Below are 111,066 nucleotides of genomic sequence, written 5' to 3'. Positions count from 1 at the left end.
GTTGGCCTGTTGCCAGTTCCCGCGGAGCGGCGACGGCGGAGGGTGCGGGGCCGGCGGAGGGTGCGGGGCCCGCGGAGGGTGCGATACCGGCCGAAGGCGCAGCGCCGGCGGACGGAGTGGACGGCGTTTCCGCGGGTCCCTGCGACTGCGAGGCCGGGGCGGGGGCAACCGGAAGATCCTCGATGACTGTTGAGCTGGTGAAGATCCGCCAGGGCTGGAACAGGTAGAGGCCCGCCGCCACCACGATAGCGGCAATGAGAAGCGCAGCTGGAAGGATTCTGCGCTTTCTCATGTAACTTCAACGTCCGGATTCGCGGCGCCGTTCCGGCCTGGAAGGCTGTTCGCCGAGGAGCTGCCCGGTGTGTCCCCGGCGGCCTTCCGATCCGGGGAAGCATCATCAAGCGTGACCGTCCCGGCGTCGCCGTCCACGAGGATCCGCTGGCCGGTGGCCAGCCGCTGCGTGGCCACGCCGGTACCAAGGACGGCGGGAATGCCGTACTCGCGGGCCACGATGGAGCTGTGGCTCAGCGGACCGCCCACATCGGTCACCACGGCGGAAGCCATCGCGAACAGCGACGTCCATGCGGGAGTGGTGATGCGGGCCACCAGGACGTCGCCGGGCTGCATGGTTCCGAAGTCCTGGGGACCTGTCAGGACGCGGGCGGGCGCAGTGACCTTGCCCGCACTTGCTCCCACGCCTTTGATCACGCCGCCGGGCTTTTGCCGGGGGCCGGCCGGCATCATCGATCCGAAGGCCTTGTCCATCCAGCGGCTTTCCGGAAGCATCTGTGGCGCGGCGGCCTTCACCTGGCCCCGCCACAGCATCCTGCGTTCCTCGACGGCGGCGGCGCGGACGGGCCGTTCGGCCCCGGCAATAACGACGGCGGCCCGCGCCCCGGGCTCAGCAAGGCCGAACTCCACCGCGCTCCGCAGCTCCTGGTGCCGGAGCCAGAACACGTCGTCCGGGGCAGCGATGACGCCGGAGCCCACCAGCCGCTGCCCGAGTTCCAGCAGCATTTGCCGCAGAAGCGGCCAGGCCAGGCCGACGTCGGCCAGCGCGTCCTCGCGGATAGGTGCTGTGTCCTGCGCCCACCGGAGCAGACGGAGGAAGGCGGCCCGGCGGCGCGGCCCCAGCCGCGCGGCGATCTGCTCACTGAGCGATTCCCGGCGCTCGGTCAGCAGCCGCTGCCGCTCATGCGGGTCGGTGCCCTGCCCGCCCAGGTAGAACTTCACCGTTTCCAGCAGGGCGGACGGATCGTCGGCAGGGACCGGGCTGGCGAAATCCAGGTTGTAGACGGCATGGCCGTAGAGGGCCAGGTGCTCCCTGAACGCGAAACGCCATTCCTGCCACAGGCCATCGTTCACGCCGGCGGGCGGGGTGCCCGTGCGGTGGGACTCGGCGAGCGCCGCCGTCGGCTCGTCCAGCAGGGCCGAGGTCAGCCCGGGATCGCTGCGGGCCCAGCCGGCAAGGTCGTACAGGGACTTTTCCGCGCCGATGGGTTCGCTGTCGTAGCCCAGGAGGAATGTCTGGGCTGGTGGATCGCCCTCACGCCGGACCAGTTTGTCGTAGAAGGCCTGGAAGGAGATCTCGCTGGTCGCGGCGAGCGGAATGATGGACTGCACGGCCGTGTAGTAGACGGTGCCGGCATCGAGAAGCGCCTGCACTCCCGCCAGCAGTTCCTCGCCGGTGAGCTCCGCCGTCGGCCTGGTGGACCAGTCCTTGATCACGTTTACGTACCGCGGGTGCGAAAAACCCCGCCAGCCGGCCACTCCCATGTGCGCCTTGCCGCGGGCCAGGGCACCAAGTGCCTTTGGCAGCTTGCGCATCATCCGCCACATGCCCGAGTTGCGGTAATAGTAGTAGGCGTAGCCGTTGATGGTGGGCAGCCCGACGTCGCCCTCGCGGATCACGGTCCTGCCCAGGGCTTCGGCCATCAGGGATTTCAGCGACCGCGCCACGGAGCCGTCAATCATATCGGCGAACAGTGGTGAGAGCGGGTCCGGCAGCTGTTCCACAATGCTCGCCCGGAAATAGAGCCCGTTCGGATAGGGCAGGGGCCACGTGTCCGGGGTGTCTGCCGCTGGCTCGGGCAGTGCTGTGATGGGCCGGGATTGCAGAATGTGGAACCGGCCGCCGGCCCGCGCCCACTCGATGTCCTGCGGCGTGCCGAAATGGTCTGTGATCTGCCGGCCGTACCGGGCCAGCTGGGCGGCGGCGTGGTTATCGAGCACTGGCTCACGACGGCGGGCTGCCGCCACCGGCTGCTCCTGCGTTCCGTTCTCCGCGTAGACGGTCATAACGTCCTTGTCCGCTGTCTGCCGCGAGACCACAGCACCGGTCCCGGCGTCGACCACCACGTCATCGGTGGTGACCGTCCCGCTGACCACCGATTCCCCCAGGCCCCACGCGGCACTGATCACCGTCTGGTCCCGCCGACCGTTCGTGGGATTGGCGGTGAACATCACGCCGGAAGCGTCCGCCTCCACCATCATTTGAATGACGACGGCGAGCCTCACCTCATCCGGTGCCACGCCTTTGCGGGCGCGGTACGCCATGGCGCGCGCCGTCCAGAGCGAAGCCCAGCAGTCGATGACGGCACGCGTCAGCGCATCCAGGCCGCGGATGTTCAGGTAGGTGTCCTGCTGCCCGGCGAAACTGGCCGACGCCAGGTCTTCGGCGGTGGCGGATGAGCGCACTGCCACAGCTGCATCGCCGTGCCCGAGGCGCCCGTAGGCTTCGGCCAGTTCGGCTGCGATCCCGGCGGGCATGGTGCCGCCTTGGAACAGTGAGCTGATCCGCTCCGAGGCCTCCTCATAGTCCCGGGGCTGTGCCTGCGGCGGGAGCGTGGCCAAGTCCTGGACCGCCGCCGCGAGGTTGTTGTCGGTGACGAAATCCGCGTAGGCGGCAGTGGTGAGGACGAACCCCGGCGGGACCGGCAGCCCGGCCTGGATGAGGCCGCCGAGGCCCACCGCCTTGCCGCCGGCCGCGGCGACGTCGCCGCGACCCACCTTGGCCAGATCATTGATATAACTCATGAACGCGTCCTTGTTGCCCGGATGGGGCGGCTGGAGTTGAACTGGTTCTCCACATACTGGCACTGCCGCGGGCGGGTGGCCATAACTTCGGGGCTTGACCGGGATCCGCCGGCTCCCACAATGGAGGATCCATGACACGAAGGGATGGCTGTCGCCAGGCCTCGGCTGGACTTAACCGCAGCAGCGCCTGAAGGATGAACACCATGGCTGATGACCTGGCACCTGCCGCCCCCTTCGACCGCTTAGTCCTGATCTTCAATCCAGGCAGGGCCGGAATGGCTGGGCGCATAGAAGTGCTGCAGCGGGATTTGGCCCTCGACCTGCAGGGCCTGCCCGTTGAGCTGCTCCCAACAGGCTTTGCGGGGCATGCCAGGGACCTGGCGAGGTCCGAGGCCGGGCGAGGAGCCCCGCTCATCGTGTCAGTCAGCGGCGATGGCGGATACAACGAGGTGGTCAACGGCGTGATGGACGTTCCTGGCAGCAGGGCGGTGTGCACGGTGCTCCCTGCAGGCAATGCCAATGACCATCACCGGAGCTTGCCCGCAAGACCGCTGACCGACGCCATCCGCGAGCGCCGGGTCCGGCACATCGACCTGTTGCGCATCACATTCCGCCGCGCAGGCGGGGAACAGGTCCAGTACGCCCACTCCTATGTGGGGTTCGGGCTCACGCCGTTGATGGCGATCGGCATCGAGAAGGGCGGAAAAGGAAAGGTCCTGGAACTCATCTCCGTTGCCCGGACCCTCTCCGGCCTGCGGCCGTTCGAGCTTGTGCGGGATGACGGGGCCACGGCGCAGTTCGACAGCCTGATCCTGGCCAACATCTCCCGGATGGCGAAGTACGGAACAGTCAGCGAAGCGCACCACCCGGACGATGGCCGGTTCGAGGTGGTGACGCTGCCCCATGCCGGCCGGTGGAAGATGGCGTTGATGACCCTGCGCGCCGTCACTCTGGGGTTGGGCCATCAACCCGCGGTCACCAGTTATGCCTTCACCACGCGCAATGCGGTTCCCTGCCAGATCGATGGCGAAGTTGTGCATGTCCAGGCGGGAACGCACGTCCTCGTGGAGAGCGCCAAGGGCGCCCTCGCCACCATCTGACGGATCTTCGCCGGGGTGCTGTCCTGGCGCTGCCTAGGGTTGCACAGAGTCGAAGAACGTGTACCCGGAATCTGGCTTCGCGGTCTCGGCTTCGTGCGACTTCATGCGGATGAAATCCACGTCCTCCTGGCAGAGCGTAGTCTCGCCGTGCGGGTCCTCGTTGAGGGGGTGGCCGGTGGCTGCACTGATTTCTGCAGACAAGGTCCGGGGAAGGATCATGCAGCCGGGGTTTTCGATCAACCACTGCGTAACCGCTGAAGGAAGCCGGTGCCACTGGTTTTGGATAAAGGCGTCGGTCATTGCGTGCCAACGATCTTGTGGATCCACTGTCCGTCCGCAGGAAACGTGGAACGGTTGTGGCAGGGGGTCAGCGGCCCGGGTCCGGATCACTGCAGGAGGTGCGACGGTTGATGCCCGTTCCGGCCTGTAGTGCCATCATGGCCGTCCTCGTAATCAGGGAACCGGATGTCCAGTCACGGCCGTCCCGACGTACAGCGAGTCTACGCTCCAATAGCCCCAATTCAGCCGGTGAAGCCAGGGCAATCTACGCCAAGCTACGGGACCGCCGGAGCCAGCGTGAAAGAAGGGGCGGAATCACCGAAGGAAGGACGCCGGCCGGAGCGGTAAGCAGACTCGATGACCGGTTCAAGCTCGTCCAAAACGGTGTGGTTCCCGGGGAGGACCACGTGCGCCAGGAATTCGGATTCCAAGGAGGCAAGGCCTGCCGCCACCGCTGCCAGTTTGGCCTCTATTGACACGGACAGGGCGTGCCAAAACCTGCGGTTGGCGCGTTCAAGCGCTTTTGCCTTCGCTTCGCCGATGGGGCCCTGCGCGGTGTCCCCCGGGATCATCACGCTCCCGTCAGAGTCCGGCAAGGAAACTACTATCCGGAAGTGCCTTCCGTCACCCCTGAAGGCGATAGCGCTCCGGTTTCCGCGCTGACTGAAAAGAACGTCGGTGGCGCCGTATTCCACGAGCGCTAGCCTGATGCGTTCCCGGGAAGCACCGCTGCTCAAGGAGTCGCCGCGGGTGTAAGGACTGGTCATGGTTCAACTATGCGCCCTTTGGCCACTCCTTCCTACGCCGGGCAGCCGCGGGTCTCCCTAGCCGGCGTCGCCAGCAGGAGGCCATAGACTCGGAGCCATGTCAGCTTCTGGGGGAGTGCCGGCACGGCGCGGAGGAATGGATATGGTGTCCGGCGCCTGTGCCGGGACGTACGGGGCCAAGCTGACCATCGTGAAGGGGGACGGCGAACCGGAGGCCTCCAGCTTTGAGTGCGGCTCCACCTTGGACCGTTTTGTCAGGCACGATGGCGGGCCCATCACCCACAGCGCGGTCCCGCCGTCGGGCAAGCCTGCCGCAACAGGGGTCAAAGTCCAGACCAACCCGGACCGCCGGGCTTCCGAGCTGGAGGATCTGTCCGAGTGGTCGGAGGAGCAGCTGCAGCCGCGCTTGCCCGGCGAGCTTCGCGGCACCAGCAGCGGAAACACCACCAGCACGGCGACCTTGATGGCAGCGCCGGGCCAGTATGAGCTGCAGTTCGTCTGTGACTGGCTGCCGGGGGCCCAGCTGTCTGTGTCCACGGCGGCAGGCGTTGAAGTCCTGGCTCCCGTGCAGGTGCCCTGCACGGGGACGATGTTCAAGGCGCCAGTGCTGCTGCCTACCGAGGGAGCGGGCCTCACGATGATCCGGACGGTGGGCTGGAGGGCCGCTTCGCCTACCGGCTTATTCCAAGCAGCCAGCCCTGAGGAGTACTACCTAAGCCTGTTTCGTAGGGGCAGTCCCTGGATCCGGCTGTATCCTTTCCTAAGCATGCTTACCATCGGCATTTCGCGGATGCCGGGCACGGACGGGCATTATTAAGCTCTGCGTTTGCCCTGATGGGTACATTGCCGCATGCACGCAGGACGGACGAACAGGGGCTTGAATTGGCAGGGAATGCAACCTTCCGGCACAGCAACACCGCGCTGCTCTCGGTGAGCAGCGTCGAAGCTCCGAGGATCGTGAGCTCTACGGATTTTGACCGCCGGTTGGCTTCCACCCTGCAGCGGCTGAAGTTCCCGCCCCGGCTGCTGGAACGCGTAGCGGGCGTCACGCACCGGCGCTGGTGGGCGGCCGGAACGTCCTTTGATGATGCTGCCGCCGAAGCGGGCGCGAAGGCCTTGGCGGAGGCCGGCGTTGAAGCGTCCGATGTGGGCCTGCTGATCAATACCTCCGTCACCCGGCGCAACCTGGAGCCGTCCGTTGCGGTGAAGATCCACCACGGACTTGGCCTGCCGTCGTCGGCCATGAACTTCGACCTCGCCAACGCCTGCCTGGGATTCGTCAACGGCCTGACCCTGGCGGCCAACATGATCGATTCCGGCCAGATCAAGTACGCCATGATCGTCAACGGCGAGGACGCCGAGGCAACGCAGGAGGCCACGCTGGCCCGTCTGCAGCGGCCCGAAACCACGCGCGAGGACTTCAACCGGGAGTTCGCCACACTCACCCTGGGCTCCGGCGCTGCCGCCGCCGTCCTGGGCCCCGCGGACCAGCACCCCGGATCGCACCGGGTGGTGGGCGGCGTGATGCGCGCCGGCACCGAACACCATGAACTGTGCGTGGGCGGCATTGACGGCATGGCCACCGACACCAAGGGACTGCTCGACGGCGGCCTGCAGCTCGTCGTCGACGCTTGGCACGAGGCGCGGGCAGAGTGGGACTGGGCCGCCATGGACCGGTACGTCACGCACCAGGTGAGCAACGCCTACACGCAGGCCATCATCGACGCGATCGACCTGGACCCTGCCAGGGTCCCCATCACATTCCCGCACTGGGGCAACGTGGGCCCGGCGTCGCTGCCCATGACCCTCGCGGCCGAGGCACAGTCCCTTGAAACGGGGGACCGGGTGCTTTGTATGGGTGTCGGATCCGGACTGAACACCGCCATGATGGAAATCGTTTGGTAGCCGCCAACTGGCCCGGAGTGGACCCGGAGTGGCCGCGCGAGATCGAGGTAGCTTCCACGTCCGACGCCGATCGGCCTGGCACAGTGCGCCGCTGGCACCTGCTGGACAACGGCCCACAGCTGTCCCGCCGTGGCCTGGTCCCCGCCGGCACCCTGCTGTGCGTGCACGGCAACCCCACCTGGTCCTATCTATGGCGGACGCTGCTCGCTGCCGGAGCCGATCCGGCCCGCCCGTGGCGCGTTGTGGCGGTGGACCAGCTGGACATGGGCTACTCGGAACGCACCGGCACTTTCCGGCGGCTGGCCGACCGGATCAACGACCTCGGCGACCTCACAGACGCCCTGGCCCTGGACGGGCCCGTGGTCACTGTGGGCCACGACTGGGGCGGCGTCATCAGCCTGGGCTGGGCCCTCGCGCACCCGCAACAGCTGGCCGCCGTGGTGCTGACCAACACCGCTGTCCACCAGCCCGCAGGCCAGGCCATCCCGCCGGCCCTGCGGCTTGCCCTGCACCCCGCCGTGCACAAGTGGGGCACCACGACGTCGGACGCTTTCCTGCGGGTGACGCACTCACTGGCCCACCCGCCGCTTCCCGCCGACATCCGCGGCGCCTACATGGCCCCCTACCGCGGAGCCGACCGCAGGGCGGGAGTGGGGAACTTCGTTGCCGACATCCCCGCTGACGACTCCCACCCCAGCTTCGCGGCGCTCACTAGCGTGGCGGAAGGGCTTCGCGGGTTGAAGGTCCCGGCGCTGATGCTCTGGGGTCCGCGGGATCCCATCTTCTCGGACCGGTACCTCAAGGACCTCATCAACAGGCTCCCGCACGCGGAGGTGCACCGTTTCGAAGGCGCCGGCCATCTTGTGGCGGAGGACCGGGACATTGCCACGCCGGTTTTCCAGTGGCTTGCCGGGAACGTCGAGGGTGTCCGGGAGGGTGAGTCCACGACACCTGTAGCCACGCCTGGCGGCGGCCAGGAGCAGGACGCGGCGCAGCCGGTGCCAGCCGAATTCCGGCCCCTCTGGCACCCGCTCCAGCAGCAGGCGACAGGACCGGCGGGAGCGGATACCGCCGTCGTCGAAATGGCCCCGGACGGGACCGCTTCCCGCTCGCTCAGCTGGCGGCAACTGGACCGCCGCATCCTTGACCTCGCCGCTGGGCTGCGGGAAGCCGGCGTGGAAAGCGGCAGCCGGGTCAGCCTGATGGTTTCGCCCGGGGTGGACCTGACCGTGGCCCTCTACGCCTGCCTGCGCCTGGGCGCCGTGGTGGTGGTGGCCGACGCCGGACTGGGAACCAGGGGCCTGAGCCGCGCCGTCAAAGGCGCCACCCCGGATGTCCTCATCGGCATCGACAAGGCCCTCGCGGCCGCTTCACTACTGGGCTGGCCCGGGCGGCGGATCAGTGTGCGGGACCTCCCGGCCACCCGCCGTCGGATCCTGGGCGTGGAGACCTCCCTCGATGAGCTGTCCCATTCCGGGGCCGCTCGCGGTGCGGCGCAATTGCCGGACAGTGCGGACCCGGATGCCCCGGCCGCCGTGCTCTTCACCTCCGGCTCCACCGGCCCAGCCAAGGGTGTGCTTTATACGCACCGGAAGCTGGCGGCGATGCGGGACACGGTGGCCGAAACGTTCGGGATCCGTCCCGGTGCCCGGCTGGTGGCGGGCTTCGCGCCGTTCGCGCTGCTCGGACCGGCGCTCGGTGCGGTGTCGGTGACGCCGGCCATGGACGTCACCGCGCCGCGCACCTTGACGGCCAGCGCGCTCGCCGACGCTGCTGCGGCCATCGAAGCCACGGTGGTCTTCGCCTCGCCGGCGGCTTTGCGCAACGTCCTTGCCACGCAAGACGGCCTTAGCAGCGCAGGGCATAAAGCCCTGGAACGTGTTGAGCTGCTGCTCTCCGCCGGCGCCCCCGTCCCGGAACCGTTGCTGGCCGATGTGCAGCGGCTGTTGCCCCGGGCTTCGCTGCACACCCCCTACGGGATGACCGAGGCGCTGCCGGTCACCGATATCAGCCTCGAGCAGATCCAAACGGCCGACGCCGATGCTGCCGCCGGCACCTCCGCTGGAGCAGGCGCCGTGGCGGGAGCGGGCAATGGCGTGTGCGTGGGAAGGCCCGTGCATGGCGCCCGGGTGGCTGTTGTCCCGCTGGCGGCGGATGGCACCGCCCCCGGAGCCGATCCCGTAACGGAGGCCGGCGTCACCGGCGAGATTCTGGTGTGTGCCCCGCACGTCAAGGAAGCGTACGACAGGCTCTGGCTGGTCCAGCGGGAGAGCGTCAGCCTGCCCGGCTGGCACCGCACCGGTGATGTGGGGCACTTCGACGCCGCCGGCAGGCTTTGGGTGGAAGGACGTCTCGCGCATGTGGTCACGGGACCCGACGGCGTGGTGACCCCCGTGGGTGCCGAACAGGCCATCGAACGGCTGGACGATGTCCGGCTGGCGGCGATCACCGGCGTCGGACCGGCGGGCACCCAGGCCGTGGTGGCCGTCGTCGAAACCTCCGCTCCAGTCCGGAAAGCCGGACCGGCTGAGCCACAGCTGGCTGGGCGGGTCCGGAAGGCCGCACTGGAGGCCGGCGTGAAAGTCTCCGCCGTGCTGGTTGTCCCCGCGCAGCCCACGGACATCCGGCACAACGCCAAGATCGACAGGACCCGCCTGTCCCGCTGGGCTTCGCGGGTGCTGGCCGGCGGCCGTCCGGGCAAGCCATGAGGGTCGTCGTCACGGGCGCCAGCGGGCTGCTCGGGGGAGAGGTGGCCCGGCTGCTGGTGCGCCAGGGCCATGATGTGGTGACGTTCCAGCGCCGTCCGTCGGGGGTCGACGGCGCCACGGACTTCTGCGGGTCTGTCACCGATGATGCGGCGCTCCGGGCAGCAGTTGCAGGTGCCGACGGAATCATCCACATGGCGGCGAAGGTCTCCTTCACCGGACGGGCTGCGGAGTTCAATGAGGTGAACGTTGAAGGGACCCGCCGTCTGCTCAATTGCGCCCGTGCCGCCGGCGTGCGGGACGTCGTGTTTGTGTCCTCCCCATCAGTAGCCAATTCCGGCGCCGCCATCGCCGGGCAGGGCGCGGAGCCGGCGGACCCGGAGCACGCGCACGGCGACTACGCCCGCACCAAGGCCGAGGCGGAACTGCTGGCGCTGGCCGCGGACGCGCCGGACTTCCGGGTGGCAGCGGTTCGTCCCCACGTTGTCTGGGGCCCGGGGGACACCCAGCTGGTGGAACGGGTCCTGGCGCGCGCCGGCCAAGGCCGCCTCCCGCTGCTCGACGCCGGCGCTGCCCTGATCGACACCACGTACGTGGACAATGCCGCGGCAGCAATCGTCGCGGGACTGCACCGGATGGACCATATTCACGGCAGGGCTCTGGTGGTGACCAACGGCGAGCCCCGCCCGGTGGGTGAGCTGCTGGCAGGGATCTGTGCCGCGGGAGGTGTCCGCCCGCCGTCGTGGTCTGTGCCCGGTCCGGTGGCGCGGGCGGCGGGAGCAATGGTGGAGAAGGTCTGGACCTGGGCCGGGCGCCAGGAGGAGCCGCCGATGACCAGGTTCCTCGCCGAGCAACTCTCCACTGCCCACTGGTTCGACCAGCGCGAGACCCGGGAACTCCTCGACTGGACGCCCGCAGTCTCGATTGATGAGGGCTTGGCACGGCTGGCCGGGCACTATGGCCCCGGGCAGCAGGGCGTTCAGTGAGGCCAGATCAGCTGCTGGTCTTGGGTGCGTGGACCACAAGAACCGGGCAATCGGCGTGGGCGACACACGCGGAACTTACCGAACCCAGAAGCAGCCCTCCAAAGCCCCCGTGGCCGCGCCTGCCAACAACCAGCATGGCCGCGTCCTTGCTGGCATCAAGCAGAGTCTGGCGCGGTGCACCATTGACCAGGCGGGTCCGCACGTTGGACGGGCGCTCTGTTCCAAAGGCGTCCTGCACCGCCTGGGCGAGTATTTGTTCCACCTTCTCCTCAAAGCCTTCGATGCCCATCATCGCGTAGCCGTCATACAGCTGCGGCTGCTCCCAGCAGGCGAGGGCATGGACTTCGGCTCCGAGTGCCGCGGCAAGGCGTTGTCCTTGTCTCAGCGCCTCAACTGATGCCGGGGAACCATCGACCCCCACAACGACGTGGGATCCGGGGTTGTCCTGCATGGCATTTCTCCGATCAATTAGTAGTGGTTTCCGTTTGCTGGCCGGGAATCATCTGCAGCACGCGCAGTGCGGCGAGGCTTGACAGTGAAGCTACCGTGACAGCCATCAGCAAGCCCGCCAAGAGGTAGGCGGCGATCAGCGTTGGAAGTGCCGTCGTCTCGTCGATGAACGGCGACGGCGCGAAAGTCCACAGGATGGCCACTGCCCAGATGCCGGCATTAGCGGGTATCCACCAAAGGGAAGGCCGGACAACCCTTCGCAGGACAAGCCACTGTAAGGCTGGAATGGACACCAGCAGCAGCACCGCTCCAACCAGGATCCATGGGATCACCGATGGCGAGCCGGGGTCGAAGCCGGCGATGGTGCTGGGCAGCATGCCGATGGACCAGGCCACAGCGGCGCCTGCTGCTGTGGCCGCCACCCAGGAGGACCGCCGTACCACCGAAGAACCGAAACCGATCGACTGCCCCAGCCCGAGCAGCGCCCCCTCGCACGCTCCGGCAGCGATCATCAAAGGGTAAACAAGGAAACCGGGCGCAGCGGCCACTGCGAGCACTCCACCCACGGCGGCCGGGATCGTAAAGCCGAGTGCCTCGCCAGCCGTGACTGCAACGACCCATTTGCGGAGGAAAGCTTTACGTTGCAGACCAGGGGCGTCGCCGGCATTCTTCATCGGGCTCCGGTAACACCGGAGCCCGGGCCTTCACCCACGCGCCTGCTCCCGCTTCTCACGTCGTCTGGCCGGCGTCCTTGGGCTCGGAAGACGCGGAGTCCAGCGGCGGCCACCAGTTCACTGGCGAGCTGATGAAAAAGCGGCGGCCGCTGATTTCTTTCGGGGTGACCCGGACGAGCGTGTCTTTCGCACCAGGCTGCCAGGGGGACAGGCCTGCCTCTGCAGCCTCCTGGAGTTCCTCGCCGTTCGTTACCACCTCAGCGGAACCCTTGATAACAACACTCCAGGCGATGGTGCCGTAACTGTTTAATCCGTCCGCTTCCAGCACCACGGCAGGTGTTGCCTGCAGGGCGTCCAATTTGGTTCCGGGGCCGGTCCGGAAGATGACGGTCCCGTAGTTGGGCACATAGTTCACGGGGAAGATGTCCATTCCGTCGCTGCCCGTCACGGCCACCCTGCAGACGGAGACTGATCGAAGGTATTTCCAGCAGTCATGAACGCTGAGGTTTTCAGTTGTTTGTCCTGGCTCGACGGTATCCATGGGCCTGAGCCTACACAGGGGGCCAGCCTTACAATAGGGGCGGCCTGGCCACGTTGTACTCGATCGAATCGAGGACAAAGCGCAGGTAGGAGTAGTTCCCTGCCGGTGCGTGCCAGATCCCTTCGCCGGAACCCATGAGCCGGTGCACTCCGAAGCTCCGGTAGGCAGTCAACGGAGTGGACCACCGCATTTTGGTGAATGATCGTCCATCCGACGACGAGGCGCCCCGTCCATCGGCAACGAAGTTGATCAGTTCCCCGAGCTCCTTGAACGAGAGGACGGCGCGGATGGTGCGGCCGGCATTGGTGAAGGACGCTTCCACCGACTTATCGTCGATCTCGCGCCACCGAATGCTGCCGGCGATCAACGCGCCCGGCGCCAGCACGCAAAGATCGTTGAAAAGCGTGACCGTCTCCGCCTCGTCCATCTCCGGGCCAGCCGCGTTCACCAAAGTGACCAGCGAGGCGACTTTGACCCTCATCGTCGCGGACGGGCCGACAAAACGGTGGAAGGCCTGGAAGGGTACTCCGGATTTTGAGGCGTCCATGAGGAACAGGCGTGAGGGACGGTCGTAGGCGTTGTGCTGCCGGCCTGTGAAGGACATCCAGGACGAGTCCGGCCCGCTGCGGATTTGTCCGTGGTAGCGGGCCGAGAAATTTTGGACTTTCGGTAAACCCACAGCGCCGCTGCGGCGGATGTAGCGCTGCACCACGGCGGGGAGGTGCACGAGGTCGGCCTCGGTGAGCAGCATCGTGGGGACGGATCGGGCAAGGTCTTGTGCGACCTCACGGTTGTACTCGGCGTGAAAGCTCCGGGGCCCCGAGGACAGAAAGCCGAGGACCAGTCCGGCAAGCAGGATGATGTTCGGGATGGTCCCGTACCCGGCGTCAGCCCACGAAAAACTAATTGCCAGCTGGGACAGGATGAGCGCGGAAATGCCGAACACCAGCCACAGCCGGGGCAGGACGAACAGGGAGACCGCGGTGGCCAGGATCAGCACCGCTGCGAGAAGCCAAAGAACGCCCTCGGGATGGGTGATTGGCTGGGTCAGCTGGGCAACGTCGGCGAGCCCGAGCCCCTTCGCCGCGCCCAGCAGATGAAGAAGACCATGGAGGCCGAGAAAAAGGGCAAATAGTATTCTCATGTCATCTCGCGTCCTGGGCGGTGGCGGGGTTGGCACCCCTCCTCTTCCCAGTGTGTGCCCCTTCACCGGCGAAAGAGTCCACAAGTCATGCTCATTCTGACCGTGACTGCCGGTCCTCGACTTTAAGTTGCGGCCCGAACCGAATGGTCCCCTTGCGTGGGGCGGGGAGGCCGGACGTACGCTTAGGGCAACTCGTGCAGTCAGCGATGCCGCCGAACGCAGCTCCCAGGCGGGGGCGCCTTGGCCGATCGAAGGAACGACGATGAAGGCACTTGTCTACCACGGTCCTGGCCAGAAGGCATGGGAAGAGGTACCCAATCCCAAGATCCGGAAACCGACCGACGTCATCGTGAAAATCGAAACAACCACCATTTGCGGGACGGACCTGCACATCCTCAAGGGCGACGTGCCGGCAATGGAGCCCGGCCGCATCCTCGGGCACGAGGGCGTGGGCACGGTCACTGAAGTGGGGTCAGCAGTAACCGGCCTCGTGACCGGTGACCGGGTGATCATCTCCTGCATCTCCGCGTGCGGGCATTGCGATTACTGCAAGCAGGGAGTCTTCGCACATTGTCTGGGTGAGGAGGGGGCCTCCGGGATCGGCTGGATCCTTGGGCACCTCATCGATGGGACACAGGCCGAGTTTGTTCGCGTCCCGTACGCAGAGACTTCCGTGTACAAAATGCCCGACGGCGTCACACCCCAGGCGGGCACGATGCTGTCCGACATCCTGCCCACCGGCCATGAGATCGGAGTGCAGTACGGGGCCGTCAAGCCCGGTGATGTCGTCGCCGTGGTGGGTGCAGGTCCCGTTGGACTGGCGGCGATCACCACCGCGGGACTCTACGGTCCATCCCGCATCATCGCGGTGGACGTGGACCGGAACCGGGTGGAGCAGGCCAAACGGTTTGGTGCCACGGACGGCGTGGTGTCCACCGATGCTGGCTGGAAGGATCAGGTGCTCGCCCTCACGGATGGTCTCGGCGTCGACGTAGCCATCGAAGCAGTGGGTATACCGGAGACCTTTGCCATGGTGCTGGACATTGTCAGGCCCGCCGGCCACGTGGCCAATGTGGGCGTACATGGCAAAGGTGTTGACCTGCCGTTGGACAAACTCTGGATCTCGAACATCACCATCACCACGGGGCTGGTGAATACGAACACCACCGGCACGCTACTCAAGCTCGTCGCACAGCAAAAGCTGCAGGTGGACCCGTTCGTCAGTCACGAGTTCGACCTCGACGACATCGAAAAGGCGTACGACACCTTTTCCCGGGCCGCCGAAACCAAGGCACTGAAGGTGATGCTCAATGCGAGCGCAACCACGGAGGCACGGCAGGAAGCAGCCACATGAAGATGGCCCCGCCCCGGACCGTGGCCGGGCGCCCAGGAATGTCACCGCGCTGGATGCGGGAACCGGGATGACCGGGCAAGAGCACGCGGCTGTCCGCATGGCGCACCTGTCGGAAAGGGCAGGACTGTCCACTGACGATGTTGCCGTGCGCATCGAATCCGGGTTGACCAACGTCACGTCAAATGATTCCAGCCGGAGCCTTTGGGACATTTTCCGGGCCAACGTCCTGACTCTCTTCAATGCCATCGTTGCCGGCAGCTTCGTGCTGCTGCTTTTGTTCGGCCAGTGGCGGGACGCGTTGTTCGGATTCGCGGCCGTCAGCAACGCCCTCATCGGTGTCGTCCAGGAATACAGGGCCAAAAAGTCACTGGACCGCCTGGCCGTCCTGAACTCCCCGCGGGCACGGGTGCTCCGGGACGGCGCGGTTCAGGAGATCCATATCGAAGACGTCGTCCGCGACGATGTGCTGGTCCTCCGCGCCGGAGACCAGGTCCCCGCGGATGGGGTGATTCTGGACGCCGACGGCCTGGAGGTCGATGAGTCTTTGCTGACCGGCGAATCGGACGCCGTGCAGAAAGCTGCCGGTGCTGAAGTGCTGTCCGGCTCCAGCATCGTCTCGGGCCAGGGAAGAGCTGTGGTGACCCGCGTGGGCGCGGAGTCTTTCGCGAGCCGCCTGACAGCCGAGGCGAAGCGGTTCTCCCTGGTGCAGTCGGAGATCCGCCGGGGGCTTGACCGGATTCTTCGGTGGATCACCTTGGCGCTGCTGCCCATCATGGCCATCGTCGTCAACGGGCAGATGCAGGGCCAGGGCGGATGGCAGCAGGCCATAGCAACGGGAACCTGGAAGACTGCGTCCGTGGGCGCCGTCGCCAGCGTCATAGCCATGATTCCGCTGGGCCTGGTCCTGATGACGAGCGTCGCCTTTGCTGTGGGCGCCGTCCGGCTGGCACGCCAGAAGGTGCTCATCCAGGAGCTTGCTGCTGTGGAGGGCCTGGCCCGGGTGGACGTGCTGTGCCTGGACAAGACCGGGACCCTCACCGTGGGCAGGATCGTCTTCGACGCCGTCCACGAGTTGGATACAGAAGCACCGGCAGGATGGAAGCAGGCGCTTGGATGGTTTGGCGCCGACCCGAACGCCAACGCCACCGCCCGGTGCCTCACGGAAGCGTTTCCCGCGGATACGCTCCGTCCGCTCGATTCAGTGCCCTTTTCGTCCGGCAGGAAGTGGAGCGCCGTCAGTTTCCCTGCCGGCACCACCATGTCCGGGACATGGCTGCTGGGGGCCCCGGAGATTGTCCTTCTCCCGGGAACGCCCGAGCCTGACAGTACCCTCCGGACGGCCGCCGGACTTGCCTCCACAGGATTACGGACACTAGTGCTCGCACACGCCCCCGGAACAAGCTTCACCCGAAACGACAACGAAGAAGTGCTTCCGGCCCAGGCCGATCCCGCCGTACTTTTGACCTTTCGTGAGCAGGTCCGTCCGGACGCCGCGCAGACGATGTCCTTTTTCCGGGACCAGGGCGTGGAGTTGAAAATTATTTCCGGTGACGATCCCCGGACCGTGACAGCTGTTGCCCGGGAGGTAGGGGTGGAAACCGATGGAGGCTTCGACGCCCGGGAGTTGCCCGAAGATCCCGATGAGTTGGCTGATGTCATGGAGCAGCACACCGTCTTCGGCCGGGTCACTCCTGCACAGAAGAAGGACATGGTCCGGGCGCTGCAACGGCGAGGGCACGTGGTGGCGATGACCGGTGACGGCGTCAACGATGCCCTGGCCTTGAAGGAAGCGGACATCGGCATCGCCATGGACTCCGCCGCCGCCGCGACCAAAGCCGTATCGCGGCTCGTCCTGTTGGACGGCAGATTCGACAGGCTCCCGGGGGTGGTCGCGGAAGGCCGGCAGGTGATCGCGAACATCGAGCGGGTCTCCATGCTGTTCCTGGCCAAAACCGCCTATGCCGTCATCCTCTCGGTCACTTTCGGGGCGCTGCTCTGGGGATTTCCGTTCCTTCCCCGCCAGCTGTCCGCCACGGACGGCATCACCATCGGAATTCCGGCCTTCTTCCTGGCGCTGATGCCGAACACCCGCCGCTACCGGGCCGGATTCCTGAAGCGCTCACTGTCCTTCGCTGTCCCTGCCGGGCTCATCATCGCGCTCGCCGTCCTCAGCATCAACGCCTATGCCTTGTTGGCCGGTCAGGGCACCGGGCCCGCCGTCCGGACTGGTTCCGTTCTTGTCCTGACCCTTATCGCCTTGTGGGTGTTGGTGGTTCTCTCGCGCCCCTTGAACCGCTGGCGGATGTTAATTGTTGGCGTGATGTATGCCGCTCTTGCCATGTTGCTGACAGTGCCGCTGCTCCGCGATTTTTTTGATTTCACCCTGCCCGAACAAGAACACCTGACAGCGACGGCGCTGATCGCCCTCGCCGGCTGCCTCGCCGTCGAACTCCTCCATCGGGCCCACAGACGGTACCTCAGCAGGGACCGCGCCCCCACTGCCTAGGATCGCAAATCCGCGGAACCACCGTGCACCCCGCGGCGTGGACCGGAGGCTTAGTCTGAGTCATGAACCATCAACAGAAGACCTGGCATGACAAACACAAGGCCTCTCTCACCAGGGGGCAACGGGCGGCTGACGTCATGCGCAACGGCATGGGAAGCTGGCCGTTCGTTGGAAGCTTCATCGGGTTCATGTTCATCTGGGCCGCAATCAACACCTGGGCGTTGGCCAGCCAGGCCTGGGACCCATACCCCTACATCCTCCTGAACCTCCTGCTCTCCATGTTGGCAGGACTCCAAGGCGCCATACTGCTCATCGCCGCCAAACGGCAGGACGCCATCGCCGCGGCCATGGCCCAGCACGACTACGACACCAACACCAAGGCCAAGGAAGAGATCGAACTTCTGATAACCATCAACCGTGAGCAGCTCGCAATCCTGCAGGAGCTGAAGAAGGTGGCGGCGTTCGAGGGCCTGCACCTCCATGGCCGCGCAGACACCCAAGAGGCGTAGGCAGGCCTAAGCCGGCTTGATAGCGCGGGGGTTCCGTCCGGATGCGTGCGCGCGCCGGTAGATGAAGTATTCGGCCACAACCAGGCTGAGCACCCAGGAAGCGCCGATCAGCAGCGCCCGAGTCAGCTCGGTCACCGGCCCCACCAACACGATCCAGGGAATGGTCACCACAACGATGGTTCCCTGGGCGATGCCGATGGCGTACGCCCGGGACATCCACTCGCTGTGCCGGACGTAGTTCCTGCGGCGCACCTCAATGAATCCCAGGGCGATAAACGCCACCATCGCGGACCCGAACACCAGCCGAAGGACAAGCAGCAGGGTCCCGTCCAGGGGCGGGAGGTCGTAGAATACCGCCATCCACAAACCGGACAGGGCCGCGAGCAAACCTGTGGGGGCAAGGATGCGGCCGGCGACTTTGTGCCAGCTCGGCCTGCCGCGCTTGCCTCGGCGCAGCGGGGGAACGAACTGGAACGCGCCCAGCACCAGGTACAGGGTGACTGTGGGGATATGGATCAGCACGGGGATGGGCGCATTGAAGAACCGGGCGTTGTCCGGCCTGATGTGGCCGCCGGACAGCTCGGTGAGCCGGACGGTCCCGGCGATGATCGGCACGAGGCTGAGGAGGATCAGGGCGGCGGGCACGAGCCATTTGACCCTGGGGTTGGGGCGGATGCGGGGGATGGTTGCAGTTGCCATGAGCGGCTTCTCTGAAATGACTGGGCGTTGGCGTGGACAGCATTATCCATACAGGCCTGACGAGCTGAGCCAAGCGCTGACAGCCGGAATAACGGTGCCCAGCAGCACCCTGTTTAGACGGCGTACGCCCAACCTACTGCACATGGATCCGGTAAGCGATAGGCCAAAGGTCCCTGCCGGATCCAGTGGCAGCCGCCCTCCCTGCGGGTGGTCCGATTTAGGGGAGGCTGGTCCCAGCAGCCCATTGCACGGGTGCGGGCGCCGGGTCCACTATTAAGGCTCGGGAAGGCTGGGGCCTCATGAGTGCTCACCGCCTGAGGATCAAGGATTCGTTATGGACAATGCTCCCCTTCTCCCGAACCGACGAACGCTGCTGAAATCAGCCGGTGCGGGCGCCGTCGGCTTACCCTTTCTGACCGCTTGCAGCGGGGCATCGGCACAGGCTGTTGCTGCATCGGCGCCCGCATCACTTCTCCCGACCCCGCCGGGACAGGTTCCACCGCTGCTGGACCGGGCGAAAGTGGACCGTGCCCTGGCCAGGCTGGAGGGATTCATCCAGGACGCCATGGCCAGTACCGGCCTGCCGGGGACGGCCGTTGCCGTGGTGTACCGGGACGAGGTGGTGTTTTCCAAGGGTTTTGGGGTCCGGGAAGTCGGAAAGCCCGAAAAGATCACTCCGGACACGGTGTTCCAGGTGGCTTCGGTGTCCAAGCCCCTGGCTTCCACCGTGGTGGCAGTGGTGGTGGGACAAGAAGTCATCAAATGGACCGACCCGGTCATCGAATACAACAGCAACTTCGCGCTCAACGATGAGTACGTCAACCGGAACGCGACCTTCGCTGACCTGTTGTCCCACCGCACCGGGCTTCGAACCGGTTCGGGTGACCTGCTGGAGGACCTCGGCTTCGACCGTGACTACATCCTGTCCCACCTGAACCAGCAACCCCTTGATACATTTCGGGCCAGCTACAACTACAGCAACTTCGGCTTCACCGAGGGCGGGCAGGCAGCAGCGGATGCCATGAACTTGGCCTGGGAGGACCTGGCGGACGCGATCCTGTTCCGCAAGCTGGGCATGTCCGCGTCCAGTTACCGCCTCGCCGACTATGAAAAGGCCGCAGACAAGGCCGTGCTGCATGTGCCGGTGGGGAACAAGGAGTGGGCGGCGAAATACCACCGCGACCCCGACTCCGAAGCCCCGGCGGGTGGAGCCAGTTCGTCGGTCCGGGATCTGGCCCAGTGGCTCCGGCTGCAGCTGGGCAACGGCCAATATGAGGGACAGCCGATCATTGATCCCGCTGCCCTGCAAACAACCCGCGTCCCCCATATCGTTTCCCGGCCAGCGGCAGCCCCCGCAGCCCGGTCAGGTTTTTACGGGCTGGGCTGGAACGTTTCCTACGATGACCAGGGCCGTGTCTCGCTGGGACATTCGGGCGCGTTCAACCTCGGCGCCGCAACTGCCGTTTCCATGCTTCCCGGTGAACAACTGGCCATTGTGACCCTGACCAACGGCCGCCCGCAGGGGATTCCGGAAGCCATCAACGCGGACTTTATGGACACGGCCCAGCACGGCTCACCCACCGTGGACTGGCTGCCTTTCTTCGCCGGACTCTTCAAGCAGCAGGACGAGGCCGACAAACCCGAGGTCGATTACACCAAACTTCCGCCCAAGCCGGCCCCTGCCAAACCGAACAGTGCCTACACGGGCACATATGACAACCCCTACTACGGCCCGCTCGTGGTCTTCGAGCAGGACGGGCGGCTGGCCATGCGGATGGGGCCTGCCGATAAACCCACCACGTTCCCCCTCACCCATTTCGACGGCGATACCTTCAGCTTCGAGTCCATCGGCGAGAACGCCAACGGCCCGGCCGGCGCCATCTTTGCTGCACCAGGCGAGGGCTCCTCGCCGAGCGTCACCCTGGACTTCTACGACAGAACCGGGCTGGGAACCTTCGCCCGGGATTCGTAGCCGTGCGCTCCCGGCTAAGGGACGGGCCGGCAGACGTCCGCCACAGCGCGGGTGGAATGAAAAATAGGAAGGAAAGAGCATGCCGAAGTATCTGTTTGAAGGAACGTACGTGGGCCCGGGCGTCAAGGGGCTGATGCAGGAGGGCGGCACCAAGCGGCGTGACGCGCTGGCGGAGGCCCTCAAGTCTGTAGGCGGAACGCTGGAAAGCTTCTACTACGCCTTTGGTTACTACGACGTCCTGGGCGTTTTTGAGGTCCCGGATGATGCGAGTGCCGCAGCATTGTCGCTGCTGATCAACTCGACGGGAAACGTCAACGTCCGCCTGAAGCCGCTCCTGACCGTGGAAGACCTCGACGAAGCCGCCAAGAAGACCCCGTCCTACCGCGCCCCGGGACAGTAGGGGAGTTAGGCACCTGGCCGGCGGGCCGCCGTCGTGATGTACGACGGCGGTCCGGTCGCCTTGTGCTTCACAGGGGCGGCCAGTTCTCCGCGCCCGGTCCGTCGAACAGCGCGCTGGTGCTGCTCTGGGGCACCACGACGTGGACGGCGTTGCGCTGGATGGTGAAGTCGGTGGGCGTCACGGCCGCAATCTCGCCGTCGAGGTTCACGGGCAGCGGCGGGTCGGTGACCAGCCGGACAGCCCGGCTGGTCAGGTGGTGCACGCGGTCGTGTTTGATGAAGCTTCCGTCCTTGAGCAGCCGGGCGATGCTTACGTGTTCCCGGAGCGGCCCGGCCACGATGGCATAGATGTCCAGGGTGTGGTCGTCGATCCCGGCAGTTGGGGAGACCGTGTTGCCGCCGCCGTAATGCCGGCCGTTGCCCACGGCCACCTGAAGCAGGTCCTCGAGCTCCATCGGCTCATGGTCACCCTCGGGGAATTCAAGGCGGGCTTGGAACGACTTGTGCCGGGCATAAGCCGATAACGTGGCGATGCTGTACGCCAATGGCCCGATGTACCGCTTCAGGCGGGGGCTGAGGGCTTCCGTCACAGCCACCGACAGGCCTACGGAGGCGACGTTGAGGAATGGTTCACCGTTGGCGCGGCCGAGGTCGATGTCCACCACCTTCCCGTCGGCGAGGGCAGCGCAGGCCTGGGAAAGATTGCCCGGTATCTCCAGCGTGCGGGCGAAGTCGTTGGCGGTGCCCAGCGGGAGAACACCCAGCACAGTGTTGGTGCCGGCAACCCGGCCGGCGGCGTAGGACACAGTCCCGTCGCCGCCGCCCACAACCACCAGGTCGTGCCCGTCCGCAAGCACCCGGTCAAGCGTTCCGGCCAGGTCCGCTCCGGAGTGCACAGGATGCACAGCGGAGACCGGCACGCCTGCCTGTCGCATGGTGTCCACGGCAAGTTCGTTTGCCGCTCCCCGGCGTGATCCGGCGTTGATCACCACGGCGGCAGAGCGTGCGTCCCGGGCAGCCTTCATGTTGGCCATGTTAGGCGGTGGACCTGTGAATTCCTCTTGGGTGGGGTCTTATCCCCGATGTTCCAAGGCAAGGCGGTTCTACTAAGGTGACGAGGGAAGATGGGCACTCAGGAAGAACCCTCGATCTCGCGGTCCCCATTCGATGCTTCCCCCAGCCACTTCCACGCGCTCTTTGAGCCCTAGGAGCCCATAGCCTGAAGTACCCTCCAGATGGTTCTCGGGCCTGCCGGCTCCGTCATCGGAGATATTGAGGGTCAGCGTCCGCGGCTCCCATCGAACATCGATGAGCGCAGTCGTTCCTGATCCGGCGTGCTTGGAGATATTCGTCAGCGACTCCTGCACAACACGGTACGCAGCATGGCCCACGCTGGGATCAAGCCTGCCAACTTCCCCGGATGCCCGCACGTCCACCTGCACTCCTCCTGAACGGACAGGCTCGATCAGCGAATGGATATCGCCCAGGGTGGGGAGCGGGGTTTGCTGTTCTTCGTCTGAGTTCTTACCGGGTGGCTTCAGCAGCCTCAGGAGGCGGCCGAGTTCCTGAGTCGCCTCCGTGCCAACGGACTCGATCACCTCCAGGGCCTGGGCGGCCCGTTGAGGATCGGAATCAATAACCCTGCGCCCGCCGGCCGCGTGCAGCATCATCACGGTGACGGCATGGGAGACGATGTCATGCAGCTCCGCGGCGATATGGGCACGCTCCTGCGCTACGGCCAGTTCGGCCTTGCGCTGCTCTTCTTGAAGGGCGCTGATCCGTTGCCGGTTCCGGGCCACAAAGCGGCCAAAACCCCAAGCTCCTCCCATCCACATGACTCCGGTGAAGATGAACCAGGCATCGTCAAAGGGTGTGCCCCGCGACGAAATAAGGACGGGAAGGGCAACCGCGGCCACGAAGGCAGGCACGGAGTACGGCAGCGGCCGGTCCGATGCTACCGCCGCCAACGCAACCAGGACAGCCATGACCGGCATGTAAGGAACGTGGAAGAGGTCTGAGAAATTGAAATAGTTCGGAGTGAAGAACACCACGAAGAGTGATTGATGCAGCAAAAGCACGGCGAACACCATTAAAGGGGCGCGGTGCCTCCAACGGAGCGCGATGAAACCTGATGCTACGTAAACAACAGCTGCCACGGCCATGGCTCCTGACAGCGAGCCAGAAGCGGCCGGAATAAAAGCCGACAGCTCAACGACGAAGGCTACCAGCACCACGGCAAGATCAGACCTGGTAAAGCCGAGTGCGCCCGTGAACCGCGCGGGGCTATGGTTGGCCGCCTTGATCGGCAGAAGTTCTCGGATCATTACCCACCTCACAACCGGGGGCCGTGGGACAACGGCCTTGTCCCCGTCCCTAGTCTGCGCCCGCTCGTACCGGACGTCATCCATCCCCGGTATGGCAGTGACGTACACCTGCGGGTTCAGCGGACGTTCCGCAGCCTCTCCCAGGCCGAGTGCCTAAGCAGTACCGTCCGGCTTGACCAGGCCCGACCGGTACGCCGCTGCCACAGCCTGCGCCCGGTCTGCTACTCCGAGTTTCATGAGGATGCGGTGCACGTGCGTTTTCACAGTGGCCTCGCTCAGGAAAAGCTTGCCTGCGATCTGGGTGTTGTTCATTCCGGTGGCAATCGCGGCGAGCACTTCCCGTTCGCGCCGTGTCAGCTGATCCAGCTCGGCGTGGCCGGGAAGGTACGGTTCCGGCCTGTTCGAGAATTCCTCAAGGAGCTTGCGAGTGATATTGGGGTCAAGCCAGCCTGCTCCCTCGGCAAGGGCACGGATGGCGGAGGCCAGGATGCGTGGCGCCGAGTTCTTAAGGATGAAGCCGGAGGCGCCTGCACGGAGGGCGGCGTGGACGGCTTCATCCTCGTTGAAGGTGGTCAGGATGAGCACGGGTATTGCTTCCGTACGGCCGGCATTGAACTCTTCGGACGTGAGGACCCGGGTTGCCGCGACGCCGTCCATCACAGGCATCCGAATATCCATCACCACAACGTCGGGCTGGAGCCCTGCCACCGCTTCGACGCCGGCGCGGCCGTCGCCAGCCTCCCCAACCACCTCGATGTCTGGCTCCGACTCCAGCAGCAGGGCGAGGCCGGCCCTGATCAGGGCTTCGTCGTCAACCAGGACCACACGAAGGCGGCGCTCGGCTTCACCGGCCGGCACGGGCGCACCGCTTCGTGTGCCATCCATGAGTGGACCTTATCCATCCGCGAACTGAAAAGCTACGGTCAGGTGGGTCTGGCGGGCGGAGGATTCCTACGCCACGGGATGTAGCTGTTGAGCGCGCCGCATCCACTGTGGATGTACGCCGGAATGGCTACCGGGGGTCGACGCGGCACATGGGTTCCGCGATCAACACTGATGGCTATCAACTCCGTGAAGTCGACGGTCATGGAGGAGAAAGCCAAGGAGCGCCATGGCCCACAACTTCAGACACCTGACAGCACGGCTGACCATCACCATCCTCCTCAGCCTCGGCCTCATTGCGACAGCTCCCTCCGAGGGCACACAGGAAAGCACAGTACCTCCAGCACCAACTGGCTGCGACGTCCAACATCAGCAGGACCATACGGACACGCCGCTGGAAGGCTCACCGGAACTCTGGAAGTTTCGCCGCCTCACGCACAGATGAGGCCGTAAAGATCAGTGACGCCAGCAAGTGAAAGGAATCATCATGAAAACCCGTCCAGACCCAGCAAACGGCATGGAATCCGGCGGCCGCAGAGGCTCGGGACAGCCGGCGGCAAGCGGAGCCATCACCGCCATGGACAGGGTCGGAGCCTTTAGCGGCGCCGCCTTCGTACTGTTGGCCAACGTTGGCAGCGCCTTGGTGGGTGAGGCTTCCACCCGTGTGGAACCGCCCGGACAGCTGATTCTGGATGAGCAGCAGAGAATCGCCGAGAACCCGTGGTCGCACGTGGCGTTTGCTGTGTTGGTCCTCGCTCAGTTGGCCTTCATAGTATTCATTGGCTACCTGTACACGCGGTTGCGGGACGCCGGCTGGCTGGCAACCACCGCGCTCGTTGGAGGGATCGCCGCGATCATGGCGTATTTCGTCTCCATGTCCATAGTGATTGCCGTGTTCGTCCTTCGGGGTGACATCTCACCGGAGCTGGCCCGGGCGCTCATTGACCTTGATGGAGCCGGACACCTGGTGCAACTACTGCCCCTGGGAGTGTTTGCCCTGTTCGCATCTGCGGCAGCGATGGTGACCGGCGCGCTTGGACGGGTGCTGAGTTGGGCCGGCATGGCGATCGGCGCCACGAGCATTGCCGTGCTAGCCGCAACCGGACTTCCCGCCAACGAGGACTTCTTCCTCTGGCCGTTCCTGCTGGTGGTGCTGTGGATGGCGGTGGTCAGCCTGCGCTGGGGCTTCGCCCGGATCCGCCCCCGGGTCCGGAGTGCCGTCGAGCCGGCGAATCCGGTCACCAGCTAACTTGTGTGACATGGCAAGCGAACCCGGTAGCAGGCTGCCATGGTTTCCCGCAGCATGTTTCGTCACTCTTCTGCCCTGCAGCATGGTCCTGTGCCTGGATCTTTATCCAGGCACCACCTACATGGACCATTTGTCCTCCACGGTGGTTCTCTTTGCAGGACTCCTTCCGGCATTGAAGCCACTGCCGGGCCGAACGATGCCCGACGCCATGGCGGAGGGGCGGCAGGGCCAGCTCAATTACGCCATCCGTTCCCGAGTCCTGCCGCTGGCCAGTCTGTTCGGTGACTGGCGCGACGAACTCGCACAACAGCGGGAGACGTATTCGCTGGCCCTCCGCGCCTTGCCGGCAGTGACAGCGGTAGTCATCCTGATCGATGTCTATGGTGTTCTCCGCGATCCCGAAAGGGGTCTCTTCTTCCTCTGCTGTGCCGTGGCCACCGCAACATTGGGGGTAGCGGTGTTTGCATTCTCGGCGGTACGGCTGAGGAACATTTACGCGGTGGAGGGCAAGCTGCGCGAACAGATCCTGCTACTGCATGTTGATCGCTGAGACAGGGCACCCGGCCGGTGGACCGCCGTCGTAAAGTACGACGGCGGTCGCTGGCAACATGCGGTGGGGTCACCTTGGGGCGCAGCAGGACTCCAACGGCGGGACGAACCGGCGTTAGGAATGCAGTAGGTCAACGGCTCCGGAGGCAACTTGCATGCTTTCCCAGCCACGGCGGGCAGCCGCTGCGGTGGGAGGATCCACCAGAGTCCCCTTGTTCTGCAGGATGGCCACGAGGGTCGCGTTGACGACGTCTTCGCGGAGCTCGTTCAGCCAGGTGCCACGGATGTTCGGCATGACCGGCACCCGGGCACGGGAAGTCAGGAAGTGCCCGCCTGCCAGAGCGGCGGCGATGCAAAGGGCTCCGACGATGAGGAGCTTCAGGATGTCGTCCGGGCTTGTGGCCACGACGAACGTGGGCAGGGCAATCAACGCAGCCATTAGACCTAGTCGAAGTGCCATGATCTCCCGGGCACTGCCCGCAGCCCTGCGCCTGGCCATCGTTCCGGCCAACGCGATGTCCCGAACAGCTTGTGCTTTGATACGCCATTCCCGCTGCGAACCAAGGTGGATCCGCACGAGGGCCCGCGCCGCGGCCAGTTCCTCCGGGTTGTCGTCCCGCAGCGCTTCCACCGCCGGATCTGGTTTGTCAGCCCAGGCGCTTCTCAGCCGGCGATTCATGGCGGCCGCCAAAGCATCCAGGCTTAGTTTTGCAGCGCCACCTGCTGCTTCTTCGATGGATGCAGTGACTGCCGGCGCTGTCTGCTCGTGTGCCGTTGGCTTGGTCCTGTGCCCATAGCGTGGCGAGCCGTCGGCGAGTTGGTACTCATTGCTCATGGGTCCCCTATAAATGTGGTCGAAGGTGCGAGCGTTCCTCAGTTGCATCACTAATGTCCCGTCCTCGGGCACGTCCCACAGCATTGCACTTGTGATTCGCGTGGTGTGGTGCAACTACTTCGTCACATGGACTACTACGGCCTTATCCAATGCTTGTTCCATACCCGCGTTATCGATTCCGGTGACTGTCCAATTGCTAAGCAGCAGCACAGTCTTTCCGGTGTTGGAGTTGTAGACAACTTTCTTAAAACCGAGCGCAGTAAGGTCGTCATCGAGTGCTTCCGCATTCATCCCCGCAACGCCGGCGGGGATGACAGCGGTTGCCGGAGTGACCGCAGCAGGAGCCGGGGCTGCAACGGCGGCGGGTGCCGCGGGTTCAGCTGTAACGGTTGCTGTAGCCGTAACTGTTGCCGTTGCTGTGACCGTCGCTGTGGCCGTTTGCGTCACCGTATGTGTGACCGCGGGAACTGCTTGTGGCGACCCCGCAGCGCAGCTCGAAAGGGCAAAGCACAGGAGTGCGCCACTGGCAAAGGTTGTGAAGACTTTCAAATTAATTCCCCTAGATCTTTTAAACAAAATCGATGCCCCGTTCAGGCGCCTGTCAGCTCGAGGTTTAGACGAAAACGGCATTCACAAGTGGTTATAGGACCCCTGGACACCAGCCAGGGGTCCTATTTGGCCTCGAATGCTTTGATGGCTCGGTTGCTCAAGGTAAGCGGTGGCATCAACGTTGACGCCGTGCTCGCTGGAAACCGAGCAGACCTCTAGAGGCCAGTCGTGCTCGCTCCGTACTCTGCCTGCTCAGGCGTAAAGCCGTTGTACAGCAGTTGGTCAACGAGCCCGGAACGCGAGAAGGAGGTGAATTCGAGGTAGCTCTTGGCCTTCTTGGCTGCCTGCTCGTTCCAATCGACGGTCACGCGGTCAACAGCCCACGTTGCGTCCGCCGATGAGAACTTGTTGTACTCCAGTTGCTCGATCAGGCCTGTACGCGAGAAGGCAGTGAAATCGAGGTAGCTCTCGGCTTTCCGCAGCGCGTTCTGCTGGCTGACCGTGCCCTTCCTTGCTGCGGCCTCCGCCTCCGCAGCTGCTTTAGCCGCTGCGGCGTCAGCTTCAGCCTTGGCTTTGGCAGCTGCTTCGGCCTCGGCTTTTGCTTTGGCTGCCGCGTCGGCCTCGGCCTTAGCGGCGGCGTCAGCTTCGGCCTTTGCCTTAGCAGCCGCAGCTGCGTCGGCCTTAGCTTTTGCAGAGGCTTCAGCTTCGGCAGCAGCTACAGCCGGATCCTTCGTAGACGTAGTCGTAGGCGTGGCAGATGCGGATTGAGCTGCAGTGGCCACCTTGGGAGTGGAAGCAGCGGGCGCAGACGAAGGGGCGGAGCCCGCCCGGGCGGAGTTGACCACGATGCTCAAAAGAATAAGGACGCCCGTGACAATCAGCGCGATCTTCCGGTGCCTGTAGTAGCCCTCCAGCGGGAGACCCTGCTTGTCCCTCATCTTGTTCGTGAGAATCAGAATGAGGTCAACCAATGCCCAAATACCGAAGCCTCCGAGCGTAACCAGCTTCAGGATGCCAGTTCCCACTTTGCCCAGATAAAAGCGGTCCACTCCGAAGACTCCGACGAGCAGGGAGAGCAGCCAGGCCGTCAGGAACGATTTGTTACTTATCGGTGGCTGGGCATAACCGTAGTTTGGGGGAAAGGGAGCGGTATAGGGTTGCTGGCTCATGAGAGTCCTTCCGTAGGACACCTGACCGACGTGCGATGCGAAGCGTGCGGGGTGGGTGCGGTGATGGACGCGCATTGAGGAAATCCAGCGTGAAGTGCAGACCGAAGAAGCAGTACACGGATCCAGCCGACAGACACAACATCTTCGCTTCCCCCAATAGCGTGATACAAGCAATTATGTTCTGCGAAAATGCTCGCAATATGGTTCCTTGCACAAAACTGCGGGAATCTTGATCACTATGCGACCCCGTTAAGGAGCACTTATGAATACTGCATCGTCAGCATCTAGCTCAATCGTGGGAAAGCTTCTCGAGGAGATCTCTTGGGAGAAAGCCCGGGACTATCGAACCGGTGGCCAAGGGCGTGAGAATGTTTTGACCGCTGAAGTGCTGGTGGGATTGGACTTCTTGCCCAGAACCTATTTCCTTGCTGCAGTTATCCGCGCTGCACATGGCGCGGATGATGCCCGAGCCAGGCTGGCTGCGGAAGCGGAGCAATTGCAGATGAATTTCCTGCCGGGCGATTTCAGCTTCGGTTCAGGTGCTGGCAGAGCGGCTTTGGTGGTCCAGCCCGACGCTATCTTCGAGACTCCGAGTACGTACACACTGGTCGAAGCTAAACGAATTAAGTACGGCAGTTTTCAACCCGAACAACTTGCCCGGGAATATAAACACTGATGGCCAATGCCGGTTCCGCTACCCCTATTCTCCTGCTCCTTGGCGTGGTGCCCCCGGTCCGTGTCAAAGGCAATGGCCAACTCGAAATTGTCGAAACTGTGGGAAAGTTCCTGGGCCAGGTCCTCGAACGCGTAGGCAACGAAACGCTTCCCTCGGAGGCTGAGCTTATGGCGCGCATTCCGGATGTCTTTTGCTGGATATCCTGGCCGGAGTTAGATAAGTGCGTTCGCGACGCGGCAAACAGCTACACGGCTGGTCAGGACTCTGGAGATGCTTCTGTTAAACGCATCGCCGCCTTCATCCACAACGCAGTCGCGTGGCATGGGTGAAGGCTTTACGGGTCAGTTGTCGTGAGCGCAGCAGCAAGGAGCCGATCGAAACTGGCGGTTCCATAGTCTGGTGCGGTAGCACTGACTATGACCCTGGTCGTCCAGACTCCATCAGCTACACGGGCTATGGCTGCTACGCGTTCCTGACGCGGCCCGTCACTCACAACGCGCAGGCTTAGTCCTGATACGCCATTGACTGGTAATGGCCTATCCTCGCCTGACTTCCTCAAGGCGAGCAAGTCTTTCACTGTTAGTCTGGCGTCCTTATCGCCGGTGAGCTCAACAGCGCAATCATTTACATCTGCCAACAGATTGCTTACAAACTGCTGTTGATGAGAAAGCGTCCGTGGGGTCCTCATCATCCACACAACTAAGCCGATGCCGGCGAGACCGAGAAGCGAAATCCAAAATCCGAAGAGGTTCACAAGTACCGGGAAGACTATGAAGCCGATCCAAAAGCGATTTCCGCCGAAGGCAGCTAAGACATTGACAGGTTTGGGCTTGCCGAATGTGTCCCATTGCCCCGAGCTGAAACTTCGGATTACCAAGCTTTCCGTGGACGGTTGCATGGGGTCACTTTCCCTTCAGTTCAAGGAGAGCTTCGGCTAGGACAATAGCTCGCCTGGCTTCGTTGAGATCGTCCCGGAGGCCTGGATCCGATGAGGAAGGAGCCGCGAACTGAGCTGTCCCAGACAGTTCAGCTACAACTCGGTTGAGGTTTTCATGCTCCCGCGAAAGCATCCGAGACGAATGGAGTTTGAGCTTGCTTCTATCCAAATCAACAAGGGATTTCTCGATTTCGTCGAAGCTGCTCGCAACCATAAATTGCTTCTCCCTGATATGTTGCGTGCGAAGTTGGAACATCGACTCCATTCGGATGGCTACCTCATGCAGCTCTCGCAAGGAGTAGGCTTTCTCGGCCGACAAATCCTGATTGCTGGACAACTTCTCTAGCTTGGTCCGCCGTTCTTCCCAGAGCTTCAGACCAAGCTCGTTCTGTTTGAACAGCATGCCAGCAGCTTGGAGTGTCCTGCCGAGGGAATCCTGGCGGGCGCGAAGGTTTTCCGAGGCGGTGTCCAACTGCGCGATGAACTGCCTGTAATTATCGGGCAGCTCTGTCTCTTGCTTGTTCCGTTTCATCATGCGAAGTTGTCCTTTCCGTGGATTCAGAGTCCGGTGTCCATGACCCGGGTTGCCGACGTTGCAACGGAACCGCCGGAAATGTGCTGAATTCTTTTGGAAAGAGCTGTGCCATGGGCGGATGCGAGATGCCGTTGGTCCGTTGGTCCTTTGTCCAAGCCCGTCGTAGCACGCGTCGTCCTGTGGTAAAGACACGCTGGTACAGTTGATCGGTTGCTTCGGCGGCCGACAGAGATATCCGTAGTTGCCATTTATCCCCCAGTTGCAATGCTCCGCGTTGAGCTATTCAACGATTCACCTTGGCAGTAACTGTCCATTGATGCGTTAGTCGCTATTTCGACCTAGCATAGGTGCCGCTGTGCAGTGGAAATGCAGGAGTTTCTCAAAATAGGGACAAGATTTACGCATCCCGCTTTGGTGACTTGAAGCCCCCTTGTCGGCAGGCTGATCTGCGTCCCCGTGTCGGCTTGCGTGGGCTGAATGCTGTGCCCGCGCGTCGGTGGCACCCCCGCCTTCTGTTATTGCCAGAGTGCGGCAGTAGCAGGATGATCGAAAGTGTTGGGCTCCTGCCGGCCAGGCGGGCCGGAAACGACGGCGAGTGCCCAGCCCAAAGACTGAGGCGGCGGTGAGCGGGCCATGACAGAACGCAACGGGCAGCAGCGGCGGCTGCGGGTGTCCGACGTCAACGTGGTGAACCACCGGACGCTGCGGAAGGCGCTGGGCGGGACCATCGTCGGCAACACCATGGAGTGGTACGACGTCGGGGTGTTCGGCTACCTCATCACCACCATGGGGCCGGTGTTCCTGCCCGAAGCGGACAAGGCAGTGCAGAACCTGTTCCTGCTGGGAACCTTCGCCGCCACGTTCATCGCCCGCCCGTTGGGCGGGATCTTCTTCGGCTGGCTGGGGGACAAGATCGGCCGCCAAAAGGTCCTGGCCATGACGCTGATGCTGATGGCGGCGGCAACATTCGCCGTCGGCTTGCTGCCGGGGTACGAGGTGCTGGGACTGTGGGCGGCGGTGCTGCTGGTGGCCACCAAGCTGGTGCAGGGCTTTTCCACCGGCGGCGAGTACTCGGGAGCCACCACCTTTGTGTGCGAACACGCGCCGGACCGGCGCCGGGGCTTCTACGTCAGCTTCCTGGACATGGGCAGCTACCTCGGTTTTGCGGCGGGCGGGGCGGTGGTGTCCGCCCTTCAGCTGACTCTGGGCCAGGAGCAGATGGGGGAGTGGGGCTGGCGGATCCCGTTCCTGGTGGCCGGTCCGCTGGGTATTGTCGCCGTGTATTTCCGGATGAAGATCGAGGAGTCGTCCGCTTTCAAAGCCACTCAGGAAGCCGAAGCCGCGGCGGCGAAGCGTCCCGGTGCCGAAGAGATTCGTCCCGTGGGCCCGGTGGGCATTGTGAAGGCGCACTGGCGGCCTCTGGTGCTGGCCATGATCCTGGCGGCGGCAGCCAACACGGTGGCTTACGCCCTGACCTCCTACATGCCTACGTATTTGACCAGCAATAAGGGGTACGACGAAGTCCAGGGGACGCTGCTGACCCTCCCGGTGCTGGTGGCCATGGCGCTGTGCATCCCGTTCACCGGGCTTCTCTCGGACCGGATCGGCCGACGCCGCGTGCTGTGGATCGGGGCCTTCAGCACGGTGGTGTTCGCGGTTCCCGCGTTCCTGGCAATAGCGGTGGGCAGCCTTCCCATGACATTGCTCGGCCTGGCCCTGATTGCCTTCCCGGTGGCGTTTTCGGTGCCGAACCTCGCCTCGGCGCTGCCTGCGCTGTTTCCCACCGAGCACCGCTATTCAGCCATGGGCATCGCCTATAACCTGGCAGTGGCCATCTTCGGTGGAACGGCACCGTTCATCATCGCGGCCCTCATTGAGCTGACCGGCGACGATATGGCGATTGCGTACTACCTCATGGCGGTTGCCGTGGTGGCCGCCGTGGCCATCCGGTTCCTGCCCGAATCAGCCGGCCGGAACCTGCCCGGGTCGATGCCCAGTGTGGACTCGGAGGAAGCCGCCCGGAAGCTGGTGGAGACGCAGGACAACAACCCGTTGCTGGACCTGGACTCGCTGCCGTTCGAGAGCCTGGAGATCGCTCGGGATCCGCACAAAGGACGGCCCGGAAGGTGATGTGACGTTAGAACGTACGACGTCGGCACGTGCGTCAGTGCCGACGTCGCCGATGGTTCAGAGCTGCAGGCCGGCCCGGATCTGGATGAGAGTGAGGTCCAGCAGCGGAGTGGGAAGGTTGAGGTCGCGGGCCCTGCGCGCGAGGTCGCCGAGTATGTGTTCAGCTTCGGAAGGGAGCCCCGCGCTGAGATCCCGGTAAAGGGAAGAAGTGAATGCAGAGCCCGGCTCGGTGAGTATGCCCACCGCCTGTGCATGAGCGGCATCGGAAACTGGATGTCCCGCCGCGGCCGCCACCGCTTCGGTTTCACTGATGGCCTCCAGGATCCTGGACTGCCCGTCGGCCTCGATGATCCGTCCCACCGGCGCCCGGAACAGGCAATTGACGATCCCTGCGGCGGCGATGAAGGCCCATTTGTCCCACAGCGCGCCCCTTACGTCGTCCACCACCGAGAAGCCGACGGCGGGCACGTTCAGAGCTTCGGAAACCTCCGGAGGGACAGGGTTTCCGTTCAGCCCACCAACAATGAGCGAAGTGAGGGGCATCTGCTGGCGGACAACATCGCCGTCGAGTGTCGCGACAATCCGCGCCAGGCCGCCGAGCACCTGCCCCGGGTACTGCTGCTCCAGCCGGTCCACATGGGCCATGCCGTTAAGAATCGGAATGATGGCGGTTTCCGGCCCCACGAAAGCGCCGATCTCGCCGAGTACGCCCTCGAAGGCCGTGGCTTTGACGGTTATGAGGATCAGATCGAACGCCCCTGACGCGTCCGGGGAGGTAATGGTTTTCACTGCGTGCGTCCGGTCACCGGCGGGGGAGACGAAGCGTAATCCGTCGCGGCTGAGGACCTCCTGCTTGGGTGGCCGCACCAGGTACGTGACATCCCGTCCTGCTTCCTGCAGGAGCGTTCCGAACGCACCGCCTGTCGCTCCGGCTCCGACGACGAGTATCCGCATGCGTGGTTACCTTTCCGGTAATTTTCGAAGAATGTTGACCGGGCGCAGGAGCCAGGAAGAGCTGAAGGGGTCCCCATTCAGGGTAAGGGGGCGTGCCGCTCAGGGCATGTTTTGCATCAGGTAGTTGGCCACGGCCTCCGGGTTTGCCAGTGCCAGGAGGTGGCCACCGGGGACGACGTCCGGCTCCAGCCCGAGGCGTTCGCGGGCGACTCGTCTCTGGAAGTCGATCGGAAAGAACCGATCTGCCTCTCCGGCGAGTATTGAGATGGGGATTTGGGGCCATTCGTCGAAATTGCACACTGATTCGAAGACTGCATTTGCCTCGGAGCGCTGATGCTTTTCTCCTTCGGCGGCGACGTCCGGCGGGACGTCGTGCAGGAAGTAGGTGCCGACGTCGAACTCGGTACTGTACCCCTGGGCTTCCGCCGCGCTTCGCTGGGCCCCAGCCCACCCGGTGTTCTCCCACCATGCACCGGGAGTCTCGCCCGGGACGGGGATCATGGCATTGACGAGGATTAGCTCTCGAACAGCCGCCCGGTGACAGACCAGCGGCCCTGTGAAGGCGCCCAACGACTGAGCGACGAGCACCACGTCCTGGCGCTCACTGATCGCCTCGAGAACCAGGTTCGTGTATTCGGGCAGACCGGCGCTCTCGTCGTCACCTGGGAGGTCGACGGCGACTGCTTCGTGGCCGGCTCTTCGAAGCAGGGGGACCACACGGCTCCAGTACCAGGCTGTGCCGCCTGCACCTGGGATCAGGACGAAGGTACTCACTGCTGGTTCCATCTGCTCATTCTCGCCCGAGGGCATGGAAAAGCGGAGCAGGATGTCCTTCAGAGGCCGCTGTGAAGGACACCCTGCACGGTCCGGCTACTGCTGGTTCAGCCATTCTACGAAGCGGGTGTTGTAAATGGTCGCTTCGCTTCCGGGAAGCAGTTCGCCGTCCTGAAGCATGGCGTTGAAGTAGCGCGCGGTGGGGTCAGTGACAACCTCGCGGGGGTCGCCACGGAAGCTGAGGCCCTTGCGGATGAGCTCATCAAGGCCGAACTGCTCGGGCCCAGCCACCTCAACGGTGGCGTTTTGTGGACTTCCGACGGCGATGCGTGCAACAGCGGTGGCCACGTCCTCGGCGGCCATGGGTTGGATCAGGGCGGGTGACAGTCGAACAGTGTTTCCCTCGGTCGCGGCCTGGGCGATGCTCTTCACGAACTCGAAAAACTGCGTCGCATGAACAATCGAATACGGGACGCCTGATTCCTTGATGAGCTTCTTCTGGGCGATTTTCGCCCGGAAGTAGCCACTCTCGGCCAGGCGCTCGGTCCCCACCACCGACAGGGCGACGTGGTGCCCGACGCCGGCGTCCTTCTCCGCGGCGAGCTGGTTGCGGGTGGAGGTGGTAAAGAAATCCAGCACGGCCGCATCTTCAAATGAAGGCGAGTTCGACACATCGACTACAGTGTCAGCTCCCTGCAGCACGTCCGCGAGGCCCTCGCCGGTGAGCGTGTTCACTCCCGAGTCAGGGGAGGCGGCCACTGCTTCGTGTCCGTGTTCGCGGAGCTTGCTGACCAGTTTCGAACCGATCAGGCCCGTACCGCCGATAACTACGATCTTCATGATGTTCCTTTCGATAAGTGTGTGAGGGGATGCTGTGACATCGAGCTACAGGCCGGCTTGGGACGTCGAGTTCAGCCACGCCTTGAGGGTGATGTCCCCAATGCGGGATTCACCCAGGGGAACGATGCTGGTCTCTTCGATCGGTATGCCGAAGTAGCCGGCTTGGGGATCAGTGATCACCGGGCGGGAATCATTGCGGGCCGCGAGAACCCGACCCACGAATTCATCAAGTCCGGCGCGCTCAGGGCCCGCCATTTCAAGGACGCCGTCAATTGCGGGCGAGACGGACGTCTCCGCCACGATGCGGGCAACGTCAGCAGCGGCCATCGGCTGCATCAGGTGACTTGTCACGTACACCGAGCCGTCGCTCGTTCCGGCGTCGGCGATGAGCGGGATGAACTCGAAGAATTGGGTAGCCCGCAGAATGGTGAACGGGACTCCGCCTTCCCTAACTGCCTTCTCCTGTGCAGTTTTCCCGGCGAAGTAGCCGAGGCCGATGCGGTCGGTTCCAACAACGGACAGAGCCACGTGATGCCGCACGCCGGCCCTTTTTTCGGCCGCGAGAAGGTTGCGGGATGAAGTGGAGAAGAAGGGAACCACTACCTTCTCATCGAAATCGGCGGTGTTCGTCAAGTCGACAACGACATCCGCCCCAACCATCGCCTCATCCAATCCCTGGCCGGTCACGGAATCGACCCCGGTGGACGGGGACGCCGCTTTCGCCTCATGGCCCTGACTGTTGAGGATCTCCACAACCTGCTTGCCGATCAAGCCTGTGCCGCCGATTACAACGATCTTCATGATGGTCTTCCCTCCGATAATGGCTGAGCGGAATGTAGTGACATTCCTTCCACCAGCTATGACCGGATACCAGATCAATCTGTGACAGGCTTTGGAGAAATGGGCTGTAGGGCCGGCAGGTCAGGCGCCGACCCTCGTCACGCCGGAGAGTTTGTCTGGATTCATCGTCCACAACAGCCGATCAATACCATCGGCAGACGCTGTGAGCGTCACCACCGCAAACACCACCCCGTCCTGGACCAGCCGTGCGGAGGGCCGGCCGTTGGCCATAAACGGCTGGCTATCGACGCCAATCCAGAAACGCGACGCGAACGCCTGGTAGTACTTCGCCACCCGTTCCCGTCCAACAACGGGGAACTTCGAAGCCCGGACCTTGCCGCCGCCGTCGGAGTAACTGACGACGTCGGCGGCGAACAGTGCCTCCAGCGCGGCCAGGTTTCCGGTCCGGGCCGCGGCAAGGAATGCCTCCAGCAGTTGCCGCTGCTCGCTTACGCTCACCTCGGTGCGTTTCTCGTCAGCAAGGCGTTTGCGGGCGCGGCTGACCAGCTGGCGGGCATTCCCTTCGGTCTGCTGGATGACCTCAGCGATCTGCTCATACGGGTAGTCGAACGCCTGCCGCAGCACGTACGCCGCCCGCTGGGTGGGCGACAGCTTTTCCAGTATCAGCAACACCGCAAACTCGAGCGCTTCACCGTGCAAGGCGCCCAGTTCGGGGTCGGCGCTGGTGTCCACAGGCTCGGGCAGCCAGGGACCTACGTACGTCTCACGACGGACCCGTGCCGACTGCCCGGCATTGATGGCTAGCCGGGTGGCGGTGGTCGCCAGGAATGCGGGCGCATGCCGGACCTGACTCCGATCGCATGTCTGCCAACGGACCCACGTCTCCTGGACGATGTCCTCCGCCTCGCTGACACTGCCGAGCATGCGGTAGGCGATCCCGAACAATCGGGGACGGACCTCGGCGAAAATTGTCGATGCCGTTTCCAATTCGTCCGTTGACCCGGCGTCGGCATCCATGCGCCCAATAGTACTGCTGCGAGGATTTGACCCAGGCGGTGAGATTCCGGGGCGGGCTGGCATACGACGGCGGGCAGATCTGGCGGTAAGTTGATCTGCCATCCTTAACTGTTTCCTTGCTCTGCATGTTGTTTCTGGTCTCGTCACCAGCTAAGACCGGACACAGCTCGGACTTGTGACAGAAGAAACCGCGTCTCGTTCTGAGATGTTGATGCAGATGCACCGCCGTCGTATCACCACCAGCCTGAGGTGTGGACTAGTTCCCAAGATCTATCTGGGCGTGCCAGTACCGGGCGTTGGCTCTCGAGGACGCCAAAACCACCAGCCCGGTCTGGCCGTTGACGTTTTGTTTCGTTGACGTGGGGTCGTTGATGTCGTCGTCGGTGCTGCTGCTGATGATGGGCGTGCCGGCGCCGGGCGCGAAGGAAACGTTGTCAATCGGAGACTTCTTGTAATAGAGGGTGCCGCCCTCCTCCGGCGCGATTGCGAACATCCAGATCTGACCGTGCTGTTCGTCGATCATGACCATGGGCCGGGTATGGACGTCCTGCACTTCGCCAAACGCGGCGCTGGTCCAATTGCCCTTGCCATCGCGCACCAGGAGGGCCACCAACGTCTGGCCGACTTTTCGATTGGCTGTCTTGATCGCTGCGTAGAGGCGGCCGCTGCCGTCACTTGTCAGCTGCCTGAGGTTAAGGTGGTCGTTCGCGCATCCTCCGGTGCAGTTCTTTCCCCCTCCGAAGGCGACCTCCGTCTGCCACGCGTCCTCTGGCTGACCGTCCTGGTGGACAGCAAAGTAGAACCTCTTATGCTCTTTCCGCTGATTGCTCCACATAATTCCGATCTTGTCGCCCTGGAACGACGTGACTGCGGAGATATCGTCCGGGTTCACCTTGGCGTTGGGCGTCGGCAGGACGAACGGAGTCCCCCACACCAAGTCACTCGTCGTCGAGTGGTTGACGTAGACATCGTTGCTGTCGGCGGATGAGACCACGGTATAGGTGACCCAGAGCTTACCGAGCGAATCTTTGGCCACGGTGATCGATTCCGTGCTCCCACGGTGAAGGGTGACCGGGAATCCGGCGTCCTGGGAGTAGGTCTTCGTGGACGCGTTGTAGCTGAAGCGGAGAAGCACTGCGGACCCGGAGGCCACCTCCTTCTGGCTTGGCGGCGCGGCCCACTCCGATTGCACGGTGGTGCCCGACACGATGTAGAGCTTGCCGTCCTTCTCGTCCCAGAGCGCGTCGCCGCGCGCACTCGGACGTTCGTCAACAACGGTGTCCGTCTCCTGCCAAGCCTGCGTTGCGGCGTCGAGCCGGTGGATCTTCGTCGCATGTGTGGACGGGCTCCACAACAGCCCCCACCAGCTTCCATCCTGGAACCAGAGCTTGCTTTGGGCCTTGTCCGCAGTCGGGGTTCTGACGCCGTCACTTGCATACGACGGCCCGGGAACTCCGACGTCGGCCGCCTGGGCGGGGACGGGGAGCGCGACGGTGACGGCCGCCGCGAGTAGCAGAGCGATGAAAAGGCGTAGCAAACGCATGATGGTGTCCTCTGAGATCTGTGGGTGGACGGGAGGCCGTTTCATCACCTCTATGCGGCAAAACTCTACGTCTGCACGCTGCACCGTGAGCCACAGGGGTGCCAAAAAGGGGAGCCGAAAGGGGAGGGTGTTAGGTAGCCGTTTGCGAACCCCCGCAGGAGTCACCCGGAACATCGCGGACATTGTCCACCGCCCACGAATTCGAGGAGCTGGAGCCTTTGTTCCTCGATCATCTGGCCGGTGTGAACGACCGGGAATTGGAAGATGGGCCGAGGATCGATCGATCTGCATAGCAAGCGCGACGCTCAGGACAAGACGCACTCATCCCAGCACGGCCACGGACCCCCTTGTCTTCAACGACACGAACTCATTTCCCCAGCAACCACGAAGAGCCGATAAGGCGTCGACAGTTGCGGATACAAGAATCTATGAGGCCGCCGCGCTGAGTCCGTCCAGAGTGGGAGGTTTTGGACGATACGCTTTGTATAAACGACAAGTTCTAGCCAACAGCGGTTTTTGCAAGTGACGGCCCGAAGGATCACAGCTTCGGGATCGTTGGACAGGAGGCGGGATGTCAGCGACACTATGGGAAGTACTTGTAAAAAAAGGAACCCATCAGCAGAACGCAGACGTAGAATGGCTGACCAACTACGCTGGTGATTTGTTAGACATGGTTCGTGACACATTCCCGACTTACACCCTCCATAACCGCGTCCACGCCAAAAACGTCATATCGAACATGGAGAATTTACTTGGTAACCGCACAGAAGATCTCACTGCTTTAGAAGCAGCGATGCTTATTCTTGCCGCATATTTCCACGACTCAGGAATGGCTTTTGCCGAAGAAGAGCGAAATAACATAACTAATTCGGCGGAGTTTCAAACGTATTTGCGCACCCACCCCTCCGAGTATCTTCGATACAAACGCAATGACGAAACCATCAACAGTGAAGTCATAGAGGGCTATTGCCGTTGGGTGCACGCAGACCGTGTCAAAACAATCCTAGCTAGCCTTCCTGAAGAGAAGCTTCGGTGGGGAAGCGTACCCATAGCACATCACTTAGGTGAACTATGCAGGAGCCATAACTTAGCCACGACCAGCCTGAAGACCGATATCTTTGACCACCTCTTTATTAAGCAGTGTGATCTTCGTCTTTGTGCAATCATTCTGCGCCTCGCAGACATACTTGACTTTGATAACTCTAGATCGCCAGAAGCGGTGTATCGCTATATGGGTATAAGGCGAGCACATACGGAACGCCTTCGGCGAAGTGAAGTTGAATGGCGAAAACACCTGAAAAGTGATGGCTTTGTTTTCCCCACTGCCAAGGCCGCCGACTACGAACTTGGATTCATCGCCGCCCCTGACCACCCTGTTGTTCAGCACGATGTGCTCGAATTTTTAGAAGTTATCGAAACTGAGTTAGCCGCATGCAAGCGACTCATCAACTACTGCACCGATCGATGGCGGGATCTACCGCTGCCTGGCTCTATAGATCGTTCAGACATAATCAGCGATGGCTTTACTTACGGCGATTTTCGGTTCAAGCTTGACAAGGATGCTATCCTCGACCTCTTTATGGGTGAGAACCTTTATCCGAACTCCGACGTTTTCCTACGCGAGTTGTTACAAAACTCGATTGACGCGGTGAGGGCCCGATGCCGCCTAGAAGGTGTGGAAGTAGCTTCCTCCGGTTATGCCATCAACGTATCCGAATGGAAAGATGACGAGGGATATCAATGGGTTCGGGTTGACGATGAAGGCTGCGGCATGAGCTTGGAAGTTATTGAAAACTTTTTGCTTAGAGTTGGAGCTTCGTATTACTCAACGGCTGGATTCAAGGCGGCTCTCATGCAGTCTACCACCGACACCTCCTCGCCAATGGTCTCTATAGGTAAGTTTGGGGTAGGACTGCTTTCAGCTTTCTTAGTGGCGGACCGTATTGAACTGTCGACTCGTTCAGCAACTGAAGGCGGCACGCGTGCCGAGTCAATTCGCCTTTCATTTCCGCAGAAGACGGACTTTCTCGTGGTGCAGACCGAATCCAAACAGAGCGTACCCAGCAGTATGCCGAGTCATTCACATTCTATAGAGCACGGGTACCGGCCTCCAGGCAGGCCTGGCACATCCATTGCCCTTCGAATTGACCAAAATAAAAAGACGGAACGAGTAGATGTCAAGCGTCTTTGTGGTCATTTCCTCCTCAACACCCCAGTTAAGGTTTCTCTTGACAACGAGCAAGTGACGTTGTCCGATCCAAACGGCGAAAATAGCACCAGCCATCAGCTGGATTGGGGCCCGAAGCTAAAACAGCTCGCTCCAGAGGTGGCAGGAGCACTAAAGCAGGTCACGCTAAACGTGCGAAAAATAGACCTTTCCGCCGCTCGCGCAAGGGATGAAATCGATGGTGCTGGTTACCTTGTAACGGTGGATGCGTCTGCACTGAAGTCGGTTATGTCTACGCTATCGGTTGAAAAGCTCCCCGGTGTAGCCGGGATTAGTTTTGATTATAAAAGCCCGTGGGATGATGAAGAGGACGAGAAGCAACTGGACGTGAATGATCCAACTTCACCGCTCCGAAATGGGCCTTTCGTGAAACTCTCTTTCTATGACGGTGATACCGCGCACATCAGTCTCAAGCTTTATGATAACCAAGCTTATGAGTATGTGGAGCGAATTGATCCTTACGCGCAGGATGCTCATGAAAGATTCGCCGCAATAGGGAAATACGATAGCGACGACGAATTTGAATTCAAGGCGAGGGTTAGTTTTTCGGAAGTCGGACTTCTATTGCCATATACCGCATCAGATGACGATGAAGACGATGACGATGACGATGACGACGACTACGACGATGACTACGACTACGATCACGGCCTGCATCCCGATGACATTTTCGGTGATCCAATGTATTGGGATAGGGGCTGGCTCGATAGCGGAGGAACCTACGTCAGTAGCTTGAGCCATAATGGAATTCGCCTGCCGATCGACTTTCTGGACTCCGATGAGGAATGGCTAGCCGTATCGTCGAAAGACACTCATCACTACACAACCGGGAATGTGCTCGCGTCTATCTGGCTTTCAGACTCACTTCGCCCGGACTTAAACGTCGCTCGCGATCATGTACGAGCACTCCCGTACGCCGTAGTGTCAGCTCTCCAGCTGACACTACGGCGCGCCCTATTATCCGCTAGCGAGACTAGAGCTGCCGACAGCATCCTTCGGAATAATTCCGTCCTGAACAACCTGCAGCGGCTGAGTGGGGAAGTTACCCTGGCCGAGATAGGTGATGATCCCTTGATAACTAGCGATTCGGGATGGGTATCCGAAAAGTTGTTCGTCATGGAAGGGTGCGCACAGCGCGTTTCCGTTAACGATTTATCCCTCGCGCTGACAACGCAGCACCCGGTAGTTATTATTCCGCGTACTGGGCATTTTACTGATATCACAGCTTTGGCGTTGATGCACCTAAATTTTCGCTTCTTGTCTCTTGGCTGGGGCCGTTACGAGATTCTCGAAGCGTCGAATGCTGATAGCGCAGACGCGCGGTTATTGCAATATCCCCCCGTGTCTTTTGCAAACTATAGAGAAGGGCCAGCACTGCTAAAGCGGGTGCGCTCGAGTTATCAGGAGACGTGGGATCTGCCAAATCTTGCACATCCCCTAGTCGATTGGTATTTATCGATTTCTCCCAGCCTGAGAAATCTCAATGTTTCCGCGGATCGCGATTTATCTAGTTTTCTCTTGGGGTACGGTCCTAAGCTTCGACAGCAGTTCCCTGATTTTAGAAGTGCCGTTAGAAGGGCAAACAAGTTGCTGGATGGTATCGGCCCTAAGTATTCTGGCGAGTTGAATAAGGATATGCTGGGTACGAAAGAATGATACTTCCAATTTCCGGTCACGCTCCGGGACTGCCAGGTGAATGGGGCTTTCGCGGGCCTCGACAGGCGGGGCTACTCGGAAGCGGAGGACCATAATCTGCTAGCCGCGAAGGGGGAATACGTGCGCCGCAGCCGTGTACCGAAGGATATTGAGCTACCGTCGACTCTAACGGGAGCCATGACGGCAGCTGAAGCATATGAAGCGATGCAATCGTTTCTTGCTTCTGCAACAACTTGGTATTTGACGAAGAAAGCCACCAAAAGAAGGCTGGCGCGATCCACCCGGTTCCTAAGCATAGTAACTGCTGTTCTAGGGGGTCTAATACCCGTTGGGGCAAGCTTGTGGCCCGACGTCCCCTCAGCTGCCGGCTATGTACTTTTCGGCGTGGCAGCAGGTCTACAGCTACTGGATAGGGGATTTTCGTTGTCTTCTGGATGGTCAGCACACCTGAGAACGGCCCTAAAGCTACAGGAGATTTCGGGTGAGCTTGCAATGGCATATTCCCAACAGAACAGTCTTGCCTTGAAGGATGAAGCGGACCGTTGGGCTCTGCTAGTGAAGGCTTCTGAAACGGCTTGGGATGTCATCGGTTCAGAGACAGAGGCTTGGGCGAACGGCCATTTATCCGTCGCTGAGGAAATATCAGTTCGAGCTGGGGCGGGCTCCGGCTCGATTAGTTTGCCTGAGAAGACCACGTAACGCTAGCGTGCTGGACAACTGTCCCGACAAGAGCGTAGGCAGACACCCCACGTCGGTGCTACGTCCGCTCCACCTTGTCAGCTTTGGCACTCCCCTTTGGAGGCTCTTCAGCGTTCTTTAGGGAAATGGATCCTTGGAATGAGCGTCATGCCGCCGTCCGGACGGCACTTCTCAAGGGACTAACCGATTTGTAATTGGCAGGGTTGCGGTAGCCTCGCGCCGTGCGTTTGATGTTCTTGATCGCGGTGTTGTTGGCCTCGACTTCGCCTGTCGTGGCACCGGTAATGATCAGCACCTCGATCTCTTTTCACCATTTGCAGACAGTGCGGTAGAGCCTGTTGGTTTCGGGCCGCGCGGCTGCTGTGACCAGCTCCTCGATTACCTTCTTTGCCGCCGCGGCGTCGTCCAAGGAGCCGGTACGGAGCAGGGCCCGGAGCTGTTCCTGACTTTCAGACGGCCTGGAGGGTGCCGGTTGGATCGTCCAGGGCGAACACTTCCTGGAGTCGGAGGGCGGCCAGGCAGCTGAGAGTGTCGCCGCTGCAGCAGGAGCATGCGGTGGGCCCAGTTGTTGACGGGTCCTGAAAGTAGTCCACGCACCGGAAAAGTGGCTCATCGATGCCCAGCATCCTGCGGGCTGAGTTTGTCCACGTCCGGCAACCTGAGCGGTCACAAGTTGCATCTGCCAACCTCTGAGGATGGACCACGGTTACCCCGCCACCGCCGCCTTCGCCGCCTCCTTGGCGTTCATCCACTCGCTCAGCCAAGGCGCCCGGACGCTGGACGTGATCCGGCAGTCGGCCACGAACGTTCCCTTGGCGCCGGCGTCGATCCAGTCCGTCAGCGCCGAAAGGTCCGCCAGCGACCGGACGATTGCCGACTCGGCACCCAAAGCGCGCGCGATCCCGCTGAAGTCCACCTCGGGGATCAGCATGGGCTTTTCGGTCAAGCCCTGGGAGCCATACTGGTGGATCTCGGCCCCGTAGGCGGCATCGTTGTAGATCACCACGATGGCGCTCTTCGCTGCACCGATGAGCGATTCGAGGTCGGCCAGGCCCATCAGGAAACCGCCGTCACCGGAGGCCAGCACCAGGGTCCGGCCGTCCTCCACGGCGCGCGCCGCCCCGACGGCGCTGGCCAGCCCAAGCCCGATGGCCTGGAATGCCGTCCCCACCATTACCAGGTCCTGCGGCCGCGGAATGTTCCAGTACATCGGTGCCCAGCCCACGAAGTGCCCGCCGTCCTGGACCACCGTGCGGCGCTCCGGCAGTACGGCGTCCAGTGCCGTGGCCAGGGAGCGCGGGTCCAGCCGGCCGTCCGGCGTCTCGTCCGAACCCGGGTGGTGCCCCGGACCCGCAGCCAGGCGCTTAGAAGCTTCCGCCCGCCAAGCTTGGGCTGAAACCACGTCATCAAGCAGCTGAAGAAGGCGGCCCGCGGCGGACTTCGCGTCCGCGCTGACGAACAGGTCTACCCGGGGGTTCGTGGGCAGCAGGGCAGTGTCGATCTGGATGACCGTGCTGTCCGGGCCGAGCAGGTGCCCGAACCGCATGGTGAACGGGCTCAGGCTCGCCCCGGCCACCAGCACCACGTCGGCCTCGCCCATGAGCCCGGCCGCGGTGTCCGTGCCGAAGCCGCCCGCGACGCCGAGGTACCCCTCGCCCTGGAGGAGGTTGAGCGCCAGGGCGGTTCCGGCGGTCAGGGCGCCGAGCCGGTCGGCAAGCTCCCGGAGCTCCAGGCCGGCTCCGGAGAGGTGCGCACCGCGGCCGGCGAGGATCAGCGGGCGCTTGGCCCCGGCGAGCAGGCGGGCTGCCTGCGCAAGGCCGCGGTCGACGTCGTCCGTCACCTGAGCCGCCAACGGCGCCGGAAGTTCCTCATCCGCAGCCTCGAGTGACGCGAGGTCGTAGGGAATGGCAATCACGACGGCGGTGCGCTTGGTGAGTGCGTACTCCACCGCCTGCTGGGTGATGGCGCCGGCGGCGTCGCGGGTCACGGTGAAGGTGGCCGCGCCGAGGCCGGCGGCGATGGCGGCCTGGTCCACGTCCTGCGGGCGGGCGCCGCTGCTCGGCGCGTCGCCGGTGACCAGCACGACGGGGATCTGCGCCTGGACCGCCTCGGCCAGTGCGGTGAGTGCATTGGTGTAGCCGGGGCCGTAGGTGGTGGTGCCCGCTGCGAGCCGTCCGGAGGTCCGGTAGTAGGCGTCGGCGGCGGCGATGGCGGCGCCCTCATGCCGGACGGCGGAGAAGCGCAGGCCCATCTTTTCGGCGGCGTCCAGGAAGTAGACGTTGCCGTTGCCCATGACGCCGAAGACGTCGCTGAGGTAGCTGCTGAGAACCTGTGCCACGCGGCCCGAGACGGTGAGAGTAGTCATGCAGGAATCCTGTGGGCCAGCTTACGAATAAGCAATAGAGCTGGATCTGACTGGAATTATTGGCAGTAAGGAACAGGAGTAATTGAAAATATGCCTACTTGTGGCCTGCGTCACCCGTAGTTTCATCCGAGGGGTGGGATTCCTGCTTCGAGAGCCGGTTCAGGAGGCCGTCGTAGCGGGGCGGTATAAGTTCGACGACGGAAATGGCGGTGCTGGTCCGCTGGATACCGTCGATGGCCAGGATCTGGTTGGTGATGCGGTAGAGGTCGGCCGTGCTCCGGGCCACTACCTTGGCCATGAGGTCCGCGTCGCCGGTGGTGGCGTGTACCTCGATCACCTCGGGGATGGCCGCGAGCCCGTTCTCCACCGCCCCGGCCCGGGTCTGGCTGATGGCCAGCGAGAGGAAGGCCATCAGGTCGTAGCCGAGCGCGGCGGGGTCCAGCCTGCGGCTGAAGGAGCGAAGGGCGCCGCTGCGCTCCAGCCGTGACAGCCGGGCGTGGACGGTGTTCCGTGCGACGCCGAGTGTCCGGGAGAGTGCCAGGGCACTGGCTTCGGGATCCTTGTCCAAGGCCAGGATGATCCTGCCGTCGAGGGAATCCAGGGTGCGGGAGTTAGCGATGGTCATATTTTCACCACATGCAGTAGAAGTTGAGCAGAAGTCCCAATGCCTTGAGCGTATCTTGCAATGTGCGCCGGGTCACAATCATGATCGGTCCTCATGACCATCACTCATCTTCAATCGGCACCCGCCGCCGCGCGCCCCACCCTTCGCGTTGCGGTGACCGGCCTGCCGTCCTACGTCCCGGGCCGGCGCAGCGCCGGCATGGACATCGCAGCCCTCGCCAGCAACGAAAGCCACTACGAGCCACTGCCCGCAGCAATCGCTGCGGTGGCCGGAGCTGCAGGTGCCATGAACCGCTACCCGGACATGGCCGCCGTCGAACTCCGCGAACGGCTTGCCTGGCACCTCGGCGTCACCGCCGGGGAGATCGCGGTGGGACCCGGCAGCGTGGGCGTCCTCCAGCAGATCATCACCGGACTGTGCGACGCCGGTGATGAGGTCATCTTCGCGTGGCGCTCCTTCGAGGCCTACCCCATCCTGGTGGAGCTGGCAGGTGCCCGGCCGGTCCGCATCCCGCTGGACCACCTGGAGGGACACGACCTCGACGCCATGGCCGCGGCCGTCACCGAACGCACCAAGGTCATCCTGCTGTGCACCCCCAACAATCCCACCGGCGTCCCGATCAGCCATGAGCGCATCGAGGCCTTCCTGCGCGCCCTCCGGCCGGACATCCTCGTGGTGATCGACGAGGCCTACGTGGAGTACGCCGAGGCGGGCAGCGGCCCCGACTCCCTGGCGCTCTACCGCGAGTACCCGAACGTCTGCATCCTGCGCACCTTCTCGAAGGCCTACGGACTGGCCGGGCTGCGCGTTGGATACGCCGTGGCGGCGCCGGACATCGCCGAGGGGCTGCGCCGGACCGCCCTTCCCTTCTCGGTGAGCGCGCTGGCCCAGAAGGCTGCCGTCGCGTCGTTGGACGCGGGGGAGGAGATGGAGGCGCGGGTCGCCGTCGTCAAGCAGGAACGCGCACGGATGTCTCGGGAGCTGGCAGCCCGGGGCTGGAAGCTGGAGCCGAGCCAGGGTAATTTCCTGTGGATCCGTGCCGACGACGAGCTCCGGACGAGGCTGATGGAGGCGTTCGACGGCGCCGGCATCATGGTCCGGGCCTACCAGGGCGACGGCGTCCGGATCACCGTTGCTGACACCGCCGCCAATGACCGCGTGCTGCGGATCCTCGCAGCACACGCCGCCTGAATTCTTATCCCCAGATCCGTTCCACCTACTAACTAGAGGAATCCCATGGAACAACAGACAAAGACGTCTGCCCGCGCGCTCGGCGCGGCCCTCAAACCCCGCCAGCTCACCATGATGGGGCTTGGAAGCGCCATCGGCGCTGGCCTTTTCATTGGCTCCGGCGCCGGCATCCAGGCGGCCGGCCCGGCGGTGCTGATCTCCTACCTCGTGGCCGGCACGCTCATCATCCTGGTGATGTGGGCCCTCGGCGAGATGGCCGCAGCCAATCCGGACAGCGGTGCCTTCTCCGTCTACACCGCGAAGGCTTACGGGCCGGTGGCAGGAGCCACGGTGGGCTGGCTCTGGTGGCTGCAGCTCGTGGTGGTCATCGCGGCGGAAGCACTCGGTGCGGCTGGCCTGCTGGCTACCATCTTCCCGGCCCTGCCGGTGTGGCTGATGGCCTTTGTGTTCATCGTGGTGCTCACTGCCGTGAACCTGACGAGCGTGAAGAACTTCGGCGAGTTCGAGTTCTGGTTCGCGTTGCTCAAGGTGGCAGCAATCGTCGGGTTCCTGCTGGTGGGCGCTGCACTGCTCTTCGGCTGGCTGCCGGGCGTCCAGTCGCCGGGGCTGTCCAACTTCACGGGTGAAGGGTTCGCGCCCAGTGGTTTTGCCGGCATTGCGACGGCGCTGTTCGTGGTGGCGTTCGCGTTCGGCGGCACGGAGATCGTGTCCGTCGCCGCAGCTGAGACCGCCGAGCCGGCCCGCAGCGTGAAGAAGGCCGTTCGGACCGTTCTGTGGCGCATCCTGGTGTTCTACATCGGTGCCATCTTTGTGATCGCGGCCGTGGTTCCTGTGGGATCGGCAGGCCTGAAGAGCCCGTTCGCCGCCGTGCTGGACGCCGCCGGTATGCCCGGTGCGGCTACAGCCATCACCTTGGTAGCGGTCGCCGCACTGCTATCCGCGCTCAACGCCAACCTCTACGGCGCCTCCCGGATGGCGTACTCCCTGGCGGAGCGCGGCGAGGCACCGCGGCTGCTCGCGTCCGTGTCCAAGGCCCGGGTTCCGGTGGTTGCAGTCCTTGCCAGTGTTGCCTTCGGCGTTGTCACGGTGGTGCTGGAGCTGGCTTTCCCCGAGATGGTCCTGCCTATCCTGCTCAACATCGTGGGCTCAACCTGCCTGCTGGTGTGGACGTCCGCGCTCCTGGCCCAGCTCGCGCTGCGCCTCCGCGCCGATCGGGAAGGCACGGAACTTCCTCTGCGGATGCCCGGGTTCCCGTGGCTCACTGTGGTTGGGTTGGTCATCCTCGCGGCGATCTTCACGGTGGGCTTCATCGGCGAGGATTCGCGCCCCCAGCTCCTGAGTACCTTCGGGCTTGTCGCGCTGCTTGCGGTGGCGAACTGGCTGAACCACCGGAACCGTACCGTTCCGCCCGTTGTTGAATCGTCGGAGCAGGCCAAACCGCCGGTGCTCGTCGACTGAATCAGATGCCGTGAACCCTCCGTGGGTTGATTGTGCGCGAGGGCGTCCGGCCAGGCCGGGCGCCCTTCCCGTTGAGTACCGGGTGGCTGGCCGTTCGGTGTAAAGGCGTTTCTCGAGGCAGAGGGTTGGAGGCTTCCGCGGTGGTTCATGTTCTCCTTTGGTTATCTCCACAGGGGAACTGCTAAAGCGGGGAGGACTTGACGCCAAAGTGCAAGTATTAAGCAGAAGCGACGTGGAGAGGACTTGCTTTCTCAAGATTGGATCAAGGTTCTCTGAGTTTTCACTCAAGGACGTCCTCCACAGGCCTGAGCTGGCAACGTGAACAAATACGCTTTTCAAAGACGCGATTTATCTTGACGAGAAGGTCTTGTGACCACAAGCGGGCAGGGCGGAGCTATCCCTAGTGCTCATTCAATCTTTGTCGATAAGTGGTAGTTGAATCGTAGAACTTGCACGAACCATTTGGGGGCTATCGCCGTGACCGACATCAATCCTGCAATGGGAGTTCCTCCCAAGCCAGAGGGCTCGCCTAGTTACACGGCGCCAGGAGCTCAACCTTTCATTTCTTCGCCGACCAACCGGATAGCCGGGAAACGCCGTTGGCTTGGATTGCCTAGCAAAATGACTGGGCGGGCAAAGACGGGGACGGGTTCGAACCCCGCATCTCCGCGCGGTGGAAGCCAGGGCCGGGGATCTTTGAGGATTGCTTGGTACTGGGCTGCCGCGGCTGCCGTTCTGTTCCTCATCGGTGGACTGGTGCTTGGCGCAACTCTCCCTGACCCGAAGAAGAGTAAAGAATTCATTGCTCTACAATCCGAAAAGGACGGAGTTAGCGCGGACCTTGTGAAGCTGCAGAGCCGCTACAACACCTTGAATTCAAGTATTAGCGGACGCGAATCCACAATTTCCACTAAGGAATCTGCGATCACGGTTCGCGAGTCTGCGGTGAAAGCCGCCGAGGAAAACGTTAAAAAGCGTGAAGAAGCTGTGACGGCGGCCGAAAAGACTAAAGCCGCGAACACAATACGAGAAGGAACCTGGACCGTTGGCAAGGACATCGAACCCGGGACCTATCGAACTGCCTCCGATGTCTCCGGAAGCTGCTACTGGGGCATTTACCGCACGGGTTCCAACGGCTCGGACATTGTGGACAATGACATCGTGACAGGCGGACGCCCCTCGGTGACCCTCTCAGCCGGGCAGGACTTTAAGTCGTCTCGCTGCGGTTCTTGGACAAAGCAGTAAATCTAATTACTCGCACCATAACTGTGCGTTTCGGTGCCGATTTTGTATGGTACATTCCAATCCACGTTTTATCCGAGCCGGTTTAAAGTCCTTGGCATTGTGGTGCCATGGGAGCCGGGTTTCCGCTCTGCTTATAATCACGCCAAACAAAGCGGACCACGGAGCGGATGCCTGCTCAATTGCTTGCACCAGCCGGTACCAGGAATTTCATCGTTGATTTGCTATATGCCGTCTTGATGCGGCGTCAAAATGGGGAGGAACTCAAGAAATGTTCTCGAAAGGTATTAGGTCTGTCGTTTTGCTGGCAGGAGCCCTCGCTCTCTCCGGCTGTGCAGCCTCTACCACGGCTGCGACAACCATGGTCAAGCCGACACCGACGCCGACTGTCAGTGGTCCGCCTGCCGATGGAGGCAGTTACGCAACAGTCGGGGCGCTCAAGGCAGCCTTTGTCAAGGCTGGCGGTGCTTGCCCCGACTTCAAACAAACCAACCGGATCACTCTTGCTGCCGAATCTGCGGAGTGTTCGACTAACACGGTCATCTCCACATACGTCTCAAGCAATGACATTAGCCAACTTATTCAAACTGTAAAAAAGCTGAACGCGGACTTGAAGACGACGGGAGGCAATTCATGGCTCGTGGGCGAAAACTGGGTCATCAACAGCCCGACCTCGACCGATATGCAGGAAAAGCTTGGCGGTAAGATCGTCAGCTTCTAGCTGGGTAAAAAATGCGCAAATCTTGATCATCAATTGATGCCTTCGGCCGTAAGCAAGTTTTTCAGCAGGTTTTTCGCCAATACTCCGCCTTACCTTCCCGTTTGGTTATAGTTAATTGCGGGGGACGGACCTGTCATTTGATTGACGAGGGCTATAGCTGAGTGACACCGCAGGCAGCAATCCACCAGAGACATTAGCCAACGAGTCAGACAGGATCTGTAATGACAGAGAACACAACATTGTCGGAGGCAAAGCGTGACGGCAAAGCCCAAGCAGCAGCCGATAAGGCATATCGCAAGGCGTCACGCCCTTGGTTCAAGAAGAAGCGCTTCATACTCCCGCTGGTTCTTGTATTGATAATGATCGTTTCATCGATTGCAAATGGGGGGAAGAGCACTTCCTCAGCGCCTGTCGCTCCTGCAGCGAACGCACCAGAGGCGGCTGCGGCTGCGGCGCCAGCTGCACCAGCACAGGCCGCGGCTCCTGCTCAAGCTGCTCCCGAGGTCTTGCAGGTCGAAGCTGGTCAGATACTGGAGGACTTCAAGGGCAATGAGGCTGCTGCTGACGCGAGGTACAAGGGCAAGATTCTGCAGGTCACTGGCTACGTGGACAAGGTTGACACTGAATTCCTCGATAAGGATCAGTACGTCGTTCGGGTCGACAACGGCGACAAGTACACCTTCTTGCACGTCAACTGCAATGATGTGCCAGCAGCACGGGCAGCCACTATTGCGCCCGAGAGCGCTATCACGGTGCGCGGCACTTTCCAGGATGGCGGGGATCTCGGCGTTGAGCTGAAAGCTTGCGAGGTTCTCTAACCCGACCTATCCGGTCTCGTCGGTCCAAGTCTGTGCCTCTAGCTAGGCACAGGCTTGGATCGTTCTAGTTAACGGCAGGATATATAGGTTCACCGCTGGAACGGTGCGTCCGCTTTGCTCTGGCGGTCTGAAGCGCCGCCAATAATCGCCTTAACGCAGGTTCCCAAATAATCGCCTTGATGCCGGCTAGCAATGTTCTCGGTTTGTTCATAGGCAGCACCGGCAAGCAGGGTGGTAGCACCTATTCAGCCAGTCAAGTTGGCTTAGGCGCGGCCTCCCGCCAGCCCCATAAACATCGTCCGGTGCAGGATGTCCACGTGCTTCCGGGAGAGCTCCACAGCTTCCTCGACATGACCCGCCCGCAGGGCTGCCACGAGCGCGATGTGGTCCTGGTTGGACTTGTGCAGCTTCTCGATGGGGTAGGGGATGAAGTAGTCGTACAGCTCGGCGAGGGTCTCGTGGTAAACCTCGACGGCGGAGTCCAGGCATGACGCAGTTCCCACCAGTTGATGGAACTGCTCGTCCATCCGGTGGTAGTAGGACCAGTCGGTTGCCTCGGCCATTTCGCGTGTCAGTCGTTCCAGCTCATCCAACTGCTCAGCTGTGGCGTTGACCGCGGCGTAGTGGGTAACAGCGCATTCGAACAGCAGCCGCCGGTCCACCAGCCGGTTCACCGCCTGGGACTCTGCGGGTGATGCCGAAAGTGAAGCCAGAACCTCCGTAGGCGGCGAATCCGCGACGAAGGTTCCACCGGCCCTGCCGCGCCGGCGCACCACTACGCCCTGCTCCGCCAGGCTCGCCAAAGCCCGGCGTGCAGTAATCGGGCTCACCGAGAGACCCAGGGCCACATCCTCTTGGTCCGGCAATCGCTCGCCCGGTTTCAAGAGCCCGAGCGAAATCGCCATCCCGATCCGCATCCGCACGGCGTCCATGGCGCTGCGCCGCTCCATCCCGGACACCCTCCCGGAACCTAGGCGGGCGGGCTCGGCGGTGTCCTCCAGCTGACGGGTCATATCCGCTACTTTACGGCTCACTCCGGCCCCCTTCCCTTTATTGGATCATTCTGATCTAATATAACCCGGATCACACCCCACAGCGGAGAAAAACCCATGCAACGCATCCTTCCCCTCGTCGCGGCCCAAGCAAGGCCCCGGCTCGTCGGCGAACCCGTCTCGGCCTTCGCCGACGAGGTCAAAGCAGCCCTCGAGGCCCAGCCGCACAGCAAGCTGGTCGTCTTCCCCGAACTCCACCTCTTCGGCGATGAAAACCCGGACCTCCAAAGAACCGAAATACTCCAAGCAAGTGCCGAACCCCTGGACGGCCCGCGGGTCAAAGAGCTCAAGCAGCTCGCCAAAGACCTCAACATCTGGCTCGTCCCCGGCAGCGTCTGCGAACGCGGCCCGGAAGGCCAGCTGTTCAACACCCAGCTGGTCCTGTCCCCGGAAGGGGAGCTCGCCGGCTACTACCGGAAAATCTTCCCCTGGCGCCCGTTCGAGCCCTATGACCCCGGCGACAAGTTCACCACCGTGGACCTCCCCGGCATTGGGATGGTGGGCCTGAACATCTGCTACGACGCCTGGTACCCGGAGGTGTCCCGCCAGCTCGCCTGGATGGGCGCCGACGTGATTCTCAACGTCGTCAAAACCACCACTCCGGACCGCAAACAGGAGCTGATCCTGGCCAAGGCTAACGCCATCGTCAACCAGGTCTTTATGGTCAGCGTCAACTGCGCCGGCCCCACCGGCCAGGGCAGGAGCATCATCGTGGACCCGGAGGGCAACAGCCTCGCCGAGGCACAGGACGAGAAACCCCAGCTGCTCACCGCGGAACTGGACCTGGCCGCCGTCGACCGCGTCCGCACGCACGGCACGGAGAACCTCAACCGCCCCTGGTCGCAGTTCCGCGAGGGGGAGCCCGCCGTCGAACTTTCCGTCTACCAAGGCCGGATCAACCCGGCCACCTGGACACCGCCGTCCTACGAGCCCTAAGGAACCACCGTGACAACAACCCTCACCCGCACGCTGAAACTGCCCAGCCTGGTCCTGTTCGGGCTGGCGTACCTGACCCCCATCATCGTCCTGGGGATCTTCGGCATCATCGCCGAAACCACCGGCGGCGCCGCGCCCGCCGCGTACCTCGTGGCGCTCGTGGCCATGCTGTTCACCGCGCACAGCTACGGCCGGATGGCCGTCGCCCACCCCGTGGCCGGCTCCGCCTACACCTACGTCCGCCGCTCCATCGATCCCCGGGTCGGGTTCCTGGTGGGCTGGGCCGTCCTGCTCGACTACCTCTTCCTGCCCATGGTCATCTGGCTCATCGGCGGTTCCTACCTGACCGCCCAGTTCCCGGGCGTCCCCATCGGCGTCTGGGTGGTGGGCTTCATCGTGATCACAACGCTGCTGAACATCCTGGGCATCAAGGTGGCGGACAAGGCCAACTACGTGCTGATGGCGTTCCAGCTGCTGGTCCTGGTGTTCTTCGTGGCGCTGGCCATCGGCAGCGTGGTGTCCGCCAACGGCGCCGGGGGACTGGCCAGCGGGCAGCCGTTCTTCAACGACACGTCCAGCTTCACCACTATCTCCGCCGGCGCGGCCATCGCCGCGTACTCGTTCCTGGGGTTCGACGCCGTCACCACCCTCACCGAGGAAACCGTCAACCCGCGCCGTACCGTGCCGCGCGCCATCATGCTCGTGGCCCTGATCGGCGGCGGCATCTTCGTGGCCGTGTCCTACGTGACCCAGCTGGTCCACCCCGGCGGCGTGTTCGAGGATTCGGCCTCCGCGGCCAGCTCCATCGCCCTGCAGATCGGCGGGCAGCTGTTCGGCGCCGTGTTCCTGGCCGGCCTGGTGGTGGCGCAGTTCGCCTCCGGCCTCGCCGCGCAGGCCAGCGCCTCCCGCCTGCTGTACGCGATGGGCCGCGACTCCGTCCTGCCCAAGGCCGTCTTCGGCCGGCTCAGCGAGAAGTTCCACACCCCGGTGGCGAACCTGGTGATCACTGGCATCGTGGGCCTGATCGCTATCTTCCTGGACGTAGCCACGTCGACGTCGTTCATTAACTTTGGTGCCTTCACCGCCTTCACTTTGGTGAACGCCTCGGTGGTGTTCCACTATGTGCGCCAGCGCCGGGGCGGGCAGCAGCTGAACCCGATGTCCTACGTGGTGGTCCCGGTGATCGGCGCCATCATCTGCGCCTACCTGCTCTCCCAGCTGGACAGCAACGCCATTACGCTGGGTGTGTCCTGGCTGGTGCTGGGCGTGGTGGTCCTGGCCCTGATCACGCGGGGGTTCAAGGCCGCGCCACCGGAGATGACGGCCACGGAGAAGGCAACGGTCGAGGCCGCTGCCTGAGTTCTGGCCGGTTGGTTGTTTGGCCCGTTGGGGCGAGGGAGGGAATGGTTGTGAGGATTGCGCTGGGGCAGCTGGAGTCGGGCGCCGACGTCCAGGCCAACCTCGCCGTGATTGATACCTTCGCCGCCGAGGCAGCGCGCGACGGCGCCGCGCTGGTCGCCTTCCCGGAGTACGCCACCTACGAAAAGAAGAAGGTGGACGCGACGTTCCCGGCAGTGGCCGAGCCGCTGGACGGGCCGGTCTGCCGGGAGCTTGCCGACATCGCCCGCCGCCACCGCATCGCGCTGGTGGCGGGCGTGGTGGAGACTTCCGACGAGACGGGCCGGGCCTACAACACATTGGTGGCTTTCGGGCCCGACGGCGGCCGGCTAGCTTTCTACCGGAAGATCCACCTTTTCGACGCGCAGGGCTTCGGGGAGTCGACGTTCATCAAGCCGGGCCCGTCCACTGATCCGGTGGTATTCGAGCACGGGGGAGTGCGGTTCGGGCTGATGACCTGCTATGACCTGCGGTTTCCGGAGCTGGCCAGGTCGCTGGTGGACGCCGGCGCGCAGGTCCTGCTCGTCTGCTCGTCCTGGGTGCCGGGTGAGCATAAGACGGAGCAGTGGCTGGCTCTAAATGCAGCCCGGGCGATCGAGAACAGCGTGTACGTGGCGGGGGTGTGCCAGGCGCCGCCCGTGTCCGTGGGGCGGAGCGTGCTGGTGGACCCGATGGGGGTCGTTGAGGCTGACCTTGGGCTGGAGCCAGGCGTTCGGGTGGTGGAGGTTGCACTGGAGACTGTAGAGCGGGTCCGGGAGTCGTTCCCGATGTTCCAGCAGCGGCGGCTGTAGTCCCAAGGTCACCTCGTCTCAGGTGGAGCCATTGCTGCTAGATCAGCTGCAGGTATCTCGTACCCCTGTGGCCTCAGATAAAGGTAACGGTCGCTGTTGCATACAGCCCTGCGTGGGTACCGTTTTGGCTGTCTTGGTGGGCTCTAATTAGCGCCTTTCCGCGTGCCCCTCACCCTGCTCGATGGCGCGGGATCGAGCACTTTTACCGTCCAATGCACAATATGCTGGGCTTATGACCTCTCCGCAAGTATCTGAACCGAAAGCCAAGAAGCCAGATTGGCTCTGGATTGGACTCTGCGTCTTAGTCGGCGTCGCTGCTATTTTTGTCGCTTGGCGGCTCGTCCTTCCCAATCCCGACCTAAATGCTATGCCAGCATTTTGGTCAGGAGTTCTGATCAATGTTGGAACCTCGATCCTCCTAGCCGGAGTCCTCTTCGTGCTTGAACGGCGGTTCGTCAAAGAAACCCGGGTAGTGGTAGCGGAAGCTGCGGAGGCTGCCGCTACCCAAGCTGTTGAACACGCGTCAAATGCAAACAATCAGCTTGGGGCACGCGTCTCTGAACTCGAAGCACGTCTCAATGAGCAGCTCGCTGAACAGCAGAGAATTCATGATGAAGCCCTGAGCTCACTGACGTCGGATGCTTCTTACGAATCAGTGTTCCCAAGTCTCAAAATGGCATACGAGCTGGGGGCGGTTAGCCAGCAAGGTTTGACAATACCCGCCGGACCCGACGCAGGCTCGCCGAGAATCCGTTTCGTTTACGAGCCTGCTTTCTATGATGACGAGGGCGGCGGACACGAGGAACAGCTCACAGTTCAGTATGTGGCGGAGAGGAAGCCGAATGAGATGGGCACACCCATAGTCTCCACACTTTGGCATGCGGGCGATCACCCTACCGATGTCTTTCGTCGTCTTATGGCTGACATGGTTCGTTCGGGTAGGGGCAACGACACAAAGCGGCTCAAGATAGGTAACGCATTCACAAACCTGGCCCTGGCCCTGAAAGAAGCTATGTCCGCTCGTCGCGGGGATGAATCTTGGCAGTCCGGCGGCTCGGTGATCGAGCTTCTGACAGACGGTTGGATACTGACCGAGAATGGAGTCGAAACCAGGGGCCATGGGATCGTGGCGACACCCCCACAGTTCACTCCGCCGTTCTCAGCGTCAGAGCGTCAAGCCTGGAGGTTGCCTGACAAACCGAAATGGGCCGACCCGGAAGTGTGGAAAGTAGCGATGCAAAGGGGTCAGCAGGAGCTGCCTACATACTCGCCGTTTCCCTTCTGATGGCCTGATAGACCATCTAACCTAATCCCACAACGGCACCGTCCCTACTTATGCAGCACAGTCGTAACCGATCTTAGCCTGTGATTACAGGGCAGGTGAGTAAAGCAAAAGCTCCAGAATTGCCTGGCAACCGTAACCCTCAGCTTCCGAGCAACCGCGACGAGTTGGTGGCACTAGATTGAGCTAACTGCCGAATGGCTAGCAAGGCTGGCCGAGAACTACTCTGTCGTCGATATTCTGTCGATCGATAAGAGGTTCGGCATCAAGTGGAACTGACGCTTAGCGCCACTCTTGTGCGCAAGGTGCGTCACTTGTTTGCATCGAAAAATCTTCTGTCAATGCACAATTTGAAGGATCTCACGGGCTCCTCGCTCCAACGGTTTTGAACTGATTCTTGTTGTGCCTTTCGAGTGATAGATGTAATTGGGTCCGGGCCGCGGGTGGAAGGCAAAACGCCCACTTGTGGCGAAGTAACTTCAGCACCCCTGTGCTCAATCATCGAGATCCGTGCACAGAGAGCGGAGCTGAGGAACTAACCTTTGGGGAGTGTCAGGATACGGAAGCCGCATCCAATTTGTTCAAAGTGGTCCCCGCCGCTAAGACGAAGATCCCTGCGTAGGGTAGCTGCGGGAGTCAGGGCCGAGGAAACATCACGAAGCTCGTTCGCCGCAATTTTTGCAACCAGCTCATCTGCGGTCCACACGTTCGGGCTCGTCCTCAGCAACCTGTGTTGCAGCGTCAATCCACGTGAGCTGGGCGTTCGCGGAATCCTGGTCAGCCGCCGCGAACCGAACGAACTCATCTGGCACTTCATACCCGATGGTCTTCCCCGGTCCCTCGTACACGGCTTCCAGTGGAAATGGGACTTCACCCTGCAGCGCACCGGAATCAATGAGTGAAATTGTCGCACGCTGGGCGGGCATAGAGAAACGTCGAAGGGACCTGTCATCGGCGTACCCTGCAACCTCGTAGATTTCTGCTCTACTTGCCAGCCCTCCAGTCGCGGCAGCTAGGGCGATGACATCGGCTTGCGCTGCGTACCCATCGCGGCGGAGATTTGCAAGAAGTTGGTGATAAGCGGCTGAGGTCCATTCGCCGGCATCACGGGTCCTGCTTTCTGAGACCGTTTGCAGTGCTGAAGACAAGGAGCGAGATGCGTTCGCGTCGATTGACCTAATCTTATTCATGAGACGGTAGAAGTCTCGCGGATCCAGCAGTATAAACTGAGCCCCAGTTCGCGACAAAGCCTCTGTGACTAGTTCGGGTCGAACGCCCAGCACTTGCTTCTTCGGTTGCGTGATGACAATGCGCCAGTCCTCTTTACTGTCGTTCGTAACGACGACGAAATCGCGAGATTCCGACTGCCCCTCAACGAAGCGCAAAGCCTGCTCCCAAAGGAGATAGTCGCCTGTCCCACGCTCCGGAATCTGTTCCTTCTTGTCCTTCCCGTCAATGTAGCCGGGCGGGACTTTTGCTTCGAACCGTTTCAGGCCCAGCTGGACCATACTCTCTTCGTCAGAACCAAAGCTTTCTCCGATTCGCCCTTCGAGAATCGACTCCAGCCGCTTCAAAACGGGGTCCAGGCTGTTGTCCCTGAGAATTTGTTTCACGTCAAGGGGCTTGCCTCTGGCATCGTCAATCTGGGCTTCCAGATCAGCTAATGTCTTATTGATTTGTGCGCGGATTTCATCGAGTTCAGCTGTTCGTTCACGGTCCGGCCGCAAGGAGTTGACGACCGCGAGCAGTTCGTCGCGCACCCCGTCGAGCGGTTGAGCCAGAACTGGTGCCTCCGCTATGGCCGACTGACGGTTGCGCCAGAACTCGCGGAGGACCTGGTGAGGTACGAAGAGACGGTCCTGCAAGAATTCGAGCGCGTCGAGAGCGAGGTCGCGAGCCGACTCAGGAATTGAGTAAAGGTCAAGCAAGACATTCGTGTCCAGCACGACGAACGACTCACGTAACAGAGTCAGCGCTTCCTCCTCTGTTGGATCCTTGTAGCCCTCGAACCCAGTCCAAATGGTCATGCGCCGTTCCCCCATTGAAGTCGTTTCCTCAGTAGACAGGGGCCACCCTTGGCCCCTACCGTCGTCGTCCCTACATTAGCGCTACTCGCTTGTTATTCCCCGCCCCGCCTCAAGCAGGCTCTCCCCGTCTGGGTTCTGATTCTTCTTGCTTGTACCTCTTGAGGCTGACCTGGCTTGGGAACTGCTCGTCCATCTCGTTCTCGCAGCTTTCCTGGGAGTTAGCCTTTTTGTCTATCGGAAGAGATTGGCGATCGCCCGCACGTGCGTATGTCAAACGAGAAGCCAAGGTAAGACAGTACCTGCAGTTAATTTTCGTCGTTCAGCAGGAGATACTAACGACGCTGTGGAGCCAATGGTTAAGGTATCGCAGATCCCCGACTCCCCTCCGAAGGATCCCCCTCATCCCTAGGTGGCGGTTGACCTCACCGAGTTTGCCCTGTCCGGGAGGGACGACAGTGGCAGCTGCAGCATATCTTCGCCGGTGCGGCTAGCGCTTTGTAGGTCGCGGGGCCCGCGAGTAGCGCCTAATAGCTAGGCGCCGCCACCCGATGCATCGGGCCAATCGATCCAAACGACGCGACCAGTAAGGATCATCCGTGGACGTGGTCCCAGCCAACGGCGCTGGTCCGTGAGTGCTGGTTCTCGTGCGGACCGGAAACAACGGCTCTCATATCGAGGCGGCGAGTGCCCGACCCATGGCAATCGTTTGCATGCTGGGGTAGGGTGCCAAACTTGCCGCATGGGAACATAGTGAAGTGACTAATTCAGATCATGCTCTCCCTGGCGGGAAGAGGAGCGCGGACGTCGACGAATGTGCGGTGTGTAGTCTCAACTACGATTTCATGCTGCCGCCGCAACTAGTGGAGGCGGCAAAGCAGGGGCGCCTCGTGATTTTCGCAGGAGCGGGAATCAGCACGGAGAATTCCAGAGTATTCCCTTCGACATTTTATGACGAGATCAGGTCCGAGCTTCCTGAGGACTCTGTTTGCGAAGACTTCCCCTCAGTCATGTCGGCTTATGAGAAACTTTACGGTCGACTGCAGCTGGTAGAAGAAGCAATGAAGCGAATCCGCTATGCAGAGACGTTTCCGGCTGTACGGCAGTTTGCCACAATGTTTCATGAAGAGTTATCGACGATCGCCCAGGTCCGTGAAATTATAACCACCAACTGGGACGCATTTTTTGAAGAAATCTGTGGTGCCATCCCCATCGTAGTAGACGGAGATTACGCCTTTTACAACTTGCCGGATCGTAAAGTCTATAAAATTCATGGCTCATTGAGAAATATCTCTACATTGGTGGCAACCAGTGAGGACTACGAGGAAGCGGAAGCTAGTCTTCGTGCATCCGCAGTAGGCGGAACGCTGCGTCATTTGCTTGCCACTAAGACTATAGTTTTCACCGGGTATTCGCTTCGTGATGCAGACTTCCGTAACGTCTATGAACCGCTTATGGAGGGCATGGGAAAACTAAGGCCGATATCCTATTTTGTAGGACCTTTCGACTCCCCAGAGGCTGAAGCGCTGGGTATTCGACACATCAAAACGGATGGAACATACTTCCTGCGATCTCTAAAAAGACATCTCGAAGAAAGTGGCGATCTGTTATCGGATGAGGTTTTGGATCGTTCGCGCAAGCTCCGACCTCTTTTGGCGACAGTCCATAAAGAGACGATGCGAATGGACTGGCGTTCCCATCCAGAATTGTTCTTTTCGTTGGCTTACCAGGATGGCATGTTAGACGGATTTGATCGCATACAGTCCCAATGTATGACTGGCGAATACACTGACCCAAAGCAGGTCCGCAGCACTTTGCGCACCTACAATCATTTACTTCATGTTGCGGTTGATCGGAACCGATTCTGGGATGCCGCCTACATAAATGGCTATCTAAACGGGCTCATGACACTGGTCGTTGAAGACAAAGACCTTGCTTCACTCCCGTTTTATGAGCTGTTTGAGGATGACGTTTACGCCCTTACTGACGATGAACAAGACGCTGCGCAGGCTGGCCTTGAGCAGAACACCGAAGGAAAGCTAGATACCGGTGAGGAACCCGATCTTCGGGAAGAGGTCGTAAAGACTTCTGCTCCGTCCATTCCGCAGCATTGGGGCGAAACCGAGCTTGTTGAAGCTTTGGAAGGGCTTTTTGAAGCATTGCCCGAAGCTCTTAAAGAAGTGGAAAGGTACATGGTCCGCCTCGGGCCAGACATGGTTCCGCAACATACTCCGTTTCTGGACGGTGTTATGGACTGAGCACGAAAAACGTCAGAGCGGATGCTGTGCGGACCTCTCTCCTCGGGTGAGCCTATGCCGAAGATCTGGCATCACTGCCTATTTCACAATAAGGGATTCCGGCCTGCAACTCGATCATGAATGGCAGTCTACTTTGGTGCATATTCACCTGAGCCATGTATTTTTTTCGGCGTCATGCCATAGCTAGGTGCGCCAACTACGGGTATGAAATAGTCTGGCCCGGTGACTGATTTCATCGGAAGAGTGGCACCTCCCCACCTCCACGAAGGCTTGTATGAATTACTCAAGACGACTTCACTCACCGATCGATTACTGAGTCAGCACGATTTTCAAGCGTTATTTCGTGAGATTGAAGACGAAGCAGTTCCTGATCTTCTGTCTCGCCACGTGGCACTCGCGGTCCGTGAAGCTCTTGCCTCAGCCAGGCCGGCGGACAGGGTTGGCATAGCCAACCGTGTTCTCAGCGATCTGAGCATCGAAGATCGAATTGAACATGGCCCAACTCAGCTCCAGTCCCTGCACAGGCCTGATGCACTTAGGCCTCGCCGACTCCGTCGTCCCACCACAAACTTGAGCGACTCAGCGCTTCTCACCAACAACAAGGATGACCCCAATCTAGCTGCCGAGCTTCGGGCCGAGATGGAGTCAGCCGACACAGTTGACCTTCTTTGCGCCTTCGTCCGGTGGACCGGCCTGAGGCTCCTGGAGCCAGCCCTTGAGCAGCTCAATGAGCGCGGCGCCAAGCTCCGGGTCATCACCACCACATATATGGGTGCTACCGAACGCCGCGCCATTGACGAGCTCGTCAACCGGTACGGGGCCGAGATAAAAATCAGCTACGAAACGCACGCAACTCGATTGCACGCCAAGGCCTGGCTGTTCCGACGCAATACCGGATTTGATACCGCGTACGTCGGCAGTTCCAACCTGAGCCAGGCCGCACTATTGGATGGCCTGGAGTGGAACGTCCGGCTTAGCTCCGTGGCTACGCCCGCCCTCCTGCAGAAATTCGAGGTCACGTTCGACAGCTACTGGGAGCAGCGAGCCTTTCAAAGCTACGATCCGGAACGCGATGGCGAGAAGTTGGACGCCGCACTGGAACGGAACGGCGGCCGTCGCACTGCGGCGCCGGATGCAACTACCGGCCTTGAGATTCAGCCGTTCCTTCACCAGGAGGAGATGCTGGAGGACCTGGAAGCAGAGCGCCTCAAGGGTTACAACCACAACCTTCTAGTCGCGGCCACTGGAACTGGAAAAACGGTTATCGCGGCCCTGGACTACAAGCGGCTAAGCGAGGCGGCGGGCCGCGATCTGAAGCTGCTGTTCGTCGCCCATCGTCAGGAGATTCTCAAGCAGGCGATGCGCACCTACCGTGACGTCATGCAGGACGGCGCCTTCGGTGAGCTCTACGTGGGGGACCACAAGCCGCAGGATTGGAAGCACATCTTCGCTTCGGTCCAGTCGCTGTCCTCGCTCGGCGTCGAGCAGCTGGAACCGGACTTCTTCGACGTCGTGGTCATCGATGAATTCCACCATGCCATGGCACCTACCTACCGCCGGTTGCTGGAACACCTCCAACCGCAGCAGCTCCTCGGGCTCACAGCGACACCGGAACGCGGCGACGGCGTCGACGTCGCCAAGCAGTTCTTCGACGGCCGCACAGCCAGCGAACTTAGGCTTTGGGACGCCCTGGATGCCGACCTGCTCGTGCCGTTCCACTACTTCGGTGTCTCCGACGACGTCGACCTGAGGCAGTTGGAATGGAAACGCGGCAACTACGACACCACCCAGCTGAGCGCCCTCTACACCGGGAACGACGCCCGGGCCGCCAAGGTCATCCGCGAACTCAGGGACAAGGTCACCAGCACCGACCAGATGCGGGCCATCGGCTTCTGCGTCTCCGTGCAGCACGCCCGCTACATGGCCGAGGTGTTCAACCGAGCCGGCATTGCGTCCGTCGCAGTCGACGGCACCACTGACAATGCTGACCGCGAGGAAGCCCTGCGACGCCTGAGTGAGCGGGAAATCAACTGCATCTTCGCCGTCGACCTTTTCAATGAAGGGCTGGACCTGCCGCAGGTGGACACCATCCTGCTGCTCCGGCCCACGCAGAGCGCCACGGTCTTCCTCCAGCAGCTGGGACGCGGGCTGCGCCGTGCGGAGGGCAAAGCAGTGCTGACGGTCCTGGACTTCATCGGCCAGCAGCGCCGTGAGTTCCGCTTTGATCTGCGCTACCGGGCCCTGACCGGCTACGGGCGCAAGGAGCTGGAGAAGGCTGTCGAGGAGGAGTTCCCATACCTGCCCTCCGGCTCGCAGATCGTGCTGGACCGGGTGGCGCAGAAGGTGGTGCTGGACAACATCAAGGCGCAGCTCCGGTCCAACCGGGCGCAGCTGGTCCGGGACATTGCCTCGTACGCCGAGACCGAGCTGGAGGCGTATCTGGAGCGGTCGGGGAACGACGTGAAGACGATCTACCGTTCCACCAGGGACTCCTGGACCGGTTACCTCCGTCAGGCAGGGTTGGTCGAGGGCTTCTCGCCCCTGGAGACGGTGCTTCGCGGGAAAATTGAGGAGCTGTCGGACGCGGAGGAAAAGAAGCTGCTGGGCCGCATGGCCGCGCTGATTCACGTGGACGATCCGGAGCGCGCCGCTGCCTATTCGATGCTGGTTGCTCCCGACGCACCTCGCTATGCAGATCTTGGCATGCGCGAGCAAGCTTTCGCGCGAATGCTTTTTTACACGCTGTGGGATGACGGCGGCGGGTTTACAACGTACGACGGCGGACTGGACCATCTGCGCGGCTACCAGTTTGTGTGCCGCGAGATCCGCCAGGTCGTGAAGCTGGGAGTGGCGGCGTCCAAACACGCAGCGAAGAGCCTTGGAGCTGGGCTGCAGCACATCCCGTTGCTCTCGCACGCCACTTACCGGCGTGAGGAGGTTCTGGCGGCGCTGCAGTACGGCTCGCTGGAACAGGGCAAGAACGTGCAGCACCGCGAGGGCGTTGCATGGTGTCCTGCAACTTCCACAGATGCCTTCTTTGTCACCCTGAACAAGGACGATAAGAAGCACTCGGCGACCACCATGTATAAGGACTATGCCATCAGTCCTGAGCTGTTCCACTGGGAGTCGCAGAATGCGACGTCACCGACGAGCCCCACGGGCCGCCGCTATCTTGACCGGGCTTCGCATGGTTCGCGGGTTCTGATCTTCACGAGGGACAAAGCTGACGATGAGACCGGGCTGACAGTTCCTTACACGTGCCTGGGGCAGGTGGACTACGTTCAGCATGTGGGCGAGAAGCCGATCGCGATCACCTGGAAGCTGCACCGGCCGATGCCGGCAGACGTTTATGCGAGTGCGGCTGCCGTGGGGCAATAGCGAAGGTCGATTCCGCCCCAAGTAATCCCACGGCCGAGGGCTGTCCAGGAGGTTCCGGGAACTGGCAGTGTCGCTGGGGATTTGGTAGTCGAGGGACCTGCAATTCCTCCTGTGTCGCCTAGCCGAGGAAATGAATCGGCAGGCACGCGTTGTGGACCCTCTTGCTGACCCCGATGAGTTCTCTGGTCCACTCAGACTGATCAGCAAGCCTATGCTGGTGCTGGAGAATCGGGACCATTCCGTGCATTGCCAAGGCTGCACCTAAGCAAGCTGTATCTAGTGCTAAGGCCATCATTTCCGGGCTGCACCACTGCGACGCTGGAACACTATCGTAGTAGCCGCTGATCGTATGGAGCATGCCCAGAGGCGTGGCGTGGACCCCGTTTGACAGTAGCTTGTATGCGAGCTCAACCCATCCCGGTTCTGCGAAGCCAATGTCCAATGTTCGAAGCTGCTCAGCGGGAGAAGCAAGGCTGGGGCGCTTAGTCCCGTTTGGCGTGCGCATATTATCTACGGCGAAGTTGCCACGCCCGAGTGGATAAAAGAGCCGTTCGCTAATTTCGGGCGCTACTCCACGGTTTTGGAGTTGATCGATCATTGATTTCTTGCGATAAGTGGCATCGTCCATGACTGCTATATAGCGGTTCTCGATTTCCTGGACGGAAAGCCGATGGGTTTGCCAAGCAATGCGGGCACCGAGTTCAAGGAGCAGCCGCGAAGCGGACACAAGCAGATAAGGAGAGCTCCCATCGCTTAGGGAGTTAACGACGACACGAACTAACTCCAGTGTGGTGTAGAACGGAAGCGCCGACGTCAGGTTAATGTCTCCGGATTCGATCTCTGCAAGTGATGGAGCAGAGGCATAGAGGTCCACGAGTGGCTGAACCGCTGCGGTGGCCTCCTCAAGAAGTGAATTGAGGAGAGAGGTTGGGCGCCCGGCATTTGAGTAGGGCGAGTTGGCGGCCGCGGGTCGCGCGACCAGATCTTCCACCGATTTGGTTGGCGTTGACAGGCCAATGAGATCTAGCTTGTGATCAAGATGGCAGGCGGCGACGAGATCGATAACTGTCGAATCAGAGCTCAGACCTCGGACACTGGCAAGCGCCGTCCCCGCGACCTGTGCAAAGAGTGCAGCCATGGGGGCGGTTGCTGTGGCGCCGAGATGACCGGACTCCCGCGAGACCGAAGTCCAGGCAGCGGCATAGTTGAGATGGCCACACATGCCCAGCAAATTTGCCACAGGCCCGGGCAGCTCCGTCACTGCTTCAACCGTAGCCGGCACCCGGCGAGCAAGGTCGATTTGGAAATTAGGTAGCCCCGGACCGGCTTGGGCACTAGCCAGGCGATCCGTCGGAATTGGGTTGCACCAGCGATCAATGTTCGGAACAGACAGATCACTCTTCGAGATGAACTCGTGAAGTGAATCTCGATCCGAGGCCAAAGTGGACTCTAGAGCTGCAGTACTGCCTGAGGATGAGCCCATCCATATACTTGACAAGGCTGATTCCAACACCGTCCGTGACAGGGAGCCTGCTAGAACTGCGCTGTCGCCGCGAACCAAGAGCCCATAAACCTCATCAGCTCGGTTGACGGCAGAGAACTCATGGAGTTCGGCGAGTATTTCGGGACTCGATGCCGAATCCCTCAATTCGAAACCGCAGTTTGCCTTATCCATCAAAGCATCGAGTTTCTGTATTACGCTGCCCGTGTTATTTGCACTGGATTGAGCGGTGGCGTTTGTCAATCGCTGACCAGATCTTCCTGCTTGGTAACGTCTACTACTGATATGGGCGAGGAAGTGCTGGCGGCAGCTGCATGTCCATCTCGCAACCGACACGCAAGTGTGTCTACCGCCAGTTCCATTGGAAGCGCAGCAGAGAACTTCAACCCCTGAATCATCTGGAGGGGGACGAAGGGCAACGCGACAGCCACTCGGTTCGCGGCCTCGCGAATATCAGCAATGGTCACCGAGATTGGCAGGCGCAGCATTGCGTTATCAGCACGCGCATCATCGATTCCTAAAGCACCCAGCAGAGTGAGGTTTGCTTTCAAACCGGCCCAGGTCCAGAACACTTGGCCAGCCTCGGAACGCCGCAGAACAAGTCCAGACTGCTCCACGGTCTCCGACTGACTGGCACGGAGCTGGGGCAGATGTTCTTTCGCGCGCTTGGATATCTGGACGTCGGGGGTTGCACCAAGGAGGATCTCACGCATGGCTTGCATCATCGCGTAGGATTCAGCAACGCTGCCACTCTGCCACCGCGAAGTTCCTTTTTCGGCCATTTCGCTCACGCGAACAATATGCCGATCCCAGTCCACCGCCTCTACGAGCCAAGAGCGTCCCGAAAGCAGCAGCTTTCGTGTAGCATCGCTTGGACCACTCCCGACTAAGCTTATCGGCGCCACAGAGCCAATTTCTCGCTGACCAGCGATCACGGTCAATTCGGGCGCGGCGGTGAAGGCACTCAACAAGTCCATGAAGTAGCGACGGCCAAACTTCTTTTCAGCCTGGGGGCCGATGAAAAGTAGACCACTGTCCTCTGCTAGGAACTCTTCGTTCCGGAGGAAGTCCAGAATCTCGCCCACATTGTCCATAACGGCGAGATCGCCCCACCAGTGTGGCAACGATTCTGGCGAGAATTGCCCCTCTTGCAGAGCCAAGGCCAATATCTGTTGGGCAGCTATGTGGTTGGGCGTCGCAGGTGGTTCAACAGCCTCGATGAAACCGCGCTTCCAAAGCAACAAGACAGCGGCCGCCCGAAGTAGGGAGTCGTAGTTGGTGGTGAGAAAGAGCGCATTACGGCGCGATCCTGGTCGCCGCCCAGTACGTCCCAACCGCTGCAGGAATGAAGAGACAGTCCAAGTTGAGTCGATTTGAATTACCCGATCCAGATCGCCGATGTCGATGCCTAGCTCCAGGGTGGACGTAGCAACAATTACGCAGTCACGGCTCTCTGCAAATGCTTGTTCGCTCAGCCTTCGTTCGTCCGCAGACAAGGACGCATGCGAGACGAATGCGGTAACTCCACGCTGCCGCAATGCGTAGGCGAGTTCTTCGCAATCTGAGCGTGACACGCAAAACGCCAACCGTTTCTCTCCACGGTGCAGCTTAGAAATGATTTGGGCCGCGTTGTCGATTGATCCGACATAGTCGAGAACGACTTCGACGTCCGTCACCTGAACGGCGTCTTCCGACACCACAGTGGACGGCTTTCCCTGCGACAGAGCCGACCCTTGCAGCCAATCTAGGATCTGTTGCGGATTTCCTACTGTCGCTGACAGTCCAACGCGCTGAATAGGTCTACCTGCAATTCTCTGGACGCGCTCAAGTACAGACAGCAGATGCCAGCCGCGGTCATCACCGGCGAAAGCGTGGACCTCATCAACAACAATTGCCCTCATGTTGGCAAAGAAGGAGTGGTGGTCTACGCGCTTTGAAACCAGCATCGACTCGAGCGATTCCGGTGTCGTCAGGAGTACCTCCGGGGGGTTACTGAGGATGCGCCTGCGCTGCGACGGCCCCACATCGCCGTGCCATAGTTCGGCACGCCGGCCGACCCAAGAACTATATGAGTTGATACGGGGCTGCAGGTTATTCAGAAGCGCTCGGAGAGGCGTGACGTACAGGACGGACAAGCCATTCCATTCATCGTCGATCAACTCGGAGAGTAGGGGGAAGACTGCCGCCTCTGTCTTGCCACCGGCAGTCGGAGCCAGCAAAAGACAATCAGAACCTGAACGAATAGGCTGCACCGCTGCCTGCTGGAGCGGCCGCAAAGTAGACCACCCCAGCGAATTCACAACGTGGTATTCGATGGACTCGTTCAAGCCCGTCTCGGCACTCAATCTCAAATCTCGAGGTCGACGTCGTCGACGGACCCGCCGCGGATGTCGCCCATCTGGGAAGCAGCTAGTTCGGACTCGTTGAGCTCGCTATTCGCCACTGTGAGTGCGTAATCCCTGCGAGGATCGAAGTCAGGGAATTGGTCCACGCGGTCCAGAACATCGCCCACGAGCTTCTTAACAAATAGTCTTGGGGCAACGCCGGTGCGGCCGCCAAGCTCCCCGGAGATAGAACGGGCCAAAACCTGAACATAAGAGTCATCCACGACGGAGCTAATGCGGTCCGGCGAGTCACTGCCCGATGTGTATATGTCCCGCACCCTGCAGCCCAGCTCCATCAGAGATTCTTGGCTGAAACCCGTAAGTCTAATCTGGGCAGCCCGTGGATTGTCAAAGCGACTGTCGGTGCTGAAATCAACGGCCAGCCGTTGGGCCAAAGGTTGAAGACGTTGCATCCCTTGAGAGCCGTCGTAGAACGCCGGCGTGCCAGTAATCAAGATATAGAGGCCAGGGAAGCGCCCGGCGTCCACTTCGTCAACCAACTGTCGAAGTGCATTCAACGACTTCTCGCGAACGTCGGAGCGGACCCGTTGGAGCGTTTCGACCTCATCCAGAACGACGACAAGACCCTTGTACTCGCTGTCCCGGAGGACCATGAGCAGCCCCTGCAGCGAGCCAAGAGCGCCAAAATGGTCAAGCTCGCCTCTAATACCTGCCGCTCGCCGGATCGAGGCCGCCACATGAGGCTGGCCTCCCAGCCACGCAAGGAGTCCCTCCGCCTGACCGACGTCAGCATCTCGAAGGGCCTCACGGTAGGCGCGGAGCACTGCCGAGAAGGCAGGCGCCGTGCGTGTTACTCCCTCCAAGCGGCGTTCCATGAGAGCGACCACAGCAGCGTCGACGGCCTCAGGATCCTCACGGGAAGCGGAACCGGCGGCAATCACGTCCTGCTCTAGGGCAAAGAACCACCCGTCAACTATCTCTCGTAGTGCGCTCGGCGCGAATTCGGAAGTCGCAAGATTCTCAGTTACGCGACGATACACCGTCTCCAGCCGGTGTAGGGGCGTTTCTGTCTCTGAAACTTGTATCTCGGCAGTAGCGAATCCACGCTTCTTGGCTGCCTCGACGAGCCAACGGGCGAAAAAGGTCTTACCGGATCCGTATTCGCCGCGGACCGCTTTGAATACTGCACCGCCCCTCGCAACGGATTCGAGTTCCTGGGAAATGGCTGGCTCGAATTTGTCTAGGCCCACTGCCAAAACATCAAGGCCTTGCTGCGGTACTGTTCCCCTACGCAGGGCGTCGATAACTTCACGCCGTCTGCGCGGGCTAATTTCCATCATCGGACCGCTCCGAGACTGAACTGTTCAGTCATCAGGCCAATATCTAGGACGACTGTTACTCCATCGCTGTCCTGAGTCAGGACTTGGTAGCCCTCTACGTTCAGAAGGCGTCTCAGCGCGGCCAATTCGCTGGTCAGTTCCGCCACAGACACACCACCCGCCCTTGCAAGAGAATCCCTGTGGATCCGCCCGCGGTGTTGCTCAAGCACAGTCAGAAGTTCGTCTACGCGGGAATCCGAGAGCGCTCGCCGTCCTGCGCGGGTTCGTTGATCCTGATACATACTGCTCTGCATCAGTTCCGGAATCCATGAGACTGCAACAGCAGCCGCAGGTTCCGTCACTGGTTCCGGACCGAACTGGAAGAGAGGCTGTTCCTGGCGTGGTTCTGTTGCCTTCGCCTTCCTTGTGGCTCTCGGCCGGGTCTGAACATTATCTGCGCGCTTGATGCGTACCGGATCGTTCCACCAGCCGGGCGTTTGGGGTGGCGCAACTCGCCACCCCTTGGGCGCCGACGCCCCAGCCCTGTTGAGAACGACGACCGGCACTATCATTTCCGCCAACGTGCAGCCCCCGTGGTACCCAGCTTGCTTCTGCGAATATCTGAGGTTCTCAACAACTGGCACTACTGCAGAGCCACCTGGTGCCAGGACTCGTCTTCCTGACAGTTCCACCTCGTCAGGTGCCGCTGGGCCCGAGCTAGTCGGGCGCCAGCGGGCGGAGGCCCCCGCCACCGGCCGGTGTTCAGATCCACGCTCGACGACATGCCCGTGATCGGACGTCAAGATGAGAGTCCGGCCTGCCAATGCGGCGGCCTGAAGCAGGTCCGCCAGGTGCTGGATGTTGTTTAGCGTCCAAATGGTTCCGCCAGGATCGTGCTTGGCAAGGGCGTCGTCTATCGTGTTGAGAACGACGCCGAGGAGCGGCTTTCGAGGGTCGTTGAGGCCCGCAACTAGGTCGCCGGGCAATCGGGCACCGGCCGGGGCTCGAAGATCGTCTTTATGAAACAAGGGCGCTCCGAAAGAGCGCTTCTCGTCGGCTTGTTGGCCTGCTGCAAGATGACCAGCAAATAAGGACGTTCTGGAGAAGGTCGTTAGGGATGGAATTGCAGAGAGAACACCACGGCGGGAATGACCTGATCCCTCGAGATCTTCTACAAGTTCCTGCCATCCGCTATTGACTACATCTTCGACAATTGAGTTTGCCGTAGCTGCGCTCATGCCATCTAGGACTACCAGCAGACAACCAGTCACGTCGGTAAGGGGCCTCACAACGTGAGGCAGGATGTCTTCCGTTCCAGGCACAGCGTCGACAGGCGGACCTGCGAGCTCTTCCGAGACTTTTCTGGCAAACTGCCGATCACGCAGACTTCGTCGCACCTGAACAAAATTCAGGACACGGGCGTAGGCAGCAGCATTGGACTCGAAGTTGGATCCCGTCCAGACGGTGGCCGCTGCACGGTCCACCCAGCTGCCGTCAGCCATGTGGAGGGAAACGCAATCGCTCAACGACTGTGGAGCTGATTCCTCCGAAGCCAGCCAGCGAGCAAGCCTGACCACCATGCGGGCTGCCTCGGCTTCCCCCGACGGACCTGCTGCAAGCTGGTGGTCCAAGAGATCATTAAGCACCCCTTCGATCCGCGGCAAATCCACTGAGGCTAGATTCGCAATCACGAGGGCCTCGGCCAACTGCCCGGCACGTGCAGCAAATCCTGCAGGCAAGAGGTCGGACCTGGACGCGCCTTCAGCCCAGCCGATGTCCGCGAGCCACGTTTCAGCTTGTTGCATCACAGCGGGGACCAAAGAGTCACCTGCAAGGCTCATTCGCAGCAACGCTTGCCTGGAAGCAGACGCAAGTGCACGCGCTTCCCTAGGACTAATCGGCGCGCTGCCAAAATAGCGTTCGGCTCGGGTCCTCGCGGCTATTTGTTCGGTGGCTGGGCTTCTCGCATCGGAGGAATCCGGCCACAACACGTCTAGTGCGACTCCAAAGGCCAGGACCGAAATCTTGCTCGCAGATGAGGCTGCCAGGGCGAGCCTAGCGGCCTCGCCGAAGCTTCGGCCCACCCAAGTAGTAAGCGCGGTTCGAAGCTCCGAGCTGACCACGGCCCATCGGGTTCGGATTTCTGGAACATCCAATGCCACCAGAAGGTGTGCTTCGTCGATCGAATCGTTGAGGCTCATGCCCAGCGCAGACGTTAGCAGGCCGCTCATCGCCAGATCCGCAGTAACAATGCCAGAGGGTGCCTTTGGCCAACCTCCTGGTGGACGGTGTGCGATAAGGCTATGCGGGAGCCAATTGCCGTATTCCCGTAGCTGTGGATCATAGCTCACAGCACTAAAGAGCTCAGGAATGGTCGACCACTCGTCTAAGAAGTTGACCCGCTGTCCACGGGACGGAATGGTGACAGCATCGCCGAGCTCCTCCTCCGGGACGTCCGTCAAAATGATCAGGAGATCACCAGCAGGAAGGTCCGTGACCGCCTCCAGAGCGGCAAGCTGCGACACGGCCGTCCTGACCCATACCGTTATACCTTGGGCAGCGATCGATGACGGACCGTTCCAGATGGGCCGGGCGGCTAAGAGCATAATCCGGCCGGCTTCGGGGGACTGCGCTATCCGCTGCGCGTACTCCTCGATGATCTGCGGTGACGCTACCCTAATCGTTGACCCAACTTCCGAAACGGTCACTCGATCCACCACTTCACATGGACTGTCTTTCCAGGATTATCAACCATCGCGCGTTTGAGCTGCATTTCGAATTGGCTCAGGTCCACTTCCGGCCCGTTCAGTATGAGGTCGACGGCGTTAAGCCTGTCGAGTGTCCCCGCTTGCTTGGGTTCGTCTGAAGGCTGCACCGAACTTGGGAGGTCCCCTGCTTTCGTCGGAACGTCCGGGGGAGTGGGTTCCATCCCCGTGGTCGGGGTTTCGACCTCCTCAGGCGGAGTTGTCGGAAGTAGTGGAGGCTGGCGCATGAGGATACTGAGGGCGGCCTCTTTGGCAGCAGCGATTGCGGGAGCGAGCGGTGAATGGAACTCGTCAGCGATCGCGGCTGTCTGGAGTGAGTCCAGCACATGGATCCATTCGGACTCTGATCGTGCTGTGAGCTGGTTCAGGACCTTCCACTCCGCGTTGCGGAGCGTGGAAACAACGGCTGGTGCACTGGCAATAGACTTTCCTAACGCCTGAGGTTCGGCTGGAATGTCGGCAATGGCCAGGGCCCTTAGCAGCGAAGTGTCGTTCACTTCGCTAGCCAACGCAGCTGTCAAACTTGAAGCCTCTGTAGCTGTTTTGAGTCGGTTGCCGCTGCCGGTCGACTCATTCATCTCGCTGTTAAGCCCTAGAACCACGGCGTGCCGTTGAAGTTCTTGGACAAGCTGGTGAGCTGACGTCTGGGCCACTGATGCGGCCTGCCGAACCAGCCGTGCCAGTCTGCTGACTCCTTGGGCGCTCAGACGGGGTTCTGCTGGAATACCAAACACCGTCGCTGCGCGGTGGTTTGCAATCGTCCAATCATCCGCAGAAGGGAGCTCTGGTGTCCTGAGCGACATGTCGGATGTGATGCCACCAACCGTTGGGGTTGCAGATAGGGGCGCTTGAGCGCGAAACCATTGCCTGTCTTCGAGCAGGGTCCAGGCGAGGATTAGCAGATCACCAACTTCGGTGGATACCCCATAGTCCTCCAGATGTGCCCGAAGGGTGGGTATCTTGACGTCGAGTGCTTCGGTGGCAGCCCACTTGGTGAAGTTCTCCATCCACCCAAAGTTGGACGAATTAAGGGAAAATACGGTCTCTCGTGGCTCACCCAGCTGGAGGGGGAAAGCAATGCGGCGAAGTGTCGCTGCCTTGGACCTTTCTATTCCGTCCAGCCGGCCGCCCCTGGATACACATTCTTCAACCAGGGAGGCAACGGCGGAGAGTTCGGCCTTTCTAATTTCCGTTTCGCTGGGCTCAAACAGCGGATGTCTGGGATAGAGGTAAGTCAGCGCTTTCGCCAATGCGGAGTTGAGTCCGGCCCTCAGATCAGCTGCCACCGGTGGTTGAAGCTGAAGGCCGGGCAGGAGACTTGTGAGGACTGAATCGCCGGCGATGACCGCGTCCACATCATCGGCAGTGGCGGTATCAATTCCGTAGGCCTGAAGAAGCGCGCTCTTGAGGCGCTCCTTAATGTTGGAGCGCTGGCTTTCAAGCTGACGTTTTGCAATCGGCCGGTCAGAGACGGGCAAGTTGCTGGCGTTCGCCTCGAATTGCTCTCCAGATCCTTTGAGGAGGTGCTCGAGAAGGACCAGTCGGCCGACGTCGTTGAGACGGGCCGCGGAGAGGAAATGGGGAACCCAGGCAATGGTTCGTGATTCAAGGCCAGCATCCCGCAATTGTGCAAGACGGTTAAGGTCTTCCTGCGCACTGTGGTTGCCGGAGTCAAAGGGGACGTCGATGACGACCTTCCATCGGTCGCCCTCAGCGCGGAGGGCATCGTCCGGGAGAGACGATGCGTCGCGGATGTTCCCGAAAATAACGTCAACAACCCGTTTGGTTCCTCGCCACACGTGAGTGAACTCGCGAGTCGACATCAACCCCACCGCCGCTGGGAGGCCTAGAAATTCACTGACCAGGTTGCGCAGAACCGACTGCCGCGCGCCTTCGGTGTCCTCGTTCTGGACTCTCTCTACGACGGAGTCGTAGTCGACCCCCGAGAGGCTGACGCTCAAAATCGGGTCCGAGGAGGAACCGGAGATACTGATCTCGCCGAACTCCCCGGACCAGTCCCTGACCTTTTCCAGCACGGCAAATGCTTCCTGGCCGGGAATGAAGCTTTTGATAGTGCCGTAGTTCAGTGCTGCCAGTTTTGCCGCCGTGAGGTTCTGCAACGACGGCGTACCCGGGACGATCTCGGCCACCAGGAGTGTTTTGGCCAGCCGGTCTTCGGCAACGAATGCGTGAGTTCGAGGCAGCGCCGCGGCATCAGCTTCGCTAATCCCGTGCTTCGACAGCAGGTAGGGTCGCAGCTTGTTGAGGTAGAAGTCGGCAGCGATTCGAAAGAGCTTCTCGATATCCGAGCTGAGAGGCTTTTTGTCGCTCAACACGACAGCCTCGAACAGGTCGCCGACGGGTATAACGTCTGTGACCAGCAGCTGTTGGCGTCCCGAGCTGAGCAGCTCACCCATCACCTTCAGCGCCGTCCGCTCGCGTTGAAGGAGCGAGGACAATGCAACCAGGGCGTCTATGAGCGCTGGGGAAAACGGGTAAACCAGTTCGAAGTCCACGGCACTTGAGCCAGCCTCATCGGAGAGCAGGTGGCGCATGGCTCCGGGATTGGCTTTGACACTGGCCGTAGCCTGGGCGAGGGCACGGGACCCTTCAGTGGAAGTGGGCTGGAGGAGTCTTTGGTTGACGATGCGGGGGAGGTCTGCGGCCTTTAGTGTTATAGCCTCAAATCGGTCTTCCCACCACGAAAAGCTCTGACCAATGGCTTCACGTTCGGCGCCAATGGCGGTACTTCCGAGGAAGTCTTTCAGATCTCGCTGCCTCGCCACAAAAGAGATCAGTGGAATGCTGAGAGAGCCGGTACCTGTTTCAACGAGCTTGGCCACTTTGGACGTTTCCGACTGGATAAAGTCGTTGTTGCCCAGGTGCTGGGCCAGCCACAGGACGAGTTCATCCAGGAACAGAACGACGCCGTCGTAACCGAGGCCATGCGCATGGTCTGTCATCGCTCGGAGCCCACTGGAGATATCGAGCCATTGGCCGGTGTTCTCGTAGCTTCGGTAGAGCGTGGCGGTTAGTGCCCGGGCCAGTTGGTCTCGTTCCGAGCTGCCGACTGGATCGAGCAGAGCTGCGTCGAATCTGTCTCCATTCCAGCTGGTTGTGAGCTCACCCCAACCGCTACTTTGCGAATCCCCGTTGAGGATGCGGAAGAAGGCCTCGTCTTGGAGTTCCTTCCGCATGTTTGCAGCATCTCTAAACAGCTCGTCACTGCGGTGCAGAACGGCCGAGGGTGAATCGGGGTACAGTTTTCGCGTCTGGTCCAGGTAGCCCCGGAATAAGGCGCTTTCGAAACTTTCCGCGCCAAGCAGGTGATAGTCGACCGCCAGGAGTTTTTTCGATAAGAGTCCCTCGTGCGCGGCAACGCTCGACTGGAGATTTGTCAGCTGCCGGGCGTGGAGATTGCCTGCAAGCAAGAGGTGCAGGACGGCCATGAAGTGGCTTTTGCCGGCACCGAATGAGCCGTGGACAAACGCACCGTTACTGCGCCCGTTCTCCAGGGATCGTTCGACAATTCCCAAGGCTTCATCAAAGGACTTGGCCAGCGAATCAGTGACGACATATTCACCCAGGGTTTTCTCGGCGGCTTCCACGCCACTGTGAAGTTGAAGAACGTAGTCCGCTGCGTCCACGTGCTTCGGAATATCAATGGCGTCTTTCAGCAGGTTGATATTCGGGTTCATACAAAGGTCTCCGTATTCTCGACGCTTGCGCTAGTACGACGGCGGCCTCGCAGTGCGGATGCAGCGGGTCGCCACTTGTTAAGGTCGGTTCGCGTCAGCGCAAACCGTGAAAGATAGCCGTCCAACATCCCTGTGATGGCTGCTGCAGGGCTTGTACCAATGGCAGGGTCAATTTCCGAATGCCACTGGATTACCCACGGCTCGAGCTCGTGGAGGCCGGCTAGCATCGGTTTCAGCTGCTCAGGCGTTGCGCCCTCGGCGTCAAACTCGGCTGTAGCCCGCGCTAACGCCAAGGCGGCAGCTGCATGGTCCCAACCTGCCCAACCGAAAACGGGGGTGGTGTCGCCACTGCGCAGGAGTCCAGGGTAGGAGATGAACCGCTCCTTAGGGACATCCAACTTGCCCCGTGCTTGCCAATAGCTGGTTTTCTGGAAGTCAACAGGTTTGTATTTGGGCGGGACCGGGATGTCGACTTTTTCCCCGGAATCTTCCCGCCGCTGCAGATCCCAAACAGCCTGCCAGCCGCGGTAGTTGATGAGACCGGATTCCCTATACCGCAACTGCGCGAGGTAGGGTACGGATTCGTCCGAGAGGAGCGAGGTCAAAGCCGGAACAAGCTCCACATGTGAGGATCCCGTCAGAACTTGCAGTGCCGCGACCAAAACTGCGTCGTGCCGCGCTGCGTCGGCTAATTGGGCCACCGATTTGCAGGACGCACCTTGAGCGTCCGCCCAAAGGGTGACATCTTCCAGCCGATCCAGGATGAGTTCGCGTAAGGCCCGTTGCTGCTGAGCATCCCATGGCTCAGTTGCCCAGCGGCGCTTGAACTCGGGGCGTTCTAGATGCAGGATCTCGGGAACGAGGCGCATTGCCTGGAGACGGCGTGAAACTAATTCTTTATAGTCATCCGGCCAACCTGACGGGATGGAGGTCTGAGGGCGCGTATCGTGCCGGGTGAACCAGGCCGTCTCTTCAATTCCGTCCTCCTGCCGCTGGGCAAGAACTAACTCGAAGGCTCTGGTTCCTCGTTCTAGACTATCTAATTCTGTACCCTTGTAGGTTAGATCTGTTTCCACCAAACCATAGGTTCTATAGGCGTCCCAATCGAGTTCTTCCTGTGCGAAAATCATCCGGTTTAGTAATGAATCCCACTCTTCGCGGGCCCGGTTCAACGCTTCGTTCAGTTTCGTTGCAGAGGAGTCACCAACGAATTTACTGACAGTCGTTGAGGGGCACGTGCTATCTAATGCCGAGGCAAGGTTATCTAGTACACGACCACGTTCAACGGGCAGATGGCTTGGCAATGGGTATCCCTGCAACTTCGTGCTGGTGAACTCGAAGAAGCGCTCCCATTCTTGGTCGGCGATTCCTCCTCCGACACCGCCGTTGCCTTTGTCATGGCAGACCTGCTTGAGCCAAAAGCAGGCTGTGGACGAGTTCAAAATGGCAAGAAGGCCGAGGTGATGTTCTTCTGTCGCGTCTGTAGGCAACTTGATCACTGGGGCGGTGCGGTTGAATATCTTACCGCCACGGTTCAGTACGAAATGATTGTGTGTTGCCACGAATGCAAACGCAATCGTAAATCGGTTAGTTAGCTTGGGCTTGGCCAGCATCCCGTACTCGAACCAACTGAGGCCCCGCTCCTGGCGGGTTTTCCCAAACATCAGGTACCCGGACACACTGCGTCTAAAGGGCCACATCCATTTCGAACCGGCAGCCTGGTCAGAGATGTTCAGAGCCTCAGTGTACGGCCAGAATCGAGCGTGTCCAGAACAGCGGAAATCTCTCACGTCCTCGCCGACCACAACATCTATGGAGGGTTCGGTTGAAGCCGGTGGGAGTTCAAAGGGTTCTTCCTCGCCAAGAACTGCCATTATGCCGATCGCATCGGAAACTCCGCCTAGAGTCTCCGCCGCGCTCATATCTAGCAACTCCTTGAGGGCCGCCGCGCCGCCGCCGGACAGGGACCAAGGATGTTGTGCGAACGTCTCTCGACTTGGGGAAGCAACGGTCACAAATTTGCCGTTGAAGGATTCTTCCGCGAGATGCTTCGTAATCTCACTCCACACTAGGCCGTTGGAAGGATCCTTCGGCTGGCCGGGTTCTCCCCTAACGCCTAAAACCGCACGCACTGTGCTTGCGACAGGTGCGCGTCTGCGCCCGACCAGAATCACCGTCGGTGTACCGTGGCCCGGAATGTAGGCGCCCGAGGTGTCGATGATATGGGTTAGATCAACAGGGTTCGAGAGAGTCCTTCCCGAAAGCAGATCCTGAATCAGTTTCTTGCCGAATTCTCGCTTCATGAATGAATTGGATGTAATCTGCCCGACGTGGCCGGCAGTCGTGCCGGCCGAACCTCTAATTGCTAGGCGGAAGAAGAGCTCCATAAACGGAACCGAGAGGGCATACTTGCCCGAGCACGTCTCGTAGGCCTGTCGATACCACTCGTTCAGGGCTTTGTCCTTGACCGTGATGTAGGGCGGATTTCCAACTACGACGTGATAGGTGCCGGGCTCCAGAATCCCCTTGTAATCTCCTATGTCTTCAGAAGCATAGGAGTATGCATCTTCTCCGTCTTCAAAGAGGTCTCCCTGACGACCCTGCTCGCCGATGAGCGAGTCGCCAACAGCCAAGTGGTACGAGAACGCCGGCGCCGTAACCAGCGACGACTCCCCGCAGGCGCCTAGGGCAGCCACAGTGAGCCTGAATCTCGCGATGGCCACCGCAAACGGGTTCAAATCAACACCATGGATGGAGTCCAGAGCGTTCTGCACCCTCTGGCGTCTGGAAAGGCCGGGGCTGTCGGCTTCCCACTCGCAGTGAAGCCGTTCAAAGGCCCCCAGCAGGAAGTGGCCGCTTCCGCAGGTTGGGTCAATCAATTTCAATCCAGCGATGCCGAACTCCTGGATGGCTGGAGTTAGCGTTTGATCGAGGATGAATTCCTCGATGAAGTCGGGCGTCTGCAGGAGCGCGAAGGTCTTTTTGGCGTAGTCAGATAGGTCTTGGTAAAGATCACCCAGGAACCGGGTTCCGTAGTCGGGGTCCGTGAAATCGTGGCGGAGTACGCCGTCCTCGTCGGTCTGCCGCCAGAACTTCAGCAGAGCACTGGCTGACTCTGCGCTGATGGGAGCCCGCCACACCAGATTGTGCTTTCGGTCAACAAGCGCCCTGCCCGCGGGTAGGTCCGCGAGAGCACCGAAAGCTGTCTTCAGCCAATCGCGGGCATTGTCGGTGGGTAGTTTCGCGTAGTGAGCCATTTCAGCTTCAGATGCCCGTTGCGTGCGATCGGCTGGCCCCGCAATCCAGAGGTCATTTAGGAGCGCGTTGTCTTCACAAAAGCGGATGAAGACGCTGGCGACAATCCAGGCAACAGCGGCCTGAGAGACCTCTCCCTCGAGCCAGTCATCGAAAGTGCGTGCTGTGCGGTCGTGGTCACGAGCATGCTGATGCTCCTCGCGGAGCTCCTTTGCCCACCTTTCGGATTCTTCACCCGTGGGGCGTTTAGCTTCACTACGTAGGTCGGACTCTAGAAGCTTCAGCTGTTTCTTGAGGTCCGCGAGAAGAAGCTTGGAATCGATCACAGGGTGTCCTTTCCGGACGACATGGTGCTTTCACGTTTGCTGAGAGCCGAGGCGAGCCCGGGCGAAATATCGACGAATCCATCCGGACCCATGGGAGGGACGCGCCCGTCTGAGGACGGGGTATTTGCCGAACCGCGTTTCGGTGCTACGACCCAGCGCGCGGCCGGCCTCGGGACGGACATATCAAAAAGCCTGGCCACTTCGGCGCCGAACCCAAATTTCAGCAGAGGACCAATATTAGTGAGCAGCAAAGGATTCGGATCGTCTACCAGCTCCACCCACAAGGGTCCGACTGCCATCCTGACGAGCTGAGCCAGGTTCGCATGGTCTGACGGCGAAGCGGATTTGGCATCCGCCCGCAGAACCACATCCCAATCGACATTTTTGGACTGTGCGGTGGCGCGGATTGCTTTGACCACTTCGGCTGAGACGTCCACAAGCTTCAGTCCGAAGACTTGAGTCAGTGCCTTCGAAGTCCTGATGAAGTCCCTGGGTCGAACGGCAAGTGTCACGGCCGATTTCCGGGTCAGCGACTGGGCAAGCTGCCGTTCGATCTCAAGTATCTGTGTGGAAGACAGCTTTGTATGTGTAGTGGACCCTGCCACGGAGGCGAATTCGGAGCGCTCTACTCGCGTGTAGCTTCCGTCCCGCCACCTCATGCCCGGCATCGCTGCTTCGATGAGGCCGTCAAGCTCTGGTCGTGGAGGCAGTTCCCTCACTGTGGGAAAGCGTGACGTCACGCGTTTTTGTGCGCTCGACTCGCTAAGTTCCCGCACCACGACGTCCCGGAGCGTGAACTCCAGCGCCTTCTCTGCCGGGAGTGTCTTGGCGTACAACTCTCCGCGGCCAGACAGGGCAGCGGTATGTGAGGCCGCAACGGCCAGACGTAGAATCCTGTCGTCGTGCAGGATCGCGGCCTTGTCCAGTTCGCGTAAGACCGGCCTCACCGTCGCCGCGGGCAACAGCCTGAACGATCCGTCCCTCGAGTCCACAAGGGTATCTACCTTGGCGGCCAACGCTTGGGCCAGCACCAGCAACGATTCCGGATCACTCGGGCGGGCGGCATCCTGGTCGATCTGTGCTGCTATGAGGATTCGTCCAGTGGAGCTGAGCCGTCGCTGAGCCAAACGTGCGTTCGATGCGCGAGCGTCCACTTCGATGACCGCCCTGACCAGTCCCTGCGCGAGTCTTAAACGGTCGTCTCCCGTGGATGATGAACCATGGGAGATCAGGAGCGCGGATGCAACCTCGGCGAGCTCTGCTACGCCTCCCTCGGCCGATAGGATGCTCTGTACCTCGTCCTGGGCCTCAGCTAGAACACGATTTCGCTGCCATCGGGCGGTCGCGGCGGTGACAATCTGCGAGACCCTGCCGCTGCTGACTCCGCTCAGCTCAGCCACCTGAGATATTGTCGGCCAAGCTGCACTTGATGCAATCAGTTCTGCGGGGTCACCGCCGGGCCGTGGGGTTCGAATGCCCAAAAGCAGGCGCAGAACGAAGACCTCTGTACCGTTCGCTTTGTTTGGTACGGGGACCAGGCCCCCGAGCAGGGTGTCAATACTCTTGTCGAGGTTGCCGAGGGGGCGTGGAGCGGCACTTGTTCCGCCAGTCAGCAGCCTGGACTTCCAATCCCGGATGCGTCGCTGAATTTCCTTTCGTGTCTTCTCGCCCTGGCCGCGTATCGAGTTCACCTGCATCGGTGAGGTGCCGAGCAGCTCGCCAACGGTCGCTACGCCGAGTCTGTTGACCGCGGACATGGCCCGCGCCGTAAACCCCGCATCAGCGAGCAGCGTGTCAAGGGTTGCGGCATCCGCCGCCGCATCCCGGAGGGCCTCGTCTGCGTCGTCTCCACCCGCTGCCTCGTCCAAGGAACGAAAGACAGCGGCCCAGCCAGTAGCCAGGGCGTGTACATCAGAAAAACGCGTGACCGCATCAGGGGACAGTGCAACCCTGAAGAAAGCGATCAAAGAATCGGCAATGGCCGATTCGAAAGACTGTGGCACCAGCACAACTTCGTCGGCAGGGCTGCTGGGGCCTGCGTCGCCGTCGCGCCACCAAGGGAGCGAGCCGGTGGCCATCTCGAAGAGCGTTACGGCGACGGCGTAGAGCTCGGCAGCCTTATCGTATTGCCGGCGCCTCGGAGGCCCGAGATAGGGGTCCAGGTATCCACGTGTTCCGGATCCAATCATGGCAAGGGGTTCGCGTGCCAACGACAGGTCGAAGAGGACCAGCCGGGGTTTCCGTGTAGATGAGTCCCGAACGATTCCCAGGTTGGCCGGCTTGATGTCCCGGTGGTAGATGCCGACTGAATCCAAATAGGCTACCGCGGCGAATAGGTCAGCTCCATAGCTTTCAAGCTGTTCGATCGTGGCTCGGCCCTCTGACTGAATTCGGAGGGCAAGAGTTTCGTCGCCGGCATCAGTCAACAGCAGAGCGGTTTGCCCGTCGACGTTGAGCGGTCCTTCGACAAGCCGTACAAGCCTCGTATGATCCAGCGCAGCGAGGATGTCAGCTTCGTCACGAAGGCGGAGCGCTGCGGCGTCATCTCTCGCAACCTTTAAGATGAGGCCTTCTCTGCCCGTCTCGTAATCGTCGACCTCAAAAACGGTTCCGGTGGATCCGCTCCCACGACGTCCCTTGACCTCGAATCGGTCGCCAATCATCTGACCGGTGGATGCTTCTTGCGGAGTGCTGGCCTTTGGACGGTTGCTGGGATCAGGCCGGGTCAGCTTTTCAACTGCGGCATCCAGTTCTTTGAGGAAGGCATCAATGCTCGCCGTACGATCGGCCTCCGACTGCCGAGTCGCGTTTAGGACCAGTTCAACGAAAGGCCCCTGTAGGTCACCAATGGCACCAAGATCCAGGCCGGAGTGGTTGGCGAAGATCTCCTGAAGTTCAGCCAAGGTGTTGGCGGGCGCCCGCCCGCTAAGGATGAAAAAGGACAGGGCCCCGAGACCGTAGACGTCCAGAGGTATCGGGGGCAGCTCGGAGCGGGCCGTCAGTGTCTCGGGGGCGAGAAAAACCCAGTTTTCAGCACTGATGAGGTTTTGAGGCTCCGCGGTGCCGAAGGAAGTTCTCGACTGGGACGGGCCGGCCGAAGTTGAGCTCAGCGATTTCGTTCCTGTGAACCAGTCACGTATGGACACATGAAGACCAGACTTGGACTCCCGGACGAACACCTGCCGGGGCGTTAGAGCTCGATGAGCCAGCCGCCTCGAATGAGCGAACTGGAGGATTTCGCCGACTTCCCTGATGAGACTGATTTTTTCGTCGATTCCCAGATCGGCCCAGCGTCGGTGGATAAACTCGCCCAAGGCGAGCTCCCCGTCGTCGTGATCAAAGACCAAGGCCGGACCGGAATCCGTAGCAAGGTAGTCCAGCGGAGCCGTGATGCCACTGTGGGATATCCCGTGCGTGAGTGCGTACTCGCGCTTCGCGGAGAGCTCGATTTCCTTGCGGACCTCCGCCGATGCGCCCGGTGGAAGATCGAACAACCGTATGCGGCGCACCGCCTTAATGGCCGGGTGCACGGCTCGCACGTCTTGCCAATCCGGGCCTTCGCCTAGGGGATCGGCCTTCTCCAGGGAGTACTGGCCCACGAACCGGGATTTTGGGGTGGGCTTGAGCCCGGCCGCTTGGATGAGCGTCCGAATCTTGTTGGCGCGAGGGACGTCTACAAGGTCATGGTGGTTAGACACCGGAGACCTAAGGAAATCGCTGACGGAACGGGTTTTCAGTCCGGAGACTTTGTATCCGTCGAGTGCCCAGACTCCAGTTGCCCCTAGTTCATCCAGCTTGACGACGGAGTCTTGTCCGTGCAGGACGACCATGGGCCTGATGAAGGGGACGTTCTTGGCTGCTGCTGTATTGGGGGCCTTCAGTTTCAAGAGGCCCGCCAAACGCTTGGCTTTGCTGTCCGTCAATATGTACGGATTCGGGCGCACGCTGCTGCTGCCAGTCGGACTGGTCAGAGTCCAGCTTTGCTGGTCTCCGGTCAGTGTTCCGTGCCAGCCCTTGAGCTCGACGATGAAGAGGCCCTGCTGCGTGAGCAGCAGGACATCAACTTCGTTGGTGCGCCCGCTCGCGTCGATGAACGTCAGATTAGACCAGGCGTAAGTGACTGAATCAGTGGGTAGGAGCGCCTTGAACTTTTCTAGGGCCTGACGCTCTGCAGGGGTCGCTGCATCGCCGAGTTCAAACCAATGGTTGGAATCCGGATCCAATATTTACCCCCTGGAGCACTACCACGCCGACTGCTTGTCCCATACAACGATGGATAGGAGGCGGCTCTGTTACTTGAAGCTGCCTTGATCCTAGCGAACCTTTGACTGGTAGCCCGCAACGACGCCGCGTTACTGAGCCAGTCCGGTGCCACAGGTTGATTTCGGCTAGAGCTTGTCGATCCAGGTGTCCTCTTCGCGGTTGTCCCATGCCGAGCCCGATATCTGTTTGGCTGGGAGACGGCGCTCTTCGATACGGCGGAGGATCGGCCGTACGTCCTTTGCGAGAAGGTCCCTTATGGAGTCGACCGGGCGAACTACGCAGCTTTCGATGATCGCACGGCGATCGTCCATGGAATCGATGCCGGCTGCGGCAAACGCTTCTCGGAGCTGTTGTACTTGACGTTCACGGATAGGCAAGTCCTCGAGTACCTGCGCTGGCGTCTGGTCCGGCTTTAGAAAAAGGTCAAACGTGCTCTCGTGCAAGGTGCTTCCTTTTCGTTCCTGCTGGACTTCAATTCTGCCACGAAGTGAAACCTGCAGAAGTAAAGGAAACGGCGCCGGAGGCTTGGTGAAAGCTTTACGGCATACGTGGAGACGCCTGAGGACTATCCATCAGTGGTACTGGTTCAGCCAACCCCCATCGCACTAGTGCTTGCTTGGCCTCGGGGAACGGCAGCCAAGGTTGACTTACTCGTTGCTTACCACTGGAGTACGAGTCGTCAGACCTCCGTTGATTGGCAAAAGCAGCAGGTGACATATGGGACGCGAGCCGGAAATGCTTCCAGATCGGCCTAGGACCCTTGCCGTCCGCGATGATGAGGTTGGGTCGCTCCCAGATACACATACACCAGCCTCCATTTGAGTTAATTGCCCAGACCGGAGGCGGATTGTCCCGATCAATCCAACCGGCGACTGTGATGGCAGCCAGCTCTGGATTCGAGAATTTGCCGTGTACAAAGATCTTGGTTCCACCCTGGCTAAGGAACTCCCACCCGGCTTGCGCTGCGGCCGCACGAGCATCCTTGAACTCATCACCGGTCAGATCACTCTCGATCAAATGCTGCACATGGTCAAGACGCAGTGTCTGAGAATCATGACCTACCAATGTCCGGCAGTATTCTGAAGCCAAGTCTTCGTCGAAGCGACCGAGCTGAGTGGCGGCACTCCGCAGAATGCTTCTATATATGAGCGTTGCTTCGCTTGTGGTCCGGAGGTCGGTTGCGACTCGCATTACTGCGCAGCTTACGAGAGTCATGCTGGAAACGGAGGCCCGCAATTCGTCCGGAATCGGTTCGTTGGCCAGATGCCGGATGAGGGTACTCATGAGCCGCAGCGGCTCTACATCCGACGAATCCCAATTGCCGGCGCTAAAGAAGCTCGTGACGATGCGAAGCATGGCAAGCTGAACGAACGGGGGCTGATCATCCAGGCTTGCCACCCACTGGGCGCATCGTTTTCTACGTCGTCGTCGATCTGCTTCTGGAGATTTGGAATGGTCCGGGGCTAACGCCTCCGTATCTGAAACCTTCGGGATGACACTTGCCACCGCATCATCGTGTTCGTCATCGAGGACGGCCTCGTTGTCGTCCACTAGGACATCAGCCCATCGGGGTGGTGCTACCACTTCGTTACTCGAAGCGGGGGCAGGAGGTAAACCCAACACGAAGGCAGTCAAGAGCGGGCCTTGAATCCGAGATGCCGCTTCAAGATCCCATAGCCACGGGCTTTCGACGTTCACTTTGGCTTCAGAGGGGACAGGCCGCTGCCTGGGCTGCGCGCCTTCTCCAACCGCCGTCGCCCTCGGACCGATAGTGCGCAGGGATACTTCCCGAAGCGCCGCGAAATCTTTGTCCAAGGAATCAAGGGCGCGTCCGGCATCTTGCCATAGCTCACCCGGTGTGGGCGATTTGTACGACTTTGCTCTTGACGGGGTTCTGGGTGCTGCGCTGATCCTGAGTGGGTCCATTACGAACATGATCGGTCCGACGTGTTTGATCTCAGCGTCACGCCAAGACAGTCGGACCCTACTGACAGCGCTCATTGCACACGCGGTCCGGAGTTCAATCTGCCCCTCTTGAAACGAACCGAGCAGACTCCATTGTTCTGGAGGGTCTCTGAACTCGGAAGCTTCCAATTCTAAAAGCATCGACGCCGGGCTTGAGAGTGTGATCGTCAAGTTACCATCAACGATACGGGCCGACCTGATTGACGGTCCTGGGCGTAGTGATGGATACGCGGTTCCCGTATTTGCTGGACTTATGCTCGAAGCATCGATAGGCCGTCCGTCTGGAACGGTGAGGACGGAAGCAGGTCCCACAACCGCAGTCTCATAGTTCCCGCCAGAAGACCAAGCTCTTAAGAGCGCAGCCCCCGAAAGGTTAGGACTCCCGACCAGGGCTCGCGAAGTACCGTTAGATTTCCACCAGATCACCTTTCCATGACGGTACTTGTTCCTCCGGTCCGATTCTTGTGCCTCAATGTGAATTTCATATTTGTCGGCACACTCCTGTACTTCGACTGGGTCGAAGACCGTCAAACCTGGTTGGAGGAGCAGAGTTGCTTTCTGGGGTCGCAATCTTTCGATTAACCTTGATGTCGCAGCCATGGAGCTGTCCAGGAATGGCGCGTATAACCGAAGTTCTGTTACTGGCTCCGAAGGAAGACTGCCTAGAATCGCTTCCTCGGCGGAAGTAATGAAGGTGTGCCCGGTATCAACAGCCTCGCTCTGCTCCATGAGCCGTCGTACAAGCGCACACGTTCTGCGAACTGAATCGCTGGAATCGGCGTCGAGCCATCGAAAATGGGCAAAACCGCGAAGCCATTCAGTTATGTCGTGGAATATCGCCGGATAGGACGTCTTGTCACCGGCGAACTGAATCCAGACCTCATCGTTATATTGCCATCCACCCAACGTCAGGTTGCCAGAACCGATGGCTACCTGGACCCTATCCTCGCCCGCAAGAATAACCACCTTAGGGTGAAACGCGGCGCGTCCGGTGACAAGGCCAACGTTGTATGAGCGCCCAGCATGTCGCACGGCACGAGGATCCGGAGCCCAGACGTTTCCGTCGGCGATGATGGATGCGCGCGCACCTGTAGCAAGACAGGTACCGAGGACTTGGGCTTCGAAGAAGGCAAGATCAACGTTGAACGTCAGGAAGAGAGCTTCCCTTGCTTGGACTTGCCTGGTTCGTTCCTCCTCCAGAAGCATCGGAAATGGGTTAGGAATCTGTTGAAAATCGCTAGGCAAGTGCCTCGGCTCCTCGATCGGTGATCTGCCATTGTTCATTTTCGTCCCGGACGAGCAAATCGATGCCGGAGAGAATGTGCACAAGTGGGGCCAAGCGAAGCGACACGCTGCCGCCACCTTCATTCGAGTCCTTGAACACCAGATCGTCCCTAAAAAATATCCGTGTTGGAATCTTGATCGATCCCGTTGAGGCATCGAACCTAGCTTTTCTCAGTGAGAGCCTGTTCGCCCTGCGCAGGAGTAGCTCGACGATATGGTGCGCGAAATCCTTCAGCGGGCGTCCGTCCCACTCGTGAACTCGGTCCAATAACCAAGTTGGCGACATTTCCTGAAGGGAGTCAGTTTTTGACTCGAAATAGGGTTTGACATGATCGGGCATCCCCGCAAGCCGGAGCGACCCGAGAAGAATCGTTGCCATGAATGTTTCCATGTCGGACTCGCATGCAGCAGACTGCTCCAGCTCAGCGGGGTGAGCTGGTCCTTCAGGCGTCCAAACCTGAGGAAACGAGCGAACATATCCACCAACTGAGACGTTAGGGAGAACATCTACCAACGGGGTTGGGAACTGGGATCGATGGCATAGCCCTGGTACTGCCTCTACGAGGCCGGCCCAAAGGGCCCTCCACGCACTGACGGAACGGTTTCGAAGCGTTACCCCTTGCCAGGCTTGTACAGCATCCAGTTGTAAAAGCAGTTCGTCATGATGGACGACAGGGGAGTAATTAAGCGAATCAACGAGCTCGGTGTTGATGCTGGTCGGTGAGCTAAGTTGTATTAGGCGGAGTATCATCCGTACCGTTTGTCGTCGCTTGTCATGATCGGTCTCCGGTTGCGCTCCCTGGGCCAGCAGCAACTCCCGAAGCACGGCCCCATCAGATTCGGTTCGTGAGCCACAAACGCAGAGGTGGCAGTTCGTTCGCAACTGCTCTTCACTTAAATGTTCCTCCCGCGTCAGCTCGTAAAGGCCACGAAATCCGTCGTTCAACCGGCTTGTATCGAAAGCCGTGATTTGGCTGTTGCCAGTCGGTAGCAGCCCCAGAAGCATTTCGGACGCTTGATACTGACCTTTATAGCCAATGGAGCGGCCGGCGTACGCGCCTGGCCGGGAGAGCTGTCCGAGGTTCAGCCCGTCCTTGATTCTGCTTTCCAAATAATCCGCTCCATGCGGTCGGGGGAGCCACGCATGTTGCCCCTCGTGGAGTATGGAAATCGCTGCAATTAGCGTTTCCGATCGGCGAAGAAACTCGAGTGATTCAGACGCAGTCATTCCGCGTGCTTTGGCCTGAAGCGCTGTATAGGAGTGCAGGCTGTAGTAGCGCGCATTCCTTGTCACGGTTGTCACCCCAGGCAACAGCTCGCCAACCGACCTAAGAACGTGGCGCTCGACAGACAAGGGGTACCTTCCGGGATAACGACCGTCGAGACCCCCACCCCAAGCTGGGCCCTTCACAACGTGCATAGAAGTCCTTGACTAGCAATCAAATCAACTGTTTCTAGGTAACCTAACAGGTATATTCCCGCAGGAAGCGATAACAACTCCTCGGTCAACACCCGCGGAATCTTGCCAATACCAGCCAGGTGCACGGGTCCACATTGGTCAGGGCAACTTGTCGGGAGCTGGAGTCGCGCTTACGAAAAGCCTGGTGTCGCCTGATAATTGCTGAATGAACATGCCTGCCCAGGAACAACGGGAAGAGACAAGGCTTATCGGACACCAAAAGAAAGAACTTTGGATGGGGGCCGAGTATCTGACTTTGTCGGACCTGTGGCCGCAGAATCCGCGAGCAATCCTCGTAGGAATTAATCCCACTGACGCCAGCGTTCGTGTGGGGCATTATTACCAGGGGCTGGCTGGCAGGCGTATGTTTAGGATGCTACATGACGCCGGTGTCTTGGAGTCCAGGCAGCACAAAGATGTGCCCGGTCTTTACGACGACGATTTGGCACTTTCTCAAGGCATTGGCTTCACCGATCTGGTAAAGCGCCCCAGTCGAAACGCTCAAAGTCTCAAACTTGCGGAACTGGAATTTGGCGCCCAAGAACTGGATAGGAACTTAAGGACACATGCTTCGCCGCTCGTCATATTCGTTTTCAAGAAAACCGCTCAAGTCCTTTTTGGAAGATTTGAAGGAATCGGGCTACTTGGCGGCCTGGAGATAGGAGGGGCACGCTGTTTTGTTATGCCCCACTACTCAGCGCGCGTTCCGCTCCGAGACGTAACCCTCGCTCAATTGAAGAGACTGTGGAACGAGGCTTAGCCCATACAGTTGGTCGATTTCACAACGTCAGTCAGCGTCTCGGACGGGGAACATCTTCGCGCGGGGGAACGCATGGACGCGACCTCCATCACCGGGCGCTTCCTCCAGCCCTCGTCACATGATCTAGCTGCGCCAGGATCTCCGCATGGCCAGTGAAGTCGATGTAGCTGCAGCAAGTGAACGCCGCAGCAGACTGGTCCCCAGCTGCGCCAACGATTTCACCAGCTGAGCCGGCCACGCGCACGTACCAAAGACGGAAGCCTTCCTGGCCGTCCGCCGTCGGACTTCCCCAACGGGCAGTTTCGACGCCCCGGATGGTGAACCCCGATATCCGCCGCATCTGCGCCCGCGATGGGTGATGGGGCCAGTGAGACTGGGGGAGTTATGCACCCGTAACGTGGGGAAAGTCCCCTTCGGCCATCCAGTTTCGTCACCAAGGCGTTCTAGAAATGTCTGTGGTGCCAGCTACATTGTTACAACTGAGATAGCACGGCCCGGGGTGGCCATAAAACTGGGGGCAATAGTGGGTGTAGACGCCGGCGTCGGATCTCTCTCTAAAGCGGGTGAGCTTCAACGGGAGCAGTCCTATTTCGACCAAGCGAAACATCACCGCGACAACCAGGCCGCGGCCTGGTCCCTAGCTACTGCCTCTGCGGGTACTGCCGTTGAGCGCCGCGCCTATAAGCATGCGATGGAAAAACGCAGGGTTGCCTCTCCCGATGACCCCGTTGCGCTCTCCCGGATCGACTATGAAGACGGCGACAAGCTGTATATCGGGAAGGTCGCCATCTTTGACGACGAGAAGAATCTTCTCGTGGTCAATTGGCAGGCTCCGGCCGCCGCTGTGGCTAATCAGGCTTCTGCTCAGGATCCGATGGGGCTTCGCAGCAAACGTGTCTTCAATGCACCAGCGAACAAAATTATTGACTTTGAAGACTTCATCTACAAGGCCTTGGCCGAGGCTGTAGATGAGCTCGACAAACACAGTTACACGGGTGATGCCTTACTACAGGCTCTGAGCCGTAAGCGCGGCTCAGAGATGACGGATATCGTCAAGACAATCCAGGCCGCTCAAGACAGGCTTGTGCGCGCTGACCCCGATCAGCTCCTCGTCATACAGGGCGGACCCGGCACCGGAAAAACTGCCGTGGCACTTCACCGTGTCTCTTGGCTCCTCTTCAATTATCAGGATGATTTGCCACCTGAGGACGTTTTGGTCATCGGGCCCAATCCGACCTTTACGAAGTACATACGAAGGGTTCTGCCGGATCTTGGAGACGACGACGTAGTCCAGCAGGCACTACAGAATCTCCTGTCGAGCGACGTTCGGGTGAGTGGGGAGGACTCCACTGACGCAGCGAAAATTAAAGGCTCGGCACGCATGAGCCAGGTTTTGAAAAGCGGGCTCAAGCAGCGCATCCGGGTTCCGGCCGCGGACGTGCGAATTCAGCGGCGAAATACGGTCCTTACTGTTTCCATCCCTGCGAAATCGGTCGCTGAGGTCTTGAGCAGCATGCAGTTCGAGACGTTCGCGGACGGCCGCCGTCGCTTTAGGCAGCGGCTCGTCGAGCTGTGCGCGCCGCTGCTGGGCAATATCCGTCAGGTGGCCCCGGAACAATTTCTCGATGTAAGAGCTCTGGAGGCGGAGGTCGAAAAGATCTGGCCGCAGATCACCCCTCAGCAATTTCTCCGGGATCTCCTGGGTTCGAAGGAACGGCTCAAGCGCGCCGCATATGGGCACTTGACCCTGGAAGAGATAGAGCTGCTGTACCGCCAGCAATCAGACAAAGTGGGTGATGAGCCTTGGACCTTCGCTGACCTTGCCTTGCTTGATGAGGCGCAGGTGCTGATGCGCGAGTCACCTCGCACGTACGGACACATTGTGGTGGACGAAGCACAGGATCTCTCCAAGATGCAGCTCCGCGCTATCCGCAGACGGTCCAAGAACGGGTCAATGACCGTCGTGGGTGACATCGCTCAATCGACGGGACCGTACTCGCGGGACTCCTGGGACGACGTCGTGCAGATTCTCAGTTCGGGTACCGCTGACAGCACCGGCTCGCACGTTGTGGAGCTTGAGCACGGCTACCGGGTCCCGAGGCAGGTTTTTGACGTCGCCCTGCCAGTGCTCAAGTCAGCCGCACCTTCTATAACTCCACCGCGTATTTTGAGGGACGTTGAATACGAGCCGCGTTTCCTTGGGGTCAGCCGTGAGGAACTGGCCCACGACGTATCCCGGTCAGTATTTACCCATAGCGGACGAGGCCGATTTGTTGGAGTGATCGCCCCGCCCCACTTATGGCCCGAGCTCAGAGCCGCATTCCGTAATGACGATCTGCAGTGGAGCGAATCAACCCAAGGTGAGCTATCCACTGCCATCAATCTTGTCACTCCCGAAGATGCCAAGGGGCTCGAGTTTGACGCCGTCCTAGTGGTTGATCCGGCGGGAATTCTGGCGATGCCGCACGGCGAACGTATGCTGTACATCGCTTTGACGAGGACTACTACTCATCTCGACGTGATTTATCCTCTCGGGTCCCTGCCCGAGATTCTTGGCGGCCCGGACAAAGCGGAGCCCGGGGTCGCGCAGGACGGTGAACAGACAGGACAACTGTCAGAGGCAGACGCGATGATTTTGGTTGATGCAGACTTAGGAGCCGATTCCGCTGTCACCGATGCCGAACCCGTCAGTACGTTGGCAGACAACACGTCCGACGTCGTCAGCCCCGAGGAAGATATAGCGTCCTTCGGGGGCGAAGCCATCACTGAAGGTACTGCCGGGAGCGAGATGGCCCGACTGGATGGGATGCAGCAGGCGATGGCTGCACATTGGGCCAAGTTCTTCTCGTCCCAGCTGATTGATAACGTGCCTGCCAAGTTAATTCCGGCTGTCGTGGAGGAGCTGGCCCGCATGGCCTCGGAAAAATGAATACTGCGCAGAACTTGATTCAAAATTGCGACGGCTGTCGTACTTTTGGGCTGGAAACTCAGCAGACCAACCGGACAGATAACCTTCATTGAACAATCGGCCCGATACGCCGGAACGTTGAGTGAGATGCAGCAATTTTCCGCATGGGGCGGAAAGGTAGGAGAATCCGTGTCGACAGGCAATGGTGTCTTGGACAAGAAGCTCATGTTGCAGATGCAACGGTGGCGGGACGACCTGTTGTCGATCGACAGGCGTCAGAGGCTGGTTTATTTTCAGCACCCCAAGAGCGGAACTTTTGAAATTGTTGAACCTGGTTGCGCCGGTGTAGAAGCGTTGGTAGGTGACGGCGACGTCATGCTCGTGAGCAGCGAACCGGCCGACGAGGAGGCGGGCGAGTCCGCACTGTCCCTAAGGCTTCCGACAAAAGGTTCCCGAACCCTACGCGTCGCAGGTAAAACGGCTGTCCAGATCTGGAGCACCTCAAAGCGGTTGCACCAACGCTCGGAACAAGAGTATGCAGACCGGGGCGTATGGACCCTTTATCTAGGCCACGGCATGCTCAATTGGATAGATCCTGCTGACGGAAAGAAAATCTCCAGTCCGTTGCTGCTGGTGCCCGTCCGTCTAGCCAAGGAGGGGAAACAGTATGTGCTGAGGCGAACGGAAGATGAGCCGTCGCTGAATACGGCGCTCGGCCTCAAGCTGAGCAGGGACTTCGGACTGGACCTCCCGGAGTTCGACATAGACGACCTGAACGTCGCGACGGTGCTTCCCGGTGTGCGGAAGGCTATCGCGCACTACACGGAATGGACTGTTGACGAGCGGGTAGTCATGTCCATCTTCAGCTTCCACAAGGAAGCCATGTATCGTGACCTTGAGCAAAACGAAGCCAAAATCTCAGCCAATGGCATGATTCAACTCATGGCCCTGGGGCCGGAGGCGCCGAACTCGGAAGCTTTCTCCTTTGACCCTGTTTCCGACGAAGACCTGGACTCCAGCCTGCCGCCGGAAAGGCTTCACAGCATTCTTGACGCCGATGGAAGCCAAAGAAAGTGCATTCTCGCGGCGAGAGATGGCCGGAGCTTTATCATGGACGGGCCTCCAGGCACTGGCAAGAGCCAAACCATCGCCAACATCATCGCTGAGCTCATCGCTACAGGGAAAACGGTGCTATTCGTCAGCGAAAAGGCGGCCGCCTTGGATGTGGTGCGCGACCGGCTGACGAGCAGGCAATTGGATCCGTTCCTGCTTGAGTTGCACAGCCACAAGGCAACCCGTAAACAGGTGGTCCAGACACTGCACGCTGAGCTCACCAGACGGCCCATAGCCAAGAGCGCCTTCTCAGAAACGGACCGCTCTCAACTCACTAAGAGCCGGACTCGGTTAAGCGACCACGCTGACGCCATGAATGAGGTCCGAAGCCCATTGGGGCGGAGCCTTTTCGACGTCTTGGGACGCTTGGCGCAGCTGACAGATGTCGGCGAGTACCCTGCTGGTGATCCCAGCAAACTCGGCTCGCTTTCCGCCGACACTCTTGCTGACATCCTGCTCAGCGCAACGTCACTCTCGAAGGTTTGGCGCCCAGCGGCTGAGGGCGAATCCTTTGCCTGGCGAGGTCTAGCCGGATCTGGTTTTACCCAGGCGCAGGTTAAGGAAATTGAGAAGTGCGTTGATTCTATGGCACTGGCGAGTGACCGCCTCCTGCGGACCGTCAGGCTCTTTGATGCGCAAATGCCATTCTGGCCTGTTGCCCTAGACACTGCAGGCATCCGCTCTCGAACAGAGCTTTCCGCCCTTCTAAGTAAGAAAAGGAAGACGCCACAACACTGGTATTCCGATCCTAAATTCCCTGATGTCCTTCGCAGGATTGAAAAGCTTCAGGCTGACGACACTGAGTACAAGGCCAAGGAGTCTCAGATCAGCGGGCTATGTGATGACCGCTGGGACAAGGACGACAAAGCCCTTACTGCTCCGCTTGCAACATTCCTTGAACGCGATCCGGCCATTTTCAGCCGCCCCCTCAACCAGTTTCCGTTCGGCCAGCTCGACGGTATCGAGCTGGCAACTGCTGCAACTGCCTCACTGATCGAGTCTCTATTCGGCAAGGCCAATCAACTGGGCGTGCTCTTCGATGTTGAACCGCAAGCCCTGACGCTCAACAAATGCCGTGCCCTTTCGTCCCTCGCGGAGCTCAGCCAAGAGGGTAGCCTCCCGGAACCAAGCTGGATCAACCCGAGCATTCAGGGGGCTTTGGAGGAAAGCACCCGTGTCCTCGGGGAACTGGCTGCAATCGTGCGGGAGCGTCAGATCGCGCTGGAGTCGACATTCAATCCCGAGATTCTTGCCCTTGACCTGAAGGGCCTCAAAGCACGCTTTGAGCTACAGCACCGTGGATTGAAAGCATGGAGTAAACAAGCCCGCACTGACAAGAAGACACTTCGTGAGGCGACCGTCGCCGGAGTAGTCAACAAAGAGATCATTGGGATGCTTGGCGATGCGATTGCCTGGCAGACAGCGCAGGAGAATCTCGCTGCCAACGAACTCGAGTACGGGCCGCGGCTTGGCAGTTACTACCGAGGTACAGCAACTGATTTCACGAGAGTGGCCCAGGCTCTTGAGGTTGCCAGAACAGCTTTGAAACTGGCTGGGGATGACATAGCAACCTCCGCTCTGGCCCGGCAGCTCAGCAAAGCCAGCGAGCCGGACGAAGAGCTGATCCCCCTAGCGAAAGACGTCGCCAGCATGGTGGAGCGCTTCGGGGTTGATACACACGCACTATTCGGCCCCGTTTTCCATGAACAGGTCGGTGATCTGCCACTGACGCACATTCTGGGAACTCTCAAGGCTGCCCAGGAGAATTTCTCGGCCGCGGGGCTCCTGCGAGATCGGCTTTCCGAGATCTTCGGCGACACGGCGACTCCACTAGCGGCAACTACTGCTCTCCGGCACATCAATGACTTGGTAGAAATGGACGAGAAAACCTCACAACGGTCGCCGGAGGACTCGGAGGTTTTGGGCAAAAGATACCGTCCAAGGAAAACCGATTGGGCAGCGATGCGCGCCGACTACGCCTGGGTCGAAGCTTTATGTAAGGTCATTGGAGGACGAATCGATGAAGATGATGTCCGGTACGTTGAAGAATATGACGGTACCGACCTTGACTTGGCTGGTGGCCATTTCACGTGGCTGATGGCCAGAGACAAGCTGCTCGCCTTCTTCGATCCGGAGCGCTCGGTCGAACTCGCGGCCGAACTGGACGAGGACCTTGAAGGCGCAGAGGAGCTCCTTTCCAGACTGGGCTCTAACGTGGCTGCTGATGTCGATGTGTGGTTTGAATACAAGAAGCTTTTTTCTGCACTTTGTGACGCGGGAGTTTCAGAGACACTGATAGCACTGCGAGATTGCCATGCGTCGGCTAACCTCGTGATGCCTTCCGTTGAACGGGCAGCACTGGAGCCTTGGGCGGAAAGCATCATTGAGGGCGATGACAGGCTCTCCGAACATCGAGCGTCGGGCCGGGAAAGCCTGCTGAAACAGTTCCAGGATCTTGATTCAAACCTTGTTGGCAACGCCCATGCCGACGTCGTAACCGCCTGCGTTGCCCGACGTCCACGAAGCATGGCTGGGCCGGCGGCGATTATTGCCCATGAAGCCAACAAAAAGTCTCGTCACAAACCCATCAGGCGATTGCTGGAAGAAACTGGATCAGTGGTTCAAGGGCTGAAACCCTGTTTCATGATGAGCCCCCTTTCTGTATCGCAATATCTTCCGGCAGGATTCGTCTTCGATGTCGTCATCTTTGATGAAGCCTCCCAGGTTATGCCCGCAGACTCAGTCAATTGCATTTACAGGGGTAAACAGCTCATCGTCGCGGGGGACCAGCGACAGCTGCCGCCCACGTCCTTCTTTTCGGCTGCAGATGTCGAAACAGACGACGAAGACGAACCGGACAACTTCGACAGCGTGTTGGACCTCTGTAAAGCGTCTGGGGCTATGGTGTCCCTCCCGCTTTCGTGGCATTACCGCAGCCTGCACGAAGATCTCATTACCTATTCGAACTACCGGATCTACGAAGGAAAACTCAACACTTTCCCGGGCGCAACCCAGGAAGCTGATGACCTCGGTGTACATCATGAATTCGTTCAGGGCGTCTATCAGCGCGGTGCGGGGAGCAAGAATCCGATCGAGGCGGAACGTGTCGTGGATCGCGTTCTCGAACATCGCCGAATCAACCCGGACCTTTCACTCGGGGTCGTAACTTTCTCAAGCCAACAGGCCGAGGCGGTTTCAGAAGCCATCGAACGTCGCGCAGAAATAGAGCCCATATTGATGGGCCTCATGGAGGACCATGACCGACTCCACGGGTTCTTTGTGAAAAATCTCGAGTCCGTTCAGGGCGATGAGCGAGACATCATCATCTTCAGCATCGGCTACGGGCCGGACGAAGCGGGCAAGCTGGCAATGAACTTCGGTCCGCTCACCCGGAAAGGCGGCGAACGACGGCTGAATGTTGCGATCACTAGGGCACGCCGTCGGGTGGAAGTAGTTAGCTCATTCCATGCCGGAGACATGACCGACGGCGCATCCTCGGGAAACCGCCACCTGAAGAACTATCTCGACTTCGCCGCTCGGGGCCGGGCCGCCCTGGCTTCGGACATATCTGGCTCCGTGGGGGACGCCGAGAGCCCCTTTGAAGAGGAAGTCATTCGCGTAATTCGGTCCTGGGGATACGATGCCGTGTCTCAAGTCGGAGCCGCCGGCTACAGAATCGATATAGGAGTCCGTCACCCCGACAAGCCAGGAAGTTTCATGCTCGGCATTGAGTGTGATGGCGCCGCCTATCATTCCGCTAAGAGCGCTCGTGACCGAGACCGGCTGAGGGAATCCGTTCTGCGGGGCCTGGGCTGGGATATCTACCGTATCTGGGGCCTCAGCTGGTACAGAGATCGATCCACTCAAGAAGTCGCGCTTAAGCAGGCACTTGAAGACGCCGTTGCAGGAAGGGCTACGATTCCTGCCATTGCTCAGCAAGCAGAGAGCGCTGGGTTGATGGAGTATGAGGAGGTAGACCTGTCGGCGCCGCCCGCTTGGACGGTCCCTTACACCTCCGCATCCAAGCCTGCCCATCGGTATTGGTACCAACCGGGGGATGGCGACGCGCTTACGGACCTCATTCAATACGCCGGTCATGTTGTGAGCGTTGAGGCGCCCCTTCACGTCGATACCTTCCACACACGGTTGCGGGAGCACTGGGGAGCCGGGGCCATAGGTCCGCGTGCCAAGGTCAACATTGAAAGAGCCTTATCGCTCGCCAAAGTCAGCGGTATGAAGGTGAAGCTCGATAAGGAAGGGTTCATCCGCGTCGATGGCGCAAACGCGGTGAACGTCCGACGCCCGACCGGACAAAGTGACATGCGTAAAGCGGGTGCGATTCCGCCGGAAGAGTTCGATGAGGCAGTACGCCTCGTTGTGGCTGACTCAATAGTTATCACCGAGGAAGAACTTCTGGTTGCCGTCCGAAATGTCTTTGGGTGGGCGCGACGCGGCGTTGATATTCAAAATGCACTGCAGCGAAGTCTCCGGAGGGCAGTAAAGAAGGGATACTGCCTGCGTAGGCCTGACGGGTCCTACGAGACCGCGCAATAACGGCGTACGCCGGAAGCGCCCGGAAGGCATGATCCTGCGGGCGTTTCGTAATCCTGAGGTGGGCGGGGTACGCAGTTGTTGCTCACCGTGGGCGGTTATCTATCTTCGAGAAGCACCGCACGCACTGTGAGTTGTGGATCGCTGTAATCTCATCCATAGGCACTAGACCCTAAGGAGGTACGTGTGGTTCGAGCGGAGAATGGGACGCTTGCGGGTGTTCTTGAAGGCAAGAAGCAGTACCAGGTACCCCTCTACCAACGGGTGTACTCCTGGGGCAAGAAGCAGCTCGACCAGTTGTGGTCGGACGTCGTGGAACTGGAGCGCACTCTTGGCGACGACCCGAAGGCGTCACACTTCATCGGCTCCCTCGTCCTAGCCAGCAGTCCTGACTTCGGGGCCATCGGAGTCAATAAGTTCCTGGTCGTTGACGGCCAGCAACGCCTGACCACTCTGACTCTTCTCCTGGCTGCACTCCGAGATCATCTGATCGAAACCGGGGAAACGGACCGAGCTCGAGGTATCGATGCCCAATACCTCATCAACGTTTACGACGATGGCAGGCCACTCAAGGTGATGCCGACGCAGACAGACCGGCCCGCCTATATGGCTGTTCTCAACCGCGCTCCTCAGGCCGGCGGAGAGGATACCGTCGGTGACGCCTACCGATTCTTCCGCTCGAAGATCGCCGCAGCTGACGACCCAGACGACCCACACGACCTGCATCTGCTCGAGGCCGCCGTTGTCCGCGGACTGGCGCTCGTCGTCGTCACGGCCGAACCGTCAGACAACGCACACCGCATCTTCGAGTCCTTGAACAATACTGGCCTTCGCCTGACACAAAGTGACTTGCTCAAGAACTATCTATTCATGCGGCTCGGTGACCGGGCAGAAACCGTCTACGACAACATCTGGCTGCCCCTGGAGAAAAAGCTTGACTCTGAAAACCTCGAGTTGTTGTTCTGGCTAGACCTCGCTCAGCGCGATGAACGGGCAAAACAGTCTGATACCTACATAGGACAGCAAAAGCGGCTCGAGAAACTCAAGACCGTCGACCAGGTAGAGGCCGAAGTAATCCGTATAGCCGGACTGGGCGACGTGCTCGTAACGATTCTCAACCCTACGGAGGAGAAACATACCGAGATTCGCAGACGCCTCACCAGGATAAAAGCCTGGGGCTCGGCAACCGCATATCCCGTGGTGATGCAGATCCTCGCCCGCCGCGCCGCCGGCACCGCCGCCGATGATCATGTGATCCGCGCTCTTACATACCTCGAGTCCTACTTCGTGCGGCGGATCATTATCGGCCGCGCCACCGCCAACCTGAACCGGACACTGCTCCAAGCTGTTGGTGCGATCAGTGGTACTCAAGACATCGACGTGGCTCTACGCGACTACCTGTCCCAAGGCCGGAAGTACTTTGCAACCGATCAGCAGGTTCGAGAGGCAGTTCAGACTGTTGCCTTTTACTGGCAGGGCCGCGGAACTCAGAAAAAACTCATCTTGCAGTGGCTCGAAGAGGCCTACCGTCCGAAGGAGGTCCTCGACCTCGACCCACGGCACCTGACTATTGAGCATGTCTTACCCCAGACGATGACTGAGTCCGTACGGGAAACGTTCGCAAAGGGTTTCGAGTCAGACGCAGACATAGATTACGAGCATGAGCGCATCGTACACACCCTGGGCAACCTGACTCTCAGCGGGTACAACAGCGAGCTCAGCAACAAGCCGTTCCATGAGAAGCGGGAGTTGCTGGCTAAGAGTGGCGTTTCGATGAATCAAGCAATCGCTGTCCGCGCCACTTGGGGTGCCGCCGAGATCAACGCGCGCAGCGCTGAACTGGCAGAGAAGATTATCGAGTTGTGGCCTGGCCCCGATGAAAGCGTCATTGCTGTGGGCGAGGAGCCGTCAGCTCTGCGCAGCCAAATTGCCGCGGTCGTGGCCGAGATCCCGGCGGGCCGATGGAGCTCCTATGGGGATGTCGCCATTGTGGCGAACACATGGCCACAGCCACTGGCTGGGATGCTCGCGAACTATCCGATAGCGAACGCCTGGCGAGTACTGCAAACTGGCGGAACCATCTCGCCAGGTTTCCGCTGGCTCGAGCCCGGCCGCAATGATGACCCACGGACGGTCCTCGAGGAGGAAGGAATCAGATTCGATGCTGAAGGACGCGCGGATCGCGACCAATTTATTGGTGCAGAGGAGCTTGCTGAAGCCGCGGGTCTGGATGTCGACGAGAATGTGATCGCCGCACGACGCAAGAGGGTGAGCGGTCATGCTCGGACAGGAAACAACGTGGACCTGAAGAACGCCCAGCTGGTCTTCTTCGAGCGCGTACGCAACTACGGGCTTACACATGCCACGAACATCGGAACGTGGCGTAAACCATCGCCACAAAACTGGTATGACGTGAGCCTCGGAGATTCTCGTGCAGTGATCTCGCTTTCGGTTAACTCGCAGAGCCAGCTTGTAACCGCACAGTTCTGGATCAATTCCGATAAAGGTCTCTACGCGAAGTTGCTTGCCCAGCGCACCGCCATCGAAGCCGATCTAGGGTTTGAGGTGGAGTGGGACGACAAGCCCGACCGCAAGGCCTCCAAACTTGTTAGCAAACGCCCCGGCGACTTCCTTGAGGAGGCCCAGTCCCAGGAACTTGTGGAATGGCTCGTGACTAGGGCCGACACGTTCGCGCGAGTCTTATCGAATTACCTGCAAGACAGAGGGCAGCGCGGAACTTTGGGAGACCAACCTGTTTTGGAGTGGGGACCGGACTGGGCACACCGGTCTACGGAAGATCGAACATGAGCTAGCAGGACTCTTGCCCGTTGCTACTTCTTCCGCATCTTGTCTATTACTGCCACTACTTTGCGGTAGGTATCTTTGGCTTCGGGGCTTGTTACTGCACGATAGATCTTCTTGCCGTCCGCAAGTAGTTTCCCTGCCTTAGCCTGGGTCTCAGGGTCCTTGGCAACAACGTAAACTTTGGTGGCGGCAGCTTTTGCCTTCTGTCCGCCGTCCCTAATTAAGGCTGCGGCTTTGTCTGCCTTTCCGGCCATGATCTGCTCCGTATCAGTGGTGGCTTGTCTAATGAGATGAACATGCGCAAAGTCCGTGGACGCTTTGCGCACAAGCAGCTTAGGCGGCGACTGCTGGGAAAACTACGAGCGATCCGTCGCTGTTCCGTTCGATCTCGATTGCAACATCATCCTGATGGGCAATCACCTGTAGGCCGTCGCCCAGAGCGCGAAGGCGGTATGCGGCCTGCAGTAATTGGTCTACCTCGCCCGGCGTGAATGCTGGAAGACGGAAACCGCCGTCGCGCTTCACTTCGAGCGCAGAGAGCCGAAGCAGAACCAGGTTGACGTCTGACTCCAACTCGTCGGTCCCACGCCCGTCGTTGTGAAGCGTCCCGATGAAACTCTTGAAGGAATTGTCAGTGTCTTGCTGGGCATGCTCGACTGCTTGAAGAACAAGCACCCGGCGCTTAAGTGCTATAGCCAGACGGGCAATTTCCAGGTATGCGCGAAAAGTGCCACCTTCCTCCGTGATGCCGGGGAACGACTTTTTCAGTTCACTCACTTCGACTGCTCGGTCGGGTAGCGCATCCAGCGCCGCCTCCCACTTCTTCAGCCGCCGGCGCGTGGCAGCGATCGCCGTATTAATGGCGTGAACGGACGAATCCAGGCCAAGCGAGAAGCCGATTCGGCCCTTGTCAAGAAGGATGGAGGTTGCTTTGTCGATTGCTTCACGACAACCGTCCAATTCGTTGCGTTCCTTATCGAGGTTGTCCTCGTGTAACTGCTCTAGGAGGTCGGTGATGCGCTCGATTGCTTGCTGGCGCTGGTGTTCAGCGTGAGCGCTGACGCTGACTGCTACAGCCATAAGCACAAGTGGCGCGGCCACTGTTAGGGCTCCGGCACCGGCAACCGCTACACCTGCTGCCCCTGCACCCGCAGCTGCAGGTGCTACGCCCGCTGCACCTGCAGCGGCGGCCTTGCCAGCAACAGGTACAAACGTGGCTGCACCTACTATTCCGGAGGAGTCAACCAAGGCACCATGGATACCTCCTGCAACTCCTTTGGCCGCCATGGGGCGAACAAGTCCTTTGCCGACCTGCGTGGCAACCTTTGCCGGTACGACCATCCGATAAAGCACGTCTCCCGTGTCCGCAACGTTTAACTTCTCGGGAGCTGATTTTGCAGTCTTGTTTACCAGCTCGGCTAGCTGCCTAGCGAGCGGGCTTGCTGCGTCAAGCGGGAGCCCGCCCTTCCGATTGCGGGTCGGTGGCATAGGGTGCATTTCGAGTGTGGCGATGGGAGAATCCGCAAGTGCTGCCAGGGCCGTTCTTAGTTCTGCAAGGCGAGCCGATGTCATGCCCTCGTTCCCGAGCACGTCCGCTACGCTTACGGCCTCTGTAGCTAGCGTCCATACCGGCACGAGTGCCTTGTTGTCATTAATCACTTTTGTCCCCTCATGAAAGTGAAGTCCGCCTTAGTATGTTGTGCGACGCCGCTTGCGGACCCGAGAACGTAGTTCTTGCTCAATTCTCACCGGTCGCTATCGTCCCACATTGAGATCAGAATTTATGAAAGTGTCGTCGGCATAACCTCGGGCGAGTCCCGCTACACTGATCCTGAATCAGCCGGACAGCAATCTCTCGAAGGCAATCACCGGGAACGGAGCCCAAGCCGTTTCAAGGCAAAAGGGGTCCAGTGTCCGAAGCTAAATCATTCAAGCCCGTCGCGTTCATTGCATCCGCGGTGGCGGTGCTACTGGCTGCACTGCTTGTAGCGACCATGCTTGGGTTCGGTCCGTTTTCGAGCAAGAGCGAGCGGAGCCAAACGGTTCTATTGAAGTCCGTCAGGGACGTAAGCCAGTACCACGCTGCGGTGGGTAATTTTGAGCTTTTGTTGGACGAGAAAGAAGACACCGGGGGGCTTCCCGAATTCATAGCAGGACGTCGGACGCTCTTTGTGGCCGCTGGCACCGTCAATGCATATGTCGACCTCTCAGGCCTCAGCGAAGAGGACCTTACTCTGTCAGCAGACGGCAAAGCGGTGACGCTGCGGCTGCCCGAGCCGCAGCTCGACAAGCCCAATATCGACCATGACCGGTCCTATGTGTACAGCCAGGATCGGGGCATCGCCGACCGAGTTGTAGATGCGTTCACGGCGCCTCAGCAAGCGGAGCTCTATCTCCTCGCCGAATCAGATATGGCTAACGCTGCCAAGGACTCCGAGCTTCGACAGCGAGCAGCTGAGAATACCGAGGCCATGCTGACTGGTTTATTCGGTTCGCTCGGATACCAGGTCACTTTTGAGAGCGATACAGCTGGCTAGCTTGCGACCTTGGGGCATGTGATCCAAACCCTGCTTTGCCTACCTAATGGCCACCCGGGACGGCTCGGTTAGGGTGGGATCAACGACCGGGAGCGGATGAAGCCCGGAAGGCCAGGTAGCGCGCATCCCCACGTCCGACAAGGCCTCCCAGCACATCCACTGCTTCAGCATCCCCCGCGCCCATGTCCGTGGTAAGCCACCGCACCAGCAGGCCTTCAACCTCGCTGGCCCTCACGGCCGCCCCAACCGCCAGGTCCAACTGGTCCCGAAGCAGTTGCACCGACAGGACACCGGACCGCGAAAGTAAGGGAGCGGAGTAAGCCGCCAGCGCTTCCGCAACGAGCCCCTTGCGCAGCAGCTGCAGCACCCGCCCGGAATCTGAACACCCCGCAAGCCCGACAGCAAGTCGATACGGGTTCGAGTCCACCGCGTCGCCCAGCATGGACCGGACCCGGAACATCTCCGTGCGGACGGCCTGCGGTGTGCCCCCGTCTCCGTGCAGCTCATAGGCAAGTTCCTCGGCGCTCCACCCCTGCGACCGCGAATCCAACAGCGCCAGGATCTCAGCCCGCCGCAGCGTCAGCGGCACCCGGCTTCCGTCAGTAAGCACTGCCGCAGGCTTGTCGCCCAGCAACTCCAGTGACGAAACAGCAGCAGGCCGGGCCACACCCCGCCGGGACGCACGCACGGAAGACTCGGCACCCGAGGAGGCGCCGCCGTCGGACGTTACCAACAGTGACTCCGCCACCCGGACCGCGCACCGCACCATGCGCAGCGTGTCCGCGCTGATGGTGTCCAGCGGCCCGGAGACGTCCAGCACGCCGAGCAGCCGGCCGGTTGCCGGGTCCGTGATCGGCGCCGCCGTGCAGGCCCAGTCGTGGTGGGTGCGGACCAGGTGTTCGGCGGAGAACAGCTGCACCGGCCCGCCGGTGACCAGCGCCTCGCTGATGGCATTGGTGCCGATCCCCGCCTCGGACCAGTCCGCCCCCTCGGAGAACTCCAGCCGGTCCGCCCGCCGCAGTGCCTCCCGGCTGCCCACCCGCCACAGGATCTCGCCGCTGGCGTCGGTGAGCACCAGAAGGTGGCGGCCGGAACTCGAATCGTCGGCCAGCAGGTCCTGCAGCGCCGGCATCACCTGCTGCAGCGGGTGTTCGCGCCGCAGCTGCAGCACGTCGGCCGGATCGTGTAGGTGCCGCGGGCTGTGCTGGTCCGGGCTGATGCCCAGCGCCATGGACCGGCGCCACGACTCGGCCAGGGGTGTGGGGATCTCCGGGCGAGTGACACCGGAGATGACCAGCTCGTGGGCGCGGCGGAGGGCACGCTCGTACTTCGCCGGGTCCGAAAACCTCAGGCCGTAGTCCACCATCTCCTCCTCACCGCCGGCGTCTTTGCCGGCAGTGCCCGTGTAACGCGCTTGTTACCCCTGCAGCGTTCCAATAGTGATGCAGCTCACGACCGCCCCAGCATACCGCAGGGACCCCGGCGGGATGGAGCCGCCCGGACCACCTGAGGGACCGACACAAAGGAGTGGAGATGACTGAAACACCCACCGCCGCCGCGCAGGACTGGCTCGCCAGCCTGGACACCGCGCTGCAGCGGCACGACGTGGACGCCGCGCTGGACCTCTTCGAGGACGAGGGCTACTGGCGCGACTTCGTGGCGTTCACCTGGAACCTGAAAACACTGGAAGGCAAGGCGGACATCCGCCGCATGCTCGAGGCCAGGCTGGCCCACGTGCAGCCAGCCAACTGGGCGCTCGCCGAGGACGCCACGGGAAGCACCGGCGCGGACGGAACGGTGGAAGCCTGGATCACGTTCGAGACCGGCGCCGCCCGCGGCTACGGCCAGCTCCGGCTGCGGAACGGCAAATGCTGGACACTGCTCACCACCATGCAGGAGCTGAAGGGCTTCGAGGAGAAGAAGGGCCCGCGCCGCGAGCAGGGCGTGGCGCACGAAATCGTCCGCGGCCGCCGCTCCTGGAAGGAACTCAAGGAGGAGCAGGAGGCGCGGCTGGGCTACGAGGAGCAGCCCTACTGCGTGATCATCGGCGGCGGCCAGGGCGGCATCGGCCTCTCAGCGCGGCTGCGGCGGCTGGGCGTGCCCGCCATCGTGATCGAGAAGAACCAGACCCCGGGCGACTCCTGGCGGAACCGCTACAAGTCCCTGCACCTGCACGACCCCGTCTGGTACGACCACCTGCCCTACCTGAAGTTCCCGGACGACTGGCCCGTCTTCGCCGCCAAGGACAAGATCGGCGACTGGCTGGAGCACTACACCCGCATCATGGAGCTGAACTACTGGTCCGGCACCGAGTGCGTGGGCGCCGAGTACGACGACGGCACGCAGGAATGGGCGGTCAGCGTCCTCCGCAACGGGTCACCGGTGACGTTGCGGCCCAAGCAGCTCGTCTTCGCCCTGGGCGTCTCCGGCTACCCGAACATTCCCGCGTTCGACGGCGCCGAGAGCTTCCTGGGGGAGCAGAGGCACTCCTCGCAGCACCCCGGCGGCGGGGACTGGACCGGGAAGAAGGCGGTGGTGATCGGCTCCAACAACTCCGCGCACGATATCTGCGCGGACCTGTGGGAGCACGGGGCCGACGTCACCATGGTGCAGCGCTCCTCCACGCACATCGCCCGCAGCGAATCGCTGATGGACCTGGCGCTGGGGGACCTGTACTCGGAGCGGGCTTTGGCTGCCGGGGTGACCACCGAGAAGGCGGACCTGCTGTTCGCGTCGCTGCCCATGCGCATCCTGCCCGAGGCGCAGGTGCCCGTGTACCAGGAGATGGCTAAGCGGGATGCGGAGTTCTACTCGCAGCTGGAGGCTGCCGGGTTCGAGCTGGACTTCGGCGTGGACGGGTCCGGCCTGTTCCTGAAGTACCTGCGGCGCGGCTCCGGCTACTACATCGACGTCGGCGCGTCCCAGCTGATCATTGACGGGCGGGTGAAGCTGAAGTCCGGGCAGGTTTCCAAGATCACCGGCAACGCCGTGGTGGTGGCGGACGGCACCGAGCTGGAGGCCGACCTGATTGTCTACGCCACCGGGTACGGGTCCATGAACGGCTGGCTGGCGGACCTGGTCTCGCCCGAAATCGCGGACCGCGTGGGCAAGTGCTGGGGATACGGTTCAGACACGCCAAAAGACCCTGGCCCGTGGGAGGGGGAGCTGCGCAATATGTGGAAACCAACGAATGTCCCCAACCTCTGGATCCACGGCGGCAACCTGCACCAGAGCCGGCACTACTCCTCTTACCTGGCCTTGCAGCTCAAGGCCCGGATGGAAGGACTCGAGACGCCGGTGTACGAACTGCAGCCCAGCCACCACACCCGGTGACCCCGGTGGTTGAGCCTGTCGAAACCTCGGATCCGACCAGCTCAACCACCCAAGCCATGTCATGCTCTACACGACCGCTCGTTTCTCAAAATCTCCGCAGAAATACGGCAGTGTTGGATCAAGACCGGCTTTGGCCGTGGGACCGGGTGAGATGATTCACGCACCATACGCTTCATGCGCACCTGTATAGATTTGGGGGGTCTCCACAATGAAATATAGAAGGTCCTTATCAGCCCTGGGTCTGATGGCCATGCTCGGTCTTAGCCTGTCTGCCTGTGGGGGCATGCCCGCCGTCTCGGCAGCGTCAACCTCGGCCGCCCCCGCTGTTTCGTCGCCTTCAGCTTCACCGGTCGCCACTTCGACGCCTGCGCGGGTCGAGAAACCAACGCCGACTCCGACACCTACTCCCGAGGTCACAACGGCTCAGATAGGAGATGTGGCAGTAAACGGCGGAATCCAAATTCAGGTCACCTCAGTCGTGGCGTCTCCAACAGTGACGCTCAATACCTCCAGCTACCGCTCGGGTAGCGGATATGAATCGTACGAAGATGTACCCCCTCAGTCCGGAGGGAAGTACATTATTGTCACGTCTGTGGTCACGAACAACTCCCACGCTCCTATAGACCTGACCTGCGGCTTTCCTATTGAGATCAAGGCTTTCAACCTTGCGTCTCAGCTTTACAGCCCAATCGAGGATAATCGGAAAATAAAAGGCAACCCCGAATGCAATGCCGAGCTGCAGCCGGGCTTTGAGTCACCGATGATTTGGGCCTTCATGGTGCCCGACAAGACCACCATAATAGCTGCCATGTTCGCAGAAGTTGATTTCTCGTCACATAAAAAGGTTGAACCCACGATCATTTCCTTTGGTGCCGGATTCTAGGTGAAAAAGGAGGCTGGGAGCTGAATTATTCCGGAAAACGGCCATCACTAAAGACCCTTTGGTGGCGGTGCAATGGGGCTTCAATAATGACCTAGCAGACACGTCGGCAGAGCAACGATCTACGGGAGCGGCTGCCGTTCGCCGGCACTAATGGAGGACGACGGCGGAACGGAGTCCCGCCGTCGTCGTTCCAAACGTTGCTGCCGGGCCGGCGACCGAATCCGGGGGAACTCTTAGCCCTCGCGGTCGATCTGCAGGTAGCTGAGTCCGCTGAGGTCGAGCCAGAACTGGGTGGGAGTCTCCACCAGGCGCAACAGAACGCCCTCGCAGGAACTGCAGCGCACCACGATGCCCGGGGCATCAGCGTAGACCTTTGCTTCCGCGAAGGCCCGGACCGCGCCGCAGTGCTTGCACCGCCCGATCGCCGCGACGATATCGAAGCGGAACACTTCCCACAGGGGTCCTGCCGCCGCGTTTCCATCGAGATGGGGTATCGGGTTGTGCTCAAAACCGGCGATGTCCCGGTCCTCAGGGCCCGGGTTCTCAGCTCCGTGGGAAGCGTGTTTGCCGGTCACCGGGTTCCTCCCGTTCCGCCGAAGCGTTCGGTCTTGATCGAGGCGGCGGGATAGCCTGCCTGGACCAGCCATTCTGCGACCGTTTCGACAAATACAGTCTGGCCACAAATGAAGATGTCCGGTGGAGGGTCCGCCGGCAGGATGCTCGCCAGCAGCACCTCAGCCGTGAGCCGTTGCGGAGCGGCAGGCCAGCCCGGGGGCGCTTCGCGTGTGTAGACATAGTCGACGGTCAATTTGGGGGATTCCCGGCCCAAGGTGAGCAGCTCCTCACGGTAGAACCCCGCCTTGGGCGACTTGAGCGAATACAACAGCCGGAACTGGGACGGGTTTTCCGAGGCCTCATGCGCCCGGATCATGGACATCAGCGGCACGATGCCGGAACCGCCGGCGATCAGCTGCACCGGGTTCGTGTCCGTCGGGCGCCAGACGAACCAGCCGCCCACAGGGCCACGGATCTCCAGCTGGTCGCCGATGGCAACATCCCTGACCAGATAGGGGGAGACTTCACCGTCAGGCAATTCGTCAACAGTGATCTCCAAGAGCTCATCCATGCCGGCCGTCGCCACCGAGTAGGAGCGGACCGCCGAATAACCGTCGTCCGCCGTAAGCCGGATATCGATGTGCTGTCCGGCAAGGTTGCCCATCAGACCGTCAACCCGCAGGCCAATGGTTCTGGACGTTTCCGATTCGGGCACGCCGCTGACCACTTCGGCGACGCGCCAGAGCCCGGTCATCGGTTCGACCTCATGAATACCGCTCTTCACGCCACGGGTCGCCGTGAATGTGGTAACCGTTGGATTCCCAGAAGCCCGGGACATCGGTCTGCGTCAGTTCAAGGCCGTTGACCCACTTTGCGCTCTTCCAGAAGTACAGGTGCGGCACGAGCAGCCGGGCGGGTCCGCCGTGGGCGCGCTCCAACGGCTCACCGTCGAATTCCCAAACCACCCAGGACCGGCCGCCCAGGAGATCCGGCAGCGGAACATTGGTGGTGTAGCCGCCATAAGAGTGGGCCGTGCTGTACCGGCAGCTCGTTTCCACATCCTCGAACAACGTGTCCAGGGATACTCCCCGCCAGGTGGTGCCCAGCTTGGACCAGCTGGTCACGCAATGGATGTCAGTGGGGATGTCAATCTGCGGGAGGTCCATAAACGCCTCCCACGACCAGGCATGCCGCCGACCGGCTTCAGTAGTGATGAAGAATTCCCAGTCTTCCCTAGGGATGTGGGGTGCAGGTCCGGCGCTCAGGACCGGAAAACTCGCCGTCTCGTACTGGCCTGGAGGTAGGGCTGGGTTGCCGGCATGCCGTTTTCCATGAAAACCGGACGAAATGATGCCCATCATGCACCTCCAGTGCGGAGCTTCCGGTCGACTGTGATCGGTTCCCCAACGATAGGGCAAGCGCACAGCAGGGTCTAGAGGTCCGTTTGTGGTTGTGGGTGGGGGCAGAATCGGCAAGTGCCAGCACCATTCCGCAGTGAGGATGATGGCCTAAAAAGTCATTGAGAATTCGGCGCCGCTGGCGCAAACTGACGAATACCCGCCCATCGAGGTCTAGTGAACGCTGGCGGAGAGCGCCAGCTGAACTTTTCGGCTGGGGCATACCCAGATCATTCCACCGGAGGCGCAGCTATGAGTGACATATTGATTCGGCAGGGCGACGGCACCTGGCGCGAGGCTGAATATGCGGGATATGCCTTGGAATCGGACCTGCAGGCGATACTCGCTCGGCATCCTGACCTGATACCAGGGGTTGGCGCGGGTGCGCGGACATGCCGTGAGTTTCAGTCCGAGGCGGGCCCAGCGGACATCGTGGTTGTCGGTGCTGACGGGGACCTGACACTGGTTGAATGCAAGCTGGCGGCTAATCCTCAGGTCAGGCGCGAGATCGTCGGGCAAATGTTCGACTACGCGTCGCGTCTGTGGAAGATGGATGTGGACGATTTTGCGGCACGCTGGCAGAGCCGCACCCAGGAGTCCCTGTTCAGCGAAGACTCCGAAATCGGGTTCCCCCTTCGAGAGGCGGTTGCACGGAATCTCGCTGAGGGACGGTTCAGGATCGTTTTGGCCGTGGACGCGATCAACTCGCCTCTGAAGAGAATGGTCGAATACCTCAACTTCATGTCCGGTCCAAACACCTCGGTTGTCGCCGTCGAGTACTCACGTCTCACGCAGGGCAGCATCGAAATACTAGCGCCGCGCATTTACGGACAAGAACTGGCTGAAGTCCGGGCAGGAGCGAACAAAACTGCCCCTGGCGACCTAGTGGTATGGGACGCCGGAACCTATCGTTCGTGGCTCGAGTCGAATGACAGCGCTAGCATCGGAAGCTTTGACTTGTTCCTCAGTGAAGCCTCTCGAGCTGGGCTAGCCTTCATCGGTTCGAGGAGTCCCACTCCGGCCGCTCATCTTGAAATTTCTGACGCAGGCGGTAAGCAGTTGGGGAGGGTTTCGCTGTATTTTTACACCGGTCAACACACATCCATGGAGCTTGATTTCACCAGAATCTTCAA

Annotated in this window: 81 protein-coding genes and 1 pseudogene (1 of these 82 cut by a window edge); 38 read left to right on the top strand and 44 right to left on the bottom strand. The window is 60.8% G+C overall.

The annotated features are described in order from the left end of the window. Positions 1 to 292: pseudogene (locus FNL14_RS23220) on the bottom strand (hypothetical protein); the annotation flags it as partial. Next, positions 289 to 3,036 carry a PEP/pyruvate-binding domain-containing protein gene (locus FNL14_RS04040; protein ID WP_142057858.1) on the bottom strand — a complete coding sequence of 916 codons (2,748 nt, stop codon included), beginning with the start codon at positions 3,034 to 3,036 and terminating at the stop codon, positions 289 to 291. The pseudogene FNL14_RS23220 and the gene FNL14_RS04040, both read right to left, overlap by 4 nt. Before the next feature lie 203 nt (positions 3,037 to 3,239). On the opposite strand from FNL14_RS04040, the gene FNL14_RS04035 reads away from it, so the two are divergent. Further along, the gene (locus tag FNL14_RS04035; RefSeq protein WP_142057856.1) at positions 3,240 to 4,136 is read left to right on the top strand and encodes a diacylglycerol kinase family protein; all 897 of its coding nucleotides are present in this window, start codon (positions 3,240 to 3,242) and stop codon (positions 4,134 to 4,136) included. 33 nt (positions 4,137 to 4,169) lie between these two features. On the opposite strand, the gene FNL14_RS04030 is transcribed toward FNL14_RS04035, so the two are convergent. Further along, positions 4,170 to 4,436 carry a hypothetical protein gene (locus FNL14_RS04030; RefSeq protein WP_142057854.1) on the bottom strand — a complete coding sequence of 89 codons (267 nt, stop codon included), beginning with the start codon at positions 4,434 to 4,436 and terminating at the stop codon, positions 4,170 to 4,172. A 254-nt stretch (positions 4,437 to 4,690) separates the two neighbouring features. Beyond that, positions 4,691 to 5,182: a hypothetical protein gene (locus FNL14_RS04025; RefSeq protein ID WP_142057852.1), complete on the bottom strand. Its 492-nt coding sequence runs from the start codon at positions 5,180 to 5,182 to the stop codon at positions 4,691 to 4,693. 97 nt (positions 5,183 to 5,279) lie between these two features. On the opposite strand from FNL14_RS04025, the gene FNL14_RS04020 reads away from it, so the two are divergent. The 4 genes from FNL14_RS04020 (at position 5,280) to FNL14_RS04005 (ending at position 10,778) form a co-directional block, all read left to right on the top strand. Next, entirely contained in the window at positions 5,280 to 5,999 is a 720-nt protein-coding gene (locus FNL14_RS04020) for a hypothetical protein (protein ID WP_142057850.1), read from the top strand. Positions 6,000 to 6,064: 65 nt separating this feature from the next. Continuing rightward, positions 6,065 to 7,087, top strand: a complete 1,023-nt coding sequence (locus tag FNL14_RS04015; protein WP_181762538.1) for a 3-oxoacyl-ACP synthase III — start codon at positions 6,065 to 6,067, stop codon at positions 7,085 to 7,087. Next, the gene (locus tag FNL14_RS04010) at positions 7,081 to 9,795 is read left to right on the top strand and encodes an alpha/beta fold hydrolase (RefSeq protein ID WP_142057846.1); all 2,715 of its coding nucleotides are present in this window, start codon (positions 7,081 to 7,083) and stop codon (positions 9,793 to 9,795) included. Before FNL14_RS04015 ends, FNL14_RS04010 begins: the two co-directional genes overlap by 7 nt. Further along, a complete protein-coding gene (locus FNL14_RS04005; protein WP_142057844.1) occupies positions 9,792 to 10,778 on the top strand; it encodes an NAD(P)-dependent oxidoreductase in 987 nt (328 codons plus the stop codon). The genes FNL14_RS04010 and FNL14_RS04005 overlap by 4 nt, the downstream gene beginning before the upstream one ends. Before the next feature lie 7 nt (positions 10,779 to 10,785). On the opposite strand, the gene FNL14_RS04000 is transcribed toward FNL14_RS04005, so the two are convergent. The 4 genes from FNL14_RS04000 to FNL14_RS03985 are packed head-to-tail and all read right to left on the bottom strand — an operon-like array spanning position 10,786 to position 13,587. Further along, positions 10,786 to 11,229: a universal stress protein gene (locus tag FNL14_RS04000; RefSeq protein WP_142057842.1), complete on the bottom strand. Its 444-nt coding sequence runs from the start codon at positions 11,227 to 11,229 to the stop codon at positions 10,786 to 10,788. A 13-nt stretch (positions 11,230 to 11,242) separates the two neighbouring features. Continuing rightward, positions 11,243 to 11,902: a hypothetical protein gene (locus tag FNL14_RS03995; RefSeq protein WP_142057840.1), complete on the bottom strand. Its 660-nt coding sequence runs from the start codon at positions 11,900 to 11,902 to the stop codon at positions 11,243 to 11,245. A gap of 55 nt (positions 11,903 to 11,957) precedes the next feature. Beyond that, the gene (locus tag FNL14_RS03990) at positions 11,958 to 12,443 is read right to left on the bottom strand and encodes a pyridoxamine 5'-phosphate oxidase family protein (protein WP_142057838.1); all 486 of its coding nucleotides are present in this window, start codon (positions 12,441 to 12,443) and stop codon (positions 11,958 to 11,960) included. A gap of 28 nt (positions 12,444 to 12,471) precedes the next feature. After that, positions 12,472 to 13,587, bottom strand: coding sequence for a DUF6544 family protein (locus tag FNL14_RS03985; RefSeq protein ID WP_142057837.1), 1,116 nt, complete (start codon positions 13,585 to 13,587; stop codon positions 12,472 to 12,474). 262 nt (positions 13,588 to 13,849) lie between these two features. On the opposite strand from FNL14_RS03985, the gene FNL14_RS03980 reads away from it, so the two are divergent. The 3 genes from FNL14_RS03980 to FNL14_RS03970 all read left to right on the top strand — a co-directional run bounded on the left by FNL14_RS03980 (position 13,850) and on the right by FNL14_RS03970 (position 17,956). Continuing rightward, a complete protein-coding gene (locus FNL14_RS03980; protein WP_142057835.1) occupies positions 13,850 to 14,941 on the top strand; it encodes a zinc-dependent alcohol dehydrogenase family protein in 1,092 nt (363 codons plus the stop codon). Between the two features lie 67 nt (positions 14,942 to 15,008). Then, positions 15,009 to 17,447 (top strand): HAD-IC family P-type ATPase, encoded by a 2,439-nt coding sequence (locus tag FNL14_RS03975; RefSeq protein WP_142057833.1) that lies wholly within the window; start codon positions 15,009 to 15,011, stop codon positions 17,445 to 17,447. Positions 17,448 to 17,509: 62 nt separating this feature from the next. Then, entirely contained in the window at positions 17,510 to 17,956 is a 447-nt protein-coding gene (locus FNL14_RS03970) for a DUF1003 domain-containing protein (protein WP_142057831.1), read from the top strand. A 6-nt stretch (positions 17,957 to 17,962) separates the two neighbouring features. Here FNL14_RS03970 and FNL14_RS03965 read toward each other — a convergent pair whose 3' ends face one another. Further along, positions 17,963 to 18,655: a DUF2306 domain-containing protein gene (locus tag FNL14_RS03965; RefSeq protein WP_142057829.1), complete on the bottom strand. Its 693-nt coding sequence runs from the start codon at positions 18,653 to 18,655 to the stop codon at positions 17,963 to 17,965. A gap of 334 nt (positions 18,656 to 18,989) precedes the next feature. Here FNL14_RS03965 and FNL14_RS03960 point away from each other — a divergent pair, with 334 nt between their 5' ends. Both FNL14_RS03960 and FNL14_RS03955 read left to right on the top strand, forming a co-directional pair. Then, positions 18,990 to 20,627: a serine hydrolase gene (locus FNL14_RS03960; protein ID WP_142057827.1), complete on the top strand. Its 1,638-nt coding sequence runs from the start codon at positions 18,990 to 18,992 to the stop codon at positions 20,625 to 20,627. 79 nt (positions 20,628 to 20,706) lie between these two features. After that, positions 20,707 to 21,027 carry a GYD domain-containing protein gene (locus FNL14_RS03955; protein ID WP_142057825.1) on the top strand — a complete coding sequence of 107 codons (321 nt, stop codon included), beginning with the start codon at positions 20,707 to 20,709 and terminating at the stop codon, positions 21,025 to 21,027. Positions 21,028 to 21,094: 67 nt separating this feature from the next. Here FNL14_RS03955 and FNL14_RS03950 read toward each other — a convergent pair whose 3' ends face one another. The 3 genes from FNL14_RS03950 to FNL14_RS03940 form a co-directional block, all read right to left on the bottom strand. After that, complete coding sequence (locus FNL14_RS03950; protein WP_142057823.1) at positions 21,095 to 22,051, bottom strand: lipid kinase; 957 nt, start codon at positions 22,049 to 22,051, stop codon at positions 21,095 to 21,097. A gap of 81 nt (positions 22,052 to 22,132) precedes the next feature. After that, complete coding sequence (locus FNL14_RS03945; protein WP_181762537.1) at positions 22,133 to 23,350, bottom strand: sensor histidine kinase; 1,218 nt, start codon at positions 23,348 to 23,350, stop codon at positions 22,133 to 22,135. Between the two features lie 153 nt (positions 23,351 to 23,503). After that, positions 23,504 to 24,235, bottom strand: coding sequence for a response regulator transcription factor (locus FNL14_RS03940; RefSeq protein WP_142057819.1), 732 nt, complete (start codon positions 24,233 to 24,235; stop codon positions 23,504 to 23,506). A 226-nt stretch (positions 24,236 to 24,461) separates the two neighbouring features. On the opposite strand from FNL14_RS03940, the gene FNL14_RS03935 reads away from it, so the two are divergent. Genes FNL14_RS03935 through FNL14_RS03925 form a run of 3 tightly spaced genes read left to right on the top strand, consistent with a single transcriptional unit; the run spans position 24,462 to position 26,031 of the window. Then, entirely contained in the window at positions 24,462 to 24,677 is a 216-nt protein-coding gene (locus FNL14_RS03935; RefSeq protein WP_142057817.1) for a hypothetical protein, read from the top strand. 42 nt (positions 24,678 to 24,719) lie between these two features. After that, entirely contained in the window at positions 24,720 to 25,481 is a 762-nt protein-coding gene (locus FNL14_RS03930; RefSeq protein WP_142057815.1) for a hypothetical protein, read from the top strand. A 10-nt stretch (positions 25,482 to 25,491) separates the two neighbouring features. Further along, positions 25,492 to 26,031: a hypothetical protein gene (locus FNL14_RS03925; RefSeq protein WP_142057813.1), complete on the top strand. Its 540-nt coding sequence runs from the start codon at positions 25,492 to 25,494 to the stop codon at positions 26,029 to 26,031. A gap of 114 nt (positions 26,032 to 26,145) precedes the next feature. Here the strand turns inward: FNL14_RS03925 and FNL14_RS03920 are convergent, their stop codons facing one another. The 3 genes from FNL14_RS03920 to FNL14_RS03910 form a co-directional block, all read right to left on the bottom strand. Next, the gene (locus FNL14_RS03920; RefSeq protein ID WP_142057811.1) at positions 26,146 to 26,865 is read right to left on the bottom strand and encodes a hypothetical protein; all 720 of its coding nucleotides are present in this window, start codon (positions 26,863 to 26,865) and stop codon (positions 26,146 to 26,148) included. 114 nt (positions 26,866 to 26,979) lie between these two features. Then, entirely contained in the window at positions 26,980 to 27,312 is a 333-nt protein-coding gene (locus tag FNL14_RS03915) for a hypothetical protein (protein ID WP_142057809.1), read from the bottom strand. A gap of 317 nt (positions 27,313 to 27,629) precedes the next feature. Beyond that, entirely contained in the window at positions 27,630 to 28,583 is a 954-nt protein-coding gene (locus FNL14_RS03910) for an Ltp family lipoprotein (protein ID WP_142057807.1), read from the bottom strand. A 262-nt stretch (positions 28,584 to 28,845) separates the two neighbouring features. Here FNL14_RS03910 and FNL14_RS03905 point away from each other — a divergent pair, with 262 nt between their 5' ends. Next, positions 28,846 to 29,259 carry a hypothetical protein gene (locus FNL14_RS03905; RefSeq protein ID WP_142057805.1) on the top strand — a complete coding sequence of 138 codons (414 nt, stop codon included), beginning with the start codon at positions 28,846 to 28,848 and terminating at the stop codon, positions 29,257 to 29,259. Further along, complete coding sequence (locus FNL14_RS03900; protein WP_142057803.1) at positions 29,259 to 29,588, top strand: hypothetical protein; 330 nt, start codon at positions 29,259 to 29,261, stop codon at positions 29,586 to 29,588. The genes FNL14_RS03905 and FNL14_RS03900 overlap by 1 nt, the downstream gene beginning before the upstream one ends. Before the next feature lie 5 nt (positions 29,589 to 29,593). On the opposite strand, the gene FNL14_RS03895 is transcribed toward FNL14_RS03900, so the two are convergent. Further along, positions 29,594 to 30,157: a hypothetical protein gene (locus FNL14_RS03895; RefSeq protein ID WP_142057801.1), complete on the bottom strand. Its 564-nt coding sequence runs from the start codon at positions 30,155 to 30,157 to the stop codon at positions 29,594 to 29,596. 4 nt (positions 30,158 to 30,161) lie between these two features. Further along, entirely contained in the window at positions 30,162 to 30,731 is a 570-nt protein-coding gene (locus FNL14_RS03890; RefSeq protein WP_142057799.1) for a hypothetical protein, read from the bottom strand. Positions 30,732 to 31,364: 633 nt separating this feature from the next. On the opposite strand from FNL14_RS03890, the gene FNL14_RS03885 reads away from it, so the two are divergent. Continuing rightward, on the top strand, positions 31,365 to 32,861 hold the full coding sequence (locus FNL14_RS03885; RefSeq protein ID WP_142057797.1) for an MFS transporter: 1,497 nt from the start codon (positions 31,365 to 31,367) through the stop codon (positions 32,859 to 32,861). 57 nt (positions 32,862 to 32,918) lie between these two features. On the opposite strand, the gene FNL14_RS03880 is transcribed toward FNL14_RS03885, so the two are convergent. From FNL14_RS03880 to FNL14_RS03855, 6 genes are all read right to left on the bottom strand, one after another. After that, positions 32,919 to 33,815 carry a ketopantoate reductase family protein gene (locus tag FNL14_RS03880; RefSeq protein ID WP_142057795.1) on the bottom strand — a complete coding sequence of 299 codons (897 nt, stop codon included), beginning with the start codon at positions 33,813 to 33,815 and terminating at the stop codon, positions 32,919 to 32,921. A 99-nt stretch (positions 33,816 to 33,914) separates the two neighbouring features. Beyond that, positions 33,915 to 34,601: an alpha/beta fold hydrolase gene (locus tag FNL14_RS03875; RefSeq protein ID WP_142057793.1), complete on the bottom strand. Its 687-nt coding sequence runs from the start codon at positions 34,599 to 34,601 to the stop codon at positions 33,915 to 33,917. 84 nt (positions 34,602 to 34,685) lie between these two features. After that, complete coding sequence (locus FNL14_RS03870; RefSeq protein ID WP_142057791.1) at positions 34,686 to 35,429, bottom strand: SDR family oxidoreductase; 744 nt, start codon at positions 35,427 to 35,429, stop codon at positions 34,686 to 34,688. A gap of 45 nt (positions 35,430 to 35,474) precedes the next feature. Next, positions 35,475 to 36,230 carry an SDR family oxidoreductase gene (locus FNL14_RS03865; protein ID WP_142057789.1) on the bottom strand — a complete coding sequence of 252 codons (756 nt, stop codon included), beginning with the start codon at positions 36,228 to 36,230 and terminating at the stop codon, positions 35,475 to 35,477. A gap of 120 nt (positions 36,231 to 36,350) precedes the next feature. Then, positions 36,351 to 37,247, bottom strand: coding sequence for an RNA polymerase sigma-70 factor (locus FNL14_RS03860; protein WP_220126150.1), 897 nt, complete (start codon positions 37,245 to 37,247; stop codon positions 36,351 to 36,353). A 256-nt stretch (positions 37,248 to 37,503) separates the two neighbouring features. Then, positions 37,504 to 38,790 (bottom strand): hypothetical protein, encoded by a 1,287-nt coding sequence (locus tag FNL14_RS03855; RefSeq protein ID WP_142057787.1) that lies wholly within the window; start codon positions 38,788 to 38,790, stop codon positions 37,504 to 37,506. Between the two features lie 571 nt (positions 38,791 to 39,361). On the opposite strand from FNL14_RS03855, the gene FNL14_RS03850 reads away from it, so the two are divergent. Continuing rightward, positions 39,362 to 42,673 (top strand): ATP-binding protein, encoded by a 3,312-nt coding sequence (locus FNL14_RS03850; protein ID WP_142057785.1) that lies wholly within the window; start codon positions 39,362 to 39,364, stop codon positions 42,671 to 42,673. A 177-nt stretch (positions 42,674 to 42,850) separates the two neighbouring features. Next, positions 42,851 to 43,372: an SLATT domain-containing protein gene (locus FNL14_RS23780; protein ID WP_142057783.1), complete on the top strand. Its 522-nt coding sequence runs from the start codon at positions 42,851 to 42,853 to the stop codon at positions 43,370 to 43,372. Between the two features lie 145 nt (positions 43,373 to 43,517). Here FNL14_RS23780 and FNL14_RS03840 read toward each other — a convergent pair whose 3' ends face one another. The 3 genes from FNL14_RS03840 to FNL14_RS03830 form a co-directional block, all read right to left on the bottom strand. Next, positions 43,518 to 43,667, bottom strand: a complete 150-nt coding sequence (locus FNL14_RS03840; protein ID WP_181762536.1) for a transposase — start codon at positions 43,665 to 43,667, stop codon at positions 43,518 to 43,520. 411 nt (positions 43,668 to 44,078) lie between these two features. Further along, positions 44,079 to 45,737, bottom strand: coding sequence for a thiamine pyrophosphate-binding protein (locus FNL14_RS03835; RefSeq protein WP_142057779.1), 1,659 nt, complete (start codon positions 45,735 to 45,737; stop codon positions 44,079 to 44,081). 94 nt (positions 45,738 to 45,831) lie between these two features. Next, positions 45,832 to 46,362 (bottom strand): Lrp/AsnC family transcriptional regulator, encoded by a 531-nt coding sequence (locus tag FNL14_RS03830; protein WP_142057777.1) that lies wholly within the window; start codon positions 46,360 to 46,362, stop codon positions 45,832 to 45,834. Positions 46,363 to 46,455: 93 nt separating this feature from the next. Here FNL14_RS03830 and hisC point away from each other — a divergent pair, with 93 nt between their 5' ends. From hisC to FNL14_RS03805, 5 genes are all read left to right on the top strand, one after another. Continuing rightward, entirely contained in the window at positions 46,456 to 47,553 is a 1,098-nt protein-coding gene (gene hisC, locus FNL14_RS03825) for a histidinol-phosphate transaminase (protein WP_142057775.1), read from the top strand. Positions 47,554 to 47,598: 45 nt separating this feature from the next. After that, positions 47,599 to 49,011 (top strand): amino acid permease, encoded by a 1,413-nt coding sequence (locus FNL14_RS03820; protein WP_142057773.1) that lies wholly within the window; start codon positions 47,599 to 47,601, stop codon positions 49,009 to 49,011. A gap of 477 nt (positions 49,012 to 49,488) precedes the next feature. Beyond that, positions 49,489 to 50,256, top strand: coding sequence for a hypothetical protein (locus tag FNL14_RS03815; protein ID WP_142057771.1), 768 nt, complete (start codon positions 49,489 to 49,491; stop codon positions 50,254 to 50,256). Between the two features lie 358 nt (positions 50,257 to 50,614). Beyond that, positions 50,615 to 50,974, top strand: a complete 360-nt coding sequence (locus FNL14_RS03810) for a hypothetical protein (protein ID WP_142057769.1) — start codon at positions 50,615 to 50,617, stop codon at positions 50,972 to 50,974. A 221-nt stretch (positions 50,975 to 51,195) separates the two neighbouring features. Next, the gene (locus FNL14_RS03805; RefSeq protein ID WP_142057767.1) at positions 51,196 to 51,792 is read left to right on the top strand and encodes a hypothetical protein; all 597 of its coding nucleotides are present in this window, start codon (positions 51,196 to 51,198) and stop codon (positions 51,790 to 51,792) included. A 263-nt stretch (positions 51,793 to 52,055) separates the two neighbouring features. Here FNL14_RS03805 and FNL14_RS03800 read toward each other — a convergent pair whose 3' ends face one another. After that, entirely contained in the window at positions 52,056 to 52,805 is a 750-nt protein-coding gene (locus FNL14_RS03800; protein ID WP_142057762.1) for a FadR/GntR family transcriptional regulator, read from the bottom strand. A gap of 96 nt (positions 52,806 to 52,901) precedes the next feature. On the opposite strand from FNL14_RS03800, the gene FNL14_RS03795 reads away from it, so the two are divergent. The 4 genes from FNL14_RS03795 to FNL14_RS03780 all read left to right on the top strand — a co-directional run bounded on the left by FNL14_RS03795 (position 52,902) and on the right by FNL14_RS03780 (position 57,254). Beyond that, on the top strand, positions 52,902 to 53,780 hold the full coding sequence (locus FNL14_RS03795; protein ID WP_142057760.1) for a carbon-nitrogen hydrolase family protein: 879 nt from the start codon (positions 52,902 to 52,904) through the stop codon (positions 53,778 to 53,780). A 9-nt stretch (positions 53,781 to 53,789) separates the two neighbouring features. Next, complete coding sequence (locus FNL14_RS03790; RefSeq protein WP_142057758.1) at positions 53,790 to 55,139, top strand: APC family permease; 1,350 nt, start codon at positions 53,790 to 53,792, stop codon at positions 55,137 to 55,139. A 44-nt stretch (positions 55,140 to 55,183) separates the two neighbouring features. After that, the gene (locus FNL14_RS03785) at positions 55,184 to 55,969 is read left to right on the top strand and encodes a carbon-nitrogen hydrolase family protein (protein ID WP_255470692.1); all 786 of its coding nucleotides are present in this window, start codon (positions 55,184 to 55,186) and stop codon (positions 55,967 to 55,969) included. 232 nt (positions 55,970 to 56,201) lie between these two features. After that, complete coding sequence (locus tag FNL14_RS03780; RefSeq protein WP_142057754.1) at positions 56,202 to 57,254, top strand: hypothetical protein; 1,053 nt, start codon at positions 56,202 to 56,204, stop codon at positions 57,252 to 57,254. 686 nt (positions 57,255 to 57,940) lie between these two features. Here the strand turns inward: FNL14_RS03780 and FNL14_RS03775 are convergent. Continuing rightward, positions 57,941 to 59,278, bottom strand: coding sequence for a PIN domain-containing protein (locus FNL14_RS03775; RefSeq protein ID WP_142057752.1), 1,338 nt, complete (start codon positions 59,276 to 59,278; stop codon positions 57,941 to 57,943). A gap of 755 nt (positions 59,279 to 60,033) precedes the next feature. Between FNL14_RS03775 and FNL14_RS03770 the strand changes: the two genes are divergently transcribed. Beyond that, the gene (locus tag FNL14_RS03770; protein WP_142057750.1) at positions 60,034 to 61,533 is read left to right on the top strand and encodes an SIR2 family protein; all 1,500 of its coding nucleotides are present in this window, start codon (positions 60,034 to 60,036) and stop codon (positions 61,531 to 61,533) included. Between the two features lie 222 nt (positions 61,534 to 61,755). Continuing rightward, a complete protein-coding gene (locus FNL14_RS03765) occupies positions 61,756 to 64,911 on the top strand; it encodes a DUF3427 domain-containing protein (RefSeq protein WP_142057748.1) in 3,156 nt (1,051 codons plus the stop codon). A gap of 118 nt (positions 64,912 to 65,029) precedes the next feature. On the opposite strand, the gene FNL14_RS03760 is transcribed toward FNL14_RS03765, so the two are convergent. The 9 genes from FNL14_RS03760 to FNL14_RS03720 form a co-directional block, all read right to left on the bottom strand. After that, positions 65,030 to 66,655 carry a hypothetical protein gene (locus FNL14_RS03760; protein ID WP_142057746.1) on the bottom strand — a complete coding sequence of 542 codons (1,626 nt, stop codon included), beginning with the start codon at positions 66,653 to 66,655 and terminating at the stop codon, positions 65,030 to 65,032. Then, on the bottom strand, positions 66,652 to 68,739 hold the full coding sequence (locus FNL14_RS03755; RefSeq protein ID WP_220126149.1) for a DEAD/DEAH box helicase: 2,088 nt from the start codon (positions 68,737 to 68,739) through the stop codon (positions 66,652 to 66,654). Before FNL14_RS03755 ends, FNL14_RS03760 begins: the two co-directional genes overlap by 4 nt. Positions 68,740 to 68,759: 20 nt before the next feature. Beyond that, a complete protein-coding gene (brxD, locus tag FNL14_RS03750; RefSeq protein ID WP_142057742.1) occupies positions 68,760 to 70,097 on the bottom strand; it encodes a BREX system ATP-binding protein BrxD in 1,338 nt (445 codons plus the stop codon). Continuing rightward, on the bottom strand, positions 70,094 to 72,784 hold the full coding sequence (gene pglZ / locus FNL14_RS03745; RefSeq protein ID WP_142057740.1) for a BREX-2 system phosphatase PglZ: 2,691 nt from the start codon (positions 72,782 to 72,784) through the stop codon (positions 70,094 to 70,096). The genes brxD and pglZ overlap by 4 nt, the downstream gene beginning before the upstream one ends. Continuing rightward, positions 72,781 to 76,539, bottom strand: a complete 3,759-nt coding sequence (locus FNL14_RS03740) for a hypothetical protein (protein WP_142057738.1) — start codon at positions 76,537 to 76,539, stop codon at positions 72,781 to 72,783. Before FNL14_RS03740 ends, pglZ begins: the two co-directional genes overlap by 4 nt. Further along, positions 76,536 to 80,120: a BREX-2 system adenine-specific DNA-methyltransferase PglX gene (gene pglX, locus FNL14_RS03735; protein WP_142057736.1), complete on the bottom strand. Its 3,585-nt coding sequence runs from the start codon at positions 80,118 to 80,120 to the stop codon at positions 76,536 to 76,538. Before pglX ends, FNL14_RS03740 begins: the two co-directional genes overlap by 4 nt. Then, positions 80,117 to 84,343, bottom strand: coding sequence for a BREX system serine/threonine kinase PglW (pglW, locus tag FNL14_RS03730; RefSeq protein WP_181762535.1), 4,227 nt, complete (start codon positions 84,341 to 84,343; stop codon positions 80,117 to 80,119). Before pglW ends, pglX begins: the two co-directional genes overlap by 4 nt. Positions 84,344 to 84,508: 165 nt before the next feature. Continuing rightward, a complete protein-coding gene (locus FNL14_RS03725) occupies positions 84,509 to 84,826 on the bottom strand; it encodes a hypothetical protein (protein WP_142057731.1) in 318 nt (105 codons plus the stop codon). A 94-nt stretch (positions 84,827 to 84,920) separates the two neighbouring features. Then, complete coding sequence (locus FNL14_RS03720; RefSeq protein ID WP_142057729.1) at positions 84,921 to 85,934, bottom strand: hypothetical protein; 1,014 nt, start codon at positions 85,932 to 85,934, stop codon at positions 84,921 to 84,923. Between the two features lie 1,209 nt (positions 85,935 to 87,143). Between FNL14_RS03720 and FNL14_RS03715 the strand changes: the two genes are divergently transcribed. Beyond that, positions 87,144 to 87,362, top strand: coding sequence for a hypothetical protein (locus tag FNL14_RS03715; protein ID WP_142057726.1), 219 nt, complete (start codon positions 87,144 to 87,146; stop codon positions 87,360 to 87,362). Positions 87,363 to 87,585: 223 nt separating this feature from the next. Here the strand turns inward: FNL14_RS03715 and FNL14_RS03710 are convergent, their stop codons facing one another. Beyond that, the gene (locus FNL14_RS03710) at positions 87,586 to 88,860 is read right to left on the bottom strand and encodes a hypothetical protein (protein ID WP_142057724.1); all 1,275 of its coding nucleotides are present in this window, start codon (positions 88,858 to 88,860) and stop codon (positions 87,586 to 87,588) included. Positions 88,861 to 89,257: 397 nt separating this feature from the next. Between FNL14_RS03710 and FNL14_RS03705 the strand changes: the two genes are divergently transcribed. The 4 genes from FNL14_RS03705 (at position 89,258) to FNL14_RS03690 (ending at position 101,231) form a co-directional block, all read left to right on the top strand. Continuing rightward, positions 89,258 to 89,851, top strand: coding sequence for a uracil-DNA glycosylase family protein (locus FNL14_RS03705; protein ID WP_142057722.1), 594 nt, complete (start codon positions 89,258 to 89,260; stop codon positions 89,849 to 89,851). Positions 89,852 to 90,374: 523 nt separating this feature from the next. Further along, a complete protein-coding gene (locus tag FNL14_RS03700) occupies positions 90,375 to 92,780 on the top strand; it encodes a UvrD-helicase domain-containing protein (protein ID WP_181762534.1) in 2,406 nt (801 codons plus the stop codon). Between the two features lie 168 nt (positions 92,781 to 92,948). After that, positions 92,949 to 98,426 carry a DUF4011 domain-containing protein gene (locus FNL14_RS03695; protein ID WP_181762533.1) on the top strand — a complete coding sequence of 1,826 codons (5,478 nt, stop codon included), beginning with the start codon at positions 92,949 to 92,951 and terminating at the stop codon, positions 98,424 to 98,426. A gap of 183 nt (positions 98,427 to 98,609) precedes the next feature. Continuing rightward, positions 98,610 to 101,231: a DUF4268 domain-containing protein gene (locus tag FNL14_RS03690; protein WP_142057717.1), complete on the top strand. Its 2,622-nt coding sequence runs from the start codon at positions 98,610 to 98,612 to the stop codon at positions 101,229 to 101,231. Between the two features lie 23 nt (positions 101,232 to 101,254). Here the strand turns inward: FNL14_RS03690 and FNL14_RS03685 are convergent, their stop codons facing one another. Then, complete coding sequence (locus FNL14_RS03685) at positions 101,255 to 101,482, bottom strand: hypothetical protein (RefSeq protein WP_142057715.1); 228 nt, start codon at positions 101,480 to 101,482, stop codon at positions 101,255 to 101,257. 79 nt (positions 101,483 to 101,561) lie between these two features. Next, entirely contained in the window at positions 101,562 to 102,887 is a 1,326-nt protein-coding gene (locus FNL14_RS03680) for a hypothetical protein (protein ID WP_142057714.1), read from the bottom strand. 251 nt (positions 102,888 to 103,138) lie between these two features. Here FNL14_RS03680 and FNL14_RS03675 point away from each other — a divergent pair, with 251 nt between their 5' ends. Next, entirely contained in the window at positions 103,139 to 103,765 is a 627-nt protein-coding gene (locus FNL14_RS03675) for a DUF4230 domain-containing protein (protein ID WP_142057712.1), read from the top strand. Positions 103,766 to 103,844: 79 nt separating this feature from the next. On the opposite strand, the gene FNL14_RS03670 is transcribed toward FNL14_RS03675, so the two are convergent. Beyond that, positions 103,845 to 105,128 (bottom strand): GAF domain-containing protein, encoded by a 1,284-nt coding sequence (locus tag FNL14_RS03670; protein ID WP_142057876.1) that lies wholly within the window; start codon positions 105,126 to 105,128, stop codon positions 103,845 to 103,847. Positions 105,129 to 105,298: 170 nt separating this feature from the next. Here FNL14_RS03670 and FNL14_RS03665 point away from each other — a divergent pair, with 170 nt between their 5' ends. Both FNL14_RS03665 and FNL14_RS03660 read left to right on the top strand, forming a co-directional pair. Further along, complete coding sequence (locus tag FNL14_RS03665; protein WP_142057710.1) at positions 105,299 to 107,098, top strand: NAD(P)/FAD-dependent oxidoreductase; 1,800 nt, start codon at positions 105,299 to 105,301, stop codon at positions 107,096 to 107,098. 436 nt (positions 107,099 to 107,534) lie between these two features. After that, positions 107,535 to 107,981: a hypothetical protein gene (locus tag FNL14_RS03660; RefSeq protein WP_142057708.1), complete on the top strand. Its 447-nt coding sequence runs from the start codon at positions 107,535 to 107,537 to the stop codon at positions 107,979 to 107,981. Between the two features lie 233 nt (positions 107,982 to 108,214). Here the strand turns inward: FNL14_RS03660 and FNL14_RS23470 are convergent, their stop codons facing one another. Genes FNL14_RS23470 through FNL14_RS03645 form a run of 3 tightly spaced genes read right to left on the bottom strand, consistent with a single transcriptional unit; the run spans position 108,215 to position 109,894 of the window. Next, positions 108,215 to 108,556 carry a DUF6510 family protein gene (locus FNL14_RS23470; RefSeq protein WP_255470691.1) on the bottom strand — a complete coding sequence of 114 codons (342 nt, stop codon included), beginning with the start codon at positions 108,554 to 108,556 and terminating at the stop codon, positions 108,215 to 108,217. Further along, positions 108,553 to 109,290: a ferredoxin reductase gene (locus FNL14_RS03650; protein WP_142057706.1), complete on the bottom strand. Its 738-nt coding sequence runs from the start codon at positions 109,288 to 109,290 to the stop codon at positions 108,553 to 108,555. The genes FNL14_RS23470 and FNL14_RS03650 overlap by 4 nt, the downstream gene beginning before the upstream one ends. Positions 109,291 to 109,300: 10 nt before the next feature. Then, the gene (locus FNL14_RS03645; RefSeq protein ID WP_142057872.1) at positions 109,301 to 109,894 is read right to left on the bottom strand and encodes a molybdopterin-dependent oxidoreductase; all 594 of its coding nucleotides are present in this window, start codon (positions 109,892 to 109,894) and stop codon (positions 109,301 to 109,303) included. Positions 109,895 to 110,185: 291 nt separating this feature from the next. Here FNL14_RS03645 and FNL14_RS03640 point away from each other — a divergent pair, with 291 nt between their 5' ends. After that, positions 110,186 to 111,066, top strand: the 5' portion of a protein-coding gene (locus FNL14_RS03640; protein WP_142057704.1) for a hypothetical protein. The gene runs 202 nt beyond the window's last position; 881 of the gene's 1,083 nt are visible here — the first part of the coding sequence; the start codon lies at positions 110,186 to 110,188; the stop codon falls past the right edge of the window.

The sequence above is a fragment of the Pseudarthrobacter sp. B4EP4b genome, assembly GCF_006680095.1.
Lineage (GTDB): Bacteria > Actinomycetota > Actinomycetes > Actinomycetales > Micrococcaceae > Arthrobacter.
This window is presented reverse-complemented; position numbering and strand designations above follow the sequence as displayed.

What these genes read in the sequence shown, in the direction of transcription:
- FNL14_RS04040 (WP_142057858.1), bottom strand. Translation starts at nt 3,036, where the DNA reads ATGAGTTATATCAATGATCTGGCCAAGGTGGGTCGCGGCGACGTCGCC.
- FNL14_RS04035 (WP_142057856.1), top strand. Translation starts at nt 3,240, where the DNA reads ATGGCTGATGACCTGGCACCTGCCGCCCCCTTCGACCGCTTAGTCCTG.
- FNL14_RS04030 (WP_142057854.1), bottom strand. Translation starts at nt 4,436, where the DNA reads ATGACCGACGCCTTTATCCAAAACCAGTGGCACCGGCTTCCTTCAGCG.
- FNL14_RS04025 (WP_142057852.1), bottom strand. Translation starts at nt 5,182, where the DNA reads ATGACCAGTCCTTACACCCGCGGCGACTCCTTGAGCAGCGGTGCTTCC.
- FNL14_RS04020 (WP_142057850.1), top strand. Translation starts at nt 5,280, where the DNA reads ATGTCAGCTTCTGGGGGAGTGCCGGCACGGCGCGGAGGAATGGATATG.
- FNL14_RS04005 (WP_142057844.1), top strand. Translation starts at nt 9,792, where the DNA reads ATGAGGGTCGTCGTCACGGGCGCCAGCGGGCTGCTCGGGGGAGAGGTG.
- FNL14_RS04000 (WP_142057842.1), bottom strand. Translation starts at nt 11,229, where the DNA reads ATGCAGGACAACCCCGGATCCCACGTCGTTGTGGGGGTCGATGGTTCC.
- FNL14_RS03995 (WP_142057840.1), bottom strand. Translation starts at nt 11,902, where the DNA reads ATGAAGAATGCCGGCGACGCCCCTGGTCTGCAACGTAAAGCTTTCCTC.
- FNL14_RS03990 (WP_142057838.1), bottom strand. Translation starts at nt 12,443, where the DNA reads ATGGATACCGTCGAGCCAGGACAAACAACTGAAAACCTCAGCGTTCAT.
- FNL14_RS03985 (WP_142057837.1), bottom strand. Translation starts at nt 13,587, where the DNA reads ATGAGAATACTATTTGCCCTTTTTCTCGGCCTCCATGGTCTTCTTCAT.
- FNL14_RS03980 (WP_142057835.1), top strand. Translation starts at nt 13,850, where the DNA reads ATGAAGGCACTTGTCTACCACGGTCCTGGCCAGAAGGCATGGGAAGAG.
- FNL14_RS03975 (WP_142057833.1), top strand. Translation starts at nt 15,009, where the DNA reads ATGACCGGGCAAGAGCACGCGGCTGTCCGCATGGCGCACCTGTCGGAA.
- FNL14_RS03970 (WP_142057831.1), top strand. Translation starts at nt 17,510, where the DNA reads ATGAACCATCAACAGAAGACCTGGCATGACAAACACAAGGCCTCTCTC.
- FNL14_RS03965 (WP_142057829.1), bottom strand. Translation starts at nt 18,655, where the DNA reads ATGGCAACTGCAACCATCCCCCGCATCCGCCCCAACCCCAGGGTCAAA.
- FNL14_RS03960 (WP_142057827.1), top strand. Translation starts at nt 18,990, where the DNA reads ATGGACAATGCTCCCCTTCTCCCGAACCGACGAACGCTGCTGAAATCA.
- FNL14_RS03955 (WP_142057825.1), top strand. Translation starts at nt 20,707, where the DNA reads ATGCCGAAGTATCTGTTTGAAGGAACGTACGTGGGCCCGGGCGTCAAG.
- FNL14_RS03950 (WP_142057823.1), bottom strand. Translation starts at nt 22,051, where the DNA reads ATGAAGGCTGCCCGGGACGCACGCTCTGCCGCCGTGGTGATCAACGCC.
- FNL14_RS03945 (WP_181762537.1), bottom strand. Translation starts at nt 23,350, where the DNA reads ATGATCCGAGAACTTCTGCCGATCAAGGCGGCCAACCATAGCCCCGCG.
- FNL14_RS03940 (WP_142057819.1), bottom strand. Translation starts at nt 24,235, where the DNA reads ATGGATGGCACACGAAGCGGTGCGCCCGTGCCGGCCGGTGAAGCCGAG.
- FNL14_RS03935 (WP_142057817.1), top strand. Translation starts at nt 24,462, where the DNA reads ATGGCCCACAACTTCAGACACCTGACAGCACGGCTGACCATCACCATC.
- FNL14_RS03930 (WP_142057815.1), top strand. Translation starts at nt 24,720, where the DNA reads ATGAAAACCCGTCCAGACCCAGCAAACGGCATGGAATCCGGCGGCCGC.
- FNL14_RS03925 (WP_142057813.1), top strand. Translation starts at nt 25,492, where the DNA reads ATGGCAAGCGAACCCGGTAGCAGGCTGCCATGGTTTCCCGCAGCATGT.
- FNL14_RS03920 (WP_142057811.1), bottom strand. Translation starts at nt 26,865, where the DNA reads ATGAGCAATGAGTACCAACTCGCCGACGGCTCGCCACGCTATGGGCAC.
- FNL14_RS03910 (WP_142057807.1), bottom strand. Translation starts at nt 28,583, where the DNA reads ATGAGCCAGCAACCCTATACCGCTCCCTTTCCCCCAAACTACGGTTAT.
- FNL14_RS03905 (WP_142057805.1), top strand. Translation starts at nt 28,846, where the DNA reads ATGAATACTGCATCGTCAGCATCTAGCTCAATCGTGGGAAAGCTTCTC.
- FNL14_RS03900 (WP_142057803.1), top strand. Translation starts at nt 29,259, where the DNA reads ATGGCCAATGCCGGTTCCGCTACCCCTATTCTCCTGCTCCTTGGCGTG.
- FNL14_RS03895 (WP_142057801.1), bottom strand. Translation starts at nt 30,157, where the DNA reads ATGCAACCGTCCACGGAAAGCTTGGTAATCCGAAGTTTCAGCTCGGGG.
- FNL14_RS03890 (WP_142057799.1), bottom strand. Translation starts at nt 30,731, where the DNA reads ATGATGAAACGGAACAAGCAAGAGACAGAGCTGCCCGATAATTACAGG.
- FNL14_RS03885 (WP_142057797.1), top strand. Translation starts at nt 31,365, where the DNA reads ATGACAGAACGCAACGGGCAGCAGCGGCGGCTGCGGGTGTCCGACGTC.
- FNL14_RS03880 (WP_142057795.1), bottom strand. Translation starts at nt 33,815, where the DNA reads ATGCGGATACTCGTCGTCGGAGCCGGAGCGACAGGCGGTGCGTTCGGA.
- FNL14_RS03875 (WP_142057793.1), bottom strand. Translation starts at nt 34,601, where the DNA reads ATGGAACCAGCAGTGAGTACCTTCGTCCTGATCCCAGGTGCAGGCGGC.
- FNL14_RS03870 (WP_142057791.1), bottom strand. Translation starts at nt 35,429, where the DNA reads ATGAAGATCGTAGTTATCGGCGGTACGGGCCTGATCGGTTCGAAACTG.
- FNL14_RS03865 (WP_142057789.1), bottom strand. Translation starts at nt 36,230, where the DNA reads ATGAAGATCGTTGTAATCGGCGGCACAGGCTTGATCGGCAAGCAGGTT.
- FNL14_RS03860 (WP_220126150.1), bottom strand. Translation starts at nt 37,247, where the DNA reads ATGGATGCCGACGCCGGGTCAACGGACGAATTGGAAACGGCATCGACA.
- FNL14_RS03855 (WP_142057787.1), bottom strand. Translation starts at nt 38,790, where the DNA reads ATGCGTTTGCTACGCCTTTTCATCGCTCTGCTACTCGCGGCGGCCGTC.
- FNL14_RS03850 (WP_142057785.1), top strand. Translation starts at nt 39,362, where the DNA reads ATGTCAGCGACACTATGGGAAGTACTTGTAAAAAAAGGAACCCATCAG.
- FNL14_RS23780 (WP_142057783.1), top strand. Translation starts at nt 42,851, where the DNA reads ATGACGGCAGCTGAAGCATATGAAGCGATGCAATCGTTTCTTGCTTCT.
- FNL14_RS03835 (WP_142057779.1), bottom strand. Translation starts at nt 45,737, where the DNA reads ATGACTACTCTCACCGTCTCGGGCCGCGTGGCACAGGTTCTCAGCAGC.
- FNL14_RS03830 (WP_142057777.1), bottom strand. Translation starts at nt 46,362, where the DNA reads ATGACCATCGCTAACTCCCGCACCCTGGATTCCCTCGACGGCAGGATC.
- hisC (WP_142057775.1), top strand. Translation starts at nt 46,456, where the DNA reads ATGACCATCACTCATCTTCAATCGGCACCCGCCGCCGCGCGCCCCACC.
- FNL14_RS03820 (WP_142057773.1), top strand. Translation starts at nt 47,599, where the DNA reads ATGGAACAACAGACAAAGACGTCTGCCCGCGCGCTCGGCGCGGCCCTC.
- FNL14_RS03810 (WP_142057769.1), top strand. Translation starts at nt 50,615, where the DNA reads ATGGTCAAGCCGACACCGACGCCGACTGTCAGTGGTCCGCCTGCCGAT.
- FNL14_RS03805 (WP_142057767.1), top strand. Translation starts at nt 51,196, where the DNA reads ATGACAGAGAACACAACATTGTCGGAGGCAAAGCGTGACGGCAAAGCC.
- FNL14_RS03800 (WP_142057762.1), bottom strand. Translation starts at nt 52,805, where the DNA reads ATGACCCGTCAGCTGGAGGACACCGCCGAGCCCGCCCGCCTAGGTTCC.
- FNL14_RS03795 (WP_142057760.1), top strand. Translation starts at nt 52,902, where the DNA reads ATGCAACGCATCCTTCCCCTCGTCGCGGCCCAAGCAAGGCCCCGGCTC.
- FNL14_RS03785 (WP_255470692.1), top strand. Translation starts at nt 55,184, where the DNA reads ATGGTTGTGAGGATTGCGCTGGGGCAGCTGGAGTCGGGCGCCGACGTC.
- FNL14_RS03780 (WP_142057754.1), top strand. Translation starts at nt 56,202, where the DNA reads ATGACCTCTCCGCAAGTATCTGAACCGAAAGCCAAGAAGCCAGATTGG.
- FNL14_RS03775 (WP_142057752.1), bottom strand. Translation starts at nt 59,278, where the DNA reads ATGACCATTTGGACTGGGTTCGAGGGCTACAAGGATCCAACAGAGGAG.
- brxD (WP_142057742.1), bottom strand. Translation starts at nt 70,097, where the DNA reads ATGATGGAAATTAGCCCGCGCAGACGGCGTGAAGTTATCGACGCCCTG.
- FNL14_RS03740 (WP_142057738.1), bottom strand. Translation starts at nt 76,539, where the DNA reads ATGAACCCGAATATCAACCTGCTGAAAGACGCCATTGATATTCCGAAG.
- FNL14_RS03715 (WP_142057726.1), top strand. Translation starts at nt 87,144, where the DNA reads ATGGGCAAAACCGCGAAGCCATTCAGTTATGTCGTGGAATATCGCCGG.
- FNL14_RS03710 (WP_142057724.1), bottom strand. Translation starts at nt 88,860, where the DNA reads ATGACTGCGTCTGAATCACTCGAGTTTCTTCGCCGATCGGAAACGCTA.
- FNL14_RS03705 (WP_142057722.1), top strand. Translation starts at nt 89,258, where the DNA reads ATGAACATGCCTGCCCAGGAACAACGGGAAGAGACAAGGCTTATCGGA.
- FNL14_RS03685 (WP_142057715.1), bottom strand. Translation starts at nt 101,482, where the DNA reads ATGGCCGGAAAGGCAGACAAAGCCGCAGCCTTAATTAGGGACGGCGGA.
- FNL14_RS03665 (WP_142057710.1), top strand. Translation starts at nt 105,299, where the DNA reads ATGACTGAAACACCCACCGCCGCCGCGCAGGACTGGCTCGCCAGCCTG.
- FNL14_RS03650 (WP_142057706.1), bottom strand. Translation starts at nt 109,290, where the DNA reads ATGACCGGGCTCTGGCGCGTCGCCGAAGTGGTCAGCGGCGTGCCCGAA.
- FNL14_RS03645 (WP_142057872.1), bottom strand. Translation starts at nt 109,894, where the DNA reads ATGGGCATCATTTCGTCCGGTTTTCATGGAAAACGGCATGCCGGCAAC.